At 34.7% G+C, this 87,503-nt stretch carries 111 protein-coding genes, 1 tRNA gene, 1 other RNA gene, 2 pseudogenes and 1 riboswitch; of the genes and pseudogenes, 19 read left to right on the top strand and 96 right to left on the bottom strand.

The features are described 5' to 3' along the window. Positions 1-684: 684 nt before the first annotated feature. The 39 genes and pseudogenes from HMPREF3031_RS06560 to HMPREF3031_RS06380 all read right to left on the bottom strand — a co-directional run bounded on the left by HMPREF3031_RS06560 (position 685) and on the right by HMPREF3031_RS06380 (position 31,131). On the bottom strand, positions 685-2,157 hold the full coding sequence (locus HMPREF3031_RS06560) for a peptidoglycan DD-metalloendopeptidase family protein (RefSeq protein ID WP_070724768.1): 1,473 nt from the start codon (positions 2,155-2,157) through the stop codon (positions 685-687). A 1-nt stretch (position 2,158) separates the two neighbouring features. Further along, a complete protein-coding gene (locus HMPREF3031_RS06555) occupies positions 2,159-2,407 on the bottom strand; it encodes a phage holin (RefSeq protein ID WP_070626834.1) in 249 nt (82 codons plus the stop codon). Positions 2,408-2,454: 47 nt separating this feature from the next. Further along, positions 2,455-2,850 carry a hypothetical protein gene (locus HMPREF3031_RS06550; RefSeq protein WP_070469052.1) on the bottom strand — a complete coding sequence of 132 codons (396 nt, stop codon included), beginning with the start codon at positions 2,848-2,850 and terminating at the stop codon, positions 2,455-2,457. After that, the gene (locus HMPREF3031_RS06545; protein WP_070724766.1) at positions 2,834-3,250 is read right to left on the bottom strand and encodes a hypothetical protein; all 417 of its coding nucleotides are present in this window, start codon (positions 3,248-3,250) and stop codon (positions 2,834-2,836) included. The genes HMPREF3031_RS06550 and HMPREF3031_RS06545 overlap by 17 nt, the downstream gene beginning before the upstream one ends. A gap of 38 nt (positions 3,251-3,288) precedes the next feature. Beyond that, positions 3,289-3,573, bottom strand: coding sequence for a hypothetical protein (locus HMPREF3031_RS06540; protein WP_060804518.1), 285 nt, complete (start codon positions 3,571-3,573; stop codon positions 3,289-3,291). A gap of 43 nt (positions 3,574-3,616) precedes the next feature. Next, entirely contained in the window at positions 3,617-3,784 is a 168-nt protein-coding gene (locus tag HMPREF3031_RS13445; RefSeq protein ID WP_155974680.1) for a hypothetical protein, read from the bottom strand. Further along, a complete protein-coding gene (locus tag HMPREF3031_RS13880; RefSeq protein ID WP_070724764.1) occupies positions 3,771-8,711 on the bottom strand; it encodes a phage tail spike protein in 4,941 nt (1,646 codons plus the stop codon). Before HMPREF3031_RS13880 ends, HMPREF3031_RS13445 begins: the two co-directional genes overlap by 14 nt. Before the next feature lie 15 nt (positions 8,712-8,726). After that, complete coding sequence (locus HMPREF3031_RS06530) at positions 8,727-10,220, bottom strand: phage distal tail protein (RefSeq protein WP_060804522.1); 1,494 nt, start codon at positions 10,218-10,220, stop codon at positions 8,727-8,729. A 1-nt stretch (position 10,221) separates the two neighbouring features. Continuing rightward, complete coding sequence (locus tag HMPREF3031_RS06525) at positions 10,222-15,228, bottom strand: phage tail tape measure protein (protein WP_070724762.1); 5,007 nt, start codon at positions 15,226-15,228, stop codon at positions 10,222-10,224. 17 nt (positions 15,229-15,245) lie between these two features. After that, positions 15,246-15,368, bottom strand: coding sequence for a phage tail assembly chaperone GT (gpGT, locus tag HMPREF3031_RS13275; protein WP_096754690.1), 123 nt, complete (start codon positions 15,366-15,368; stop codon positions 15,246-15,248). A gap of 59 nt (positions 15,369-15,427) precedes the next feature. After that, positions 15,428-15,874 (bottom strand): phage tail assembly chaperone G, encoded by a 447-nt coding sequence (gpG, locus tag HMPREF3031_RS06520; RefSeq protein WP_070684439.1) that lies wholly within the window; start codon positions 15,872-15,874, stop codon positions 15,428-15,430. 95 nt (positions 15,875-15,969) lie between these two features. Beyond that, positions 15,970-16,656 (bottom strand): annotated as a pseudogene (locus tag HMPREF3031_RS06515) (major tail protein); the annotation flags it as partial. Between the two features lie 11 nt (positions 16,657-16,667). Next, entirely contained in the window at positions 16,668-17,030 is a 363-nt protein-coding gene (locus HMPREF3031_RS06510; RefSeq protein ID WP_070724761.1) for a DUF806 family protein, read from the bottom strand. Continuing rightward, complete coding sequence (locus HMPREF3031_RS06505; RefSeq protein ID WP_060804534.1) at positions 17,027-17,404, bottom strand: HK97-gp10 family putative phage morphogenesis protein; 378 nt, start codon at positions 17,402-17,404, stop codon at positions 17,027-17,029. The genes HMPREF3031_RS06510 and HMPREF3031_RS06505 overlap by 4 nt, the downstream gene beginning before the upstream one ends. Next, positions 17,404-17,736, bottom strand: a complete 333-nt coding sequence (locus HMPREF3031_RS06500) for a phage head completion protein (RefSeq protein WP_023016039.1) — start codon at positions 17,734-17,736, stop codon at positions 17,404-17,406. Before HMPREF3031_RS06500 ends, HMPREF3031_RS06505 begins: the two co-directional genes overlap by 1 nt. Next, complete coding sequence (locus HMPREF3031_RS06495; RefSeq protein ID WP_031262785.1) at positions 17,717-18,007, bottom strand: head-tail connector protein; 291 nt, start codon at positions 18,005-18,007, stop codon at positions 17,717-17,719. Before HMPREF3031_RS06495 ends, HMPREF3031_RS06500 begins: the two co-directional genes overlap by 20 nt. Positions 18,008-18,016: 9 nt before the next feature. Further along, complete coding sequence (locus HMPREF3031_RS13440; protein ID WP_180363400.1) at positions 18,017-18,172, bottom strand: hypothetical protein; 156 nt, start codon at positions 18,170-18,172, stop codon at positions 18,017-18,019. Between the two features lie 13 nt (positions 18,173-18,185). After that, positions 18,186-19,424 (bottom strand): phage major capsid protein, encoded by a 1,239-nt coding sequence (locus HMPREF3031_RS06490; RefSeq protein ID WP_023016042.1) that lies wholly within the window; start codon positions 19,422-19,424, stop codon positions 18,186-18,188. A gap of 93 nt (positions 19,425-19,517) precedes the next feature. Beyond that, positions 19,518-20,093, bottom strand: coding sequence for an HK97 family phage prohead protease (locus HMPREF3031_RS06485; RefSeq protein ID WP_023016043.1), 576 nt, complete (start codon positions 20,091-20,093; stop codon positions 19,518-19,520). Then, positions 20,086-21,342: a phage portal protein gene (locus HMPREF3031_RS06480; protein WP_023016044.1), complete on the bottom strand. Its 1,257-nt coding sequence runs from the start codon at positions 21,340-21,342 to the stop codon at positions 20,086-20,088. Before HMPREF3031_RS06480 ends, HMPREF3031_RS06485 begins: the two co-directional genes overlap by 8 nt. Before the next feature lie 4 nt (positions 21,343-21,346). Then, complete coding sequence (locus HMPREF3031_RS06475) at positions 21,347-21,517, bottom strand: hypothetical protein (RefSeq protein ID WP_226956288.1); 171 nt, start codon at positions 21,515-21,517, stop codon at positions 21,347-21,349. Between the two features lie 38 nt (positions 21,518-21,555). Then, positions 21,556-23,259, bottom strand: a complete 1,704-nt coding sequence (locus tag HMPREF3031_RS06470; protein WP_060804546.1) for a terminase large subunit — start codon at positions 23,257-23,259, stop codon at positions 21,556-21,558. Further along, a complete protein-coding gene (locus tag HMPREF3031_RS06465; RefSeq protein WP_023016047.1) occupies positions 23,256-23,729 on the bottom strand; it encodes a phage terminase small subunit P27 family in 474 nt (157 codons plus the stop codon). The genes HMPREF3031_RS06470 and HMPREF3031_RS06465 overlap by 4 nt, the downstream gene beginning before the upstream one ends. Positions 23,730-23,821: 92 nt before the next feature. Next, complete coding sequence (locus HMPREF3031_RS13810) at positions 23,822-24,187, bottom strand: HNH endonuclease (protein ID WP_031262787.1); 366 nt, start codon at positions 24,185-24,187, stop codon at positions 23,822-23,824. A 5-nt stretch (positions 24,188-24,192) separates the two neighbouring features. Beyond that, complete coding sequence (locus tag HMPREF3031_RS06460; protein ID WP_070684441.1) at positions 24,193-24,576, bottom strand: hypothetical protein; 384 nt, start codon at positions 24,574-24,576, stop codon at positions 24,193-24,195. Between the two features lie 169 nt (positions 24,577-24,745). Beyond that, positions 24,746-25,144, bottom strand: coding sequence for a hypothetical protein (locus tag HMPREF3031_RS06455; protein WP_070724759.1), 399 nt, complete (start codon positions 25,142-25,144; stop codon positions 24,746-24,748). An 80-nt stretch (positions 25,145-25,224) separates the two neighbouring features. Next, complete coding sequence (locus HMPREF3031_RS06450; RefSeq protein ID WP_070724757.1) at positions 25,225-25,410, bottom strand: hypothetical protein; 186 nt, start codon at positions 25,408-25,410, stop codon at positions 25,225-25,227. Between the two features lie 182 nt (positions 25,411-25,592). Next, positions 25,593-26,033, bottom strand: a complete 441-nt coding sequence (locus HMPREF3031_RS06445; protein ID WP_070724755.1) for a hypothetical protein — start codon at positions 26,031-26,033, stop codon at positions 25,593-25,595. Next, on the bottom strand, positions 26,033-26,197 hold the full coding sequence (gene rinB / locus HMPREF3031_RS06440) for a transcriptional activator RinB (protein WP_070724753.1): 165 nt from the start codon (positions 26,195-26,197) through the stop codon (positions 26,033-26,035). The genes HMPREF3031_RS06445 and rinB overlap by 1 nt, the downstream gene beginning before the upstream one ends. Beyond that, positions 26,190-26,381: a hypothetical protein gene (locus HMPREF3031_RS06435; RefSeq protein WP_023016055.1), complete on the bottom strand. Its 192-nt coding sequence runs from the start codon at positions 26,379-26,381 to the stop codon at positions 26,190-26,192. The genes rinB and HMPREF3031_RS06435 overlap by 8 nt, the downstream gene beginning before the upstream one ends. 109 nt (positions 26,382-26,490) lie before the next feature. After that, positions 26,491-26,913 carry a dUTP diphosphatase gene (gene dut / locus HMPREF3031_RS06430; RefSeq protein ID WP_070724772.1) on the bottom strand — a complete coding sequence of 141 codons (423 nt, stop codon included), beginning with the start codon at positions 26,911-26,913 and terminating at the stop codon, positions 26,491-26,493. Between the two features lie 233 nt (positions 26,914-27,146). After that, positions 27,147-27,392, bottom strand: coding sequence for a hypothetical protein (locus HMPREF3031_RS06425; RefSeq protein WP_096754555.1), 246 nt, complete (start codon positions 27,390-27,392; stop codon positions 27,147-27,149). A 13-nt stretch (positions 27,393-27,405) separates the two neighbouring features. Continuing rightward, positions 27,406-27,669, bottom strand: a complete 264-nt coding sequence (locus HMPREF3031_RS06420; RefSeq protein WP_070724751.1) for a hypothetical protein — start codon at positions 27,667-27,669, stop codon at positions 27,406-27,408. A gap of 120 nt (positions 27,670-27,789) precedes the next feature. Beyond that, entirely contained in the window at positions 27,790-28,323 is a 534-nt protein-coding gene (locus HMPREF3031_RS12990) for a DUF3310 domain-containing protein (protein WP_257243517.1), read from the bottom strand. Then, a complete protein-coding gene (locus tag HMPREF3031_RS06405) occupies positions 28,324-28,839 on the bottom strand; it encodes an SA1788 family PVL leukocidin-associated protein (RefSeq protein WP_070724748.1) in 516 nt (171 codons plus the stop codon). It abuts the gene before it with no gap. A 12-nt stretch (positions 28,840-28,851) separates the two neighbouring features. Beyond that, positions 28,852-29,043, bottom strand: a complete 192-nt coding sequence (locus tag HMPREF3031_RS06400; protein ID WP_070724745.1) for a hypothetical protein — start codon at positions 29,041-29,043, stop codon at positions 28,852-28,854. Continuing rightward, complete coding sequence (locus HMPREF3031_RS06395) at positions 29,044-29,451, bottom strand: RusA family crossover junction endodeoxyribonuclease (protein ID WP_070724744.1); 408 nt, start codon at positions 29,449-29,451, stop codon at positions 29,044-29,046. It lies immediately after the preceding gene. Between the two features lie 165 nt (positions 29,452-29,616). Then, the gene (locus tag HMPREF3031_RS06385; RefSeq protein ID WP_070724740.1) at positions 29,617-30,402 is read right to left on the bottom strand and encodes an ATP-binding protein; all 786 of its coding nucleotides are present in this window, start codon (positions 30,400-30,402) and stop codon (positions 29,617-29,619) included. Beyond that, positions 30,403-31,131 (bottom strand): conserved phage C-terminal domain-containing protein, encoded by a 729-nt coding sequence (locus HMPREF3031_RS06380; protein WP_070724739.1) that lies wholly within the window; start codon positions 31,129-31,131, stop codon positions 30,403-30,405. Between the two features lie 63 nt (positions 31,132-31,194). Between HMPREF3031_RS06380 and HMPREF3031_RS12985 the strand changes: the two genes are divergently transcribed. Continuing rightward, positions 31,195-31,611 carry a hypothetical protein gene (locus HMPREF3031_RS12985; protein WP_083317886.1) on the top strand — a complete coding sequence of 139 codons (417 nt, stop codon included), beginning with the start codon at positions 31,195-31,197 and terminating at the stop codon, positions 31,609-31,611. A 170-nt stretch (positions 31,612-31,781) separates the two neighbouring features. Here the strand turns inward: HMPREF3031_RS12985 and HMPREF3031_RS06370 are convergent, their stop codons facing one another. From HMPREF3031_RS06370 to HMPREF3031_RS06340, 7 genes are all read right to left on the bottom strand, one after another. Beyond that, positions 31,782-32,465 carry a putative HNHc nuclease gene (locus HMPREF3031_RS06370; protein ID WP_070724737.1) on the bottom strand — a complete coding sequence of 228 codons (684 nt, stop codon included), beginning with the start codon at positions 32,463-32,465 and terminating at the stop codon, positions 31,782-31,784. 12 nt (positions 32,466-32,477) lie between these two features. Then, a complete protein-coding gene (ssb, locus tag HMPREF3031_RS06365; protein ID WP_070724736.1) occupies positions 32,478-32,924 on the bottom strand; it encodes a single-stranded DNA-binding protein in 447 nt (148 codons plus the stop codon). Further along, positions 32,924-33,553: an ERF family protein gene (locus tag HMPREF3031_RS06360; protein WP_070724733.1), complete on the bottom strand. Its 630-nt coding sequence runs from the start codon at positions 33,551-33,553 to the stop codon at positions 32,924-32,926. Before HMPREF3031_RS06360 ends, ssb begins: the two co-directional genes overlap by 1 nt. Beyond that, positions 33,546-33,776 (bottom strand): DUF2483 family protein, encoded by a 231-nt coding sequence (locus tag HMPREF3031_RS06355; RefSeq protein ID WP_070684223.1) that lies wholly within the window; start codon positions 33,774-33,776, stop codon positions 33,546-33,548. The genes HMPREF3031_RS06360 and HMPREF3031_RS06355 overlap by 8 nt, the downstream gene beginning before the upstream one ends. After that, positions 33,769-34,008 (bottom strand): hypothetical protein, encoded by a 240-nt coding sequence (locus HMPREF3031_RS06350; protein ID WP_070684225.1) that lies wholly within the window; start codon positions 34,006-34,008, stop codon positions 33,769-33,771. The genes HMPREF3031_RS06355 and HMPREF3031_RS06350 overlap by 8 nt, the downstream gene beginning before the upstream one ends. Before the next feature lie 244 nt (positions 34,009-34,252). Next, a complete protein-coding gene (locus HMPREF3031_RS06345) occupies positions 34,253-34,480 on the bottom strand; it encodes a hypothetical protein (RefSeq protein WP_060804183.1) in 228 nt (75 codons plus the stop codon). Positions 34,481-34,497: 17 nt separating this feature from the next. Then, positions 34,498-34,716, bottom strand: a complete 219-nt coding sequence (locus tag HMPREF3031_RS06340; RefSeq protein ID WP_070724730.1) for a hypothetical protein — start codon at positions 34,714-34,716, stop codon at positions 34,498-34,500. A 62-nt stretch (positions 34,717-34,778) separates the two neighbouring features. On the opposite strand from HMPREF3031_RS06340, the gene HMPREF3031_RS06335 reads away from it, so the two are divergent. Next, positions 34,779-34,997, top strand: a complete 219-nt coding sequence (locus tag HMPREF3031_RS06335) for a hypothetical protein (RefSeq protein WP_070724729.1) — start codon at positions 34,779-34,781, stop codon at positions 34,995-34,997. A gap of 177 nt (positions 34,998-35,174) precedes the next feature. On the opposite strand, the gene HMPREF3031_RS06330 is transcribed toward HMPREF3031_RS06335, so the two are convergent. Next, positions 35,175-35,375 (bottom strand): hypothetical protein, encoded by a 201-nt coding sequence (locus HMPREF3031_RS06330; RefSeq protein WP_060804180.1) that lies wholly within the window; start codon positions 35,373-35,375, stop codon positions 35,175-35,177. A gap of 135 nt (positions 35,376-35,510) precedes the next feature. After that, positions 35,511-35,729, bottom strand: a complete 219-nt coding sequence (locus HMPREF3031_RS06325; protein WP_060804179.1) for a Thoeris anti-defense Tad2 family protein — start codon at positions 35,727-35,729, stop codon at positions 35,511-35,513. A gap of 77 nt (positions 35,730-35,806) precedes the next feature. Here HMPREF3031_RS06325 and HMPREF3031_RS06320 point away from each other — a divergent pair, with 77 nt between their 5' ends. After that, entirely contained in the window at positions 35,807-36,016 is a 210-nt protein-coding gene (locus HMPREF3031_RS06320) for a hypothetical protein (protein WP_060804178.1), read from the top strand. A gap of 11 nt (positions 36,017-36,027) precedes the next feature. Here HMPREF3031_RS06320 and HMPREF3031_RS13670 read toward each other — a convergent pair. Then, positions 36,028-36,102: pseudogene (locus HMPREF3031_RS13670) on the bottom strand (hypothetical protein); the annotation flags it as partial. A 46-nt stretch (positions 36,103-36,148) separates the two neighbouring features. Here HMPREF3031_RS13670 and HMPREF3031_RS06315 point away from each other — a divergent pair. Continuing rightward, positions 36,149-36,619, top strand: coding sequence for a hypothetical protein (locus HMPREF3031_RS06315; RefSeq protein WP_070724727.1), 471 nt, complete (start codon positions 36,149-36,151; stop codon positions 36,617-36,619). On the opposite strand, the gene HMPREF3031_RS06310 is transcribed toward HMPREF3031_RS06315, so the two are convergent. Genes HMPREF3031_RS06310 through HMPREF3031_RS06295 form a run of 4 tightly spaced genes read right to left on the bottom strand, consistent with a single transcriptional unit; the run spans position 36,582 to position 38,291 of the window. Continuing rightward, a complete protein-coding gene (locus tag HMPREF3031_RS06310) occupies positions 36,582-36,815 on the bottom strand; it encodes a hypothetical protein (RefSeq protein ID WP_070724726.1) in 234 nt (77 codons plus the stop codon). The two genes, HMPREF3031_RS06315 and HMPREF3031_RS06310, sit on opposite strands and share 38 nt — an antisense overlap. Positions 36,816-36,829: 14 nt before the next feature. Further along, the gene (locus HMPREF3031_RS06305; RefSeq protein WP_070724724.1) at positions 36,830-37,579 is read right to left on the bottom strand and encodes a phage antirepressor KilAC domain-containing protein; all 750 of its coding nucleotides are present in this window, start codon (positions 37,577-37,579) and stop codon (positions 36,830-36,832) included. A gap of 13 nt (positions 37,580-37,592) precedes the next feature. Further along, the gene (locus HMPREF3031_RS06300; protein ID WP_070724721.1) at positions 37,593-38,039 is read right to left on the bottom strand and encodes a hypothetical protein; all 447 of its coding nucleotides are present in this window, start codon (positions 38,037-38,039) and stop codon (positions 37,593-37,595) included. A gap of 12 nt (positions 38,040-38,051) precedes the next feature. Then, on the bottom strand, positions 38,052-38,291 hold the full coding sequence (locus HMPREF3031_RS06295; RefSeq protein WP_070626472.1) for a helix-turn-helix transcriptional regulator: 240 nt from the start codon (positions 38,289-38,291) through the stop codon (positions 38,052-38,054). Between the two features lie 168 nt (positions 38,292-38,459). On the opposite strand from HMPREF3031_RS06295, the gene HMPREF3031_RS06290 reads away from it, so the two are divergent. The 3 genes from HMPREF3031_RS06290 (at position 38,460) to HMPREF3031_RS06275 (ending at position 40,645) form a co-directional block, all read left to right on the top strand. Continuing rightward, positions 38,460-39,161, top strand: a complete 702-nt coding sequence (locus tag HMPREF3031_RS06290; RefSeq protein ID WP_070724718.1) for a helix-turn-helix domain-containing protein — start codon at positions 38,460-38,462, stop codon at positions 39,159-39,161. 59 nt (positions 39,162-39,220) lie between these two features. Further along, positions 39,221-40,144, top strand: coding sequence for an exonuclease domain-containing protein (locus HMPREF3031_RS06285; protein WP_060804173.1), 924 nt, complete (start codon positions 39,221-39,223; stop codon positions 40,142-40,144). 306 nt (positions 40,145-40,450) lie between these two features. After that, positions 40,451-40,645 carry a hypothetical protein gene (locus HMPREF3031_RS06275; protein WP_060804171.1) on the top strand — a complete coding sequence of 65 codons (195 nt, stop codon included), beginning with the start codon at positions 40,451-40,453 and terminating at the stop codon, positions 40,643-40,645. On the opposite strand, the gene HMPREF3031_RS06270 is transcribed toward HMPREF3031_RS06275, so the two are convergent. Continuing rightward, complete coding sequence (locus tag HMPREF3031_RS06270; protein ID WP_060804170.1) at positions 40,642-41,220, bottom strand: hypothetical protein; 579 nt, start codon at positions 41,218-41,220, stop codon at positions 40,642-40,644. The two genes, HMPREF3031_RS06275 and HMPREF3031_RS06270, sit on opposite strands and share 4 nt — an antisense overlap. A gap of 108 nt (positions 41,221-41,328) precedes the next feature. Here HMPREF3031_RS06270 and HMPREF3031_RS13435 point away from each other — a divergent pair, with 108 nt between their 5' ends. The 3 genes from HMPREF3031_RS13435 (at position 41,329) to HMPREF3031_RS06260 (ending at position 42,868) form a co-directional block, all read left to right on the top strand. Then, positions 41,329-41,481 carry a hypothetical protein gene (locus HMPREF3031_RS13435; protein WP_156423344.1) on the top strand — a complete coding sequence of 51 codons (153 nt, stop codon included), beginning with the start codon at positions 41,329-41,331 and terminating at the stop codon, positions 41,479-41,481. Positions 41,482-41,494: 13 nt separating this feature from the next. Next, positions 41,495-41,728 carry a hypothetical protein gene (locus tag HMPREF3031_RS06265; RefSeq protein WP_060804169.1) on the top strand — a complete coding sequence of 78 codons (234 nt, stop codon included), beginning with the start codon at positions 41,495-41,497 and terminating at the stop codon, positions 41,726-41,728. 90 nt (positions 41,729-41,818) lie between these two features. After that, on the top strand, positions 41,819-42,868 hold the full coding sequence (locus HMPREF3031_RS06260; protein WP_070468919.1) for a site-specific integrase: 1,050 nt from the start codon (positions 41,819-41,821) through the stop codon (positions 42,866-42,868). Between the two features lie 67 nt (positions 42,869-42,935). Here HMPREF3031_RS06260 and sufB read toward each other — a convergent pair whose 3' ends face one another. The 15 genes from sufB to HMPREF3031_RS06185 all read right to left on the bottom strand — a co-directional run bounded on the left by sufB (position 42,936) and on the right by HMPREF3031_RS06185 (position 55,944). Continuing rightward, on the bottom strand, positions 42,936-44,333 hold the full coding sequence (sufB, locus tag HMPREF3031_RS06255; protein WP_002481616.1) for a Fe-S cluster assembly protein SufB: 1,398 nt from the start codon (positions 44,331-44,333) through the stop codon (positions 42,936-42,938). A gap of 198 nt (positions 44,334-44,531) precedes the next feature. Then, a complete protein-coding gene (gene sufU / locus HMPREF3031_RS06250) occupies positions 44,532-45,002 on the bottom strand; it encodes a Fe-S cluster assembly sulfur transfer protein SufU (protein WP_070724716.1) in 471 nt (156 codons plus the stop codon). Further along, positions 44,992-46,242 carry a cysteine desulfurase gene (locus tag HMPREF3031_RS06245; protein WP_180363382.1) on the bottom strand — a complete coding sequence of 417 codons (1,251 nt, stop codon included), beginning with the start codon at positions 46,240-46,242 and terminating at the stop codon, positions 44,992-44,994. The genes sufU and HMPREF3031_RS06245 overlap by 11 nt, the downstream gene beginning before the upstream one ends. A 189-nt stretch (positions 46,243-46,431) precedes the next feature. Continuing rightward, a complete protein-coding gene (sufD, locus tag HMPREF3031_RS06240; RefSeq protein WP_057510817.1) occupies positions 46,432-47,739 on the bottom strand; it encodes a Fe-S cluster assembly protein SufD in 1,308 nt (435 codons plus the stop codon). Between the two features lie 65 nt (positions 47,740-47,804). Beyond that, on the bottom strand, positions 47,805-48,563 hold the full coding sequence (sufC, locus tag HMPREF3031_RS06235; protein ID WP_002481612.1) for a Fe-S cluster assembly ATPase SufC: 759 nt from the start codon (positions 48,561-48,563) through the stop codon (positions 47,805-47,807). Positions 48,564-49,041: 478 nt separating this feature from the next. Next, positions 49,042-49,398, bottom strand: coding sequence for a hypothetical protein (locus tag HMPREF3031_RS06230; protein ID WP_070684247.1), 357 nt, complete (start codon positions 49,396-49,398; stop codon positions 49,042-49,044). Positions 49,399-49,578: 180 nt separating this feature from the next. Beyond that, entirely contained in the window at positions 49,579-50,301 is a 723-nt protein-coding gene (locus tag HMPREF3031_RS06225) for a DUF2059 domain-containing protein (RefSeq protein ID WP_060804166.1), read from the bottom strand. A gap of 426 nt (positions 50,302-50,727) precedes the next feature. Further along, positions 50,728-51,063: a terminase small subunit gene (locus HMPREF3031_RS06220; RefSeq protein WP_180363383.1), complete on the bottom strand. Its 336-nt coding sequence runs from the start codon at positions 51,061-51,063 to the stop codon at positions 50,728-50,730. A 214-nt stretch (positions 51,064-51,277) separates the two neighbouring features. Next, a complete protein-coding gene (locus tag HMPREF3031_RS06215; RefSeq protein WP_002481595.1) occupies positions 51,278-52,105 on the bottom strand; it encodes a MetQ/NlpA family ABC transporter substrate-binding protein in 828 nt (275 codons plus the stop codon). A 24-nt stretch (positions 52,106-52,129) separates the two neighbouring features. Further along, a complete protein-coding gene (locus HMPREF3031_RS06210) occupies positions 52,130-52,825 on the bottom strand; it encodes a methionine ABC transporter permease (protein ID WP_002481594.1) in 696 nt (231 codons plus the stop codon). After that, entirely contained in the window at positions 52,818-53,843 is a 1,026-nt protein-coding gene (locus HMPREF3031_RS06205; RefSeq protein ID WP_002481593.1) for a methionine ABC transporter ATP-binding protein, read from the bottom strand. Before HMPREF3031_RS06205 ends, HMPREF3031_RS06210 begins: the two co-directional genes overlap by 8 nt. Before the next feature lie 100 nt (positions 53,844-53,943). Continuing rightward, positions 53,944-54,052, bottom strand: a riboswitch (SAM riboswitch). A 53-nt stretch (positions 54,053-54,105) separates the two neighbouring features. After that, positions 54,106-54,402 carry a thioredoxin family protein gene (locus tag HMPREF3031_RS06200; protein ID WP_002481592.1) on the bottom strand — a complete coding sequence of 99 codons (297 nt, stop codon included), beginning with the start codon at positions 54,400-54,402 and terminating at the stop codon, positions 54,106-54,108. After that, complete coding sequence (locus tag HMPREF3031_RS06195; protein ID WP_002481591.1) at positions 54,399-54,761, bottom strand: toprim domain-containing protein; 363 nt, start codon at positions 54,759-54,761, stop codon at positions 54,399-54,401. The genes HMPREF3031_RS06200 and HMPREF3031_RS06195 overlap by 4 nt, the downstream gene beginning before the upstream one ends. 291 nt (positions 54,762-55,052) lie before the next feature. Then, on the bottom strand, positions 55,053-55,433 hold the full coding sequence (gcvH, locus tag HMPREF3031_RS06190) for a glycine cleavage system protein GcvH (protein ID WP_002481590.1): 381 nt from the start codon (positions 55,431-55,433) through the stop codon (positions 55,053-55,055). Between the two features lie 154 nt (positions 55,434-55,587). After that, positions 55,588-55,944, bottom strand: coding sequence for an arsenate reductase family protein (locus HMPREF3031_RS06185; protein ID WP_002481589.1), 357 nt, complete (start codon positions 55,942-55,944; stop codon positions 55,588-55,590). A gap of 142 nt (positions 55,945-56,086) precedes the next feature. Between HMPREF3031_RS06185 and HMPREF3031_RS06180 the strand changes: the two genes are divergently transcribed. Further along, positions 56,087-56,407, top strand: a complete 321-nt coding sequence (locus tag HMPREF3031_RS06180; RefSeq protein ID WP_070724714.1) for a thioredoxin family protein — start codon at positions 56,087-56,089, stop codon at positions 56,405-56,407. A 68-nt stretch (positions 56,408-56,475) separates the two neighbouring features. Here the strand turns inward: HMPREF3031_RS06180 and HMPREF3031_RS06175 are convergent, their stop codons facing one another. Together HMPREF3031_RS06175 and aroD are read right to left on the bottom strand one after the other, a co-directional pair. Then, complete coding sequence (locus HMPREF3031_RS06175) at positions 56,476-57,018, bottom strand: nitroreductase family protein (RefSeq protein ID WP_002481587.1); 543 nt, start codon at positions 57,016-57,018, stop codon at positions 56,476-56,478. A 73-nt stretch (positions 57,019-57,091) separates the two neighbouring features. Further along, positions 57,092-57,817: a type I 3-dehydroquinate dehydratase gene (aroD, locus tag HMPREF3031_RS06170; protein ID WP_002481586.1), complete on the bottom strand. Its 726-nt coding sequence runs from the start codon at positions 57,815-57,817 to the stop codon at positions 57,092-57,094. 407 nt (positions 57,818-58,224) lie between these two features. Between aroD and HMPREF3031_RS06165 the strand changes: the two genes are divergently transcribed. Then, on the top strand, positions 58,225-58,740 hold the full coding sequence (locus HMPREF3031_RS06165) for a GNAT family N-acetyltransferase (RefSeq protein ID WP_002481585.1): 516 nt from the start codon (positions 58,225-58,227) through the stop codon (positions 58,738-58,740). Between the two features lie 225 nt (positions 58,741-58,965). Here the strand turns inward: HMPREF3031_RS06165 and HMPREF3031_RS06160 are convergent, their stop codons facing one another. From HMPREF3031_RS06160 to HMPREF3031_RS06150, 3 genes are all read right to left on the bottom strand, one after another. Next, on the bottom strand, positions 58,966-59,169 hold the full coding sequence (locus tag HMPREF3031_RS06160; protein WP_023015356.1) for a sterile alpha motif-like domain-containing protein: 204 nt from the start codon (positions 59,167-59,169) through the stop codon (positions 58,966-58,968). A gap of 468 nt (positions 59,170-59,637) precedes the next feature. Continuing rightward, positions 59,638-60,495, bottom strand: coding sequence for a TPM domain-containing protein (locus HMPREF3031_RS06155; RefSeq protein ID WP_061054832.1), 858 nt, complete (start codon positions 60,493-60,495; stop codon positions 59,638-59,640). Continuing rightward, positions 60,492-61,073 carry a LemA family protein gene (locus HMPREF3031_RS06150; protein WP_070724712.1) on the bottom strand — a complete coding sequence of 194 codons (582 nt, stop codon included), beginning with the start codon at positions 61,071-61,073 and terminating at the stop codon, positions 60,492-60,494. Before HMPREF3031_RS06150 ends, HMPREF3031_RS06155 begins: the two co-directional genes overlap by 4 nt. 217 nt (positions 61,074-61,290) lie before the next feature. Between HMPREF3031_RS06150 and HMPREF3031_RS06145 the strand changes: the two genes are divergently transcribed. After that, complete coding sequence (locus HMPREF3031_RS06145; protein WP_002481582.1) at positions 61,291-62,595, top strand: TrkH family potassium uptake protein; 1,305 nt, start codon at positions 61,291-61,293, stop codon at positions 62,593-62,595. 118 nt (positions 62,596-62,713) lie between these two features. Next, positions 62,714-63,460: a hypothetical protein gene (locus HMPREF3031_RS06140; RefSeq protein WP_002481581.1), complete on the top strand. Its 747-nt coding sequence runs from the start codon at positions 62,714-62,716 to the stop codon at positions 63,458-63,460. Between the two features lie 74 nt (positions 63,461-63,534). On the opposite strand, the gene HMPREF3031_RS06135 is transcribed toward HMPREF3031_RS06140, so the two are convergent. Continuing rightward, positions 63,535-63,738, bottom strand: a complete 204-nt coding sequence (locus HMPREF3031_RS06135; protein ID WP_002481579.1) for a cold-shock protein — start codon at positions 63,736-63,738, stop codon at positions 63,535-63,537. 362 nt (positions 63,739-64,100) lie between these two features. On the opposite strand from HMPREF3031_RS06135, the gene HMPREF3031_RS06130 reads away from it, so the two are divergent. Then, complete coding sequence (locus tag HMPREF3031_RS06130; RefSeq protein ID WP_002481578.1) at positions 64,101-64,913, top strand: oxidoreductase; 813 nt, start codon at positions 64,101-64,103, stop codon at positions 64,911-64,913. Positions 64,914-64,981: 68 nt separating this feature from the next. Here HMPREF3031_RS06130 and HMPREF3031_RS06125 read toward each other — a convergent pair whose 3' ends face one another. Further along, positions 64,982-65,590: a flavin reductase family protein gene (locus tag HMPREF3031_RS06125; RefSeq protein ID WP_037556558.1), complete on the bottom strand. Its 609-nt coding sequence runs from the start codon at positions 65,588-65,590 to the stop codon at positions 64,982-64,984. 443 nt (positions 65,591-66,033) lie between these two features. Here HMPREF3031_RS06125 and HMPREF3031_RS06120 point away from each other — a divergent pair, with 443 nt between their 5' ends. Next, positions 66,034-66,723 (top strand): DUF4352 domain-containing protein, encoded by a 690-nt coding sequence (locus tag HMPREF3031_RS06120; RefSeq protein ID WP_083317885.1) that lies wholly within the window; start codon positions 66,034-66,036, stop codon positions 66,721-66,723. Positions 66,724-66,828: 105 nt separating this feature from the next. On the opposite strand, the gene ssrA is transcribed toward HMPREF3031_RS06120, so the two are convergent. The 12 genes from ssrA to HMPREF3031_RS06060 form a co-directional block, all read right to left on the bottom strand. Continuing rightward, positions 66,829-67,189, bottom strand: a transfer-messenger RNA (tmRNA) gene (ssrA, locus tag HMPREF3031_RS06115). Positions 67,190-67,334: 145 nt separating this feature from the next. Continuing rightward, positions 67,335-67,805, bottom strand: coding sequence for an SsrA-binding protein SmpB (gene smpB / locus HMPREF3031_RS06110; protein WP_002481575.1), 471 nt, complete (start codon positions 67,803-67,805; stop codon positions 67,335-67,337). Between the two features lie 63 nt (positions 67,806-67,868). Beyond that, entirely contained in the window at positions 67,869-70,232 is a 2,364-nt protein-coding gene (rnr, locus tag HMPREF3031_RS06105) for a ribonuclease R (protein WP_002481574.1), read from the bottom strand. A gap of 43 nt (positions 70,233-70,275) precedes the next feature. Continuing rightward, a complete protein-coding gene (locus HMPREF3031_RS06100) occupies positions 70,276-71,016 on the bottom strand; it encodes an alpha/beta hydrolase (RefSeq protein ID WP_002481573.1) in 741 nt (246 codons plus the stop codon). A gap of 93 nt (positions 71,017-71,109) precedes the next feature. After that, positions 71,110-71,346 (bottom strand): preprotein translocase subunit SecG, encoded by a 237-nt coding sequence (gene secG / locus HMPREF3031_RS06095; RefSeq protein WP_002481572.1) that lies wholly within the window; start codon positions 71,344-71,346, stop codon positions 71,110-71,112. Between the two features lie 88 nt (positions 71,347-71,434). After that, positions 71,435-71,902, bottom strand: coding sequence for a hypothetical protein (locus tag HMPREF3031_RS06090; RefSeq protein ID WP_002481571.1), 468 nt, complete (start codon positions 71,900-71,902; stop codon positions 71,435-71,437). A 192-nt stretch (positions 71,903-72,094) separates the two neighbouring features. Then, positions 72,095-73,399, bottom strand: coding sequence for a surface-displayed alpha-enolase (gene eno / locus HMPREF3031_RS06085; RefSeq protein ID WP_002481570.1), 1,305 nt, complete (start codon positions 73,397-73,399; stop codon positions 72,095-72,097). A 93-nt stretch (positions 73,400-73,492) separates the two neighbouring features. Next, positions 73,493-75,010: a 2,3-bisphosphoglycerate-independent phosphoglycerate mutase gene (gpmI, locus tag HMPREF3031_RS06080; RefSeq protein ID WP_002481569.1), complete on the bottom strand. Its 1,518-nt coding sequence runs from the start codon at positions 75,008-75,010 to the stop codon at positions 73,493-73,495. Position 75,011: 1 nt separating this feature from the next. Next, positions 75,012-75,773: a triose-phosphate isomerase gene (tpiA, locus tag HMPREF3031_RS06075; protein WP_002481568.1), complete on the bottom strand. Its 762-nt coding sequence runs from the start codon at positions 75,771-75,773 to the stop codon at positions 75,012-75,014. Between the two features lie 39 nt (positions 75,774-75,812). After that, positions 75,813-77,003, bottom strand: coding sequence for a phosphoglycerate kinase (gene pgk, locus HMPREF3031_RS06070; protein WP_002481567.1), 1,191 nt, complete (start codon positions 77,001-77,003; stop codon positions 75,813-75,815). A 266-nt stretch (positions 77,004-77,269) separates the two neighbouring features. Continuing rightward, complete coding sequence (gap, locus tag HMPREF3031_RS06065) at positions 77,270-78,277, bottom strand: type I glyceraldehyde-3-phosphate dehydrogenase (RefSeq protein ID WP_002481566.1); 1,008 nt, start codon at positions 78,275-78,277, stop codon at positions 77,270-77,272. A 53-nt stretch (positions 78,278-78,330) separates the two neighbouring features. Beyond that, positions 78,331-79,356, bottom strand: a complete 1,026-nt coding sequence (locus tag HMPREF3031_RS06060; RefSeq protein ID WP_002481565.1) for a sugar-binding transcriptional regulator — start codon at positions 79,354-79,356, stop codon at positions 78,331-78,333. Positions 79,357-79,659: 303 nt separating this feature from the next. Between HMPREF3031_RS06060 and HMPREF3031_RS06055 the strand changes: the two genes are divergently transcribed. Then, a complete protein-coding gene (locus HMPREF3031_RS06055; RefSeq protein ID WP_002481564.1) occupies positions 79,660-79,884 on the top strand; it encodes a hypothetical protein in 225 nt (74 codons plus the stop codon). 44 nt (positions 79,885-79,928) lie between these two features. Here the strand turns inward: HMPREF3031_RS06055 and HMPREF3031_RS06050 are convergent, their stop codons facing one another. Further along, on the bottom strand, positions 79,929-80,717 hold the full coding sequence (locus tag HMPREF3031_RS06050; RefSeq protein ID WP_002481563.1) for a DUF4887 domain-containing protein: 789 nt from the start codon (positions 80,715-80,717) through the stop codon (positions 79,929-79,931). Between the two features lie 583 nt (positions 80,718-81,300). On the opposite strand from HMPREF3031_RS06050, the gene HMPREF3031_RS06045 reads away from it, so the two are divergent. Then, entirely contained in the window at positions 81,301-82,203 is a 903-nt protein-coding gene (locus tag HMPREF3031_RS06045) for a TIGR01777 family oxidoreductase (RefSeq protein WP_002481562.1), read from the top strand. Positions 82,204-82,552: 349 nt separating this feature from the next. Here HMPREF3031_RS06045 and clpP read toward each other — a convergent pair whose 3' ends face one another. Continuing rightward, positions 82,553-83,137 (bottom strand): ATP-dependent Clp endopeptidase proteolytic subunit ClpP, encoded by a 585-nt coding sequence (clpP, locus tag HMPREF3031_RS06040; RefSeq protein ID WP_002481561.1) that lies wholly within the window; start codon positions 83,135-83,137, stop codon positions 82,553-82,555. A 148-nt stretch (positions 83,138-83,285) separates the two neighbouring features. On the opposite strand from clpP, the gene HMPREF3031_RS06035 reads away from it, so the two are divergent. Next, positions 83,286-83,357: transfer RNA gene (locus HMPREF3031_RS06035), tRNA-Arg, on the top strand. 637 nt (positions 83,358-83,994) lie between these two features. On the opposite strand, the gene HMPREF3031_RS06030 is transcribed toward HMPREF3031_RS06035, so the two are convergent. From HMPREF3031_RS06030 to HMPREF3031_RS06005, 6 genes are all read right to left on the bottom strand, one after another. After that, positions 83,995-84,354 carry a hypothetical protein gene (locus tag HMPREF3031_RS06030; protein ID WP_070724711.1) on the bottom strand — a complete coding sequence of 120 codons (360 nt, stop codon included), beginning with the start codon at positions 84,352-84,354 and terminating at the stop codon, positions 83,995-83,997. An 81-nt stretch (positions 84,355-84,435) separates the two neighbouring features. Further along, positions 84,436-84,744: a phage head closure protein gene (locus tag HMPREF3031_RS06025; protein ID WP_060804156.1), complete on the bottom strand. Its 309-nt coding sequence runs from the start codon at positions 84,742-84,744 to the stop codon at positions 84,436-84,438. A gap of 59 nt (positions 84,745-84,803) precedes the next feature. Next, the gene (locus tag HMPREF3031_RS06020) at positions 84,804-86,447 is read right to left on the bottom strand and encodes a terminase large subunit (RefSeq protein ID WP_070724708.1); all 1,644 of its coding nucleotides are present in this window, start codon (positions 86,445-86,447) and stop codon (positions 84,804-84,806) included. Further along, positions 86,440-86,760: a hypothetical protein gene (locus HMPREF3031_RS06015; RefSeq protein ID WP_060804154.1), complete on the bottom strand. Its 321-nt coding sequence runs from the start codon at positions 86,758-86,760 to the stop codon at positions 86,440-86,442. Before HMPREF3031_RS06015 ends, HMPREF3031_RS06020 begins: the two co-directional genes overlap by 8 nt. A 134-nt stretch (positions 86,761-86,894) precedes the next feature. Next, positions 86,895-87,188, bottom strand: coding sequence for a hypothetical protein (locus tag HMPREF3031_RS06010; RefSeq protein WP_060804153.1), 294 nt, complete (start codon positions 87,186-87,188; stop codon positions 86,895-86,897). Further along, positions 87,181-87,462 (bottom strand): head-tail connector protein, encoded by a 282-nt coding sequence (locus tag HMPREF3031_RS06005; protein ID WP_060804152.1) that lies wholly within the window; start codon positions 87,460-87,462, stop codon positions 87,181-87,183. The genes HMPREF3031_RS06010 and HMPREF3031_RS06005 overlap by 8 nt, the downstream gene beginning before the upstream one ends. Between the last annotated feature and the right edge of the window lie 41 nt (positions 87,463-87,503).

Genomic DNA, 87,503 nt, shown 5'->3' with positions numbered 1-87,503 from the left:
CAAGTTATAACGGTAGTTTGTCTACGGTCTGAGAGAAACTATTTAAATAGTTTCTCTACATAGATACCATATATCTAACCCACGTTTTTAATATAACATAAAAAACACCACCATAAAAGGTGGTAAGATTATGATTAGAAAATTATCTTCCAAAATATCTTCTGTTTAATATACTAACACAATTTGTTTAATATTAAAATAAGATAATAAAAAAGCTGCCAAAAAAGACAGCTTTCTATTCTCATGCATAATATCTATTTACACAATAGAATAACGAAGAGTAAAAACCATGTTCTATATTTATTTTACCATGTTTTTTTAGTAATTACTACCCTTTATTTCAATAAAAAAGAGAGCTACTTATAGGTAACTCTCAAATCATGCTTAAAGTCTATTTACACCTTAGAGTGTTGAGTTGTGAAAACAGTGTCTGAAAAAATTATATCATAACTTTTTTACTAATACCACTCTATATTTCACTTTTTAATTACAAATACAATTATTCCGACAATTTCCTAAAGTACCGCTATTTGAATTATACTATACCATAAAAAAAGAGGGTTACCTATATAGATAACCCTCAAGTCATGGACACTATCATCCACGAACTTACAATATAGTATCATCTGTGAAAAGACACTTTTTACAATGACAACAGCGGTAAATAAATAATAACATATTTATTTAGCTAATACTACCCCAAAGATCGCCTATTCCATGTTTAGGCGGTTCGACACCGTTCCATGTTCTTACTGGTAGATATAATCGTTCACCTTCGAAGCCGTCGTAACCTACCCAAACATGACCGTCTTGCAACATTACTTCATCATAGTTAATACTTGTGCCTGCTGGTAGCTTACCTGCTTGGTTACCATCAATACGGAATGGACCGACATGCCATACTTGGATAGATTCATTACCATTTTTGAATGTAGCTTGTTCATTTTTCCACCAAGTACCATGTTTGTTCTTTTTCCAATCTGTTGTCTTAACTACTTGTTGTTGTTCATTCTTTTTAACTTCTTTTTTTACATCATTTTGTTTGATAACTTTGGCATTGCTTGTTTGTAATTTACCGCCGTTATAATAATATTTAATACGACTGATAAAGTAATCCTTCATTTTATTTTGGTTAGCGGTTGTATATGGGGCACCTTTGCCGACATGCAATTCCCATGAACGATGCGGGCAAGAAGTACCAAAGAACTCATTGTGCAGTCGTACTGTGTTTCGGTTTACTGGTAAGCCATAAGATCTCATAACATCAGCTGCCACTTTTAAAGTTGCTTCTTCATTTTCTAAAAACAACTTATCTGACAAGCGCCCCGGATATGATTCGCATACTTCAAAGCCGATTAAGTTAGCATTTGCCCATTGATGACCGCAATGCCATTCTACATAGTCTGTAGGGTGATACCATAACACTTCATTACGGTTAGCATACACACTTGCCCAACCATTAACATGTGTACCGTTATTTTCACGTGCGTATAACCATGGCAAATATTGAGAAGGTGTCATACTTCCGTAATCATTATGGATAACCACGGCTTGAACACTTGGCTTTGGTGCTGTAATTTTATTACCTTTGATATGGTTAGAATAAATATGTTTCAATTTTTTCTCACTTCCGTTTTTAGATTTATCTTGTTTTGCATTCAGCTTACTAATATCGTATTTTTCAATTGGCAATCCACTGCATACTTCTGCTTTCTCATCATTTAAATCTGTTCCTTTAGGACGTAATTGTAAATGAAGATGTGCATTCATAGGATTATCATAATAGTTGGATGAACCTTGCAATCCAACTATGTCGCCTTGATTGACTTTATCGCCTTTTGAGAATCGTAATGAATTACGTTGCAAGTGGCCATAAATCCAATCGTTACCATTGGCATCTCTGATTTCCACTGTGCCTCCAAAATTACCATGTGTTTCAGAAGTGACTACTGTACCGCTAGTTACTGCAGGGATGTCGTTAGTTGCATTAGAGTACAAATCAAATGCTCTGTGGTAACCATTACAAAACGAATCATAATTAATTCCATTTTCTTGATAATTTCTATATCCATAATTTTTAGGATAATTATCATAAGTGCGTGGGTCGGATGAAATTTTCCAACCTTTTTTAGTAAGGTAATCAATAGCAGTTAGCATCCTATTTCAACCCTTTCTCCTTTAAATACTTTTCTTGGTCACGCGCTGATTTTTTAATAATAAATGTATTCTTCCATACTCCATATGATACTAATGCGAGGGGTAATCCAGTATTGATCACATTAATCCATGCATCTACTTTTTGAGGATTAATCCATTCCGCGCTGATTCCACTTGTGTTTAGTGCAAGATATAATGCCCCGAGAAAACCACCGATTAAACCGATGAATTGTTTGATTTTATCTTCCATTTAATTCACTCCTTTGAAATAGTAAAAAGCCGACGCAGTGCGCCGACTTAGAAAAAAGTTGCTGCAAATCCTAATGCGCCTACTAGCACAGTAGATATAGCACCAATGATTGCAACCCATATCTGCATATTTCCTTTTTGCCTTTCAGATACAAAGTTTTCAATCGAATCTAACCTTTTTATTGTTATATCAGAAGTATGTTCAACGTCTTTGATACGATTATTAAATCCTATAAGATTGTCGTTGATTTTTTCCAAAGTCTTATTTGTAGTTAATTGGCTTTGAATTAATGCATCGTTACTATCGTTTAATCGTGTGACCAGTAGTTTTAAATCGTTATGCAATGCTATATGCTTGTTATCTACTTCATTAATCTTCCCATCTATATTACGATTCGCTCTTTCCCATTCATGACGTAGTACATATTTATCTTCGCTCGGCATAAATTTCGAAACCTCCGAAAAACATCAGCACTAAATAAACCCCTGAAAGTGTAGCGAATTGAATAGGAGATAACCAATTAATTGCGTTGTAAACACTTGCACTTGTTATAATAAAATACATAACGAATGATATAAGACTTCCGATTGTGATTAGCCAATAACTTTTTCGATTTTGTTTAGGTAGTAAATAACTTGCACACATTAATAATATGCCTGAAAGTAAAAACAACACACCCCATATCCATATCGGTAACAGGTTGTGTAATTCTCTATAAAAAGCAGAATCGCCTAAAATCGAGTCTTGCTCAATTGTCCAGAACAACCCTCTCCACAACGTGAATAACCCTGTTCCGAATAATAGGGTGCTTGCTATCATCTCTGATAGATTCAGCTTTTTCATCCATTCACCTGCTTTCTAAAAAAAGTTAGGGAAAGAGGCTATACCTCTTGCACCTCGCCTTTTACATATACTTCACCTTTCTCATCATACATTTCACGTTCAATATTTTGTTCCACAAAATAAGTTTTAGTCCCATTGTTCAAAATAGTAGCAAGCATATTTTGAACCTTACAAGCTTGGATTACTTGTTCTTTTTCTTGAAATTTATAAGCAGTATTAGGCGAAGCCCCTCTGACGAAGCCATTCGAATAATTTTGCATTAATGCACTCTCTTCTCCATATTTATTAATTTCCACTAAGTAAAATTCCTTGATTCTTTCCATAATAAATTCCTCCTAAAAATTTGTATAAAAATAGTGGTATAAGTTACTCACTTACACCACGGTCATTTTCATCAGTATTTTGTTTGTTTTCTAATTCCTCTTGATACAATGCGAACAAAATTGCATTATCTTTTTCCAGCTCAGTGATTCTGTTCAATAAGTTGTTAATCACTTTATTTGGATCTGCTTGTAATTGGTTATTTTGATTCATTTATTTGTTCCTCCAATTCATCTACTTTTTCAATCAATTCTTGTATAGCTTTAGTATTCCAAAACAACACTTCATTGCCATCAAAACCATCACGATGTCTCCATTCAATCGGTATTTCTCTTTCAATAATAATACCGTGATGGTCACGAACATATTCTTCCTCTTTTTCAGATTTGTTTTTATAAGAATATAATTTTAGATCATTGCGGTATGCATCAAGCACACTATAATTCCACTCTTTAATATCATATTTATATCTCTCTGATGACATTGCTACATAGTTTTTGAAACGTATATCTTTATAGCCAATGTCCCCGCCGTTATAAAGTAAGTTGTTAGTAATTCTTACTTCACCTGTTGATGTACCGATATAAAAGTTGGTGCTTGTTGTACGGATACTTTCTGATTGTATCCATCTGCACTGCAAATCACCATATGTCGGATTACCGTTGTTATAACCTTTGTAGTCTGTGATACGAACCCTGTCATCAGCTTTGAGATACAAATAACCACTTCTTGATTGGAAATCCCCATAAAAGTTTCTTGCGTGAAAACTACCTGTTCCGATGTTTCCAAATTTATCTGTTGCATATACGACAGGTTCATAGTCCCCTTCAGTTTGTCCTGAAAATCCTGCCTTTTTAAATCTAATACCAGACCCCGCTTGACCTTTATCGTCATAGATTTCACCGAATAGCAATGTACCATCCGTATCTTTAGCATTGTCATTATCTTTGAGATAAAAACTGAATTCGTTAGTACCTGGACGAGAATAAACTTGAGGTCGAATATATACAGACGCTTCCCAAGTTTCAATATTTGTTGTATATCTGGATCGAGTATAGATACGACTATTTTCAGAGTGCAGGAATACAACTCCATAAGTAGACGAAAGGCGCACACCACGTGAATTATCATTAAATAAATCGTAATGAAATTCTAATGCACCAGCTTGTTCTGAACCGACGCCGCCGGACATCATTGTGGATAGTCCTTTTTCAGTCATATAAAGGTTATATCCTGTTTTTTTATTTCTGGAAAGAATATATCCATCTTTAATTCCAATTTCTGCACTAGGTGTATCAGTTACGCCGCCCCATGTCCTTGTGAATGTACCACGGGATAATATTTCTTGATTCTTGATTGATAAATAATTTGTAGTATCCCCGCCACGTATACCTAAGTTATTTACATTGATGTCTAAACCTTCTGGTGATAAGTTTAAACGATTAATGATTTCATCTTTACCGACTTTATTATTTACATTACCAGCTAACACTTGAAAATCTTTGTTCACATTGATATTGACACGGTCACCCTTCAACATAATGCCATCGGGGCCAACAGTATGTGATTGAATATTACCATTTTCATCATATGAAAGTGTCAGACCTGTTGTCGTATTAATAGATAAATCACTTATTACATTCGATAGTGTTTTCTTACTGGCGTTAAACTCTTCTTTTGTTGCACGTGCATTGATGTCAGTACCATTCTGATTAATCTGTGTTTGCATAACACTAAGCGTTTTATCAGTTTCTGCTTTTGTTTTATCAATATCTGCTTTGACATCTTCCGGTGCAGGTGTCCAGTCCGTTGCTTTATTTCCTTTTTCTATCTTGATATTTTCAATTGTAAATCGGTCGCCGTTGTTATTGTTGTAAAAACTTAAGTTCCAAACTGTACTGCTTTTAGTTGTTGATACTAATGGTAAAGTAAATGACAACCTTTGCTTTTTATTACCTAAATTAGTAAAAACTTTTTCACCAAACATGAAATCATAGTTAGTTAAAGTATCATACACTCTTAGTATTTCACCGCGTTCCATTTGAACATCGAAGCTGATTGTTATGGTTTCGCCCAGCTGTAATTTGCTATGAGCACTTGTGATTAAAGTAGCCCAATACTGATTATAATTGTTCGAAGTATCATTGATAGCCTTTTTAATATTTGCACTGTTTTCTAATAAATTTCTACCGCCGACCTGCACATTATTTACAGCTGTATTAATTTGGTTCGTTGTTGCCGTTTTATTATCTGTATATTCTTTGATAGTGACACGGTCGTTGATTGCATTGCTCAACTGTGTACGTTGAGTGTCTGCACTATTCAAACGTGTAATGATATTGTTGACGTCTGCCGTGTATGTGCTGTTTGCTACTTTGCTGCTGATCTGGTCAGCTTGTACTTTTAATTGTGCCGTATTGTCATTAACTTTAGTTTCTAACGGTTTGATGTTGTTATCATACATTGTTGTAATTTCAGTTTTATCAGCTTTTAATGTGATACCGTCTTGCAGTTGTTTGATGTCTGTCGATTGTTTTGTCTGTGTTGATGTGATCGGTTCTAGCTTTTCATCTGTATAAGCAAGTGCAGCTGCTTTTGTTGTATCGGCATAAACTTTTGCTTGTTCTAATTTTTCTTGGGCATCTGCGATTGCACGTTCTTCTTCCTCTGTGACAACTCCGTCTGCATAAGCCTGTGCTTCTGTTTTTCTCAATGCGTCCTGGGCGTCCGCGTATGCTTTTGAAGCTGTTGTCGCGTCTGCTTGTGCCTTTTCAATATTTGCTTGTATATCTTCAGGCGCTTGTGTGTAATCAGTCGCAATTGTACCCTTTTCAAGTTTGATTTCTGAATACATAACATCTGGTAAAGTTGAACCATCTTTCAAAAAGAATATGTCAATTTTTGAAGTTACAGGTGTGAATGTTAATTTAACACGCTTTTCTTTAGTAACAGGATTTTTATAATAACCTAGCCATTCTGTTGTTCCGTCTGATTTTGTACTCCTGATTGGTGTATAAGCTATTGTTTCAACATCATTCCTGCTTTTAGCATTAAATGATAATGTATGAGGTTTGCCGATTTCTACATCCATAGTTACATAAAAATTCCATATGTAACCTAATGTAATCCAATATTTACCATTGATTAATGATAATGGATAATTTAATACGCTTCCTGTAAATTTGGGGCCAAATGTTTCTGTATCTAAAAACAAATTGCGCCCTCCGACTTGAATACCGTTCACTTTTGCACTCACTGCGCTGATGTTGCTGCTTAATTCATTTTTAGTTTGTGTTATCTTGCTGTTCACTTCACCGTCAATTAGCTGTTTCAATGCGTCGTCTTGACTGTTGATATAGGTTTTCAACGCGTCTTCTAATTCTTGTTGACTTGGAATATCTGCAAGTAATTGACCTGTTTCAGCGTTCCATGTACCACCGATGCCTTCGGCTACTTTAGACATTGCATCATTGAATTTCTCATCTGTGTATTGAGATTGCAGTAATTTGAAACGATCATCTATTGCAATCTTAGCGTTTTCTAATGAATTGTATAGTGTTTGCAGCAATTCGCGATATTTTAAAAACAGTGCTTGTGTATCAACAAGTTTTCCGATTGTCGCTGTTTCCGGTGTCATACTTTCAAGATTTGTCTCGATTGCATGATAGACATTGATTGTATTATCTAAATTTTGTTGAACCTGTTGTTTCAATGCAGTATCGACAAGGTATTCACTGTCTATAACTTCATACACTTCCCTTAATAACTTGCTGTGTTGAATGTTCAAGTTTATAAATGTGTTATTTAAATCATCGTACAAAGCTTTCTCGCGTGTAACTGCGTCAATATCATCAGCTTTTTCGGCAGTCGCATTTATCCACTGTCCGTTCCAGTATCTACGTAACACTGCTACTTTAGGATTACTTGTGTCTAACCACAACATATCATTGACTGGATTTTCCGGCGCATCTTGCGACTTAATAATTTTCTTTTCGAAATACTGTAATTGACTGTTGGTCTCCCTAACAATAGTATTTACATTGCTGAAGTTATCATTCATTCGTTGTCTAATATTACTAAGTTGCTTATAAAACTCTTGTCGTAAATTATCTTCACGATATTCTTTATACTCGCCAAAGGAATATGTTGATTCTTTAGTAACCATGTCATAATCTTCAGCGATTACTTCAGCTTCTAAATACAACGGAGGCGTAAAATCTCTATCTTTGATACGTACCATATCGCCAATATGAACAATTTCATGCGGTTGATATGTTTTAATATCTAGAGATGTTACTTCATAACTGATTTTTTCTTTTTTACGTTTGTTCAATTCAGTTGTACCTAATGAACGTAATCGTGCTTCAGTCATATTCTCATCTTCAGTTTCAGGTTCATAGATGCCCCAAATATATCTTCCTGGCAATCCAAATTGCGCTTGGGCTTCATCATCTTTGACGGTTAAAGTAATACGTGAACCATCTTCTTTTTCAGGACCCACACATAATAATGCGGTATTAACTTCGCTCATATCAACAATTCGCTTTAAACCAGTTAAGTCTTTACCTTTAACTATTTCTTTACCTTGAAATATAGGATTTCGCTTCCGCAGCACAACGTAGCGACCATCAACTGTATTACTACCTAACTCGATATAAAAATCAACTATCATATCGTAAGTCGTACACAATTGCACCAGTATATCGTAACGTGTATGAAAACCAGTCCATGATGTCGTACGTATACCCCCATATTCAGTAGCTTCTGATACTTGCCATCCCGTATCTTTCAATACATCATATAAGGCTTCTGTGGTTGTCTTTTTCTCAAAGCTCCCTGGTGCATAAGGAGGCCCACCGGTTATATCTTCTAAATATGAAGCTGTTGTTTCTATTTCAGTATATCCATCCATATCTTGTGAAATATGTTCGATAATAAATTCTCTATACTGACCAGTGCTATCTTGAATAATGACTCTATAATTCTTTTGCATATTTATAGCTCGTTCTGACAGTATTGTAAAGTCAAACGTTTCTGAGTGATTATTAATATCACGGTTATGTTTTGCGTTAATAATTGATGCGTCATCTTCGGAAATAAAGTCTATAATTTTATCTTCATAGTCTAAAATATGCAGCAAATTGCAACCTCCTTTCTATAAATATCTATCTTGCCAACGAACCGTTGTATCAAATGTATTTAACGGTGAGATAATTAATTCTGTATGCCCTTTTTCTACATTGAAATAGTTAGAACCAAAAGTTTTTTCAGATAAAAAAGGCTCTTCATTTACTAATACATTATGATTACGCATATCAATCAAAATTTCATCGCCTTTTTTGATAATCATATCTCTTGCCCCTTTAGGTTTAGGCAATAGCTCTCTCGTATAAGTACCGAAAATATATAGCGGCATGACTGGATTATTACCATTCTTAGCAGAATATAAAGATAACGAAGCAATAGGTCGTGTGTAGAATTTACCGCTATCCATATAAATTTTTTCATGCTGATCAAACGCGATTTTTCTTAACGGATAAGGAATCTCTCTATATTTCCAGGTTTTTATTTTAAATTGATTGCTACGACGTTCCAACTTAATATAGACCACAAACTCATCCATGTTGTATAAACTAGGATTGTTTTTATAGTCGTATATCTTAACTTGGTCGCCATTTTGGTTAAACAGTGTAACAATGATACGTCCTGTGTTTGAGTTGGCGTTAGGATTACTGTAACCAATTGAAGCGATCACTCGTCCGTCTGTATCGTAGAGGTACTGTGCGAAGTGTACTGCGCCTTTACGACGTTGGTTTAGGCCAAACTTAACAGTCGTTGAAAAGTCTTGAGCGCTCGCATAATTGACAAAGCTACGTTTATACATAGCGCCCTGCCAACCACTACCCGTTACGCTTTCTGTGTTTAGGTAGAATGACTCCTTGCTTGAAGATTGACTGAAAGCACCACCAACGTCACCGCCTGTATGGTTATCAGTGAAGTCTTTGGCATCTTGTTTATTCCAGCCTTTAAACACGCGCAATTCATCACCTAAAATGAGTGGTGAATAGTCATTGAGTGGTTTATCTACATCATCGTCACCAATCATAAAATAGTCCTCATCGCCTTTGGCAATTTGGAAGAAGTTAGCATTTTTTAATGCCCTCGCTTCTATTGTGACGGGTGTATCAGCTGTACCGCTATTCACAATAGACACTTGGTCTGATATAGCAGTGTTGTAGTTGCCGGTTGCTGCATACTTGTATGGGTCTACCAAAACAACCTTTATAACAAATGACAATACTCCTCTAGGTGTCTTATCAATTTCTACAGGACCTTCAAAAAAAGCATTCCAGTACCAATCTTGTGTCATGAATTGTAATGGAACTTCATAATCATAATCAAAGAAACGTACTATCTCATTTAAAATATCATCGTGTTTTTTCATTCCACCGTGTGAGAGATGTTCATTACTTACTATTAAAGGTAAGTCAAATTCATAACCTTTCACCTCTCTCTTTTTAAAAACTGAACCTTTTCTTCCCGGTACATCTTCAGTTTCTATTTCAAAATTAAAAGAGGGTATTTTAAACCCTCTTTCTACTACTAACCATGGAATTGTTTTATTATTAACTTTTATTGTATCTAGCATTTTAAACTCCTCCAGGATTAAACCTTCTATGTCTTTGTTTTTGTCTATTATAATCATCTATTGCGTCAAAAACTTGTTGTTTATGTGCGTATTTATCAATGACTGGTTCATAATCCTTATCTGCAATTGTGTCACCAGCACTAACCAATCTAGCAAGTAAACCAATTACTTTATCCATTTTCTTCTCTAAGACACTCACTGTATGACCATCATCAGAAAGGTTATTGACACTTTTCAATTGGCTAGGACGTTTGTTTTTACTAATATCCTTACTAGCCAATGCAAGTAATTTAGCTGCATCATCTGCTCGTTTTGGGTCAGTAGGTATTATCCATTCAGGGTACCCTTCTTCGCCTAAATGATATAAGCCATTGTGGACGAGTCCACCTGTCGCATACCCATGTCCACGACCTATTACTGATAATATACTACCTCCATATCTAGCTTTTGCATAACGCATACCAGCAATTAAGTTATCTAGACCATTCATGATATTACCATGTCCTGGTAATTTAAAAGCATTAAATGTACCAGGTTTAACTTGCACAAGCCCCATTGCACGACCGTCCGCTAAACCATCAGTACCACCGATAGCCTTAGCATTTCCACCTGATTCCGTTTGAATCTGTCTCGCCCACGCATTTACGTATGCTTGAGATGTAGGCAAACCGGCTAATTTTAATGCTTGTCGAATATTGCCATTCCATTTTCCTGATTTACCGCCGATACCTTTACCATTTTTCTTTAACCAGCTAAGCGGTTCTACAGAGTTACTGTTGGATTCTCCGCCCTGATTGACTTGGAAGTGAAGATGTCGATAATTAGTCATTGAACCCGTGTTACCTGATTTACCAATAAGTTGTCCTGCTTTAACTTGTTCTCCTGTCTTCTTAAGTTGCTTACTAAGATGCATGAACCATAAAAATGTTTTACCTTTTGAAACAGTGATAGCATTACCGCCGCCGTAGTTATCGTACCAACTTCTAACTCGACCAGCCATCGGTGTACGTACGGGAGTACCAACAGGCATGTCATAATCGACACCGTGATGGACTCCGCCATTGAAAGGATAATTAGGATTCGGCGGATATGGCGGAGCAGAATATTTTTGTAGAATTCCATATCCTTCAAACACAGATCCATCTCCTGCTTGAGCCTCAAACCCACCTTTAATCCAATCTAGTGCTCCTTTTTTTATTTTTTTCCATGCAGCACGTGTAATATCTCCAACGATACCCATACCTTTTGTAAGAGAACTAAAGTCAATACCCATCATGGAAAGCACTTTGTTAAGTAATTTTCCTGGTTCGTCCATGTAGTCCATAACGTCCCCGATTTTGTCGGATAACCATTTTGCACTATTGCCAACGGCTTTACCGGCACCTTTAAGCTTATCGCCGACCCAATCTTTGGCATTACCGAACCATGTACCTATACTCAATCTTGGTAATGTACCCATGCTGAAGCGAGGCATCATACCTGCACCTTCAGCTTCTTCATATTTTTGACGCATACTGCCGCTGATAACTCTTGAACCTCTAGGCAAGAAGGTTGTTGTATCTTTGGCAGGTGTTAACGCAGTGCGTCCATTTGGATATTGAATTAATTCGCGTCTGCCATCAATACCTCTTCCATTGCCTGGTCCTTTATCTCCAACGACTGCCATAGTGCCATCTTTTAATCGACCATCAGATGTTGTTCTGATGTGGCGATTAATTCTTTGTGTACCAGTTGATAATTTAGGTATTTTAGGCAAGCTCAACTTAGAACCTACCCAGTTTAAGCCCTTGATAAGACCATTCAAACCTTTTTTGATAGCACTTACCATGCCGCCGATATGATCTTTAATTTTACCAATGATATTAGCTAATCCATCACGCATGTTTGTAAAGGTCTTCTTAACAGAACTCCATAACGCACTAGCAATACCAGTTACAGATTTCTTTATTCCTTGCCAGATACCTGTTACTTTTCTCTTAACATTATTAGTTATATCACGAGTACCGTTGTATAAATTATTAAAAGTCTTCTTGACTGATGCCCATAACTGAGAGGCGTATCTAGTTACTGTGTTTTTAATATTTCTCCAAGTATCTGCTAACCATCTGCGTAAGCGACTAAAAATATTACGAACACCTTTGGATAAAGAGTTAAATGTATTACGTACGCCAGTCCATAAGCTTTTAGCATATTTTACAACGGTGTTTTTGATATTCAACCATGTTTTGACGACAAAACTTTTTACAGCAGTAAATATTTTGTTCACTGTATTTTTAACTGCGGTAAAGTAACGTTTAACTCCGTTATAAATAAATTTAACTGCTCCAACGATGGCATTTTTTATACCATTCCATATATGCTTAATGAATTTTGCCACGGCACCAAATATCGTTTTAGTGATACTTAATATCCGTTTGAAAATCGTGCTGATAATAGACCAAATAAACTTCAGTACTGTACTTATTACACTTCTGATATGTTTAAAAGCAGAACTTATAACACCTTTGAATAGTCCGCTGAATATCTTAACTACTTTAAGTATTTTACCGATGAACCAAAGTTGAATAAGGTTCCATATAAGCGTTAATGCACCACTGAATACTTGTTTAACACCATTCCAAACTTGCTTCCATTGGCCAGTAAATAGTCCGCTGAATATCTTAACAATACCTAAAATGATATCCAAAGCTCCATTGATAATATTTTTGATATTATTCCAAGTATCAACGATTAATATCTTGATTAGTGGCCATAAAAAGTTCATTACATTCCATATAATTCCCATTGCTATTTTGATAATTGGAACTATAACATTCATAAATATAGTTTGAACAAGACCGCCTAACTCTTGTAAAATAGGCCATAAAAAGTTCTTAATCTCTATAAAGACAGTCGATATGACACTCCAAATATTGGCTAATGCTTGGATGATAGTATCTCCATTTTCCTTCCAAAAATCAGATAACTTCTTACCTATTTCTTGTATATATGACCAAATACCTTTAAAAGCGTCTATAAATACTTGTCTAATTTGCATTAAAGTAACGGTCACTTTTCTAGCAGTTTCTTTAGGCATAATCTTGGATAATAAATCCACTGTTGGTAATGTTTTACCAGATAATAAACTTCCTAAAGCATTAAATATTTGGTTAGCAACATCCCACATCTTTTTTAGGCCATTCATCACTGGATCTATTACAGAGTGAACTATATTTCTGAATGTTTCAGATTTTTTATAAGCAATTACAAATGCTGTACCGATTGCTACTATTGCTGCAATTGCTAAACCTACTGGACCAAGCATGAATTTAAAAGCTCCACCTACTAAAGTCAAGCCTTTAGCAGCAAACGGCGCTTTGTTTCCTAAGAAATTCATTACTCCACCAGCTTTAGCTATGCCTGTCATCACAGGACCTAAAGTAGTCATAATGCTACCTATTGCAGATGTAAACATCCCTGTAACAAGAATAGCTGGTCCTAATGCTGCAGCAAATAAACCAACACTTACTATTGCAGTCTTAACCCAACCAGGAGAATCTGACAACTTTTGCGCTAAATTACCTAAAGTTTCTGCCGCTCTTTTAATGTGAGGTGCTAACACATCTCCGATACTTATAGCTAAAGATTCTAAAGCGGATTTCATTTGACGGATTGAACCACCAATTCCGCCTTCCATTTCATCCGACATTCGTTTAGCTGCACCTGTTGAATTATCAATAGACTTAGTCAACTTTTTGTAGTCCTCATCTGAAGCATTAATAACAGCCAATGCACCACTCATTGCTTCTTTACCAAAGATAGTTGCAGCTGCGCTTGCTTGTTGGTCTTTTGATAAGTTTTTGAACCTATCACGCAACTGATCCATTACATCACGCATAGGAAGCATCTTACCGTTACTATCAGTAATAGATATACCTAACTCTTCCATCTTGTTTTGCATAGCTTTTGTTGGTTTAGCTAAGTTTGTAAACATGGTACGTAATGCTGTACCGGCTTTTTCACCTTTAATCCCAGCATTGGACATTAAACCGATAGCTATAGATGTATCTTCCACAGTATATCCCAATGCGCCTGCAACTGGAGCAGCATATTTGAACGCTTCACCTAAACCACGTACATCGGTATTAGCTTTAGAACTTGTCTGTGCTAATACATCTGCAAATCGTCCACTATCTTTAGCTTTCATACCAAATGCTGTTAACGAGTCAGTAACGATATCACTCACTTGTCCTAAATCTTCCCCAGAGGCAGCAGCTAATTGCATAACACCATCGATACCGCCTAACATATCTTTGGTATCCCAGCCGGCTAAGGCCATATAGTTAAGAGCTTCTGCTGATTCAGATGCACTAAATTTAGTTTTAGCTCCCATTTCAAGGGCTTTATCTCTTAATTGTTGGAATTCTGAACCAGTAGCACCAGATGTAGCCTTCACTTTTCGCATTGAATCATCAAAATCAATACTCTTTTTAGCAGCAGCACCAAAACCTGCAACAATAGGAGCAGTAACATACATAGACATGCTACGTCCTACAGATTGCATTTTTTGACCTATTTCTTGGAATTTAGGTCCTATTTCAGAGAACTTACTACCTATCTTTCCCATAGTAGTATTCATAGCTTGTTGTTGTCGTTCAAGAGCTCTCAATTCTTCAGTTGCTTCTTTCAGTTCTCTTTCATACTTATTTAATTCGGCGTATGCTTCATTATACTTTGCAGCTGCTGCTTGAGTTTTCGCGCTATTTTCCCCAGTTTCTTTAGATAATTTGTCATATTCTTGTTTTAACTCTTTTACTTTTTGAGTTTGTACACGCTGTTTTTTAGTTAACCCGTCTACTTTAACTTTAGATTTTTCAAGAGATTGATCATAACGACCAAATTTTGATAAATTAGCACTCATTTCACGAGATACCATGCGCATTTGTCGATTTAATCCGGCCATTCCTTTATTAAAACCTGAGCCATCTAAATCAACTCTTATGACCATATTACCTATTGGGTTCCCCATACACTAACCTCCTTTCTTTAGAAAATATCTGCAAAGCTTTTTGCTTTTTGCTTGCTTTCCACTTTGCTGCTTACAATTTCTAAAAAGAAATGAATAGGCATATTTGCTACTTTTTCAGCATCCATACCATCTTCAATCAACTTTTTTGCAAGCTTCATATAGTTGTTATATCTGCCTTCAGGAGTTAAATCTTCAAGGTTTATTTCTTCTTCTCTGTCACGAACTTTTTTGTATCGTCTAAATCTCCTGAAATAAGTGTTTCTAAAACAGTAACTAAAGTACTAAGACCTTCAGCGCCTGCTGGAATACCTTTTTGCAACTCCTCTGATGTGAATTGGTTATCAAATCCTTCTGCTACAAATGCTGTAACTTCATCTAAAACTTCAAATTGTTCTGAAACCAATTCTTGATACTCTTCAACTTTAGCTTGATATTCTTTTTGTTCTGTTTCACTCAACTTGTCAAATTCCTCTTGTGTTAAATCTTCAAAATCCGGTTGTTTAAACGTTTTTGTTAGTTTTGCAGATAACTTTGAACCTTGAATTGTGTCAAAAAGTGACATCATCGGCTTTGCTAAGTATTTTTTAGTCTGTGGTTTACCTGTTTTTGTATATCCTGTAATAAGTTCAATTGATGCTCTTGTCATAATTATATTCCTTCTTTCTGATTTTAAATTTTTCATTAAAAAAAGAGGGGAATTCCCCTCTTAAAGTTTTATAGTGATTGTAATTCTTCTGAGTCCTCTGGTGATGTGCTATCTTTCATTGACTTAACAACTGTTTCACTTTCACTTGGTGCTAATGAGTTGATAAAATCTTCATAAGTTTTTCCGAATGTTTCTAAGAAAACATAGTCGCGACCTTTTGTAGAACCTTTATCATCATAACCAGTCACATGCGATGATTCATCATATAAACGGTCTACAAATGAACCTTCAACTTCATCATTTTGGAATTCAACCTTATCTTGTTTTGATTGTCCTGATAATGATGGACGCGTAAATTTACCTTTAAATAGTCCCACCCATTCAGATGAGCCATCATGGTTTGTACGCTCGAATACTACCGCTACATCTGGTGGAATATCATTCGCTCCGTATTTATATCCTCCGTCACCTTTTTTAGCACCGGATAAGAAAGCTTTTTGATCTGCAGGGATGGAAACGAAAGTTGTTTTAACTGATAATTTACCGTTAGAAACAGCAGTTGCTGCAACCATATTATCTCCATATTCTTCTTCCACTTCTTGTGGTCGGTCAACTTCGATTTCTTTCAAGAAACGTGTACGAGAACCTGGTTTTACTTCCCAGTTTTCACTTGTATCTTTAACAATAGGCGCCCAATAGAAATTTGTAACACCAATTGCAATACCGGAAACTCCTGTATCCTTTTCTGCAAAATGCTGTAAATTTAACTTTAATTTTTCCATAAAAATTCCTCCTAAATAAAAAGAGAACCATTTGCACGAATTATTTCACGAAACGTCATTGTTTCTACTTCGTACAAGGGTTCTCTATAATATGATTTAAAATCTAATTCCTTTAATCTTTTTGTAATTCGTTCAGCTTGCTCGCTTGGCTCATTTTCAGACCACCAAATATCTACTTGAACATCGTATTCTCTAGTCATTTCTTCATTGTCAGCATATTCTTCAGGATTAAAAGGCAAAGGAAATATCCTAACAATTGGTTTACTAGTCTGTGTATGAAAGTTTTGAGGTACTACATACCTAAAAATATTATCTTTTATAGTAATCCGCTCATCTTTAATGATTTCATTATAGATTAATTCGGTTATACTCATTTAATCACCTTCTTCATGGCACTTAACATCTTTCGATAAACGAGTTGTCTATTGTTTTTCTCTGTCTTAGTAATCCATAATTGCGGACGTTGATACATGGTTCCAAACTCTGTTGCGTGTATACGATGTGAATAACCTTTTTCGTAACCTACAACAATGTACTTTTCATAACTGTTTTTATCAGTCCTTACATTAGAAATAGTTACGTGACTCTTTGCATGTTTTTTTCTATCGCTGACGGGAGTGGTTCTAGCTAGTTCAGGTACTAACGCTTGAGCTGCTTCTCTTAACACTTGATTTTGCTTAGCATTAAATTCAAGCTGCTTTCTAACAAGACCTTGCTCAATGTCATTTTTTTCAATTTTAGCAGGCATTATAAAATAACCTCACAATATACTCGAATGAAAGCTTTATCTTGATAATCCTTCTTTACATAAATAATGTCATACCTTTCACCTTCATGTAACACATAGTGCTTGTTATTTGGCTTATATTCACCACGAGGATCTCTAATGATAATAGTTTTAATAAATTTAGATCCTGTACTGATACTTGTTTGTGTGTCTGATTCTCTCGCGTCTTGAATGGCTGCATAACAACTATATAATTCTTGTGGGACAGGTTTTTGTGGTAAGCCGTTAATAGATTTACTTATGTCTTCACAAAAAGTAACCCGCTCGTTTAATCTATTTGAATTGAATTTCATATGCATCCCTCAACTTATGAACTACACTTAGAACCATATGTGGCGCATAATTCAAATCTCGTTCTTCAAAAGCAATACGATTTTCAAAATAATAAGCGGTCAAAGGATATACAGCCGCTCTAAACAACGGTTGTTCCTCCAACCACTCTATATCATCTGTAACTGCATCAGCTATATCGTATTTCGCCCAAGTGTAGTATTCTTCTAGCAAGTCATCTTCAGAATTGTGGTCGATTTTACAATGCTTTTTTAAAAGTGTTAAGTCCACCACACTTCACCTCTAGTCATCAATTCTAGTTAATATACCATTTTTAGGTTTGCCATTTTTGTTAACTTCATTTGCACGTTTCACAGTCATTTCTACTTCTTCACCCTTTTGCAAGGTACGTTTTAATTCTTTATCAATATATGCTTGATTCACTTTATATTTAGCCATGTTCTATTCCTCCTTATAAAGTTTGTACTTCTTCAGTTGCTTCATCTTTAAAGTGAACAACCACTGCTGCTTTATAATCTAAAATACGGCAATCTTGACGAACAGCAACCATCAAGCACTCACCGAAGTGCATATAGTCTGTCCATTGAGCTTGGTACTGTGAACGATCAAATAACACAATAGCATCTTTTAAGTTACCAATAATTAACGTTTCCGCTCCAGAATCTCCTAACATTTCATCAGGTAAAATCTCTACTTTAGCACCTAACAAACGTTGTTGTGTTTTCTCTTTAACATCCGGTTGAATTAAGTAATTACCATTTTTGTCTTTCAACTTGTCTAACTTAGCAAACAATGTTTGTGATACAATCGCCACATTATGTTCATAGTTAGGTTTCACATTTAAATTAATTGCATCTTTTAAGCCATCGATACCTGCAGCCTCAACAGAACGTAATTTTGTACTGTCTCCATTTTCTCCTGGTCCTCCATTCTGGATTACATCAATAATAGCTTGGTTTCGTGTTGCCGCAATCGTACGAGCCATCCATAATTTTAATTCTTGTAGCACATTGACTTTCGCATCTTCAATTGCTTCACGTGAAATTCGGAAATAACCACGGCGTGTTTTGATGTCATATGCCAGTTGGAAGAATGGCTTAACTGCTAACTCAGGATTTTCAGCAAGTTCTTCAACTTCTGGTAACGCTGCAACTTCTGATTGTCGTACAACTGGATATTTTCCAGAACCATTATTAACTTTCTTAACTGTTACATATTTATCTAAGTTAAATTCAACTTCTTTAAGTTTTAAAATATCAGTCACAATTTCTTCTGGAATGACAACGAAACCAGAATCTGTTTTTAATGATCCACCTTGAATGTCATCTCGAGTTTCAAGATAATTTTGGAAATCCCTAACTTCTTGTGAAGTTACTTGTGTTTGTTGCCCAGGAATAGCTAAATCGAAAACATTACCATATTTACCCATTGAACGTACATTCACATTACCTTCAGTTTGACTTGGTTCTGTATTTCCTTCGTTACTTTTATTATCATCATCTTCTTTAATTTTAGATAATTCTTCTTCTTTTTCTTGAATTTTTTTGCGTAATTCTGCAATTTCCTGTTCAAGTTGTTCTGCTTTCTCCAACTCATCATTATCTAACGCACGCGTAGCGATTTTTACTTTTAGGTCAATTTGACGTTGTGCATCTTTAATCGATGCTTGTAGTTTTTGTTTTTTATTCATTATAGAACCTCCAATTTTTAATATTAAAAAAAGACATCATCTTATAGACATGTCCTAGGTTGTATTTTTTATGGTGTTCAACTTCACCGAATATTATTTTTGATTAGCATATTCATTAATTTTGTTTCTAAGTTTGAACTTGCGTTTTTCTCGTTCAAAATTCTCTATACTTCTAATTGCTGGTTTAACATCAGTATCTTTATAGGCTGGATAAGTAACCACCGATACATCAGTTAATTGACTGATGCTTTTTAAAGTACGTTTATAAATACCTTCTTGCTCATCATAACGCAGTTCATCGCCTTTCTTATCTAACATAAAACCAAATGAACATTGATTTATGTTACCAAGGCGCATATTTTCGTATAAATCACGTGCGAATGTTGTATTAGGTAACTCACAACGATATTTTAATCCAACATCATCTACTCGAAGTGCTAAGGTACCAGCACTTGTTCTTCCAATGATTTGCGATGGTTGATGGTCGACTAAACAACGTACATCAGATAAGTCTGTGTTTCTTAATGCTTCTTTAGAGATTGTTTCTTTGAAACCACCTAAATCTTCTGACCATGTATCAAACTTTAACGCATAACCTTCAATAATCATTTTTTGGTCATCACTAGTCCTTACCTCATCAACAACGCCTACTCTGATTTCTTTATCCATTTTGTTCACCACCTTTCAGTTTGTTGTCTGTACCTTTCGATTTATTCATTTGGTACTCATCTACCAGACTGATATTCACATGGTTTAAGTCAACGCGATGAATACTGCCGTGTCCACCAGGAATAGGTGGTAAGCCATCACGCTTTCTAATTTCATCAATATTTGTTTTTCCACTATCCAAGTTGATTTTATCTATTTCTGCTTGTGTTTTTTCATCTACCACACGAATTTCAGTAGTGTCAAAGATAAACTCTTTAAAATCATCTGTGATTTCATCATTAAACTTAAAGTTTAATTCTGCACATACACATGTTGTATAAGGTTTTAATGTAGATAAATAGTCTAAATTAGCATCTGTGATACTCATATTAGTTGTTTCTACACCAAATTTATGAAGGGGTATCCCAAATACTCCGGCAATCTCTCGAGTAGACGACTTATTTTCTCTAATAAGTTTCAAAACCTCTGTATCTACCTCAAGTTGATCGAATGTCATTGATTCATCTAGAACAACAACCTTACCTGCCTGTTTAGTACCACTGAAAGCTCTATGGAATTCTTCCCTTGCTCGATTTCTTGCTTTCTTATCATTTAATACACCTTTCATTTTAAGAATACCGCCTGCATGTGTACCATTTCTCAGGAAATTATTAAGAAAATCTTTACCATTATTATCTGCATCAATGGTTTTGTTGAGTGTATCTAATAAAGATAAACCATTAATACCATCTAATGAGTAAAATTTTATATCTAACATATCATCAAAATTAATTTTTCGTTCAATCATCTTTCCATTTTCAGTGATTGTTCTAAATTTATAATAATAATAACCACCATCTGATACTTTCAATTGAACTTCTGATGTTTTTCTAAAAACTAACGCTTCTGGTAACCCCAATTTATCTCTGATAATTTCTACATAACCATGAGATGTTAATAGTGCATTGATAAACACAACTAATTTAAAGATATAGCCGTTATATACTGCATTTGGTCTTGTATTCAACAAGTGAGTAATACGATTATTATAATCTATTTCTCTGTTTTCCATTAGCCTGATGGGCATACGAGCCAAATCAGATGCAATCATTGTGACAGCAGTAAATACATCACTGTGTTTAATAGCATCAACAGACGCATATTCACGAATATTACTCCCTTGAAATCCTGGCAATGTACTAACCATCATTTGCAAGTCTTCTTCGTTGTACTGTAAATCTCGTTTTTCTGCTTTATAGAAAATACCCACTTATTTACCCCCTTTCTTTAGACTCATGATCGATAATTAACGCAATCAGAATCAAAGTTAAACCTGTAGCAATTAATCCGAAAACTAAACCAAAGCCGATATACATTGCAATATTAACCACAGTTAAACCTATTAAAAATAGGATACTGACGATATTAACAATTAGCAATTTCAAAAAAATATATATCTTATTAAAATTCATTTACTCACCACCTAGAAGCCAAATTCAGCACTTTCATAAATAGATGACCAATCAATCTCAAATTCATGCATACGTGCTTCACTAAATGCTGTGATTATTGAAATAATAGGGTCAATTTTTTGTCTGTTGATACGTTTATCAATTTTCACATTATCTTCGTAATCAAAAGCTAATACTGCGTTATTCACTGCTATTGTTAGCAAGTCATTACCAAAATGTTTTAATCGCCTTTCAGCTATCCACATTCTGAATTCTTTTATGGGCTGTGAAAGTTGTTTAAAGTTTTGGCCTACTTCAATTAAATCCCAATCAATCATCATTGTTTCTAGGGTAGTGATAAAAGATTGTGCATTCCAAGGATCATAACAAACAGCTTTAACATTGAGATTGTATTTGTCTATGATATCTGCAATAAATTCAATAACTTGTCGATAATCAATCATTCCAGAAGGTGAACGGGTTGTTTCTGCCTCTCCATTATGAATAACTTTTTGATAGTCAATCTTATCTCTTTTTGATTTTTGCTCTAATGTAGTTCGTAAACCTATAAATGAGTGACTATCAATCAACATTGTTTTATCTTCTTGCGGAAATAGGAAACCTACACTGGTTAAATCATCTAACCTTGAAAGGTCAACCCCAATATAAACATCGCTTCCATATATTTTTGATACGTCTTTCTCAATTTCCGCATTTTCCCACTCTCGGATGTTTATTAAGCTATCTTCTTTATTAGCTTGCCAAAGATTGAAGTTTTTAATTAGTATTTTATGGAATGATGTCCCTTTTTCTAACTCATCTTGAATATCCGCTTTAATGTTACGAAGAATTGTATCCCTATGTTCATCTGATTCCAACAAGGGCATTGCTTTAATCCATAAAGATTCATCATTTACCTCATCTTCTGAATCCATTTCTGCACAATATACGAAGTAATTATCCGCTTTCACCTCTCCAGATAAAATATTATTGATGTATTTATACTCTTGATACATTTGACTATTTAAATTATCACCTGCTGTAGATATTAAGAGAGTAAGGGGATTCTTTTGAAGCGTCATACCTGTTTTAAACCTTGAATACATCTCATCATCCGGCATACTGGCCAATTCATCTAAAATCGCAACGGTAGGGTCTTTACCATCAACCGCATCTGGATTATTAGAAAGCGGTTCAAACACACTCTCTGATGTTATATGCGCAAGGTCTGTTTTACGCGCTTCTGTAGATTTACGGATTAAATCACTTTTAGAACGTAGTAATTTAATTTGTTGACTTGCCATTTTAAAAATCGTCTGTGCTTGTTTATACGTCGAAGATGATACATATATTTGACGATTATATTTAGGATATTGACCAAATAACAATTCATTCAGTGACATACCTGAGACAATTAATGACTTACCTTGTTTTCTTGCCATACTAATATAAGCTTTCGTAAAACGTCTGAAACCACCGCGTCTACGCCATCCATATATACTACCTACAATGAACTTTTGAAATAGCATTAAAGGCATAGGTTGATTTGTTTTAGGATCAGGAAGCATTTCTATAAATTTAATAGCTTTATTTGCTTGGTCAACATCGAAATAACAATCTAATGGAGCATTTTTCAAATCATCTAAGTGTCTTTGAGCCACTGCTATATTTTTCTTACTTGCTAAGATTTCTCCACTAACAACTTTCTTAGCGTATAGTGTTACAAAATCTATCATTGAGCATCACTCGCAAATTGTGCAAATGGGTCGTCCTCTTCTTCCTCTTCAGGAACAACTATTCGCAGTCTACTATCAATAGTTAATCCTAATGTGTTGGCTGTTTGCTGCATACGAATACCCGCCTTCTCTTTTACATTGAAAGCGGGATTGATCTTCATATTACCTCGTGTGTCTTCAATCATTAGTTCTTCTTTTTCTAAAATTAAACTTGCTTTTACAAAATCACTATAGAAACTACAATATTGTGCAATTTGACCTTTATCTAAGTTAGAAATTGGTAATTCTTGCATATGAGGGATAATCCGTAAGTATTCCTCTCTTGCAATTTCATCTAAAAAGCTTGGTGGTGTAGAATCTATTTTGGAGAATTTACTCAACTGTGTTTCTTGTCGTTCTTTTTCGATAATTTCTTCTTTTGTATAATTTTTATTGGAATTCATCAATAATTTTTTAGGTCTACCAGCCAAATTTAGCACCTCCTAATAAAATTTCTAGATAAAGGGAATTTTTTGAGAAGAAAACTCTGCCTCGTTCTCGAGTAGTTTAATATTACACCCCGTTATTTCCTGTGGGGGACTTCACTTTGTTCTCTTTTCGTTTTTCTGTTGTGGCATTCATTGCATAATGGTTGAAGGTTTTCTTTTTCCAATCTTTTCGACCAATCTATTTTTGTTGGTATGATATGGTCAACAACATTTGCTTGCCTTCCACATTGTCTACACAAGTAATGATTATCTATCATCACAAGTTCCCTCATGTTCTGCCATTGTTTTGATTTATAAAACCTTAAGTATTCTGGATCATTTCTTTGTCTCAAATCATTGTATTTACCGTTAATATAAGTCTTATGCTTGTTGCAATATGTTTCATTGTAGCTTATCAACGTATTACATGTTGGGTGACTACATCTACGCATTATCCCAATTACTTTCACCTTCTTAATGAATTAATATCAATTACTAAGTCTTTATCTCTGTTAGCAATCAACAATTGATTACCAATAACATCATGTACAATATATCTTTCTTTCTCATACGTAACAGTATCTCCTACATCAATTAGGTTATGCATGTTAGGTTGATAACTATTTATATTGATACCAGCGACTGTATCTAGCGTTATGTTATTCAATGTAGCTAACGCTGTTAAATCTTCTAACACTTCTCCTAACATAACTGTAAGTTCTTCATTACCTATATTTTCAATATTATTGTTATATACATCAGCAATGTTACCTACTGTTGTCATCAGATGCAGTATATGATGCTGTTTCTCTTTAGGTTTCTTTAGAGACTGATACTTATTAAATTCCATTGTTCACCTCATAATAAAAGAGACACACCACGTTAGTGATGTGCCTCAGTTATAATATAGTATTGATCGCGCGTATCTTTGCAAATTAATAATATTGTTGTAACTCAATTATATAAAATTAATTCAGCTAAACAAAACAGTGTGTAATCTGTGTAAAGTGTGTAATCTGTTACCCCTGTGCGTTCATAAATACATCTACTATTTGATTGATTCTACTGTAAACATTCTTTCTGCTCGACTTCATCAACACCTCAATAGCAGTAATACTTTCTCCCTGCTTCAACAATTGCAAGATATGATAGTTTTTATCATTAGTAATCAAGTGTTCATGCTTATCAATAAAGGTTACCTTATCAATCAAATCTTGTGTCTTACGTTTATCTTTATCATTCTGTATAACCCTTACTAAAACTTTATTGCCTGTAGTCCCCTGTGCTTTAGGCATTGACGACTCGATACCATACTGTCCGATAGATGTACTATCATACTCATATACTTGATGATCAATTAATCTGCGCATCCAATGATAATCTGTAATCAATTGTTTTACTTCGGTTGGCGTATACATGTATAACCTCCATTAATGAATAATGTATACGTCTATGATAACATTTTATTATAACTTTTGCGATGTGCGATAACCTAATCTTATAACAATTTACTGAAGATATCTTCTTTAACTGCTTCAAGTGTATTTAGTTCTTCTTCTAACTCATTCAAACGCTGACTCATTTTTTTAATACTTTCCTCAATATCATGCACTTCTTCTTCGCGGAACTCTATACGTTCCTCTACTTGTTTAATTAACTTTAAGTAATAATCTCTCTTATTCATTTTCTTCCATTCCTTTCAATCAATTTTTCTATTATATTATCCCTCAACTCTAACTCTTCATTCAACTCTCTGTTCGCCATATAAAGCACAAGAGAGAGCAGAGCGAAGAGAATGGTTAGTGCTATCCACATCAATCACTCACCCCTACTTTTAAATTATTAAGGTGTATATGCCAGAACATATTACTTACCTCCAATATCCCCAATTATTTCTTTAATCGCTACATAATCAGGAGTGAAGATACCTATGATATTTGATAATATAAATGGAACTCCGACTATTATAAAAAACAATGAAAGTACCAACATTCCAACAGCTATAAATCTATATATATCTTCTCTGTCTCCATCTCTTTCTTGATGTTCTGGTATAATTCGCTTTTTTTCCCCGAAAATGTATGAGAAAGCTTCTCTTTCAGGTACAGTATAATAAACTTCTTTTCTAAACAACTTCCAACTCATTGTAATTAATGTCAAAGCAAAACAAATTAATATAATTCCAACTATAGAATATATTAAACTTGATACCCATACGCCATGTACATATGTTTCCCAGCCGTGAGAACTAATCTGTTTAAACCCTTCTGCTAACTCGTCGTATCTTTTTAACACTTCTTTATCCATTACTCACTCACCTCTGCTTTAATGTTATGATCGTGTATGTCGAAGTCTGCAGGTGCTTCCACATCATCGTTCTGTGTACGGTAAATAATAAGTTGTTCAGTGATGTATTTAGCTGCTTCGTATAGTGCAAGAGTTAAAATTAGTTTGAGTATTGTTTTAATCATTGTCTTCCTCCAAAATTAACGATTCGATGTATTCTGTTTTAACCCAACACTTCTTTTTAATTATATTTTCAACAAGCACATATCCGATGGTATTTAAAATATTTTCAGCATACTCATCGAATGACTTATGCGTATATGCGAAGTATATATTATTACTGCACGTTATTAATTTTATTTTATTCATCTTCTACCTCCTAAAAGCAAGGCGGACGAACCGCTAAGCTTGTTTTTTAAACCCGTCGAATCCAACCGGTTTAATTTTTTATACGTATCGAATTCGAGGCGGTTAACATTTATTCTCCTGTGCTTCCATATGCACCTCTGTTACTTTCATTTTCAAACTCTTCTACTTCTACCGGCTGCATATAAGAAACGGGTGCGATGACTAGCTGTGCTAAACGTTCGCCTTGTTTAACAGTTATAGGTTCATTACTGATATTATCTGTGATAATTCCTATCTCTTTGTGGTAGGTTTGATCTATCGTACCCAACGCTACACGCAGTTTAGTTTTAAGCGATTTACCAGAACGTGGTCTGATTTGTGCTTCATAACCATAAGGTAAGTTAATTGCAACATCTGTTTTAACTGCTACTGTTGTATGAGATTCAATCACTGTTGTTTCAGACACATATAGGTCTAAACCGGAATCAGTTTCATTAGCGCGTTTCGGCATTGTTGCGTTTTCAGAGAGTAACTTAATTTGTAGTTTAGTCATTTTTTTGTCCTCCACTTTTGATACTTCATATCTAATTCCACTCAACACTTCACTATCTGGTTCGCCTTCTGCTTGTTGGTCGTCAATCATCTCTTTAATGCGGTCAAACGCCTTTGCCTTTTCCAGCACCTCCACATGCTCTTTGTAAATATCTTGATGTGTTTGCATGTGTGGGTATTTTTCTGCCAATGCTTTAGCACCTTCTACTTGTTTTTCCATGTATTTGTATGCCATTATGCTTCACCCTCCATAAAAATGTTATTATTCAACTGCATTCCTACTTGAATTCTTTTATCGTCATTACCAAATTCGTTTCTCAAATCTTTTTCTACACTTTTACAATAGTTGTCCCATGCCCTCGCTTTTTTATACACAGATTCGATACCATCTACATATCGTTCTACTAAATCATCTGGATAATCCGAAGATAATATTATGCTTTGGATTCTTGTCACATCTTCATAGTTAAGTTCGCCCATCCCAATCCCTCCTTTACTTTGCTACGATCTGCATTTGCGTTTTCATCTCATCACCATAAGGTGAAAGTATCTCAAACCATTCATATGCTGTTTCTCTGCTACCACATGACATACAGAAAGGTAATTCAAAACAATGCCATTGTTGTGGTTCTAAGTCCTCTGATTGTGCAGACGGTTGGTATCTTGCTTCCATACGTTCTACAACTTCTTCTGGCAAGGTAATTCCTAACTTGTCTAAGACTTCTTCAATTTTAAGATTGCCTATTCTGACTTTCATTCCAACTCCTCCTGTTAATCAAATAATCCTCTCTAGCAACGATTGCAGTAATGCGTGTAGGGCTTGCATCAATCACAAACCCTTTTACACCTCTGCTTTGTAACTCTTTCTCTAGTTGCGTTAAACTACGTCCTCGTGTGTCTGATTTGAAACGCTGTTTAATTGTGTTTGATAAATCACGCATCTACTTACCCCAACACTCAATCGCAAATTCAATGCTCTGTCTCGCTTTTTAATATCTTCCAATCCATTCTTTCTAGGCGCACGCATCAAATATTTTAAGGCATTACCTACGTGATAAAAGACAGGAGCTGATTTGTAAGTTCTTCCTACTAATTCAATAATTATTGCTGTTGTAAATTGACCGAACTGGTAATGATTAGGTTGATGTACTGAATTATTTTTGCAATCTTCAAAATGTTCAGCTTTCTTAAAAGATATTGGCAGTTTGTCGAAGTAATCCTCATCTGTTAACTCGAACGGATCATCAATGCCTTTCAATTTAACTAACAATGATTGTTCATCATTCCTGTTAATTTCCCTAATTACTACGCCTGCATGACCGTCATCTCCATTAGGTCCTTGCACATTCAATCCACGATATTGCCAAAGAATAATCTCATCGCCTACGTGTAATTCTTTTACTTCTCTCATCTAACGCACCGCCTTTGGATAGATAGATGTGTCCATAAGGTATTGTGTGTATTTGCCACGCAAATGGACTTGAGGTGTACCGTCGTATAACCAAGGACGCTCTTTTCTTCTGCGTGCTTCTGCTTGTTCTGCTAACTTCTTTTTCTTTTCTGCTTCTTCTATGTTAAATGTCGGTTTATGTTCTTCAAGATAGTATTCAAAGTCGTCTCCTATGATTTCTTCAAAGCTCTTGCCTTCTTGATACTTTTTATTGATTTGGTATCTTTCAATCTTGATTTTCTGCATCTCATTCAAAGGTACATATAAAGTTACATCCGGAAAATCTCTTCTCCAATAAATAGAACCCCATTTAGTTATATAATCTCTACGCAGGGTAGTCGCTTCTTCCTTACTCCATCCGTGGTTCATACGTTTTTCAACCAGCAATAAATTCAAGGCCTTGCATTTAATCTGACGCATGTCTTCAGGTGTCAACGCCACCGCTTTATTATTTACATAGATTGTATTTCTAGACATTACTCTAACCTCCTACAATAACCGCTCTACATCTGTGACTTCTAAGTCATCCATGTAGGCTTCTGGTTCCTTATGAATTTTATTGATCAAACTATTTTCCATAGCTTGTGTATTTTCATGTTTGTGAAATGTATCTCTGACTTTAGCTGTAAATGTTACTGTGCATTTGAATTGCATTTCTACGTCGTCATTGTCGATATTCAATTAATCTACCTCCTCGATTTCCATGATGATTTTAGCTTCATTACCATATTGCTTTAAGGTTCTTACATCTACAATCTGGCCATCATCTTTCCACAAATGCTTATTACCGGCATCTAAAACAGTTTTCATCAAATTATCTACATCAGGTTTTGTAGACTTATACTTACCGACCATTGCCAAGCGTTTCTTCTTACTCCAACTTTCAGGCGGTATAAAGATAAACTTCAACGTTACAATCACGCTATTTTCTAACATAAGTTTAGGCATCTGCTTTTGTATAAAAGCTTTATGCGCCGTATAAGTTGCAGGCATATAGGTTTGTACATAGTTACCTCTTTTACTGAATCTCGGTCTTGGTGAAGCCATAGGTGCTTTATGTGTTTCGTTGAATTTAATTTCTATTTCCATAAGACACCTCTATTTGACGCACAGCGGGCGTTGTACGACGTTTTTTACATTGGTATAGGAATAAGTCGTACAATCTATCAGCGTTGCCCTGTGCTTGTGTAATCATCATCTCTGCAAACACTGAACTGCAGTTAAGATGACGCATGATATATTCTTTGGTTAACATCAAAAATTTAACCCTCTCATTCTGTAATCTTCACCATTCATATTGATTGTTGTAGTATTTTTCATCATTCGACTAAATATTTTGGCCAGATCCTTATTTTGTATCAGTTCTTTACTACTGTTATTAGTAGTGATGATATTGTGCTTGCCAGTACGTGATTCCATTACTTCAAACAGCTTCTGTACACCGAAGTTGCTTAATGATGTTCCATAATCATCTAATACAAGCAAGTCAACATCAGATATTGCTTTATCTATTTCTCTTTCAGTAATTTGAGAAGATTTGTTATATGTGTCTTTATAGGTTGTAATTAACTGCGGTACATTCATATATAAAACCGAGTAACCTTTCTCTTTTACACGCTTGATAGTGGCCATAGATAAATGACTCTTGCCTGTGCCATAACTACCGAATAATAAAATGGATTGTTTGTTATCTAAAGTGAAGTTGTTCGCATATCGTTCTAGTAATGCTTTCGCTCTAGCAAGTTGTTCACTTGTAGGCTGGTAATTATCAAAGGTTGCATCTGCCAGATCATCATTGATAATAGATTTTTTAAAGATTGCGTTTGCTTTAATACGTTGTTGTTTTCTTTTAAAGTTTTCAGTCGATTGTTTAGCGAATGCTATCATGTCACAATCACAACCGTCTTTGATGATTTGACCGTTATCGAATTCGTAGTAATCATAATCTCTACCGCACTTGCTGCAGTGCAATCCTAATTCTTGATTAACTATCTTATTTTTAAATTTCGCTTTTTTAGCTATTTCAGAAAACGAGTTCATCTAAAACACATCCTCATATTGCTTTTTCCATTCTTCGTCAACAGCGTTGGGTTGTTGTTGGTTAAGATAACCTTCAAATTTAGTACCGAATAATGTTTCGGGTCTCAGATACTGGTTCATCTTTTTATCTTCCAGCCATTGATCGCTCATGTTGTCTATTACTTTTTTGAAGTCGTCTAAGTTAAATCCTTCTTTAACTCTAGCTCTAATTAGGGACTGAGTCTTTTTGGTAGTATGTTTATATTGCTTGCCTGTTCTTTTATTCAAATAATCTATTACCTGTTGGTACGGTGCTGTCGGGTTGCCCGACATAGTATCTATTCTATTCATAGTATTATCTCTTGTATTATTAATACTTGTATTATTCTCTTGGAAGTTTGTTTCCATAGGGGGTAGGAAATCTTTTTCTATACCCCTATGGAATTTATTTTCTACAGGTATAGAAGATTGCGTCATGGGGTACATTCTTCTCTGTTTAACTTCATTGCCTTTATATTTGAATTCTATTGTTAAGTAACCTTGCTCTTTAAGGTTGTTTACTCTTGCTGATATAGTTCTTTTAGTTACATCGTATAACCTTGCAAAATAATTATTACTTGCAGTACAATAGCCGAATTTGTTACTCAATGCAGTGATTTCTGCGTATAGTAATTTCTCACTATCTGTGAGTCTATTATCATACCTAACAGCTGCAGTGATTATTGCGTAATAACTGGGTTGGTCGCTCATATGCATTCTCCTTTCTGGTATAATCTTTCTGAATGCTTTTGCATCGGATTGGAGGTGGAATATATGGATAATTGGTCTAACCATAAGAGACTATTAACTTTAGAAGAAAAGATGGAATTAAAACTGGATCATACGCATTTGTTTTTTCATGAAACCGACTTATTTTTGATAGCTAAATCTGCTCTGAACATTGCTTATACATTAACTGAAAGCTCATTCAAAACTCATTTGCTTGATTGCTTAAAGTGTCTTCAAAACTCTTTAGAAGCTGGGTTGAACTTAATAACAATTGATGAAGATTACTATCCTTATGAATCTTTTACAAGGAAATTATCTAATTTTGTAAATATCTTCGCTTTGGATTCCGATCAGCCTTCTTATCAAAAGAAGGACGAGTTTTTTCAAGTTCTTCTTGATACTTTTCATCAATTACCTGTAGTAGATTTTGGAGAACTAACTTTATCATCCTTTGTAACTTAATATTTGCTTCGTCATCTTTTACTAATAGGTAATTTATCCAACTATCAGCTAGTGGTATTTCAAGCATTTTCTCTTCTATTTCACTACTGATAGTTGTTTCATTGTTTTCATCTATTGTCTTTTCGTGTAAATCTAATATAAATTGCAGTGCATATAGTTCCTCTTGCATTTTACTTAGTCTCACCATTTCTTTCTCCTTTCAACATTTTGTTAAGCCGATCATCTACTGAAATCCACGAGTTTTCTAAATGGTGTAATTTATCGAAGCTTTCAACGCCCATATTATGTTGGGATTGATGGTGCTCTCGGCATAGCGCTAACACTTCATATCCGTAATGGTCCATTGTCTTACGATTCTTACCTCTACCTATTGCGTAATGGTGTGCAAGGTCTGAATGAGGTTTACCGCAGATAACACAGTTACGGTTAACTGTAGACCAGTACAAGAAAGATTTATCTTGTTTAAGCAGGTCGCTTGTTTTATAAGCTAATGGGATATCGTTATGAAATATCCAATCAAGCGTAACCTCTATGATTTGGTTTGCTTGGGTACGTGTACAGTCGCTTAATGAGAGGCGTTTTTCATACCCATAGAGGACTTCTACGTAATCCATGAACAAATACCTCATATAGTCTCGGGGTTGCCCTGTGTGACTCTCTATGTCGTTACATAAGGCGAATATTTTCCGGCGTTGTTTATCGCTAATTAGAAAAGGATCTACTACCTTTACTTCGACTTCTACATCCATTCCGTTATCCAGTAACAAGGTTTCTTTGTTGCCAAGTTTTACATTCTTGATGACGGCAGTAATTGTACCGTCATCTTCTTGAATGTAATTAGTGATTCTTTGCATTTAAAACCACTCCTAGAAAGGTAAATCATCCGTATCCATATCAAAGTTGTTGCTATTATTGAATGGATTTTCGCTTTGAAGCGCCTTCTCTCTTTGCTGCACTTGGTTATTTGATTGGTTATTGTTTGAGGATTGTGTATTCTTAGGTTCTAGGAATTGCACACTGTCACATACGACTTCCGTAACAAATACACGGCGGCCTTCGTTGTTTTCATAGCTGCGTGATTGTAAGCGACCATCGACACCTGCTAAACTTCCTTTATTCAAATAATTATTGACGTTTTCTGCTTGTTTACGGAATACAACACAGTTGATAAAGTCCGCCTGTTGCTCTCCGTTTTTATCCTTAAAATTATGGTTGACCGCTAGTGTGAATGTTGCTACATCTACACCGCTTTGCGTTGTTCTGAATTCTGGGTCTTTTGTTAAGCGACCTACTAATACGACTCTATTTAACATTAGTCATTACCTCCAGGTATTGTTTTTGCGTTGTTTTGTATTTTATTAATTATTTGTACTGCTTCGTTTTCTGTTAGATTGTAGTTTTTAACACCGAATTTTTGCTCAACTACGTTTTGTGGTGCTTCTTTTTTAGTACCTTTGATTAAATTTGTGAAGTTAATAACTTCTTTTTTTAATGTCCCTAGAGTTTGACTACTAGCCATTTGCGCTTGTTTGTTTTTGTAGTTCTTTCCACTCGCCTCATTACCATCATCATCTTGATCACTTGTAATTCCAAACACCGCACTCAATGAATAACGACGCATATATGTTAGTGCTGAACCTACACCTTGAGGAGTATTCTTGTCAGGCTTAGTAGTTGCTGGCGGAAATTCTATATATTCGCCGCTTTCATGTAGTAATACCGTTGAGATTCCTACCAATCCACTTTCTGTAGTGACTGGATATTGTGAGTAAGTCAGTCCATGTTTAGGCGCTACATCATCTATTGCTTCAACTACATTTTCAAGTGGTACATACTTACTTTTGAAGAATGGGTTGTTAGCGTCTTTCATTGGTTGTTTTACTTCTTTGTGGAAGTTTGCTAACGCTTTGTTAAGTTCGGTTATCGATTCTGATTTATTCATACTCAACCTCCTCATATTCAGTTGTTTCTGTAACTGTCTTTTTTATCGCAGTGTGGTATGTCATGTCTACTACTGCATCTTCCATTCCATTGAAATCTTTAGCGTCACGACGGTCAGTTGAATATTTGATTGTAGGAATTTGTTTAGTGGGTCTGTTCATTACATAAACGTCGTTAGGTGCGTATTTAAGCTTAATTAAATAGGTAACTGTTTGTTTAGGCATTGGAATTCACCTTTTTTCTGTCACTCAATATTTTTTCTATATTTGCTACGCATTGTTTTTTGTATTCATCGCTATTGTCACTGCCGACAATGACATGTTGGACATCTAAGTCTTTTCTATACGTGAATACTAGTGTTTGCTTTTTATCATAATTAGAGTATTCGATCGTACCTTGCACTTCCGACTCATCTAACACATCGATAAATTTATGTGAATATTTTTTAAGGTCCATGTAGTACCTCCTGTAAAAATTTGTTATGATGTAAGGGGATTCATTTCATCTTTGACTGTTAGCAAATTTCGGTGCTAGCAGTCTTTTCTATAGCAATCATGCTTACTCATATTGTATGTCTCAAAAGTTATTGCTATATTATCCATATATGATTGACTCCCCTAATAATTTTGGTAATATATGGATATGAGTAATCTCATATCCTACCGACTGTTTGCTATTAACCACTAGCATTCAGTCTTTTTTAATATTTGATTGTGAATAACGTAATATACTCTTCGCCATCATCTACTACTTCACCTTCATCATTGAATATATCTACTTCGTAGTACCAGACTAAAAAGAACAGATATACCGCAAGTGACAGAAGTAAAGAAATCGCTGAAGATAGAATGAAATCTTGTGTTACAAATGTAAGAATAGTTGTGCTTACAAAACAAAATACATATGCTATCCAAAATGATTTATGCATTTTAATTACCCCCTACTTTATACGGTGATTTCTTTTAACTCTCGTATCTTTTCATCTGATAAATCACAATACGGAAACTTTTCTCTCACCAATTGAACGGGGACTTTTCCGCTAATCGCAATAAATCCTTCTTCCTTAAGTTCATTGTTCATCTCTCTTACAATAGAGGTTGCTTTGCTTTTACCAACTCCTGCTAGTGTCTGTATATCTTTTATACTTAAATAATTGATGATCATAATAACGTCTCCTTTCGTGTATAATTGTTTTATCGCTACTGCGTTGGATTGGGGGTGTTGATATGTCACTTTCTCCAAAACCAGGTCACTTTTACCGTAAAAAATCTTGGGAAGATTTAGATAAGATGTTGCAATCTCTCTTCAATGATGAGGATGTTCGAAATCCTAACGCGACTATAGATGTTAATGATTACATTATGTCTAAGAATGAAATTGTTGAAGAAGCCAAGAAAAACATGTATAAAGTGACAGTAAATGAAGATTATATTACTTTCGAATAATTTTTAACTTTGTCATCTCAGAATCTAAGTAATTTAATCTATTTTTTATTTCCTTAGCATTCCTAATCTCCTCCGCCAAGATGAAGATTAGGAGTGCTATTTTGATTGCTTCTTGAATGCTCATTTTGTTCCACCTCCTTTAATTCCGCTCGATTGTGGTTTTTGGTATATTTCAACCTAGCGACGATAATTAGCTAGGTAATGTTGTTCTCTATCAATTAGGTAGAGAACCTCATTTATTTCAGCGTATGAAAGTTTAGCGTTTTTAATTTCTTCGTTTAATCCTTTTTTTAGTAACTTTTGTTCTTTGTTAAGCAAATTGTTACCTGTTTCAATGCTACGAAGTTGCGGATTTACTACTCTTTTTATTTCTTGCATTATTTGTCCCTCCTATTAAATTGTTTGTTCAATATTTGGTATAATCACCTGGGGTGGTGATATTGTGCTTACAAACGAAGCGAATTTTGTTTTACATCATTTTTAATAGATTTAAAAAAACTAGCGGGTGCTTAATTATTCTCCTACAACATGCCATTCATCAGATATTAAGTCCTCTGCCAATGGTTGCCATCTTTGCTTATAGGACTTCTTATCTGGGATGGTGTACAACATGCCGTGGTATGGGTCGTTTGTAGGTAATATTTCTCCCCGTAACCCTTCATTTCTTAAATCTTTTCTATAAATTGATTTGCCTTTTTCCATCGCTAACTTTGTTGCTTCTTGAATGTTCATTCCATTTCCTCCTTAATCTGTTCGTTCGATATTTGGTATAATTTGGTTATCTCCTTATAGAAAGGAGGTGGGTAACTATGTTTGAAGGTTTAAAATATAACCCGCAAGAATTTGCTTCTGCTTATATCCAAACCCTTCCACATGCTGATAAAATTGATGAATTTAACAACAGAGTGGACTATCAAGAATATTTAGATAAGCGACGTCAACATTACTTTTATCAATATTTAAAGGCTCTTGAATTTGCAAACAGCTTTTCTAAATCTAGCGATACATCCGATGAATAACGTGTAATGTAACGTTCAATCTTTACGACCTTCCAAGTCACAACTGCCATTGTGATGAGGAGGGTTGTTTTGTATAGTTTGCTCATTTCGTTTCCTCCTTTCTGCTATACTCCTAATAAGGAGGTGATTTACATGAGTTATAAAGAATTAAAGTGTATTGACACTTTGCTTAAATTAATCAGCAATGATCTGAAATTGGATTTTTCATACAAAATAATTTGTAAATGGAATAATCAATTTGTAACACTAGATTTTGTGATTCCTTTTGAATGGGATGATGAGTTTTATCTTTCAGAACCTAAAACTATCGCTTCACTTTCAGATGATAAAGCGAAGTTTTATACGGAAGTTAACTCTCAATACAATATGGTGAAAGGAAAATTCAAATTTAAGCAGTTGATAAATCATTACAAAAACCAAGAAACTAATTATTTAATGCTTTATCTTTTAGAAAATAATGATTTTTACGAATTTGATATGAATTGCTCTGATTATGCATATAACATCCAATCTCTAGATAAAAGCTGGAATATACCAATCATAAAAATTGATGATGATTTAGAATTCATTTCTTTACATTTGGTAAAACATGAACAAAATTAGATTCGTATTGTAACTTTGCATGAACAAGATTTAGGACCGCGTATGCTTCCTCATACGTTGGTTCTTTTTTCTTTATTGCTTGAAGAATTTCATTAGCTAACTCTTGGTGTTCTTGTGAGTAAAATTCTTCGAATGCTTGTTCTTTCAATGTATAAACCTTAAAAATTTGATTTCTACTTAATTTTTGCTCTTGCATGTGGTTTCCTCCTGTTAATTGTTTTGTTTTTCGTTCAAAAATTTGTTAATAAAATATTGTTGTCCTTTACCAGTAACTTTGGGTGTCTTACTAATCGATGTATGTCCATCAGAATGACTGATTGTGGTTTCTTTGATTTCAAACAATTCTCGTTCCATTGAGTATTGTGTTGGCATGTTGTAATCTACACCCTTACGTTTAATGAGAAATCCATTTTGGCGTAACCATTCAAACAATCTACGCTGACCAATATCGATACCGTTTTGTTTAATAATCTTTGCTAACTCACCAACCAGAATTGATGTTTTAGTAGTAGCTACTGCATCAGCAAATACAATCTTCGGTTTATCTTTTTCAATTTGAGTTTCTAATTGTAGGATTGTATTGTTTGCTATCTTTAAGGCACGTTGCATTACCATTTCTGGACTGTTCCACGCTTTTTCTACTTGAATAAAATATTGTCTTGCACGCTTGCCTGGTTCACTGCGTTGTATCATTGCGATTTCTTTTGCAGTGTCTAGTGTGAGTGCGTGGTCAGTCATATTTTGGTATCCACCTTGGGTAAGACATTTTTGGGTCACCCTTGTGTAATCAACATCTTCTTCAAAACCATATTCGGACATTCTGCCGAACCATTTTTTATATTCTGTTTTGACTTCCAATGCCTTATGAAGTTCCCGACCGCTGATTGCGATTTCTCCATTTTCTTTTTCTTGAATGTTGAACATCTTTCCGATGTCAGGTTTAGTTTGTAAATCTAGCATGTGGTTTCCTCCTCTACTCGAAATCTTTAATAGATAAATTTGAAAGACGCTTTTGGTATAGATGTAAGTACATATCTTTGAAGTATCTGTAAATCTTTACAGCCTCTTCAAATTCACGTTCACTTAAATCAGAATTTCTGCTAACGCCAAAAACTGCTAAAGTTAATTTTCTTATAAGGTCATGAATTTGATCATCATATACTTTTCCATTAAAGCGTTCGTTGTTTCCTATAGGATATTTCTTTAAAGCTAATGGTTTATAATGATGTCCTCTATATGGAGGTTTTATAAACTTTGTAAAATTAAAGTCTTCATTGATGTTCGCTATATCGTCTTCTTCAATTCTTACTTCACTAAAAATTGAGATTGGTTTAATTGTTTTCTTACCGTCCAACCTTTTACTTACTTCACGTTCTACAATTTCAATCAATTCTTGTTTTGTTAATGTGATTTGCTCCATTGTTTCCTCCTATTAAGTTGTTTGACGTTCTTTGTGCATTTTTGGAACTTCTTTGATAAAAAAATATTCTGGGAACAATTCTTGAATAGGAATCTCAAGATCTTTAGAAAAAACCATAGCTTCATCTAAGCTAATAGGAATTTCTCCACGTTCTCTTTTTCCATATTGTTGACCTGAAACGCCTATTAGGTTTCCCATATAGTCTTGATTTTTTTTAGCTGTTTTACGAGAGCTATATAAATCTTTGTGCATTTTTGGAACACCTCCTGACAACAATACTAAACCCATTGTTCCAAAATTGCAAGTGTTTTTAACATATTTTTTTACTCTACACATAATTTTAAGTTTCTGTTGCATTTTTGGAACTTAAGGCATATAATGAAGTTACAAATTTAAAAACAAGTTTAAAGGAGGTAAAAAATGACTTCATTTTCTTCAAATTTAGAGCGACTTATGAATAAAAGAGACATGAGTGATAGTGATTTAGCGAACTTAGTAGATGTTAACCGCACAACTGTTACAAGATGGAGGAAGGGTATTAGAAGTCCTAAACTAGATAAATTACCTGAAATCGCTAATATCTTTGGTGTAGAACCCTTAGATTTAGTGAGCGAAAATAATAAAAATAAAGTTATTGAAGAAATCAATACTACTACATCCCAACTCACACCTCCACGCCAGCATAATGTATTAGATTTTGCTAATAAACAATTAGAAGAGCAGAACAATGAAGTATCTGAAAATGACAGAAATATTATTACTATCAAACGTATGCACGCTGCAGCTGCTGGTGTAGTCGGCGAAGAATTGTTTGATGACTTGATTGAAGAAGATGTTGAGTTTTATGAAGATGAAGTTCCTAAGGGTGCTGACTTCTGTATATTAGTTAACGGTGATTCGATGGAACCCATGATTAAAGAAGGTACATACGCATTTATCAAAAGAGAAACTAACATAAAGGATGGAACGATCGCTTTAGTAGTTCTTGATGGTACAAGCTTTATCAAACGTGTTGATATCCATCCGGAATATCTTAAACTTATCTCTTTGAATCCGAAGTATGAAGATATTACAGTAAGTTCATTTAATGATTTGAAAGTAGTAGGAAAAATAGTTTTATAAAATCATAATTTACATTATGGCAAGTCAAAAAATATTTTAAATAAAGGAGTTTGATAATTATGGATTTTATCGCCATTGATATTGAAACTGCTAATGAAAAACGTGATTCTATTTGCTCAATAGCGTTATTAAAATATAAAGATAATAGAATTTGTGATGCTCTCTATACTCATATAGATCCTGAAACATACTTTTCTTCTATAAATACTTCCATACACGGAATAACAAAAGAAGATGTGGCTGATTCTCCTAAAATGTATCAAATGTATGATGCTATTATTAGATTCATTGATAACCATATTATAGTAGCGCATAATACATCCTTTGATATGTATGCATTATGCGATTCTTTTAGAAGATATAATCTACCTTTACCTAACAATCTATATTTTTGTACTTATAGATTAAGTAAAGATCTCTATAATTTACCTTCATATAGACTTCAAGATTTAGCTATACACTTTGACATAGAAAACGAAGAATATCACAATGCTTTTTATGACGCTAAGGTCTGTGCCCAGATTGCCTACTGTATATTAAAAGATCAAGGCATAAGTTTAAATGAATTAGTGGAAAAACAAAATTTTAAGTATGGAATATTAGGTGAAAATGGATTTGTAAAAAAATCGACCAATAAAAAAATAATTAATCTGACTTATAATCAAGAGTTAAATGATAAGAACCATATCTTTTATGGTAAGCACATTTGTTTTACTGGAGCATTAAAATCATTTACAAGAAAAGAAGTAGCACAAACAATTACTGACATCGGTTCTATATATGATTCTACTGTAAAAAAATCAACTAACTATCTAGTTGTAGGAGATTTAGAAAATTTAGAGAAAACACATAATTATACTAAATCAACTAAAATTATAAAAGCAGAAAGATTATCAAATGAGGGGCAAAATATTGAAGTTTTGAGTGAAATGGATTTCTTAAAACTTTTGTCAACTTTCACTCCTACATTAACCAAAGCGTAGAGCTGGTGGGGAAAGTAATTTTATAACCCCCCTCCACTCTGGGGCGAAGGAGGAATACGAAATGACAAAGCATAGTAAAACTCTCATTGCATTAATGCCTCTATATCTTTATTTCTTCTACCAAGGATTCTATGTTGTTATTTATAACGAAAGTCCTGTTGCTAGAGTTATAGCAGTTATCAGTATATTGATTTTCACAATCATATTAACGCTGTTTATAACCACTAATCTAATTCAAAATAAGAAATAGCAAAAAGAATATAAAAAAGACGTCTACATAAGTAGACGCTGTAAGGTGGTGATATTATGAGTAATGAAAAGAAAAAACAACAATATAATCCTAATGACCCAGGTCATCGTGGTGGCGGAGGGTCAAGTCATGAGAAAAGAAATAATGAACCTATAAGAAAAGGTTATAATAATCGCACAACAGAGTTTAAAGAACCTACAGAATCTACAATGGAGTCATTGTTTGGTAAAGAATTTAAAAAGCATCATTAGTTTTTTAAACCATAAAATTTATAATATTCATCTGTGTTTTTAGGTTGATAATAATACTCTTTAATAACTTTTTCATGATTTTTTATTATTGGTGTAGGCCTAATTGAAAATATTGAATCTAAATCATTTGTCATTTCATGTTTAAGTAATATTCCTTGATAAATAGGGTGTTCATTATCTTTATACTTTTCTATATAAAACATATTTGAAGTTTGTAAAATTGTATCTATAGCATGTTTGTCATTTAATGGATTTAGATTATTAGATTCTCTTTCCTTATTCATTTTATTTCTAAATTTTTTTATCATATAAGGATAAGCTGATTTATTTAAGACATTTATCACAATAAAGGAAATTATTAACGCTATTATTATCCCGAGAAAATTGTATATATGAATGTAGTTTATAAAATAAAGAACTATCATGAATATACCAATACTAATTAAAGAGAATAGCACCGAAAACATTTTCTTTATTTCAATTTTTTCTGTATCAAAAATTGACAAGTAATCTAAGTAAATATATGTGAATAATCCTGCGACACCAGAACTACATATTAATAAAATTAGTTCCAAAATAGCACCTACTTTTTTATTTGATTATAACATATTTCTATATGTTGAATAGTAAGGATAGATTTAAGCTATATTACTTTTGGATTTAGGACGTAAGGGGGAACATTTATGTGTAAGTATTTGAATAAAAGAAAAAGAGCGATGAACATAAATAACCAAAAAGATATTAGAGAAATTAATAAGGATTTAGAGAAAATATTGTGTGAAAGGGAATTAAAAAAACTCATTAAAAAAGATAAGAAAACCTATTTTAAAAATTAAGGAGGAACATAAAATGAAATTTAACGATTGGCTTATTAAAGTAAAGTATGACGGAGAACACGAAGTTCTTACAAACGAGAACACCCTAGTAATTATCGACCAAGACGACGATGTAGCGTTGTATGTAAGAGATAATGGCGGAGTGTTAAAAGTAAACAAAATAAATTACAATAGCGACTTTTATATCGACGCTGACAATAAAGTTTTAGAGCTTGAAATTCACAATACTGTTTATGATGAATTGTAAAATTATTTCCACTTAAGAAATCAATAACTTTAGGGTACCTCCCCGTACCCTTATTATTTTTTTACCTTTTTTGAGGAGGAATGAGAAAAAATGCCAGTATATAAAGACGATAGTACAAACAAATGGTATTTTTCTGTCAGATATAAAGATGTTTACGGTAATAACAAGCGTAAAATGAAACGAGGTTACAGTACTAAAAGAGAAGCTAAATATGCAGAAGCTGCGTTTTTAAATGATATTAATGAGGGTTATAGCGATTCGAATACCTTCCACTATGTGTTCATGCATTATTTAGAGCATAGCGACTTAAGACCTAAAACTAAAAAACGTAAAATCAATGAATATAACAGACACTTTAAAAATAAGTTCGGTCATATTAATATGAATAAAATTACGCAGAACCAGTGTCAAGAGTTTCGAAAATATTTAATGGATAATATTCCTTCCACTAACACCGCACGCACAATATGGTCTGGTTTCAAAGTAGTTATCAATTACGCTAAAAAATATTTCGGTTTGCGTATAGATCCTACTATCTCAATCAAACCGATTCCACGTGTTAAACCTAAACCAAAGTATATGTTAAGAGAAGAATTTGATGAGCGTGTAAAAGAAGTGGAGGAACAAGATTATCAAGAATTATTTAAGTTGATGTTTTATACCGGGTTGCGCATTGGAGAAGCAATGGCGTTAGTATGGACAGACTTTAATAAATATAAAAAAGAGATATCCATAGACAAAACTATGGACATCTCTAATCGGACTATATATCCCAGAGCTAAAACTGAAAGCTCTGAAGATATTGTCCCCTTACCTAAATTTATTAACCAAATGTTAGCTGATCGCTACCAACGTGAAAAAGCAGCTAACAAATATTTTGATGAACGTAGCTATTTTATTTTTGGTGGAATAGCACCTAAACATTATAGTCATGTTCATAAAAAATTTCAAAAGGCTTTCCCACATTATAATATTCACACGCTGAGACATTCTTATGCATCATACCTTGCGAATAATGGTGTAGATATTTTCGTTTTACAGTCACTCATGAGACACGCTCAAATCACTGAAACGATGGGCACTTACAGCCATTTATACACCCAGAAAAAGCATGATGCGATAGCCATTTTTGATGAGTAAATGGTATCAAAATGGTATCAATAGCCATTTTCCGACTATAAGAATCGCACAACCACGCGGTTTACAGCTATCCAATACTACCTTCCATTTCGAATTTGATTAGACGGTTCATTTCAACGGCATATTCCATTGGTAGTTCTTTTGTGAATGGTTCGATGAAGCCCATTACGATCATTTCAGTTGCTTCTTCTTCTGAAATACCACGGCTCATCAAGTAGAAGAGTTGCTCTTCTGATACTTTAGATACTTTCGCTTCGTGTTCTAATGAAATGTCATCGTTCATAATTTCATTATAAGGAATCGTATCTGAAGTTGATTTGTTATCTAAGATTAACGTATCGCATTCGATGTTTGAACGTGCACGTTTAGCTTTACGTCCAAATTTAACGATACCACGGTAAACAACTTTACCGCCATCTTTTGAGATAGATTTTGAGACGATAGTTGAAGATGTGTTTGGTGCTAAGTGAATCATTTTCGCACCAGCATCTTGAACTTGTCCTTTACCAGCTAATGCGATTGAAAGTGTACTTCCTTTCGCACCTTCACCAGCTAATACACAGTTAGGGTATTTCATAGTCAACTTAGAACCTAAGTTACCGTCAACCCATTCCATGTTACCATTCTCATGAACTAAAGTACGTTTTGTAACTAAGTTATAAACGTTGTTAGCCCAGTTTTGAATTGTAGTATAACGAACGTGTGCATCTTTGTGTACAATGATTTCAACTACAGCTGAGTGTAGTGAGTTTGTAGTGTACACAGGTGCTGTACAACCTTCAACGTAGTGCACTGAAGCACCTTCATCAGCGATGATTAAAGTACGTTCGAATTGACCCATGTTTTCTGAGTTAATACGGAAGTATGCTTGTAGTGGTGTATCTAATTTAATATTCTTAGGAATATAAATGAATGAACCACCTGACCATACTGCTGAGTTCAATGCTGCGAATTTGTTATCTGCAGCTGGAACTACTGAAGCGAAATATTCTTTGAATAATTCTTCGTTTTCACGTAATGCAGAGTCAGTGTCTTTGAAGACAACACCTTTCTCTTCTAATTCAGCTTCCATGTTTTGGTAAACAACTTCTGATTCATATTGTGCAGAAACCCCAGCAAGATATTTTTGCTCTGCTTCAGGAATACCTAAACGGTCGAAAGTACGTTTGATTTCTTCAGGTACTTCGTCCCATGAACGTTCTGCTTGTTCAGAAGGTTTTACATAGTAAGTGATATCGTCAAAGTTTAACTCTGACAAGTCGCCGCCCCATTGTGGCATTGGCATTTTATAGAATAACTCTAAAGATTTTAGACGGAAGTCTAACATCCATTGAGGTTCTTCTTTCATTTTTGAAATCTCAGTTACGATATTTTCTGTTAATCCGCGTTCTGATCTGAAAATGGACACATCATCGTCGTGGAAACCATATTTGTAATCCCCAACATCAGGTGCTTTTTTAGCCATTTCAATCACTCCTTTTATATAATCAACACGATACATAGACACGTGGCAATATTTCAATCAATTGATAGAACTTCATGATGATTTATAGCTTTCACAATACTCTATTGAATATTGCTACTTGTATAAACCAGTCTATCATGGAACTGACAAGTTAGAAACCACCTTGCCAGTTACTTATTCTTTACCCGTTATGGGTGCTTACTTTGCATTTTCTTCAGAATCAGTATCTGCTTGACCTTCACGTTCCACAGTACCTTTTTCTAAAGCTTTCCAAGCAAGTGTTGCACATTTAATACGTGCAGGGAATTGAGAAACACCTTGTAATGCTTCAATATCTCCCATATCTTCAGTTAATTCATAATCTTCGCCAAGCATCATTTTAGAAAATTCTTGACTCATTTCTAATGCTTCTTTTAACGAATGACCTTTAACCGCTTCAGTCATCATAGATGCACTAGACATTGAAATTGAACAACCTTCACCATCAAATTTAGCATCCTCAATAATGCCATCAACAATATCGAAAGTAAGGTGAATTCGGTCTCCGCATGTTGGGTTATTCATATCAACAGTTAAAGAGACGTTATCTAATTTACCTTTGTTTCTCGGATTTTTATAATGGTCCATAATTACAGATCTATATAGTTGATCTAAATTATTAAAATTCATATGAGAAAAACTCCTTCGTTTGGTTTAAAGCGTAAATTAATTGATCAATGTCTTCTTTTGTATTATAGATATAGAAACTTGCTCTTGCTGTTGAAGATTGATTCAACCATTTCATTAATGGTTGTGCACAGTGATGTCCTGCACGTACAGCAACACCTTCTGTGTCTAAAGCCGTCGCAACGTCATGTGGATGAATGTCTTTCAAATTGAAAGTAATTACACCAGCACGTCTGTCTTTTGGCGGACCATAGATTTCTAAGTCTTCAATCGCATCCATTTGTTCGTATGCATATTCAGTCAACTCTTTTTCATGTTGATGAATCGCATCAAAACCAATGTTTTCAAGGTATTTAATTGCTTCAGCTAAGCCAATAGCTTGTGCAATTAAAGGTGTACCTGCTTCGAATTTTGTTGGCAAGTCTGTCCAAGTTGCTTCATATTTACCTACGAAGTCAATCATGTCACCGCCGTATTCGATAGGTTCCATATCTTTAAGCAGACTGCGTTTACCATATAAGACACCAATACCTGTAGGACCAAGCATTTTGTGTCCGCTGAAACTGTAAAAGTCTACATCTAAATCTTGCACATCAATTTTCATGTGTGGTGCTGCTTGTGCACCGTCCACACTGATAATTGCACCATGTTCATGCGCAACTTTCGTAATTTCTTTCACATCGTTGATTGTACCTAAAACGTTAGATACATGTGCAATCGCTACAATTTTAGTGTTGTCATTAATTGTAGCTTTCACATCTTCGATGTTTAATTCACCTGTTTCTGTCATCGGGATGAATTTTAAAGTTGCACCTTTACGGCGTGCTAATTCTTGCCAAGGTACGATGTTAGCATGATGTTCCATTTCAGTTACGACAATTTCATCGCCTTCTGAAACATTCGCATCACCATAACTACGTGCGACTAAGTTAATAGAAGCTGTTGTACCTCTTGTGAAAATAATTTCTTCAAAGTAACGTGCATTAATGAAACGTCTTACTGTTTCGCGTGCACCTTCATAACCATCTGTTGCTAATGAGCCGAGTGTGTGTACACCACGATGCACATTAGAATTGTAACGTTTATAATAATCGTCAATCGCTTCGATTACTTGAAGTGGTGTTTGACTTGTCGCTGTTGTATCTAAATAAGCTAAGCGTTTGCCATTGACTTGTTGTTTCAAGATTGGAAAATCTTCAATAACTTCATTAACATTTAGTGTTGTTTCGGCCACTATATCCACAGACCTTTCTTCATTAATAATCACTTGTCGTACAAAATAACTTACAAGCTGACAGGATTTAATGAATAATAATTGACTGCGAACAGGTTATTCAAACGCGTAAAGAGAAGGAGGAATACGACGCAGTGATGCACATATCATCAGCTAACTTCCTCCTGTTTTTAATCTCTCCTGCCTAGCTTATACTTTTTATTTTGATACTCTTAATTCAATAACGTCGCGTAATTGACGTTTTACATCTTCGATTGGCAGTTCTCTTACTACTGGATCTAAGAAACCATGAATAATTAAACGTTCAGCTTCTTGTTGAGAAATACCACGACTCATTAAATAGTAAAGCTGTTCGTCATCAACACGACCAACTGAAGCTGCGTGACCTGCTTCTACGTCATCTTCATCGATTAATAGAATTGGGTTCGCATCTCCGCGTGCTTTTTCAGAAAGCATTAACACACGTGATTCTTGGTTCGCAACTGATTTTGAACCACCGTGTTTGATATAACCGATACCATTAAAGATAATAGTCGCTGCTTCTTCAACTACACCGTGTTTAAGAATGTAACCATCTGTTTCTTTACCGTATTGAACGATTTTAGATGTTACGTTTGATTTTTGATCTCCAGTACCTACTGCTACTGATTTTAATACACTTGTAGAACGGTCCCCAATTAAATTAGTTGTGTTATCAATAATTTGGTTACCTTTGTTCATTAATCCAAGTGCCCAGTTAATTGATGCATCCGCTTCAGTAATACCACGACGAATAATATGGCTAGTGAAACCTTTATCTAAATAGTCTACTGCACCATAAGTGATTTTAGAGTTCGCACCAGCAATCACTTCAGAAACAATGTTCACTTGATTGCCTTCACCACTTGCATCTGACAAGTAGTTTTCAACATAAGTCACTTCTGCACTTTGTTCAGTCACAATAATAACGTGATTGAAGAAGCTTGCATTTTCATCATCATGTAAAACTACATATTGAATTGGATGTTCAACGACTACATTTTTCGGTACATATACGAATAAGCCGCCATTGATTAATGCAGTATGCAACGCTGTTAAACGGTGTTCATCTACGTTAACCGCATCTTTCATCAAATATTTTTGAACTAAATCTCCATGATTCACTAAAGCATCTGCTAAACCTTCAATAATTACACCGTCTTTTTTCGCTTCTTCTGAAACGCGTGTATAAGCAAGTGTATTATTGTGTTGAATCACTAAGTTTTCAGTTTTTTCAACATCAATGATTTTTTCAATTGAATCTGGAATTTCACTGATATCTTGATAAGTTTCAGCTTTTGTTTCGAATTGTTTAAATGAGTCGAAATCCCATTTTGTGATTTTAGTTTTATCTGGTTTTGGCATTTCTAAAGTTTCAGTTAGTTTCAACGCTTCTTTACGTAATTCTGTCATCCAAGAAGGTTCATTTTGGGCTTGTGAATACTCAACAAGTTCTGCTTCAGAAATGTTCAAAGTTTCAGTCGTCATAACTTAATATCCTCCTAACGATACTTATAACATTTAATCGGTTGTTTCTTCTTTACGTAAATGATTTACGCTTCGCTGAATTCTTCTTTAACCCATTCATAACCTTCATTTTCTAAACGATGTGCTAATTCTGGACCACCAGTTTTAACGATTTTACCGTTGTACATAACGTGTACGAAATCAGGTGTAATGTAGTTTAATAAACGTTGATAGTGCGTAATGATTAATGAACCGAAGTCATCTCCACGCATTTCGTTGATACCTTTAGACACAACTTTTAACGCATCGATATCTAAACCTGAGTCAATTTCGTCTAGGATAGCGAATTTAGGTTGTAACATCATTAATTGTAAAATTTCGTTACGTTTTTTCTCGCCACCTGAGAAACCTTCGTTAAGGTAACGTTGCGCCATGTCTGGATCCATATCTAGGAATTCCATTTCTTTATCCAATTTCTTAATGAATTGCATTAAGTTGATTTCTTTACCTTCTTCACGTTTCGCATTAATTGCTGAACGCATGAAGTCTGCGTTTGTAACACCAGTAATTTCTGATGGATATTGCATTGCTAGGAATAAACCTGCTTTTGCACGTTCGTCAACGTCTAATTCTAAAACGTTAACACCGTCAAGTAATACTTCACCTTTAGTTACTGTGAAAGCTGGGTGACCCATGATTGCTGCTGATAAAGTAGATTTACCAGTACCGTTAGGTCCCATAACTGCATGAATTTCTCCCGTGTTAATTGTTAAGTTAACACCTTTTAAAATTTCTTTATCCTCAATAGACACGTGTAAGTCTTTAATCTCCAATGTTGATGGCATTAAAAGTCCCTCCGTAAACATAAATAGTATTTCAATTACTAGTTTATAATAATTTTAATCTGTAGTCAAAACTGCACTACATTGGTACATTTATAAATTATAACGCAATTAAACCCCAGAATAAACCTTTTAAGTACCTAAATAAAAAGAATTCTTAAATTGTAATGAGTTTCGTTAAAGCGTTTCAATGTGAAATGTTGCACGAATTTCAAAGCTACTGATTCTCATTTTCTGTCCTTCTATTATCATTACCCATATCTTTGTCACATATTATGATGGGGTATCCTTGCTTCCTATACTATTAATAGGCGCAAAAAATCACTCCCAAGCATCTATACTTGAGAGTGATTAATAATTTTTTATTCAGCTGGGATAATTAAATTAATTTCAGTGAGTATGTTTAGGTGTTCAAAAGGTTGTCATATAAAGGGTTATAGCTATTCTAAAAATTTAAAACCGTTCATAAACTCACCTTTTTTTATTTGAAGTCATGTTTATGATATGTCATATAGTCATGCACGTCATATAAAAAACTTCTCGTCTTGCTTCCTTTATCTAATTGACCCGTTACACTTACAAAAGCGTCTTGAACCGCTGCTTTATAAGTTCTAAAAAAATTATTCTTACCGTAATATTTTTGGGTTCTATTCAAGTTATTGTTTTTATACTCCACTTCTAATTCTTTTCTTAATTCTCTAGCTAAATCTCTGCCTGTTGTAGTATCGCTTTCAAATATATCCATAATTTCTTTCGCTTTGTCATCAAAATAGTTCATCTTTTTTATAACATCTTCTTTAGTTACGGTATTTGGTGATTTAAACAATGCTTCTCTCATAACTATACCCTCCCTTTATTTATAAGATATATACTATCAAATGATAATCGCATATATTTTGAAATAAAAAATTTCCCTATGAGATTTCATTGTGCTTCAACATAATTCAACGTCAATATACTTTATTGCAAATCACACTATCCTTTTAACAACATAATTTATTCCTCTTTATTTTTTATACTAGTTGCTTTTGCTATTGTGAATTATAAACTTTTGTTGTGTTTTAACATTGTACTCTTTGTAAAACTCTACCTTCAAATTATCTAAATAACACTCTACAATATTAAGATAGTGTTCGTCTTCATTTTCACCTAGTATTTCTTTATAGCTTTTTACAAATTCTTCATCACTTAATTTATATTTTTCGCTTAATTCTTTGATGATCTCATCTAATTCATTTATTTTATTTTCAGTAATGTTTTTCACTTCTTGAAAATTATGAATCACACGATCTGGAATGTATAGTTGGTTTAGACTAAATTCATTAGAAGCATTGTTAAAACTTGTCTTAAATTTATTTAAATAATATTGAAAATTCGATAAAAATCTATACCCAAAGCTAATTCGGTATGCATTATCTAAATCATCACTATCATGTAGATAATCGCCAAACAAATACATATATACTTCATTATCCCATTCTTCAAAAGATTTATTGTTAATTGCGATGTGATTATAAAAACCAATTGCTCTTTTTAATTCTGAAAAGTGTTTCATATAAACAGGTGCTTTTTGGTCTAGTAATTTTTCGCCAAATTTTATTTGTGTTTCGCTTTCAATCCTTTTTATATTAATGCTTCTTTCCGCCATTATCCTAATGAATTCTTTAAATAGATAAATAAGGAATATCAGCATAATAGCTTTCCAAGTATCTTGAATAACATTTAATATAACGTTTTCCATTAAACAACCTCCATTTTTGTAATGAAATTAAATTTCTGTGAATAGAAATAAATTTGTTCTCTGCCTCCTTTTTCTCTATACATTTACAACACAATTTGATTATAAACTCACCTTATTTTTCAGTCACTTCCTATTACCAAAACATATTAAAACTCTATAATCAAAACCAAATATGGTTTTTGCCAATGGATACATCAGTACAAGCTAATACTTATTTCTAATACATCATTTCAATGCGTTAAGTTTAGTATATAACTATCCTCCCCTACCATTTAAGTACAGCAGCTTTATCCTCCCAATTTTGAGGAGTCCTCCTATACTACGTATAATTCATGAATAGGGCAGTAGCAATACACGATCACCTTAAAAATATGTATTGGATTATAAAAAGTAACCAGCGTCTTTTAATAAGACAGTGGTTAAATATCAATCTTTTAAATCATCTATAAACATGAAACCATTAGGGGTTTGCCTTTGCAGCTTCTCTATTACTTGTTCAGCTTGTTCCTTATCATCACCCACAGTTACAAACATAGTTGTTCCTGTCGATACCTCATGACGTTCTGTAAATAGCTTGTGATACTTCCCTAACATTTCACGTGCTTTGTTGCGGTCGCTTACCTTCACTGGTACGTCCACCATTTCAACATGTTCATTATAGATAACGTTTAAACAGTCTGTATCTGAATTACGCACATACTCACCACGCTTTGCAACAACTTCTTTTATTTCTGTTTCTTGCCCTGTTACTGCTTTACTCATGAGATATAACAACTCTCTAGCTTCTAAAATACCTTTCATCAAGTATCTTTTGCTTTTGTCTCTAAACAAATGTTGATAGGTTCGAAAATGAGCTTTTTTATGTCAAAAACTCAAAACTGATTTAAGTGACCTTTCTTTCTCCCTTTTTCATTAAATCAAACAGACAAAAACCCCATAAACATTGAGTTTAGAGGGTTCTATTATCTTCATACGATTATTCAGCTGGGATCACAGCACCATCATATTTTTTGTTGATGTAATCTTTAATATCTTGAGATTGTAATGCTTTGATTAAAGCTTTGATTTTTTTATCTTTTTCGTGACCTTCTTTAACCGCTACTAAGTTTGCGTATGGGTTGTTTTCAGGTTTTTCAAGAGCGATTGAGTCTTTTTTAGGGCTTAACTTTTGTTCAATAGCGAAGTTAGAGTTGATAATTGCTGCATCAACATCTTCGTTTTGATAGATTTTTGGTAAATATTCAGCTGATTGTTTGTTGTTGAATTTGATATCTTTTTTGTTTTCTACGATATCACTAAAGTGTGCATCTTGGATTTTAACGCCTTTTTTCAATTTGATTAAACCTTCGTCAACGAAGAATTTCAAGAAACGTCCTTCTTCAGCTGGGTTGTTAGAAACATAAACTGTTGCACCTTTTGGTAATTCTTTTAAGCTTTTATATTTTTTAGAGTATACAGCCATTGGTTCCAAGTGAACGTTACCAACAGATACTAATTTGTACCCTTTATCTTTTTTCTCAGTGTTTAAATAAGGTGTGTGTTGGAAGAAGTTCGCATCCAATTCACCGCTGTTTACTAATTTGTTAGGTGTTGTATAGTCGTTGATTGTTTTGATTTTCAAGTCATAACCTTCTTTTTTCAAGATAGGTTTAGCTTGTTCTAAAAGTTCAGCGTGAGGCGCTGGTGAAGCACCAACTGTGATTGTTTTAGAATCTTCGCCTCCTGCTGATTTATCCTTACTGCCACATGCTGCTAAAACTACAGTTAATACTAAAACCGCTAAAATACTAATAATTTTTTTCATTGGATTGATCCTTTCAAAATAGAATTAACGTTTATCAATTTTATTTGTAGCCCAGTCACCCACAAATTGAATGATGAACACAAACACTAAAATAAAGATTGTTGAAACTAAAATGACATCATTTTGGTTTCGAGTAAAACCAGTTAAATATGCTAAGTTACCTAAACCGCCTGCACCAATAACACCGGCAACTGCAGTAGAACCTACTAATGCGATTGCAGTAACTGTAATACCTGAAATCAAGGCAGGACGTGATTCTGGAATTAACACTTTACGAATAATCGTCCATGTGTTTGCTCCCATAGAACGCGCTGCTTCAATAACGCCTTTATCAATTTCTTTAAATGCGATTTCCACTAAACGTGCATAGAATGGAGCCGCACCAATAACTAATGCTGGAAGTGCTCCTGTCGGACCACTGATTGTGCCAAGTAATAAACTTGTGAACGGAATTAACAGCAAGATTAAAATGATGAATGGAATTGCTCTGAATAAGTTCACAATAAATGACACGATTTGATAAAACACTTTTGCTGTCGGTGATTTACTCTTAGCTGTTAGGAATAATAGTACGCCTAGAATTAAACCGATCACGAACGCAAAAATTGTAGAAATGGCTGTCATATAGAGTGTTTCGTATGTAGCCAGCCAAACTTGGTCCCATTGAACATTCGGCATTGTGACCATTTCACGTAATATATCACTGAACGATTTATCCATTACGAACCACCTCCACACCTACATTACGATTCTCTAATTCGTTTTTAAAATCATCAAAAAATTCAGTTTTCAAGTCTGCAATATGTACAATTAGAAAACCGATTGGTCCGCTTTTCGAATGGCGGATATTCGCTTCTAGTATGTTCACATTCAGATTATATTTTTGAGTGATATATGACACAATCGGTTCTGTCGTCTCTTCACCTACGAAGTTCAAACGTACAATATAACCGTTTGTCGACTCTGGAATCAGTTCCTGAATTGATTCATCAAATTGGTCATTCAATCCTTCTTTAACGAAACGTTTCGTCACTTGATGTTTAGGGTTTTCAAACACTTCTTTAACTTCACCGCGTTCGATGACCTTACCATTTTCCATTACTGCAACTTCGTCGCAGATTTGGCGAATCACATTCATTTCATGTGTGATAATCACGATTGTTAAATCTTCTTCTTTTCTGATTTTTAATAAGAGTTCTAAAATTTCATCTGTTGTTTGAGGATCTAAAGCACTTGTAGCTTCATCACAAAGTAATACTTTTGGATCGTTGGCTAAGGCACGTGCGATACCAACCCTTTGTTTTTGACCACCAGATAACTCTGACGGATATGCTTTTTCTCGTCCTTTGAGTCCTACAAGCTCAACTAATTCTTCCGCTCTTTTTTCAGCAGCCGCTTTATCCACGCCAGCAATTTCCAACGGAAACTTAATATTATCTAACACTGTTCTAGACCATAATAAGTTGAAGTGTTGGAATATCATACTTACCTTTTGACGCTTTTTCCTTAGTTGCGCTTTGCTGAGTTGTCCTAATTCATCTCCATCTATTATGACTTGACCTGATGTTGGTTCTTCTAAATAATTTAAAATTCTGACAAGTGTACTTTTACCGGCACCTGAAAAACCGATGACACCGTAAATGGTACCTTCCGACACATCTAAATCGACATGATCAACTGCCAGTACTTCTTGGTGTTTCGTCTTATATCTTTTGACGATTTGCTTCAGTTGAATCACTACATTCTCCCCTTTCCTTGCAATACCTACCTACAAATTAAAAAAGCTTTCCCTTATCGCTGCTATGAGCATTAAAGAGAAAGCAATTTGAAATTTCTTTCTCTCATCTTCAAAAGCAGTTCAACTTTTTGTGAATTGGCACCATTTCTTATAAATAAGACGGTTGCCGGGTTTCGTCGGGCACATCCCTCCACCTCTCTTGATAAGAGATAACTATTTAATTGATATTTATCCTACCACTTCACTCAGAAGTAGTCAACAACTATTTTAAATTTTCTAACAAATAAGGAACAGACTGAAATGCGTAAATACGGTCTATCTCCTTATCTTTCGACATCACTAACAAAACAGGAACAGATTGAATTTGATAAGCTTCACTGAAGTCAGGATGGAAATTCAAATCTGCTTTGACCAACGGAAGCTGTAAAATTTCATTAGCTATATCTAACATTCTCTCTGAAACTTTACATGTTCCACACATCGGTGTGTAACCGAAAATCAAGTGCTTGTCTTGATCAAAGTTTTGTTTGATATCTGTAATTTCTTGCTTAACGTTCATTTATAAACTAATCCTTTCACGGGTGCTTCACCTTTTACCATAAAGCCATGGTTTCTAAGCACTTTGGCAAGATAAGGGCGCGGACAACGTGCGACTTCAGAATAAGTTCTATCGACAAAGATATGTTCACTTTCTGATAGATAATGTTTGAACCATTGACGGATGCGACGGCCTTCTTTATCTGCATCCACTAATATATAGACAGGACGTTCATATAAGTGTTCTATCATATCGTCAAGTTTATCAATGCCCATTGTGCCGTGCGTACAAATAATTTGTACAGGCTCATCAATCACTTCTTGTACACGCTTTTTATCTGTTTTACCTTCAACAACGATTACTTTTTCTAACAATGCCATATTCACTACACTCCAATACTCTCGTGATATCATTGCTTCATTACTCGCAAACGTAAATGCTTAGGTTCTGCCAACTTATATAAAATTGTTGCGTAAGTTGATACTTTCATTGTAACGCAGGTGTTGTTTTAAAGACACGCAACTTGTTTAACAACTAAATAAACACGATAAATTATGTATTATTCAGCTGTAAAGGTTCAGCACTTTAGCGCTCTAGTTTGTTATAGCCTATTTCAAATAAAAAATAACCCCAAAATACAAAGTATCTTGGAGTTTGGTTTTTAAAGCCGATTATTCACCGATCATTTCTTTGTATTGATCAGCTGATAATAAATCATCTAATTGGCTTGTGTCATTTAATTTTACTTTAACCATCCATGCTTTTTCGTATGGTGATTCATTTACGAATTCTGGACTGTCTTCTAATTCTTCGTTGACTTCAACTACAGTTCCTGAAACTGGTGCGTATAATTCAGAAACAGTTTTAACTGATTCTACACTTCCGAAAGATTCGCCCTCTTCGATATCATCGTCAGTTTCTGGTAATTCAACGAATACGATGTCACCAAGTTCTCCTTGTGCGTATTCAGTGATACCGATAGTTACTGTATCGTCCTCAACTTTAACCCATTCATGTTCTTTTGAATATTTTAATTCCTCTGGCACTGCCACACGAATCCCCTCCTAATTAATAAATGAATACTCTTTTATGATGCCATATGAAACCTTTTCATTCAACTATTTATAGACATCTTGTAGTTTTTTAATTTTTTGTGTAAATAAAGCGCATATCAATAAGATATTTACTACCTATAATGACTATAAATTAGTTTACCCAAGTATCTTTGTACTCTTTTTCGTTGAAACCAAGTGTGATTTTATTACCTGAAACCGCAAGTGGTCTTTTAACAAGCATTCCGTCAGAAGCCAATAAATCTAGTTTTTCATCATCAGACAAACTGTCAAGTCTATCTTTCAGACCTAGTTCGCGATACTTACCTCCGCGTTTATTGAATAGCTTATCAATTTCAACGCCGGTTTTATCAATAATATCTTGTAGTTCTCTTTTATTAGGGTTTAGTTCTACGATGTCGATAGGTTCATAACTTACACCATATTCATCTAAAAATTTTGCTGCTTTCTTGCATGTCGTACAGTTTTGGTACTGATAAAATCTAATCATCTTTTGACCTCCTTTAACTATTATGTCTAATATACCAAATTTCTAAAAATAACGCTTTAAATTGTCGGTTTAATATTTTTAAATTTACGTTCAAATTCGCTATAATATATATAATAGGATTAGAAAAAGGAGCGAAATGAAAATGGAAGCAATTAAAACACGTGAAGATTTCGATAAAATTATCGAAAGTAACGAACCTGTGATTATTAAATTCGAAGCAGGATGGTGCCCTGATTGTCGCGCAATGGATATGTGGATTGATCCATTTGTTGAAAAATACAACGACTATAAATGGTACAACGTAAATCGTGACGAATTAGAAGATGTTGCTCAAGATTACGAAGTAATGGGTATTCCAAGTTTACTTGTTTTCAAAAACGGTGAAAAAACAGCACACTTGCACTCAGCAAATGCTAAATCACCAGAGCAAGTTGAAGACTTCTTAAGTGAAACATTTAAATAAGTCATTTAAATAACGTAATATAGACTAAATAAAGCCAAGCTGATTTCAGCTTGGCTTTACTTATATAATTAATACTCTGAAATAAAGTTCTCAGTGTGACGTGGTTTCTTTGGAGGAATCTTCGTGTCCATATCAGTAAGATATAAAAATCCAACTAAATCTTCATCATCTTCGACACCTATTACTTTTCTCACTTTAGGCATGAAAATATATGGCGGTGTCTTCCAGCACGTACCGATACCCGCTTCATGCAACAGCAGCATCAAGTTTTGTGCATAAGCACCGAATGCCAGATGATTTTCAAGATTTTCTTTTTGTCTAGGATCTCGTTTTACAATTAATACGAGTAATCCACCCAATTTTGTCACTGCATCATAGTGACTTTGTTGTTTCTCTGGTTCATTTCTAAATGCATAACGAGAAACAGTTCGACTTAAATCCCCTAGTCTGTCCTTTGAGACATGAATGATTCTCCATGGTTCTCTCATCCCATGATTTGGTGCATCTGTAGAGAGTTTTAGTGCTTCATATAGCGCTGTATCATCTATATGCATATCATGGTCGAATATCTTCACACTTCTTCTTGATGAAATTGCATCTCTTAATTCCACAATCTAACTCTCCTTTATATTAATGATAACCATTATCAATTACAGTATAGATTGAAATACATATTATATCAAATTATTTGTTTGATTCGTATAATGTCAAAATTTCTTTTAATTTAGTAACATGTATTTGTCCTGGCGCTTGCGGCTCTCCCAAGCAACCATAAGAAATACTTCCACCAAATACACCTTGAGCCGTTCTTGATACTAAACCAAGATGAGACATAGATATACCTACTACTTTCATTTTGACACTTTGAGAAGATACATAGAGTGCATCTAACAGATAGGTCACATCTTCAGGATCTTTTGGCATTACTGCTAGTTTTAGATAATCAGCTTCTGTTTTACTCATTTTAAAATAAGTGAATTTCAATTGTTCAATTGCTGGTGTTTCTTCAAAATCATGTTGAGACAGTACCACTTCTAAACCTGCTGCTTGCGCTTCAGCCACTAATTCAGTGATTTTTTCCTTATACGCTTCTTCCCATTCAATATCAATCATGTCATAACCTTGAACTTGCATTAATTCTTGTAATAGCGCATAATAAGATTCTTGCGCTTTATTGCCATTTCCACCTTGTGAAGCTGTGCGATATGTGATTAACAGCTTAACTTTAGGAAGACTTTTTCGTAACGTGGCAATAAGTGTTTCAATCTCAGCAATTTCAATCGTTTGACGTTGGTCAATTCTTAGTTCAATTATATCGATGGCTGCTTGCGCATCAATCAACTCCGTTTGCAACTTCTGTGTTATGTCAGCTTCTGGTGCTATCGTTACAGCAATTTCTACTTGCGTCATCCTATCTACCCCTTGCTTATATAATATGGCCAGTTTGTTTCTTTAATAATAGTTTAACATTAGTCAGCGTATTAGAGTGTAATGCGCGTTATTTTATACTTTTAAACTACCAATCATTAGACAGTTTCATATTAAAAGTTTGCAGATATTTTATTGGCGAAATATTCATAGTGTGATTAAAAACTACTTTAAAATAAGATTAGCTTTTTGATATACCATATATTTTGGTTAAAATCGTCCAATATTGTGAACAATCGCTTTTCAAACTTTACTTTTTTCTTAGGGACACCTATTAAGTGTTGCTTTGATTAAAAGTATATAATAATATTAAATTAAACTTATCAATAATGACCACATTATTAAATTTAAGCAAAAGTTAAGAAAGTCATAAGAGAGGTGTTAAATCCATGAAAGAAATTAGATTACTAAATCCTGATGATTTAGAAGAGGTCTATCAGCTATTTAAAGAAGCTACAAGTGATCCAAAAAATATTTATACTTGGGCGATTTATGATGAGGACAAAGTGTGCAGGGAATATTTCAAAAAGTTGATAGACGCCAATAACAATGCACAATATCTGTTCGGTGTATTTTTTAATAATGAATTAGTGGGAGCTTTGACATTATTCCATCCAATTATAGTTGGAACACAGCATAAAGCTATAATTGAAAATATGTATGTGAAGGATATTGACCATTTGGATGAGAAGTTATTAAATACTGTCGCAAACTTTTGTACTGAACTTCAAATTGAGAAAATTATGGCCCCTGTTGCTTCAAATAATATCAGTGCACTGACTTTCTATAGTGAGTACGGTTTCTCAAAAATAGGTTTTGAAACGAATTCTCGTAAATATGGCGATGAATATATTGATGAGCATTGGTTGATCTATCCTATTAAAAAGGCTGCAGACGTTAATTAATACGTTGTGAAAAACACTAATGAACGCAAAAAAAATTCGGTACATTCCCGTGTACCGAATTGATTAAGTAAAGTAAGTTGTAATTAAGTGACCGTAAATCGTAACGGTTACGTTTTATATTACATGACGTTTCGTCATTTGTAAACCATAAATCGTAATTTTTACGATTTATTTTTATCTATAAGAAAAGCAAGTGCACAATTTTGAGATGCACTTGCTTTTCTTTTAGTTACTTTTATATACACTGATGGCTCTGTTAGCTGATTCTAAAAGATGATGTTCAAAATAATTCTCATGTACATAATCATATATATTATCTATATCTGTTTCTTCTTTAGGAAAATTATGATCTCTTACAATGCAATCGGCTAATTGTCCGAATGGCGTATCATCTTCCATAAAAGTAATAATAAACTTATAAAAACTCATGTAACAACCCCACTTAAAGATATTTCTGAATGAAAAAACATTAACAACGATAAATTTCCACCAAAGAGGAAATCATTCTTATCAGTTAAATAGGCTTTTTCAACAGTATAACATAAGCATCGGAATAAAATACAGTTAATAAAAAAATCTTATTTAACAAACAACTGTATTTATATCCAAACCTTTTCTCTTTTGTAACGCAATGTTCGAAAATTTTAAGATGACTTTGTTCTCTATATGCAATCATTTATACATCTTAATTATAAAGTTAGCCTAAACACACAAGAAATACAAGATATTCTTATTTAAATTGATATATTTTATACACATCTTTTACATAAAATTCATAATTTCGTGCGAATCTTTAAATAGTTATGAGTTCAGAATGAACATTACATTTTAAACAATTAAACCTCATAAAAAAGCAGAGCACGAAATGCTCTGCTTCTGATAAATACAATTCGGTTGTTAGAATCCGCGTCCAGCACCTCCGCCGCCGAAGCCGCCGCCTCCGCCGAAGCTGCCGCCGCTGAAACCACCGCCACTTGATGAACCGCCACCAAAACCTCCAGTGCCGACCCACCAAGTACCTGTATTATCTCTTCTGCGACCGCCCCCTCTTGGAGGTCCGCCGCCACCATTTTTAATGGAGATAATAATGATGATAATGATAATAATAAAAATAATACCAAATAAGCTGAATGGCCCATCACCTTCTGATTGGTTTTGCGCTTTAGGTGTATCTTCAGTAAATTTTTCACCATCATAGCCATAAGCCTTGGCTATTTCTTTCCAAATTGCATTATAAAGTTGTGTGATGCCTTGACTGTAATATGCTTTTTGTTTTTCTTTATTATCAGCCTGTCCTGCTTTTTCAGCATAAGGCATGAAGTTATCATCAATCAATGCGCCGACTTTAGCATCATTTAAGACACCTTCTAACCCTCGGCCAACCGCAACTTGAATACCACGATTTTGATATTCATTGCCGTTATCTAAATTGACTAAAATTACAACGCCTCGACTATGCTTTTGATCACCGACTTTATAATGTCGGCCTGCTTGATAAGCATAATCTTCTTTTGGTGTTTGTCCGATTGATTTCATGGTCATCACCAAAATGTCTGAATCTGTACCGTCTTGAAGTTTTTGGCCTTTTTTAGCCATCTCATCTTTATCTTGGCTCGTAATCAAATCTGCGTGGTCTTGTACAAAAACAGGTTGTTCTAATTCCGGAAATTTATCTGATGCCGCAAACATACTTTGTGCGACGAGTAACATCCCAACCCATATGACAGCTAAGACGCTGGCACTTTTTCTGATCATTGAGATGAGTCAGTGCCGAAATCAACTTTAGGTGCTTTATCTGCACCACTTTCGGCTTTAAAGTATTCTTTCTTATCAAATCCGAATAGCTTAGCTACAATGGTTGTTGGGAAATGGCGAATCGCTTGGTTATATTTGTTAACAGATGTATTGTAATCATTTCGTGCTACTGCAATTCTATTTTCTGTACCTGCAAGCTCGTCACGTAATCCTGTAAATTGTTTATCTGCTTTTAAATCAGGATAATTTTCACTGATAGCTAATAATCTGCTTAATGCAGAATTGACTTCGCCATTAGCTTCCGCTTTCTCTTTTGGTGTTGATGCACCTGCAAGTTTACTACGTGCATCAGAAACTTGTTTAAATACATCTTTTTCATGCTTAGCGTAACCTTTAACAGTGTTCACAAGGTTAGGAATTAAGTCTACACGACGTTGTAATTGGTTATCGATGTTTGAAAGTGCTGTATTCGTATCTTCGTCCATACCGACAAGTTTATTATATGGGCCAATCATTGTAACTCCAATGATGACAATAACAATGCCGATAATAATAAGCGGTGTAAGTATTTTCTTCATATATTTCTCCTTTTGCTTAAAATTATTCATTTTAATTATACAATATTGATACCCTATCTGGCTAAAGTTGAAGATTGCAATCAACCTTTAAAAACTTTACAAAAAATTAATTTTTATTTTTTGGTAATTGACAGATGCAATTACAGAAAATGGATGTATAATAACAGTTGTATTTAAAATATACACCAAAATCTACCCTATTAAAGAAGGTGTTTATGTGGCTTTCCTAAAGAAACCCTTAACTGTTTATTTATTACTATTTCTGAGCACGACATTACTAGGTGCACTGTTATTATATTTGCCATGGACTGGTAAACAATATACATCTTTTATCGATGCATTCTTTGTCGCATCAAGCGCATTTACAGTCACTGGCCTATCAACTGTGGATATTACTTCGCAATTCAACTGGCTTGGTGACCTTATTATTATGTTTTTAATTCAAATTGGCGGTTTAGGGATTGTGACCATTACGACACTCACTTTAATCATAGCGAATCGCAGAATTTCTATGCATGAACGCAAATTAATCATGGTCACTTGGAATGTTGATGAGCCAGGCGGAATGGTTCGTTTAATTCGACAACTAACACTCTATAGCTTGTCTACAGAATTTATAGGCATGTTATTACTTGCCTTATCTTTCGTACCTAGATATGGCTTCGGCAAAGGATTATTTATCAGCATCTTTACTTCTGTTTCAGCCTTTAATAATGCAGGATTTGCATTATTTTCTAAGAATATGATTGGATTTAATGATGATCCAGTTGTTACGCTTGTCATTCCCATTTTAATTATTATGGGCGGGCTGGGACCAGTAGTCATGTCAGATTTAGTAAAAACTAGAAGATTAAATAAACTAAAGCTACATACCAAAGTTGTGCTTTCAACAACATTAGTCTTAATTTTTGGCGGCATGGCGCTTTACTTTTTATTAGAGTTCAACAATACTTTAAAACCTTTCAGTATGTGGGGTAAGCTTGGGACTTCATTCTTTCAATCCGTCACAACAAGAACAGCAGGTTTCCAATCTGTTGACTTAGAATTAATCCATACCCCTACCGCATTAATGATGATGGTACTTATGTTTATCGGTGGTGCGCCGTTTAGTGCTGCTGGTGGGATTAAAGTTACAACTTTCATTGTTATGATTATGTTTGTTTATAGTACTTTACGCAATGAAGACCATACCACTATCTTCAGCAGAACAATCAAACCTAAAACAATTGCGAAAGCCATTGCGGTCACAACAGTCAGCTTTATCTTTGTATTAACTGTCACATTTATTGTTAGTCTATTAAATGAAACAACACCTTTCATGAAAGTCATCTTCGAAGTCGTATCTGCTTTTGGTACAGTCGGCTTAAGTATGAACTTCACTTCTGAATATGGTACATTAACTAAAATCATCATTATTATTGTGATGATTTGCGGTAAATTAGGTGTTGTCACAGTATTAGCACTCTTCATCCCAAGCAAAAAACGATTTTATCAATATGCAAAAGGTAATATTTATTTATAACCTAATCTTCACTAGACCTGTTTTTACAGGTCTTTTTTATTTTGAAAAGGGTTTTATACCATCTGAAAGATGGCTATAGTTAAGTAATACACATACAGAGAGAAAGGTTGTTGATTCAATGAAAAAGTTATTTGCACTCTTAGCCATGAGTATATTAATCGTTTCAGCATGCGGGCAAAATGATGAAAAACCAAAAGAAGATACCGAAGACAAAGCAGCTACTGAAAAGAAAGACAAATCACAATCTAAAAATGAAGAAAATGAAAAGAAAAAACAAACAGACAAAAATCAACAAAAAGAAAATAATACGCAAGACGAACAACAAGCAAACACTGAACAGCAAAATAAAGATGAATCAACTGCAGAAAAACAGAATCAACAAAATCAACAAAGCCAGCAAGTTGATTTAAGCAATATCACCGACAGAGCAACTTTAGAAAATGTAATTTATGGTAATTATGCAGAAATTGATAAGATCAAAGCTTATAATAGTGCCGTTGCGAATGGCGTAATTCCACAAGGCAATGTGACAGAAGGTCCTGCCAGTGCCGCATATGAAAGCTCACTGCGTATAGAAAGTGGTGCTGAACAATCTGTCTACAATCAAAATGCACAGTCACAAGCTGAGGAGCCAACAGAAGATGTAAATGCGGAAATCAATGCAGCGCAAACAGAAGAAGAATATATCGATGCATTACGAAAAAAATATAACGGTGGATTATCTTCAGCTGAAATTCAAACCAAACATGCAATTGAACAAGGATACTATGATGGTGATGAAGCTGAACAACAAGCAGTTTATGATGAAATAGAACGAAGAGAAGCAGACATCGAAGCTGGTAAATTCGATCACTACAAACAATAAATAAGAAGGTAAATAAAAAACAGCACAACAACCTTTTCAGATTGTTGTGCTGTTTTAATCAGTTTAGGTAAAAATTATGACATTTTTACAACGTTTGCAGCTTGTTCGCCACGGTCGCCTTCAACGATGTCGAAGTCAACTTTTTGGCCTTCTTCTAATGATTTGTAACCTTCGCCTTGGATAGCTGAGAAATGTACGAATACGTCGTTACCATCTTCTCTTTCGATAAATCCAAAACCTTTTTCTGCGTTAAACCATTTAACTGTACCACTATTCATATAAAAATCCTCCGTATGTGCTTTTGCACGAATATTTGTAACTTGTTTATAAAAATCAATGGGAGTAAATTCATACGAATTAAAACTGCAAATCAATTTCACGAACAATTACTTAAATACTATACTACACCCATTATTTAGGTTTGTATACCCTTTTGCCTCATTTCTTCAAAATAATTTAGATACCACAATTATTCAGACAATATAATCATTAAAATCACAAATATTTGTCATTAAGATGATGGAAAACGAAACCTATAAAACTATAATAAATCAAGTAAAATTGATTAGAATGCAATTTAATTCCATAATTCTCATTAATCAGGTATGATTAATTCACTAAATAGAAAAGGAGTGATGATATGACCAAACAAGTCGTATTAATTACAGGTGCAACAAGTGGAATTGGTTTTCAAACAGCACAACTTTTAGCTGATAAAGGATACATTGTTTATGGCGTTGGTAGAAGAATAGAAAAACTGAACGCTTTAAAAAATATACATGCAATAAAAATGGATATTACAGATGAATCATCCATACAAAAAACTGTTGAACAAGTGATTTCAGAACAAAATCGTATCGATATTCTCATTAATAATGCGGGTTATGGTTCATACGGAGCCATAGAAGATGTAGAAATTTCAGAAGCAAGAAAACAATTTGAAGTAAATCTTTTTGGTTTAGCGCGACTCACTCAATTAGTGTTGCCCTATATGCGTAAACAACATTCTGGGAAAATCATTAATATATCCTCGATGGGTGGCCGTTTCACTTCATACTTTGGCGCATGGTATCATGCCACTAAATACGCTTTAGAAGCTTTCAGTGATGCTTTAAGAATGGAAGTTGAGCCATTTGGCATTGAAGTTTCTATTATTGAACCTGGTGGCATCAAAACTGATTGGGGTCATATCGCAGCAGATCAATTAGCAGCATCAGCTAAAGGCGGTGCATATGAAAAAGCGGCATTTAAAGCAGCAGAAGGTATGCACAAACAATATAATTCTAATTTACTTTCAAACCCTAAAATTATTGCCGATACTATTTTAAAGGCCGCTTCAAAAAAGAAACCTAAAGCACGTTATTTAATCGGTATGGGCGCAAAACCTCTTGTTTTCTTACATGCCATTTTACCAGCAAGACTCTTTGATCACATTGCTAGACGCTTAAGTTAAAAAAGAAAGGTCTAACATTGATAAAATTCATCAATCAATGTTAGACCTTTTTATACAAATAGTGGCTTTTATTTATCTAATAAATCTTCTACAGGCTCACCAATTCTTACATAATGATTACCTACTACACGTGTAATTGGATTTAATTTTTCAACATCCACATAAGCTTTATCTACATCATAAATTTCATCATCAATGTAAATTGACTTTATTTGTCCTACAAGCATGTCTGTTCCTTTTTGTTCATCTCCTAATTCTAAATGATGAACTAATTCACATTCATATCGAACTTTGGCTTCTTTCACACTAGGTACATTCACAACTTTAGAATCAGTTGTTGTAAGATCAGTCATGTTTAGTTCGTTCACATCAGCCCCATAATTATCGCCTGTTTTCACCACATCTTTAACGATATCTTCATCTACAATATGCACCACAAATTCTTTAGTACTTAGAATGTTTGCACTTGTATCTTTAAGTTCCCCATTATCTTTACCTACAGATATCATCAGCATCGGTGGTTCAGGACACACTACATTAAAGAATGCAAAGGGTGCTGCATTTACATTACCTTTTTCATCTTGTGAAGTGACAAAAGCAATTGGTCTAGGTGTCACTGTACCTATCAACATTTTATACATATTTCCTGTTTCTAAGTCTTTTGGATTTATATACATACTCATATCACCTTTCTCATTCATATTCATACATTCTATAATATTTCTGCACCATCATAAATCTTAAGGACTTATACATGAACAAGTCATTTAATTCAGTTCACAAAGATTAATATTAAAATATTTTAGTGATATTTTAATGACACTTTTTTGACAGTCACCTCAATTTTTTTAAATTATTTAGCCCGTTTTGTTAAAAACAAAGATTAAAGCGATATAATTTAAACGTTATAAAATAATTAAGGTAACTATATTGCACTATTTAGTTATCTATTATCTCTTCGATTCTATATGAAGACAGCAATTTTTTAGATACTAACTACTTATTTACATTGATAAATAAGCGGACATTGTATTTAACTTTACTTGATTCATAAAATCTAAGATTGATAACTGAGTTTTCTTACGCTTAATTAAAAAAAACAACATCAGGAGGAATCAACATGAAAGAAAAAGAAAAGTGGTATCAGTTAACTTGGTTCACAATTTTAATGCTATTATTTGTATTCCCAGTAGGATTATTCCTAATGTGGAAGTTTAAGAAAAACTGGAAGTTATGGGTAAAAATCTTGATTACTGTGTTAGTTGCAATAAGTGTGGTTAATATGATGACTAATAAGACACCGACTGGCAATAACACAAGCAAGACTAAAACAGAACAAAAATCAGATAAACAAGAGGCAAAAAAAGATGATAAAAAACCAGAAACAAAATCATCGAATAAAATGAACGAAGTTGTTAAAGTCGGAAAAATGGAGTTTAATGTAACTAATAAAGCCATTGTAGATCAAGTTGGAGATGTAATGACAAATAATGCAAAAGGCAAATTCATAGTATTAGATATTACAGTTAAAAATAACGGAGATAAAGCTGTAGACATTACCGATTCGTTCTTTAAACTTTTAAGCGATAAAAAAACATTTGAAGCTGATGGTTCTGCAACAATCACTGCAAACCAAGCTGTATCGCCTGATGATTTAGGTTTTATTGGTGACAAAATCAATCCCGAAAGTACAAAAAATGCAAAACTTGTATTTGATGTAGCACCTAGTATTGCTGAAAAAGATAATTTAGTATTGCAAGTACAGTCTGGTTTTTGGGGAACAGAAACAGCAAAAATCGAATTAAAATAAATGTCTATGTTCTAAAACAATTTAGGAACGGTGAATTTCTCACCGTTCTTTTTTCTGTAGCAACAAAAAATAAAAGCCTCTAACCGCAATGGTTAAAGGCTCTATGTATGGAGGCGGCGGGATTTGAACCCGCGTCCAAGGATCCTGATACAAATCTTTCTACGTGTGTAGTCTATTATTCAAATTTCACATGATGGTAGGAAATAGACAACCAACATCATGCTAGTTCGATTAATCTCTTCTAGACAGACTTCGAACAGCAGTGCCTAGCGTATCCTACTAAAGTTGAATCACGTTAACAGCACATAGGCGATGCTGTTAGGTGATGCAGAGTGCGATTAGGCAGCTACTGCTAAATTATTGTTTGTTTTGCCAGTTATTATAAACTGTGTGTGTTGATGACGGAGACAACCCTCCGACACGCTTAATAAGCTCTGGGGACCCCTGTCGAATCCAAAACGCCCCCGAAATAATATTAAATAGATTCTATTCACTAGAATCCAATAGCACTCTTTATCATATCAAATATGCATTTAGTAATCAATATAATTGTTTATAAATGATTTTCAAATAAACTAAGAATGCGGGAAGCAGGTTTAACCTGCTTTCCCTTAATAACGATCTTTCATCGCACGCTGCATGTCGCGTTTAATTGCTTTATCTTTAAGATCTTGACGTTTGTCATATTTCTTCTTACCTCTTGCGACGCCAATCAACATTTTACATACACCATGTTTCAGATACAGTTTTAATGGGATAATCGAATAACCGATTTCTCTTGTACGTGTGCCTAATTTTTCAATTTCTCTTTTGTGTAAGAGTAATTTTCTTGGTCGCACTGGATCGTGATTAAATCGATTGGCTTCTTCGTATGGCGCAATATGCATATTATGAACGTAAATTTCACCATTTTTTACTTGAGCGAAACTATCTTTTAAGTTTGCGCTGCCACGACGAATCGATTTAATCTCTGTACCTTTTAACACAATGCCCGCTTCAATCGTATCTTCTACATTATAGTCATGTCTGGCTTTACGATTCTCCGCTAAAGTACCAGGAGACTTTTTCTTCTTCTTCGACATCGTGTTCACCTCTTGTTGAAAATTTTATAAAAAGAGAGGAGCGGCCATCCCACTCAATATCTCTTATTTTTTCTTTTTACGCGCTTTTTGTTTTACCTTTTTACTTTTGTAAAACGGTTTGTGGTTCGTGTCCTTTTGTTTATCACGATTACGTTGGTTTTTACCTTTACGCTGTTTCTTCTTACCTTTTTTCTTGTCGCCGCCTAAGCTTTTACCACGTGTTTTCGTTTGAATCGTTGTGCCACGTGCAGGACGTTCATTTGATTTTCTACGTCTTGGTTCAGGCATACCTACGATTTGGAAATCAATCATACGTTGATCAACATCTACGTTGACGACTTTAATCTTCACTGTATCACCGATACGGAAAACATTACCTGTACGTTCACCAATCATAGCCATTTGACCTTCAGCGAATTGGTAATAATCGTCTGTCATACTTGATACATGAACCATACCTTCAACAGTATTCGGTAATTCTACGAACATACCAAAGTTAGCGACTGAGCTGACAATACCTTCAAATTCTTCACCAATATGTTGAAGCATGAACTCTGCTTTCTTAAGTTCATCTGTATCACGTTCTGCTTCGATAGCACGACGTTCACGATTAGACGTATGTTCCGCAATTTCCGGCAATTTGTCTTCCCATTTGCGAAGTTCTTTGCCGCTCATTGAATCTTCAATCAAGTACTTGCGGATTAAACGATGTACTACTAAGTCAGGATAACGACGAATTGGCGATGTGAAGTGCGTATAATAATCTGCAGATAAGCCGAAGTGACCTAAGTTCACATCTTCATAACGTGCCTGTTGCATTGAGCGTAACATCATTGTAGATACAACCGTTTGTTCTGGCAGACCTTTTACTTTCTCATGAATTTCTTGAAGCGTACTTGGAGATACATCTTCTCCTGTGCCTCTTACTAGAATACCGAAGTTCGTAATAAACTCGAAGAATTGCGTTAAGCGATCTGATTTAGGTTGTTCGTGGACACGATAGATAAAGGGTACTTCCATTTTATTGAAATGTTCAGCGACTGTTTCGTTCGCTGCTAACATGAATGATTCAATTAAACGTTCACCTTCACCACGTTCACGCATCTTCACATCTACTGGAATTCCTTCTTCATTAACAATCACTTGCGCTTCATCAATATCGAAGTCGATTTCACCACGACGTTTACGCATTTGAATTAATGTTTCACTTAATTCTTTTGCTAAGTCTAACATCGGTGTCACATCTGGGTATTGTGCACGCACATTTTCATCATGATCAGTGATGATTTGGTTGACTTCATCATATGTCATACGATGATCAGATTGAATGACACTATCAAAGATTTCATGTTTAACAACTTTACCATCTGAATTAATTTCCATACGACAGCTTAATGTTAAACGGTCAACATTAGGATTCAATGAACAAATACCATTACTCAAACGGTGTGGAATCATTGGAATAACGCGGTCTACTAAGTAAACACTTGTTCCACGATCATACGCTTCTTTATCTAATGCTGAATCTTCTTTTACATAGTGGCTGACATCCGCAATGCTGACTGTCAATTGCGTATTACCATTCTTCAATTTCTTAAGCGCAATCGCATCATCTAAGTCCTTCGCATCTGCACCATCAATTGTAATCGTCAATTCATCACGTAAATCTTTACGGCCTTCTAATTCTGACGGTTCTATATATTCTGGTACAGCTTCCGCTTCTTTTAAGACTTCATCAGGGAATTCAATTTCAATACCGTGTTGGTAAATGATAGATAGAATATCTACACCTGGATCATTTTTATGTCCTAAAATCGCAGACACATGACCTTCAGGATTATCATTTCCTTCAGCATATTTAGAAATTTGAACTAACACTTTATGACCTTCAACAGCACCTAAACTTTGACCTTTAGGGATAAAGATATCCTGCATAATACGTTTGTCATCAGGAATCACAAATCCAAAGTGACGGCCTTCTGTATAAGTTCCTACCACTTGTGTGATTGAGTGTTTTTCAATAGATTTGACTTCACCTTCGACTTTACCTTTGAAATCTCCGCGTGAGGGCTGTACTTCTACAATAACAGTATCGCCATCCATCGCACGGTTGATTTTTGTCGGTGGAATAAAGATATCTTCCATATCTTCGTCTTCAGGTCTAAGGAAAGCAAACCCTTTTTTGTTTTGGCTTAACGTTCCTTTTACTAAGTTATCTTTCATATTTTTTTGATTACCCTTTCTTTTGTAGCGGTCTGTTTTTGTTCGTTCAACTAAACCTGATTGTTCCAGTTCAACTAACACCTTTATTAAATCTCTAAATGAGTCGGCATTATCTAAACCTAAACGGTCTTGGAAATCTGAAACTGACATGGGTTCATAGTCAGGTTGTTTTATAATTTCTGTGACAGATTGTTTTAAATCCATGATGCCCCCTCCTTTCTTTCTTATTTATAATTTTTTATTCGTCTTATTCAGACCAATCAAGTCCTTCTAAAAACTCATATATATCTTCAAAGACTTGTTCTTTTTCTTTATCAATGGTAATTACATGCCCTGAATCGGCATACCATTTAATATCTTTTTCGTCAGAAGACGCTTCTTCATAAATCACATTTGCTGAATCAGGATTAATCATGGCATCTTTTTCAGCTTGAATGACTAATAATGGATCCATGACTTCATCTACATGATCTCTGACATTTTGAATTGTTTGTTGTAATTCTTTTAATGTACCTGTAGGTTGGAAAGCTTCCATTTCTCGATCAATCGTCTCTTGATCTTTTCCTTGGTATTTCTTAAAGTTGCGTGCATACTCTAAGACACCTTCGTACATTGAGCCTTCTGTCTTAATAAACATAGGCGCACACATGGTTACAATACCCTCTACATCTCTATTTAAGCTTAATTTCAAAGCAAAATCTCCACCTAAGGATAAGCCGGCTACCGCAATTTCATCATAGCCTTTAGATTTTAAGAAATCATAGCCATCTAACGCATCTTTAAACCAAACATGCGGACTAGATTGTAAAATCTCTTCCGGCGGTGCTGCATGTCCCTCATATTGCGGCGCATAAGAAGTATAACCTTTCTTTTGTAAGAAACGGCCTAATTGGCGCACGTCTGATGAATTCCCTGTAAATCCATGTAATAATAACACTGCTCTATTACCTTCTTCAAAGAAGAACGGTTTAGGCAATTTAATCTGCATGTCGTTCAATCCCTTCATCTCTTTCTAAATATACAATACACAATTACCATTATAATGAAAAAAGCCCGACTTTAACATTGTCGGACCTTACATTTACATATTGAGATAAGTAATTGCGAGCATTAAAACGAAAAACACAATAGATAAGACAATTGTGACACGGTTTAAGAATAAATCCACGCCGCGTTGTTTCTGTTTTCCACCAAAGAGCTGTTCAGCGCCCCCGCTGATGGCCCCTGAAAGTCCATTGCTTTTGCTTTCTTGGAGTAACACAACTGTGATTAATGCGATACAGTCTATAACTAATAAAACTGTCAACAAAATGTGCATGCTTTACTCCTCCATTCATAATATACCTAGCAATTATAACACGTTAGGTGTCTATTTATCAAATTCAATTCATAACACACTGAGGATTCTATCGATTGAAAGTACTTTTTCGTTTGATAGAAATAATCAACATATACAGCGCCAAAATCAACGATCCTGCTAGTGTAATCCATAATGGTAATGTCATATAGAATGATTTCACATGGACGATACTTTGTAAGATTGGGCCTGCGTTTACTGCTGTAAAAAATGTTTGTGAAATATAAACCGCAAATAAGAACCACCATAAATAAGGGTGTTGATTCCAAATTGCGATCAATCCACATAAATAAGCCAATAAATACATAATTCCTGTTAAGCGATAACTATTTAAGAAATTTCCGACTGCGTTTTTCGTTGCATCAATCTGATGAGAAGTCAATAAGTCTGTAATAACACTTTTATCCAACACTACAAAAATGTATGTGCCGTACATCATTGCTAAAAAGAGTGAAGCATATGCTATAAATCTACCCGATTTTTTTGCACGCATTACTTTATTGTTTTCAGTATCCATGATTTTTTCAAACTCCTTCATGCCTTTAGAATACTTCCATTGTTTTTCATTATATCAGTTCTTGAACATGAGCGGGAGTGTCTGCATTAGAAAGCAAAAAAGAAACTGCAAAGGTTGATGAGACCTTAACAGTTTCTGTAGTAAAGTTACTGAATTAAATTTTGCGTGAACTCAATATCAGTAAAGTCTATCTTATTTGTCTAAGTTGTAGAAAGAATGGATGCCGTCAAATTCAGCTGTTTCGTATAATTCGTCTTCAATACGTAATAATTGGTTGTATTTAGCGATACGGTCAGTTCTTGATAATGAACCTGTTTTGATTTGACCAGCGTTTGTAGCAACTGCGATGTCAGCAATTGTAGTATCTTCAGTTTCACCTGAACGGTGAGAAATAACTGCTGTGTAGTTAGCTTTTTGAGCCATTTGGATAGCGTCAAATGTTTCAGTTAAAGTACCGATTTGGTTAACTTTGATTAAGATTGAGTTACCAATACCTTTTTCGATACCTTCAGATAATTTTTTAGTGTTAGTAACGAATAAGTCGTCACCTACTAATTGAACTTTTTTACCTAAACGATCTGTAAGTTGTTTCCAACCATCCCAGTCGTTTTCGTCCATACCATCTTCGATAGTGATGATTGGGTATTTGTTAACTAATTCTTCTAAGTAGTCAACTTGTTCAGCTGAAGTACGTTTAGCGCCGCCTTCACCTTCGAATTTAGTGTAGTCGTATACGCCGTCTTCATAGAATTCAGAAGCAGCACAGTCAAATCCTAAGAATACATCTTTACCTGGTTCAAGACCAGAAGTTTTGATTGCTTCTAATATTGTGTCTACAGCATCTTCAGTACCGTGGAATTTAGGTGCGAAACCACCTTCATCACCTACTGCAGTTTCTAAGTCACGACCTTTAAGAAGTTTAGCTAAGTTGTGGAAGATTTCAGCACCCCAGCGTAATGCTTCTTTGAATGTGTCAGCTCCAACAGGTAAAATCATGAATTCTTGGAATGCGATTGGCGCATCTGAGTGAGAACCACCGTTAACGATGTTCATCATTGGAACTGGTAATTGTTTACCATTGAATCCACCTAAATATTTATAAAGTGGTTGACCTAAGAAGTCAGCTGCAGCACGTGCAACAGCAATAGAAACACCAAGGATAGCGTTAGCACCTAATTTACCTTTGTTTTCTGTTCCGTCTAATTGAATCATCATTTTATCAATTGAAACTTGATCTAATGCTGAGAATTCTCCTTCAACGATTTCAGGAGCAATAATTTCGTTTACGTTTTCAACTGCTTTAGTAACACCTTTACCACCGTAACGTTTTTTGTCACCGTCACGTAATTCTACGGCTTCGTATTCACCTGTAGATGCACCTGATGGTACTAATGCACGACCGAATGCACCGCTTTCAGTTAATACTTCTACTTCAACTGTTGGATTACCGCGAGAATCTAGGACTTCGCGAGCATAAACATCTGTAATAATTGGCATGTTGATAATCTCCTTTTCATAATTGCTTTCATATATATTATAACTTGTCTTGCTTAAAAAATGAATTAATTAAACGATATTGATTGTGAACAATTAATGTTTAATTAATGACTCACCAGTCATTTCTTCAGGTTGTTTAACATCAAGTAAATCAAGTAACGTTGGAGCTAAATCTCCTAATTTACCAGTTTCACGTAATGTCACGCCTTCTTTAGTAACGATAACTGGAACTGGGTTAGTTGTGTGTGTTGTCATTGGTTGATCATCGTCTGTTAATACTTGGTCTGAGTTACCATGGTCAGCTGTAATAATTGCATGGCCACCCATTTCTAAGATTTTGTCTACGACTTCACCAAGACATTCATCTACTGCTTCAATTGCTTTTACAGTAGGCTCTAACATACCACTGTGTCCAACCATATCTGGGTTCGCAAAGTTTAAGATGATTAAGTCTAAGTCACCTTTATCTAACTCGCCTAATAAAGCATCTTTTACTTCATACGCGCTCATTTCAGGTTTTAAGTCATACGTTGCAACTTTTGGAGAGTCGATTAAAATACGACGTTCTCCTTCAAATTCTTCATTGCGTCCACCACTCATGAAGTAAGTAACATGAGGATATTTTTCAGTTTCGGCAATTCTTAATTGTGTTAAGTTGTTTGCTTCAGCAACTTCACCGATTGTTTGTTTTAAATCTACTTTTTCAAATACAACACGACCATCAACTTGATCGTTGTATTTTGTGAAAGTCGCAAAGAATAAATCTTTAGGTTGGTTCACTTCAAAGCCTTTGAAATCTTTGTTTGTGAAGATTTCAGAAAGTTGGCCCGCTCTGTCAGGACGGAAGTTGAAGAATACTACTGAGTCTCCATCTTGAACGCCTTCATTTTGTTCTTTGATTGAGAATGGTACAACGAATTCGTCAGTTAAATCATTCGCATAGTTTGCTTCGATACCTTCTTCTGCTGTTGCATACTCAGGTGTATTGATGTCACGAATTGCGTTATACGCTTTTTCTTCACGTTCCCAACGTTTGTCACGGTCCATTGCATAATAACGACCAGAAATTGATGCAAATTGACCAATACCGATTTCTTTGAATTGTTCTTCAGTTTCTTTCACATATTTTAATGCTGATTTTTGATCTACGTCACGGCCGTCTAAGAAACCATGTACATAGACTTTATCAAGCCCTTGTTGTTTAGCTAATTTTAAGATTGCAAATAGATGTGTGTAGTGACTGTGTACACCACCGTCAGATAGTAAACCAAATACATGCAATGCAGAATTGTTTGCTTTAACGTGTTCAATTGCTTCGTTTAATACTTCGTTTTCAAAGAAGTCGCCGTCTTCAATTGATTTATTAATGCGAGTTAAACTTTGATAAACAATTCGGCCAGCACCAATGTTCATGTGACCTACTTCTGAGTTACCCATTTGACCTGCAGGAAGACCTACTTCGAGACCACTTGCTTCGATTTGAGTTGTAGGATATTTTGCATAATAACGGTCAAAATTAGGTTTATGCGCTTGTTTAACTGCGTTTCCGTGTACATCTTCTCTATTTGCAAAACCATCAAGGATGATTAATGCTGTAGGTTGTTTCGCCATATTATTTAGCACCTTCTAATAATTTTACATAGTCTTCAACTTTTAATGAAGCTCCGCCGACTAATGCGCCGTCGATATCAGATTCAGCCATATATTCAGCAATGTTGTTAGGTTTTACGCTGCCGCCATATTGAATACGTACTGCATCTGCAACTTCTTGGCTAGCAAGATCTGCAACTGTTTTACGAACGAATGCACTCATTTCGTTTGCATCTTTAGCAGTTGAAGATTTACCAGTACCGATTGCCCAGATTGGTTCATAAGCAATGACAACTTGTTTCAATTGATCGTCTGATAAGCCTTCTAATGCTTTTTTAACTTGTTCGCCGACAACTTCTTCAGCTTTTCCGCCTTCACGTTGTTCAAGTGTTTCACCTACGCAGATAATTGGTGTCATACCGTGGTTGAATACTGCATGTGCTTTTTTGTTAACATCTTCATCAGTTTCGAAGAATAATTCACGACGTTCTGAGTGACCGATGATAACGTATTTCACACCTAAGTCAGCTAACGCAACTGGAGAAGTTTCACCAGTGAAAGCACCGTTATCTTCGAAATAAGTGTTTTCTGCACCGATTGCTAATCCTTCAGCTTCACCGTTTTTAACTGCTGTAGTTAATGCATCTAATTGAATTGTTGGTGCACAGATAACAGCTTCAACTTCGTTTGTATCAGGTAATTGAGGTAAAGCTTTAACAAAGTCTTTTGCCTCTTGTACTGTTTTGTTCATTTTCCAGTTACCTGCAATAATTGGTTTTCTCATTATAAAACGCTCCTTGAAAGTTTATTAATAAGTTACAACTTATTTGTCGCTAATTGATGCAATACCAGGTAATTCTTTACCCTCTAGATATTCTAATGATGCACCGCCGCCAGTTGAAATGTGTGTGAAGTCATCTTCGAATCCAAGCATCATTGCTGCTGCAGCTGAGTCACCGCCACCGATGATTGTAGTTGCATCTTTTAATTCAGCAATAGCTTCACAAACACCGATAGTACCTTGTGCGAAGTTTTCGAATTCGAATACACCCATAGGTCCGTTCCATACTACTGTATGCGCACCTTCTAATTCTTTTTTGAATAATTCAACAGTTTTTGGTCCGATATCTAATGCTTCTTGATCTTCAGGAATTTGATCGATATCTACAACTGTGATTTGTGCATCGTTTGAGAATTCTTTAGCTACTTTACCATCAACTGGTAAAACGATTTTGTTTCCAGCACGTTCTAATAAATCTTTAGCAAAGTCTACTTTGTCAGCTTCTAATAAAGATTTACCGATTTCATAGCCTTGTGCTTTAAGGAAAGTATATGCCATACCGCCACCGATTAAGACTTTATCAGCAACATTTAATAAGTTTTCGATTACACCGATTTTATCTGAAACTTTCGCTCCACCTAAGATTGCTACAACTGGTTTATCAGGGTTGTTTACAACGCCACCGATAAATTTGATTTCTTTTTCCATCAAGTCGCCAGCTGCACTTTCTAAGTGAGATGCAATACCTACGTTTGAAGCGTGTGAACGGTGTGCTGTACCGAATGCATCGTTAACGAATACATCACCTAAAGATGCCCAGTATTTACCTAATTCTGGATCATTTTTAGATTCTTTTTTACCGTCTAAGTCTTCGAAACGTGTATTTTCAACTAAAAGTACTTCGCCTTCTTTTAATGCAGCAACTGCATCTTCTAGTTCTTTACCACGTGTTTGCGGTACGAATTTAACATCTTTGCCTAATTTTTCGCTTAAGCGAACTGCTACAGGTTTTAATGTTAATTTTTCTTTATCACTTTCTTCTTTAACTTTACCTAAGTGAGAGAATAAAACTAATTTACCACCTTGATCAAGGATATACTCAATTGTTGGTAAAGCTTGAACGATACGGTTATCGTTTGTAATTTCTCCATCTTTTAATGGTACGTTGAAGTCTGCACGTTCTAATACGACTTTCCCTTTTAAATCTAAATCAGATACATGTTTTTTTGCCATCAAAACTTCCTCCTTTGAATAAAAGCGCGAATTTATAAAATGTCTGTAATTTGAGGTTAGCATATGGGCAGAAATAATGCAGATATAAATACAGAATCAAATGAAATTTTTCATGTTTCTGAAAATATCTACTCTAATAACCATGTACTTAATGAAAATAAGCGGAGAAGCGTATGTGCCTCCCCGCTTACTCATAAGCTGGTCATCGAATTTCAACAACACATTACCGCTTGTTAAATTCAGACCTTAATATTATTGTTTATAGATTATTTTACGTCTTTGATAAGGTATTCTAAAGTACGTACTAATTGTGCAGTGTAAGACATTTCGTTGTCATACCAAGCTGCAACTTTAACTAATTGACGACCAGATACAGTCATAACACGAGTTTGAGTTGCATCGAATAATGAACCGAATGTCATACCAACTACGTCTGAAGATACGATTTCGTCTTCGTTGTAACCGAATGATTCGTTAGAAGCTGCTTTCATAGCTTCGTTTACTTCTTCGATTGTTACGTCTTTGTCTAATACAACTGTTAATTCAGTTAATGAACCAGTTGCTACAGGAACACGTTGAGCGCCACCGTCTAATTTTCCGTCGATTTCAGGAATTACTTTACCGATTGCTTTAGCAGCACCAGTTGAGTTAGGAACGATGTTTTCAGCTGCTGCACGTGCACGACGTTTGTCGCCTTTTCTGTGTGGACCGTCTTGAGTATTTTGGTCTCCAGTGTAAGCGTGGATAGTAGTCATGAAACCTTCTACTAAACCGAAGCTGTCATTTAATACTTTTGCTACTGGAGCAAGTGAGTTTGTAGTACAAGAAGCACCTGAAACGATTACGTCAGAGCTGTCTAAAGTATCTTGGTTTACGTTATAAACGATTGTTTTAACGTCACCAGTTGCTGGTGCAGAGATTAATACTTTTTTAGCACCTGCGTCAATGTGAGCTTGTGCTTTTTCGTCGCTAGTGTAGAAACCAGTACATTCTAATACGACATCAATGTCTAAATCTTTCCAAGGTAATTTGCTTGCATCTGGTTCTTCGAATGATTTAACTTCTTTACCATTCACGCGGAATCCGCCATCTACAACTTCAACTTCTTCAGTGAAACGTCCTTGCATTGTATCGTATTTTAATAAGTGTGCTAACATTTCATCATCTGTTAAGTCGTTTACTGCTACTACATCGATACCTTCAACATCTTGAATTCTTCTGAATGCTAAACGACCGATTCTACCAAAACCATTAATTGCTACTTTAACTGCCATTATTATGGCCTCCTTTAAAAGATATTGTTAAAAAGTGAAGTCACTTTTTTAAACTAAATTGATTGTGATTGAACTATATTTCTTGCTGCGCCTTCATCTGTAATTAGAATTGTGTTCTTAGGAGCAATGGATAGATACGCTCTGATCGCATCTCCTTTTGAAGCACCTCCAGCTACAGCAAAGATATATTGCTTCGATACTAAATCTTCCATTTGAAGTCCTATCGTTTTAACTTTATGAACGATATGACCTTCGCTGTCGAAATAATATCCAAATGCTTCTCCGACTGCATTGTGATGTTGAAGCTTTTCAATCACTTGTTTAGACGAATGACGTCTATTTGCCATTTTCAGCGCATCACCAATGCCGTGGACGGTTATATTTGATTGTTTAATTATTTCTAATGTATTTCGAACTGAGGGCTCTTGAAGCAACAACTCATATGTTGATTCACTGACATTGTCAGGAACATATAATGTTGTATATTCTCCGCCAGTTTGCTGTGCCATACTTGCTGCAATCGTATTCGCCTGATATACCACATTTTCACCTAATCCACCTCTTGCGGGGACATAGAATGTTTTGAATGGTAGTACATGCATTGATTCACTCACAGAGGCCATTGTGGAACCGCCTGTGATAGAAACGATAGCATCTTCGTAAAAAGTTCGTTCTAATAACTGACCTGCCTGGCTGCCCATCTCTTTTTTTACAGCACTATCCATATCGGTATCACCAGGAACAACATAAACGTTTTTAATTTGATAGCGTTCTTTTAACAGTTGTGCTAGATGATAACCGTCTGAATACATGTCAAAGTATGATTCTAAGGATTCAATCAATTCATCGCCTTCAGGAGTTAATTCCATTCCTGTCGGTTTTACCTTGATTAATTCTTGCTTTTTCAACGTATTCGTTTCTGATCTCAACACACGTTCAGTCAAATTCATATATTCACTTAAACTTCTTCTTCCGACTGGCTGGTGCATTTTGATAGTAGTGAGTATTGTAAATCTTCGATACATTTTTTCGACAAGCTCAGGAATCAATTTCTGTTGGACTTTAAGCAAGTCTTCCACTACTATTTCCTCCTCTTTTTATTTAAGGGTCAACATGCAACCATGCTTTGACGTTTTTAGTCCCAGGTGGGACAAAAAAATAACATCTCTTACAATTGTCATAATACTATCATCTGGAATAAAAAGCAAGCTTAAACACTCACTTCAATTCTATTTAAGTAATATTGTTGTGAACAACACTACCTTCACAAATATATTATACCCTTTTTCCACTTAAGAAATCATCTGAAAACTACTTTTTCTTATCATTATATTTTCAGTATTCCCTACTTTATAATGGATATGTACGAAGGAGGTAGTTGCATGACAAATAATGACCAACCTGAAGTCATTGATCCCAATGACCCTCGCTATAAAGATGATGATTACTTTAAACATAGTCCAAGTGAACACCAGCGTTCCCGCTTCGAACAGGATAGAAAAATAAAATATTATTCCTTCGGCTGCACGCCATTCGGATGCGGTTGTTTACCTGTTGTTGCGATTATCGCACTCGTTATCACTTGGCTAATCAGTTTTATCTCATAATGAAAGGACCACAGTGCTTTTGGCATTGCGGTCCTTTTTATGAATTAATCGTCTGACTTCTGTTGGCTCGATTGACTTGAACTTGATTGGTTCGAGCTTGAAGACTGACTTGATTGTGTATTTTGTTGTGGTGCTTGTCTTTGCTGAGTGCTTTGTGATTCATTTACTGACCTTGACTGCTGTTCTTGCCCTGGCCTGGGCTGACTGCTTTGTTGTTGTTTTTCTTGCTGTTGCTGTTTTTGTTGTTGCTGTTGTTTTTGCTGAGCAGCTTGTTGTTCTCGTTGTTGCTGTGCTTGCTCTTTAGCTTGCTGTTGTGCTTGTTCTTGACGTTTTTGCTGAGCTTCTTGTTGTGCTTTTTGTCTTTCTTGAGCCGCTTCTCTAGCTTGCTCACGTTGTTTCTCTGCTTGTTCTTGAGCTTTTTGTTGTGCTTCTTTATCATCAGAACTATCTTTTTGCGGTTTTTGTTCTTTTTGTTGCGCTTTTTGTGTTGCTGCATTTTGACGGGCTTGTTCAGCTTGTTGTCTTTGTTGTTCACGTTGTGCAGCTAATTCATTTTGTCTTGCTTGTTCTGCTGCTTGTTGATCAGCAATTTCTTGTTGACGTTGTTCCTCTTCTTCTTTTTCTTTTTTGCGTTTTTCTGCCTCTCGTTTTTTCTTTTCAGCACGATCTTTTTTCTCTTGCTCTTCTTTTTTCTGTTGTTGACTGTATCGTTCGCTGCTCTTCTTGTTATTATCTACAAAAGCAAAAGTCGCAAATGCTAAACCGAATAATAAGAAAAATACGATTACAGCACTTAGTATCTTAGCGGGTTTGCTCATTTTATTGTTAGACATGTGCTCTCCTCTTTCCAATCCCTTTTCTTTTTCTATAAGTTACTTGAGTTACTTATTTTGATATATTAACTCATACCCTTTTTTACAACATCTTCACTATTATATCTGAGCTGTATTCATTTATATATCATAACATTTTCCACTAGGGTATACATTATTTTGCTTAGGAAACATTTTATAATTTCAATATTTATTTGAATGGGTTAACAGAAGGCAATTGGTCAAAAACCAAGTAAGATGATTAATTGATATAAGATTGTTATAATATACTACATCAACAACCGTAAAAAGACATGATAAAGGACCTATACGTTGCTCGCATAGGTCCAATACTAAAGGGAGTCAAAATTTCACCTTCGCATGTATATTATGGGGTATACTATTTTTAATTAAGAGATGTTTAATTAATTTCGAAGGTACTTCTATTATAACTTAGCTATAAGTGATTTAAACAAGATTACATAGTTTAAATTGACATATTAATGACTAAATATTGAATAAATAATGAATGTTTAGAATGTCTATAATCTATTAGGTTTCGGTATCCAAAACGTTGTTTAATACTAATGAGGTGAATATAAAAATGAAAGAATTTCTTATTACAGGCGGTACAGGTTTAGTTGGCAGTCATTTAGTAGATGCAATACACAGTACAGATTCACATATTACTATTTTAACTCGTCAAGATCGTCAAAACTTAGATGATAAGATCACCTATGTTAACTGGAGTAAAGAAGGTTGGGAAGATAAAGTCCCAGATCATATTGATATTGTGATTAACTTAGCAGGTGCATCATTGAATAAAAGATGGACAGATGAATATAAACAAACTTTGATGTTAAGTCGTATTCAAGCCACACAATCACTTTATGAATTGTTTGAACATAAAGGTAAGTTCCCTGGAATTTTATTCAACGCAAGTGCAGTAGGTTATTATACACCAGATGTGCACCGTACTTACACAGAATTATCAAAATGCGATCCGCATGATTTCCTATCTGATATCACATATCAATGGGAACGTTTTGCGCGTAAATTCGAACAACATGATACGCGTGTCATTATCGGTCGTTTTGGTATGGTGCTTTCAGATGAAGGTGGTGCCTTACCAACTATGGAATTGCCTTACCGCTTCTATCTCGGTGGTAAATTAGGCACTGGTTTCCAATGGTATTCATGGATTCACATTACAGATTTAACACGTGCGATTCTTTTCTTAATCAATCAAGATGATGCTTCAGGCGTCTTCAATATGACAACACCTATTGCTGAGCGTCAAAACTTATTCGGTTATGCTTTAGCACGTGCAATGCACAAACCACATGAATTATGGGTACCAAGTGCACTGTTACGCTTAGTCTTAGGACAAAGAGCAACGATTATCTTAGATACGCAAAAAGCGATTCCAAACCGCCTAGATGCTTATGGTTTCAAATTTGCATATCCTGATTTGAAATCAGCACTTGATAGTTTAGTTCATGAGTAAAAAGCTATATAATATATTTGTATTGTGAGCGCTTATTACTAAATGAAATCATAAAAAATTCGAGCGTTTATACAGATATATCAAGTATAGTGAATGAAGGTGTATGAATGGATAAAAGCAGTCTTGTAACACGTATTTTAGTAATCATTGCTGGATTACTTTTAATATGTATCGGCAGTTTTTCAATGACGCGAGCTATCCCTTCTTTATATATTGCACTGTTTTACCTAATAGTTGGAATTATTATATTAGGGTGGACCGTCATTAACTTAATAAAACATTATAAAAGACAAAAATAAGAGTTCCGGAAACCCCCGGAACTCTTTTCATTTCTATATTTAATAACAACTTATTTTTCAGGTTGCATAACTTCGTCGATCAAGCCGTATTCTTTAGCTTCATCTGCAGTTAAGAAGTTATCACGATCAGTGTCTTTTTCAATTTGTTCAATTGATTGACCTGTACGTTCTGATAAGATTTTGTTTAATTTAGCACGTGTTTTTAAGATGTGTGTTGCTGCGATTTCGATTTCAGTCGCTTGACCTTGTGCACCGCCTAGTGGTTGGTGAATCATTACTTCAGCGTTAGGTAATGCGAAACGTTTACCTTTAGCACCTGCTGCAAGCAAGAATGAACCCATTGAAGCAGCCATACCGATGCAGATTGTTTGTACATCTGGTTTAATGTGTTGGATAGTATCATAAATTGCGAATCCAGCTGTTACACTACCACCTGGAGAGTTGATATATAGATAAATATCTTTCTCAGCATCTTGTGCTTGTAAGAATAACAATTGTGATACGATTGAGTTTGCTACGTTATCATCAATTGCTGAACCTAACATAATAATACGGTCTTTCAATAATCTTGAGTAAATGTCATAAGCGCGTTCGCCGCGATTTGTTGTTTCAATTACTGTAGGAATTAAATTCATTCTATTTCCTCCTTGTACTTTTATGAATTATCCTTATTTTAACCTAAAAGTCAAAAATGGTCAAAAATAAAACTCACATCTTTATAATATCATCATATTGACCACTCTACACGAGACAGGTACACTAATAATTGCATGTTAATATTTACCCCTCGTAGTGTAATGGATAACACGTAAGATTCCGGTTCTTGAAATAGGGGTTCGATTCCCTTCGAGGGGGTAATTCATGTTTTTTAAACCTTATCATTAAAGGGTTTTCTTGCAAAATAAGGAAAAATTAAGGAAATGTATATTGTCTTTTACTTTTCCCTACACTATCTCACTTAAATATGTTAATATACATATATACCCAAAAGGTATGATTAACAGTTTCTATGTTAATTTAACCAACGCTTTTTATATTTTTGATTCAACCACCAATAAAGGTGGTTTTTTTGTTATTTCAACATAGCAAAAGGTTATAGTTTATGATTTTTTCTTATAATCTATGATTCTAAATTCAAAAATAGCTTTCTCAGCATAAAAAAACCGCCATATAGGCGGTTAAATCACTTTAATATAAAGGATTTTACAATGAATAGAAAAAACATTTTCCCGGGACATGAATCGTCACTGTTCGCTAAGCTACTATTCCCTAAAGTTACTATACTATATTTTAACCATATATACAAGCCCCCCCATTCACACGAGAGAATAAGGGGGAGTCAATATAGGGATGCATTTACAAACAAATGCGTGTGTTTTGCAGTGTAGATTTGGTCAATATCTACACAATAAATATATTACCACTTATAGTAGAGTTTAAACATAAAAAATACATAACTTTTTAACCCATTTATTCTGAAAAGTTCCTATAATCATTTAATACTATCTAATAATTCATATGTTTCGTTATACACTTTCGAATACATATTATACTCTTCTGTAATCCATGATATATTATTTTCTTTACCAGTAATAATATCAGCCAGATTATAGTAAAACAATCTTACATGCACAACGTAGTCCTCTATAAACCTATGAAATTGATCATCTGTCATACATAAACCTTCAATGACATCAATGGTTGAGTATAATTCTGATAATTTTAAAGTATCTGATCTACTATATTCTAGTTCTTCAGGTTCCATAATTATATTATATAATTTACCTATAATATAATTGACTTTTTTCACTTTATTTTTTAAATACTTACAATAGTCTATATTTATAGTCATAATTACCTCCTCATTTTAAATTACACTAATAATTGTGAGGCGTTTCTTTCCTCAATGCAACACAGACACTCTCTCAGCACACTATTTATATGCTTTAGCGTATATAGTTAGCGTCCTATTCAAGCCGTTATCATTTTGCACAGATTCAATATTGAAATCTAAATCTTTCCACTTAATACGTTGCTTTGAATTTATCCCCTCTCTATATCTAATAATGAACCTCACGGGGATTTCTGATGCTGTAAGTCCAGAACCCAGAAACTCATTGCCACGAATCGTTTTTATATCTGCCCACGGTTTTGCAATAGTTTTTTCTTCAAATTGATTTGGCATTGGCCCACTGCTGACTCTCTGGAAAATCTTAATTCGATTATTAAAATGATATGCCATTGTTAACCTCCTTAATCTCTCAATCAGACTTTTTTGTCCTTTTCTGACTAACCAATATCCTACATCGCTCTTAAAAAACTTTCATAGTTATCAAACAAACCCACATATGCATCTAATAAAGACGCTGTGCCATCAATACGACGTTTAGGTGATTGATTCTTAACAGGTACAATGTTACCGTTTCTATCGGTCTCTATGCCTGTATTGGTCAAACACCACTTTAATATAGGGTGGTTATTGTAATTCACTTTATGCTTCTTTAGATCAGCACCTAAATTCTGCATAGGCAAACTTAAGGTTCTAGCACCTTGTGGCGTACGCACCATTTTAAAGCCGTGTCCTTCCATCTCATCCACCCAATACCGTGCTGAATAGTTATCATAATAAATCCACAGTGGCGTTATTTCATAATCCTCAATCATTTCAACAAACCACTCTGTAATGTCGCTGTAATTAATCGTATTACCACGACACAGACGCAATAAGCCTTGTTCATGCCATTTGTCATAAGGTATCTTGTCATTGTCCACACGTTTCCTCAGATTGTCCTCAGGCAACCAATACATCTGATGGACATAGCGCATTTCAGTTTCTGGATCTACAAATAACAATGTGGCACAACTAAGGTCAGTGGTAATTGAAAGGTCAGCTCCGCCTATTGCATACCAATCAGCAAAATCTTTAATATCGAATGTAGCTGTATTGTTAATCTGTTCAAAGGTCAACCATGCATTATGGCTAGTTTCACGTACGTTGAAATCTTTGGTGAGTATGCCTGTAAGATTGTTTGCGTCGTTCTCTGCACGTGCTACTTTACGCTCTAAATCTTCAACACGCTTCGATATATTTAGTGAAGGATTAGCTTTTTGCCAACATTCAGGATTTTTATATTCTTTCTTTTCATCCAATTCATACATAATTGGTAAAAAGTTATCATCTTTAAAATTACCATCTACTACATTACACGCATACTCATATAAATCATCAAAGATAGTTCCCCGATGAGTACCTGCTGTGGTAATCATGATAAGTAATGGCTGTGTACGTGCAGATTGTGATTGTTTCATCACTTCATAAAGGTTTCTATCTTGTATAGAATGTAATTCATCAATCACGACCAAATGCGAATTCAAACCATCTAATGAGTTTGAGTTCTTGCCCAGTGACTGCATTTTAGAGAAGTTGTGACTGAAATATAAATCACTCTTGCGTTTTCTGATGTTACGGCTCAAATCAGGGCTTTGCTTAATCATCTCATGTGCTTGGTCAAATAAGATATTCGCTTGGTCTCGTTTAGAGGCCACAGAATAAACTTCTGCTCCGCTTTCTCCGTCTGCTATCATCATGTATAGTGCTATTGCACTAAGCATTGTTGTTTTACCATTCTTACGCGCTACATAGAAGAATGACTCAGTATAACGGCGTTTACCTGTCTCTTTATCTACAAAGCCGAATAGTGCCGAAATATAGGCTTTTTGAAACAAGTCTAGTATTAATGGTTTACCTGCCAGTTCACCCTTTGAATGCCTGCAAAACGTTTCTATGAACTTGATAGGACGTTCTGCTTTAGCATGATCATAAATATATTGAGGGTGGTTGTACATATCATCAATGAGTTTTTCATATTGTTTTGTGATGCGTTTAGATGCCACAATATCCCCGCTTTTGATTTGACGGTAATATTCTTCAATATAATTAAGCATTGTTTACAAAATCCATAAACTCATTGGATTCTTCTACGTTATCAGGTAATAACGTCAGCAGCTGCTTATATGTGGCGTTGTATTTAGTCACAGTGGTATTGTATGCCTTCATTGCGGGGTTTTCTTTAAGATACGACTGTTCACCTTGTGTAAAGATATATGTTGCGCCATGCTCACGTACAGTATGCTTTAATTCTTCCATTGTAGCTTTCATAAAAGTTAACTCTTCTAACAAATCATAAGCGATATGTTTATTATTAACATTATTTTCATCTATATACTTTTTAAGTTTTTCTAAATTAATCGATTTCATATTTAATTACTCCTAACTTTATTTTTAGCCACCCCTAAACTTTGGAAAGTCGGGTGGAGGATAAGTTAACTCCCAGCACCGTTTCCCAAGCGTTCCTTTCATATCAAGGTTATAGGGGGTATCCTATTTTTATTTTATTTGATTTTTATAATGTTTCCTTTTTCATCAAATTGTAATCCTTCACCAATTGCGATACTTCCAAAATGTTCCTGATTATGACACGTTTGACACAATGCTTCCAAATGGTCGTGATTAAGTGATACATATGGATTCTTATAATTCTCAGCATTCAGATATACTTTATGATGGCAAATACTCGCTAGCGCCCCACATCTTTCACAAATATAATTTTGCTTAGCCATATAACTGTTTTTACACTTAATCCATTTAGCAGACTTATAAAAGGACTGCGGAATACTTCTAGCCATCAAAATCACGTCCTAATGCTGTTAAAGATACTAACAAACTATCAATCGTACGCTTCAATCGTTCACTATCTTGTGTCTGTGGATCAAACCATAGTTGTAATATGAACTTAGCTGTTGTCTGTGCTAATGGTTGTACTGATTCATCTAACCAATCACGCCCAGTTGTTAGGTACAAGTAGTTAGGTATCGCCTCGACTAATGGAATGATAATCTCATCGTTAAAGTCTCCATCCACTCTTAAAGTATTGCGCGCATCTTCAATAGATATAATCATTGTGAACACGGGGCTGGGACATAAATACAGTCCAAAATAAA

This window comes from Staphylococcus sp. HMSC072B07, from assembly GCF_001815505.1.
GTDB lineage: Bacteria > Bacillota > Bacilli > Staphylococcales > Staphylococcaceae > Staphylococcus > Staphylococcus simulans.
The sequence above is the reverse complement of the archived record's forward strand: the minus strand, read 5'-3'. Positions and strand labels throughout refer to the sequence as shown.

Bases quoted from the DNA above. Each gene is read 5' to 3' on its own strand.
- pgk (WP_002481567.1), bottom strand. From the start codon at position 77,003: ATGGCAAAAAAACATGTATCTGATTTAGATTTAAAAGGGAAAGTCGTA.
- HMPREF3031_RS06530 (WP_060804522.1), bottom strand. From the start codon at position 10,220: ATGCTAGATACAATAAAAGTTAATAATAAAACAATTCCATGGTTAGTA.
- HMPREF3031_RS06265 (WP_060804169.1), top strand. From the start codon at position 41,495: ATGAAATTTAACGATTGGCTTATTAAAGTAAAGTATGACGGAGAACAC.
- HMPREF3031_RS06275 (WP_060804171.1), top strand. From the start codon at position 40,451: ATGAGTAATGAAAAGAAAAAACAACAATATAATCCTAATGACCCAGGT.
- HMPREF3031_RS06460 (WP_070684441.1), bottom strand. From the start codon at position 24,576: ATGGAATTTAATAAGTATCAGTCTCTAAAGAAACCTAAAGAGAAACAG.
- HMPREF3031_RS06230 (WP_070684247.1), bottom strand. From the start codon at position 49,398: ATGAGAGAAGCATTGTTTAAATCACCAAATACCGTAACTAAAGAAGAT.
- HMPREF3031_RS06295 (WP_070626472.1), bottom strand. From the start codon at position 38,291: ATGCACAAAGATTTATATAGCTCTCGTAAAACAGCTAAAAAAAATCAA.
- gap (WP_002481566.1), bottom strand. From the start codon at position 78,277: ATGGCAGTTAAAGTAGCAATTAATGGTTTTGGTAGAATCGGTCGTTTA.
- HMPREF3031_RS06510 (WP_070724761.1), bottom strand. From the start codon at position 17,030: ATGAGTATAACCGAATTAATCTATAATGAAATCATTAAAGATGAGCGG.
- HMPREF3031_RS06305 (WP_070724724.1), bottom strand. From the start codon at position 37,579: ATGCTAGATTTACAAACTAAACCTGACATCGGAAAGATGTTCAACATT.
- ssb (WP_070724736.1), bottom strand. From the start codon at position 32,924: ATGTTAAATAGAGTCGTATTAGTAGGTCGCTTAACAAAAGACCCAGAA.
- HMPREF3031_RS06180 (WP_070724714.1), top strand. From the start codon at position 56,087: ATGGAAGCAATTAAAACACGTGAAGATTTCGATAAAATTATCGAAAGT.
- HMPREF3031_RS06540 (WP_060804518.1), bottom strand. From the start codon at position 3,573: ATGGAAAGAATCAAGGAATTTTACTTAGTGGAAATTAATAAATATGGA.
- gpmI (WP_002481569.1), bottom strand. From the start codon at position 75,010: ATGGCGAAACAACCTACAGCATTAATCATCCTTGATGGTTTTGCAAAT.
- HMPREF3031_RS06545 (WP_070724766.1), bottom strand. From the start codon at position 3,250: ATGAAAAAGCTGAATCTATCAGAGATGATAGCAAGCACCCTATTATTC.
- HMPREF3031_RS06155 (WP_061054832.1), bottom strand. From the start codon at position 60,495: ATGATCAGAAAAAGTGCCAGCGTCTTAGCTGTCATATGGGTTGGGATG.
- HMPREF3031_RS06470 (WP_060804546.1), bottom strand. From the start codon at position 23,259: ATGATAGATTTTGTAACACTATACGCTAAGAAAGTTGTTAGTGGAGAA.
- HMPREF3031_RS06100 (WP_002481573.1), bottom strand. From the start codon at position 71,016: ATGCAGATTAAATTGCCTAAACCGTTCTTCTTTGAAGAAGGTAATAGA.
- HMPREF3031_RS06320 (WP_060804178.1), top strand. From the start codon at position 35,807: ATGTTTGAAGGTTTAAAATATAACCCGCAAGAATTTGCTTCTGCTTAT.
- HMPREF3031_RS06120 (WP_083317885.1), top strand. From the start codon at position 66,034: ATGAAAGAAAAAGAAAAGTGGTATCAGTTAACTTGGTTCACAATTTTA.
- HMPREF3031_RS06050 (WP_002481563.1), bottom strand. From the start codon at position 80,717: ATGTCTAACAATAAAATGAGCAAACCCGCTAAGATACTAAGTGCTGTA.
- HMPREF3031_RS06195 (WP_002481591.1), bottom strand. From the start codon at position 54,761: ATGGCATTGTTAGAAAAAGTAATCGTTGTTGAAGGTAAAACAGATAAA.
- HMPREF3031_RS12985 (WP_083317886.1), top strand. From the start codon at position 31,195: ATGGATAATTGGTCTAACCATAAGAGACTATTAACTTTAGAAGAAAAG.
- HMPREF3031_RS13445 (WP_155974680.1), bottom strand. From the start codon at position 3,784: ATGAATCAAAATAACCAATTACAAGCAGATCCAAATAAAGTGATTAAC.
- HMPREF3031_RS06555 (WP_070626834.1), bottom strand. From the start codon at position 2,407: ATGGAAGATAAAATCAAACAATTCATCGGTTTAATCGGTGGTTTTCTC.
- HMPREF3031_RS13435 (WP_156423344.1), top strand. From the start codon at position 41,329: ATGTGTAAGTATTTGAATAAAAGAAAAAGAGCGATGAACATAAATAAC.
- HMPREF3031_RS06290 (WP_070724718.1), top strand. From the start codon at position 38,460: ATGACTTCATTTTCTTCAAATTTAGAGCGACTTATGAATAAAAGAGAC.
- HMPREF3031_RS06560 (WP_070724768.1), bottom strand. From the start codon at position 2,157: ATGCTAACTGCTATTGATTACCTTACTAAAAAAGGTTGGAAAATTTCA.
- HMPREF3031_RS06025 (WP_060804156.1), bottom strand. From the start codon at position 84,744: ATGGCATATCATTTTAATAATCGAATTAAGATTTTCCAGAGAGTCAGC.
- HMPREF3031_RS06445 (WP_070724755.1), bottom strand. From the start codon at position 26,033: ATGGATAAAGAAGTGTTAAAAAGATACGACGAGTTAGCAGAAGGGTTT.
- HMPREF3031_RS06370 (WP_070724737.1), bottom strand. From the start codon at position 32,465: ATGCAAAGAATCACTAATTACATTCAAGAAGATGACGGTACAATTACT.
- HMPREF3031_RS06525 (WP_070724762.1), bottom strand. From the start codon at position 15,228: ATGGGGAACCCAATAGGTAATATGGTCATAAGAGTTGATTTAGATGGC.
- HMPREF3031_RS06260 (WP_070468919.1), top strand. From the start codon at position 41,819: ATGCCAGTATATAAAGACGATAGTACAAACAAATGGTATTTTTCTGTC.
- HMPREF3031_RS06360 (WP_070724733.1), bottom strand. From the start codon at position 33,553: ATGAATAAATCAGAATCGATAACCGAACTTAACAAAGCGTTAGCAAAC.
- sufD (WP_057510817.1), bottom strand. From the start codon at position 47,739: ATGACGACTGAAACTTTGAACATTTCTGAAGCAGAACTTGTTGAGTAT.
- HMPREF3031_RS06435 (WP_023016055.1), bottom strand. From the start codon at position 26,381: ATGAATAAAATAAAATTAATAACGTGCAGTAATAATATATACTTCGCA.
- HMPREF3031_RS06335 (WP_070724729.1), top strand. From the start codon at position 34,779: ATGTCACTTTCTCCAAAACCAGGTCACTTTTACCGTAAAAAATCTTGG.
- HMPREF3031_RS06285 (WP_060804173.1), top strand. From the start codon at position 39,221: ATGGATTTTATCGCCATTGATATTGAAACTGCTAATGAAAAACGTGAT.
- eno (WP_002481570.1), bottom strand. From the start codon at position 73,399: ATGCCAATTATTACAGATGTTTATGCTCGCGAAGTCCTAGATTCTCGC.
- HMPREF3031_RS06355 (WP_070684223.1), bottom strand. From the start codon at position 33,776: ATGCCTAAACAAACAGTTACCTATTTAATTAAGCTTAAATACGCACCT.
- HMPREF3031_RS06030 (WP_070724711.1), bottom strand. From the start codon at position 84,354: ATGACTATAAATATAGACTATTGTAAGTATTTAAAAAATAAAGTGAAA.
- HMPREF3031_RS12990 (WP_257243517.1), bottom strand. From the start codon at position 28,323: ATGAGAGAAGTAAAAGAATTACACGTAGGCGATGAGATTATTCTTTGG.
- HMPREF3031_RS06485 (WP_023016043.1), bottom strand. From the start codon at position 20,093: ATGGATAAAGAAATCAGAGTAGGCGTTGTTGATGAGGTAAGGACTAGT.
- HMPREF3031_RS06125 (WP_037556558.1), bottom strand. From the start codon at position 65,590: ATGTATATAAATCCAAAAGACTTAGAAACAGGAAATATGTATAAAATG.
- HMPREF3031_RS06455 (WP_070724759.1), bottom strand. From the start codon at position 25,144: ATGTATACGCCAACCGAAGTAAAACAATTGATTACAGATTATCATTGG.
- HMPREF3031_RS06350 (WP_070684225.1), bottom strand. From the start codon at position 34,008: ATGGACCTTAAAAAATATTCACATAAATTTATCGATGTGTTAGATGAG.
- smpB (WP_002481575.1), bottom strand. From the start codon at position 67,805: ATGTCGAAGAAGAAGAAAAAGTCTCCTGGTACTTTAGCGGAGAATCGT.
- rinB (WP_070724753.1), bottom strand. From the start codon at position 26,197: ATGATTAAAACAATACTCAAACTAATTTTAACTCTTGCACTATACGAA.
- HMPREF3031_RS06425 (WP_096754555.1), bottom strand. From the start codon at position 27,392: ATGGGCGAACTTAACTATGAAGATGTGACAAGAATCCAAAGCATAATA.
- HMPREF3031_RS06220 (WP_180363383.1), bottom strand. From the start codon at position 51,063: ATGAGTAAAGCAGTAACAGGGCAAGAAACAGAAATAAAAGAAGTTGTT.
- HMPREF3031_RS06505 (WP_060804534.1), bottom strand. From the start codon at position 17,404: ATGCCTGCTAAAATTGAAAAAAATGACATTGAGCAAGGTCTTGTTAGA.
- HMPREF3031_RS06315 (WP_070724727.1), top strand. From the start codon at position 36,149: ATGAGTTATAAAGAATTAAAGTGTATTGACACTTTGCTTAAATTAATC.
- HMPREF3031_RS06225 (WP_060804166.1), bottom strand. From the start codon at position 50,301: ATGGAAAACGTTATATTAAATGTTATTCAAGATACTTGGAAAGCTATT.
- HMPREF3031_RS06140 (WP_002481581.1), top strand. From the start codon at position 62,714: ATGAAAAAGTTATTTGCACTCTTAGCCATGAGTATATTAATCGTTTCA.
- HMPREF3031_RS06395 (WP_070724744.1), bottom strand. From the start codon at position 29,451: ATGGAAATAGAAATTAAATTCAACGAAACACATAAAGCACCTATGGCT.
- rnr (WP_002481574.1), bottom strand. From the start codon at position 70,232: ATGGATTTAAAACAATCTGTCACAGAAATTATAAAACAACCTGACTAT.
- sufB (WP_002481616.1), bottom strand. From the start codon at position 44,333: ATGGCTAAAAAAGCACCTGATGTTGGGGATTACAAATATGGTTTCCAC.
- HMPREF3031_RS06490 (WP_023016042.1), bottom strand. From the start codon at position 19,424: ATGAATAAAAAACAAAAACTACAAGCATCGATTAAAGATGCACAACGT.
- HMPREF3031_RS06330 (WP_060804180.1), bottom strand. From the start codon at position 35,375: ATGCAAGAAATAAAAAGAGTAGTAAATCCGCAACTTCGTAGCATTGAA.
- secG (WP_002481572.1), bottom strand. From the start codon at position 71,346: ATGCACATTTTGTTGACAGTTTTATTAGTTATAGACTGTATCGCATTA.
- HMPREF3031_RS06215 (WP_002481595.1), bottom strand. From the start codon at position 52,105: ATGAAAAAAATTATTAGTATTTTAGCGGTTTTAGTATTAACTGTAGTT.
- HMPREF3031_RS06130 (WP_002481578.1), top strand. From the start codon at position 64,101: ATGACCAAACAAGTCGTATTAATTACAGGTGCAACAAGTGGAATTGGT.
- HMPREF3031_RS06010 (WP_060804153.1), bottom strand. From the start codon at position 87,188: ATGGCTAGAAGTATTCCGCAGTCCTTTTATAAGTCTGCTAAATGGATT.
- HMPREF3031_RS06090 (WP_002481571.1), bottom strand. From the start codon at position 71,902: ATGGATACTGAAAACAATAAAGTAATGCGTGCAAAAAAATCGGGTAGA.
- HMPREF3031_RS06385 (WP_070724740.1), bottom strand. From the start codon at position 30,402: ATGAACTCGTTTTCTGAAATAGCTAAAAAAGCGAAATTTAAAAATAAG.
- HMPREF3031_RS06325 (WP_060804179.1), bottom strand. From the start codon at position 35,729: ATGAACATTCAAGAAGCAACAAAGTTAGCGATGGAAAAAGGCAAATCA.
- HMPREF3031_RS06345 (WP_060804183.1), bottom strand. From the start codon at position 34,480: ATGCATAAATCATTTTGGATAGCATATGTATTTTGTTTTGTAAGCACA.
- tpiA (WP_002481568.1), bottom strand. From the start codon at position 75,773: ATGAGAAAACCAATTATTGCAGGTAACTGGAAAATGAACAAAACAGTA.
- HMPREF3031_RS06210 (WP_002481594.1), bottom strand. From the start codon at position 52,825: ATGGATAAATCGTTCAGTGATATATTACGTGAAATGGTCACAATGCCG.
- HMPREF3031_RS06150 (WP_070724712.1), bottom strand. From the start codon at position 61,073: ATGAAGAAAATACTTACACCGCTTATTATTATCGGCATTGTTATTGTC.
- HMPREF3031_RS06160 (WP_023015356.1), bottom strand. From the start codon at position 59,169: ATGAGTTTTTATAAGTTTATTATTACTTTTATGGAAGATGATACGCCA.
- HMPREF3031_RS06185 (WP_002481589.1), bottom strand. From the start codon at position 55,944: ATGATTAGATTTTATCAGTACCAAAACTGTACGACATGCAAGAAAGCA.
- sufU (WP_070724716.1), bottom strand. From the start codon at position 45,002: ATGAATTTTAATAATTTAGATCAACTATATAGATCTGTAATTATGGAC.
- sufC (WP_002481612.1), bottom strand. From the start codon at position 48,563: ATGCCATCAACATTGGAGATTAAAGACTTACACGTGTCTATTGAGGAT.
- HMPREF3031_RS06055 (WP_002481564.1), top strand. From the start codon at position 79,660: ATGACAAATAATGACCAACCTGAAGTCATTGATCCCAATGACCCTCGC.
- HMPREF3031_RS06550 (WP_070469052.1), bottom strand. From the start codon at position 2,850: ATGCCGAGCGAAGATAAATATGTACTACGTCATGAATGGGAAAGAGCG.
- HMPREF3031_RS06380 (WP_070724739.1), bottom strand. From the start codon at position 31,131: ATGAGCGACCAACCCAGTTATTACGCAATAATCACTGCAGCTGTTAGG.
- HMPREF3031_RS06015 (WP_060804154.1), bottom strand. From the start codon at position 86,760: ATGAAATCGATTAATTTAGAAAAACTTAAAAAGTATATAGATGAAAAT.
- clpP (WP_002481561.1), bottom strand. From the start codon at position 83,137: ATGAATTTAATTCCTACAGTAATTGAAACAACAAATCGCGGCGAACGC.
- HMPREF3031_RS06300 (WP_070724721.1), bottom strand. From the start codon at position 38,039: ATGGAGCAAATCACATTAACAAAACAAGAATTGATTGAAATTGTAGAA.
- HMPREF3031_RS06450 (WP_070724757.1), bottom strand. From the start codon at position 25,410: ATGAATAAGAGAGATTATTACTTAAAGTTAATTAAACAAGTAGAGGAA.
- aroD (WP_002481586.1), bottom strand. From the start codon at position 57,817: ATGACGCAAGTAGAAATTGCTGTAACGATAGCACCAGAAGCTGACATA.
- HMPREF3031_RS06340 (WP_070724730.1), bottom strand. From the start codon at position 34,716: ATGATCATCAATTATTTAAGTATAAAAGATATACAGACACTAGCAGGA.
- HMPREF3031_RS06200 (WP_002481592.1), bottom strand. From the start codon at position 54,402: ATGAACGTTAAGCAAGAAATTACAGATATCAAACAAAACTTTGATCAA.
- HMPREF3031_RS06500 (WP_023016039.1), bottom strand. From the start codon at position 17,736: ATGAAATTCAATTCAAATAGATTAAACGAGCGGGTTACTTTTTGTGAA.
- HMPREF3031_RS06165 (WP_002481585.1), top strand. From the start codon at position 58,225: ATGAAAGAAATTAGATTACTAAATCCTGATGATTTAGAAGAGGTCTAT.
- HMPREF3031_RS06045 (WP_002481562.1), top strand. From the start codon at position 81,301: ATGAAAGAATTTCTTATTACAGGCGGTACAGGTTTAGTTGGCAGTCAT.
- HMPREF3031_RS06310 (WP_070724726.1), bottom strand. From the start codon at position 36,815: ATGCAAGAGCAAAAATTAAGTAGAAATCAAATTTTTAAGGTTTATACA.
- HMPREF3031_RS13440 (WP_180363400.1), bottom strand. From the start codon at position 18,172: ATGGCTAAATATAAAGTGAATCAAGCATATATTGATAAAGAATTAAAA.
- HMPREF3031_RS06005 (WP_060804152.1), bottom strand. From the start codon at position 87,462: ATGATTATATCTATTGAAGATGCGCGCAATACTTTAAGAGTGGATGGA.
- HMPREF3031_RS06135 (WP_002481579.1), bottom strand. From the start codon at position 63,738: ATGAATAGTGGTACAGTTAAATGGTTTAACGCAGAAAAAGGTTTTGGA.
- HMPREF3031_RS06420 (WP_070724751.1), bottom strand. From the start codon at position 27,669: ATGAAAGTCAGAATAGGCAATCTTAAAATTGAAGAAGTCTTAGACAAG.
- HMPREF3031_RS06405 (WP_070724748.1), bottom strand. From the start codon at position 28,839: ATGTCTAGAAATACAATCTATGTAAATAATAAAGCGGTGGCGTTGACA.
- HMPREF3031_RS06020 (WP_070724708.1), bottom strand. From the start codon at position 86,447: ATGCTTAATTATATTGAAGAATATTACCGTCAAATCAAAAGCGGGGAT.
- gpG (WP_070684439.1), bottom strand. From the start codon at position 15,874: ATGACAAGAGCATCAATTGAACTTATTACAGGATATACAAAAACAGGT.
- dut (WP_070724772.1), bottom strand. From the start codon at position 26,913: ATGACTAAACTACAAATTAAGTTACTCTCTGAAAACGCAACAATGCCG.